Raw genomic sequence first — 115343 nt, 5'->3', positions numbered from 1 at the left:
AATCAGTAATTTTGTTTGCTCGCCAACTCATCCATTCTGAGTTAAAACAATCATTGGGCGGACTTTTACCTTGATGTTCTTCCTGGTAAAGTTGAATAGTGAAAGGATCATAACCAAACTGTACAGGCATCCCAAAATGGTCATCAAGCTGAATACCATCCACATCGTAATTACTGACAACTTCCACAATTAACGCCGTGATCAACTCCTGAACTTGTGGATGCAGAGGATTTAACCAAGCCAGCTTATTAACAAAGTTATTGTTGATTTCCTCCGGGGGGATTTCCTTGATAGAGTTTATCCCAAGTTGCCCATTTGTCAACCACTGAGGATACCGCTTTGCTAACTCGGAATTGTGAGGCGTCATCAAGCCATATTCAAACCAAGGAATGACACTCAAACCTTTCGGTTTAGCCAGTTCAATCAACTTAGCTAAAACATCCTGTCCACCATGCATAAATTTGAGCAAAGGTTGAGTATCTGAACCTGTAACCCTTTGCGCTACAGCACTCTGATAAAAAGTATATCCTCTGTTCCAAACCACAGGATAAACCGTATTAAAATTGAGTGCCGATAGCTGATTTAAAGCCCGGTTAATACCCCAGGGCACAAATAATACACCACTAGCAACATTAGTAAGCCAAACGCCACGAATTTCTGTTGTCGTTGGATTACTTGATTGTTGGTCATAACCTGACGATGAAGGAAGTGAAAAAGCCATTAAGCATAGTATTAATTCCACACACACCAAGTAAAAAAGAAAACGGCTTATAAACCGATTCATCTGTGGCTTTGACTTCGTTTTCAAGGAATATTATATAACTACAAAATAAATTGTACTCCTCCGGATAGACATAATTATTTATTTTATTGTTTATTTGATTATTTATTTTGTGCCAAGACCCGAAGCAGCAAATACAGGACTTACGCAAGTGGCACATAAGTCAAGAGTCAAGAGTCAAGGGTCAAGGGTCAAGGGTCAAGGGTCAAGGGTCAAGGGTCAAGGGTCAAGAGTCAAGAGTCAAGAGTCAAGAGTCAAGAGTCAAGAGTCAAGGGTCAAGAGTCAAGAGTCCGGGTTTTTGGACTTTTGACTATTGACAACCTCCGCGAAAAAAATATGAAAGTTGCGTAAGTCCTAAAATCAACACTTTGCGACTTAGCGCCTTGGCGTGAAATTAAAATCTTTCCACACTTTCAAACTGCTTAACACTGGCATGATTTGCAGCTTCACCACAAGTTCGTGGCGTCGGGAATATCTTACCAGGATTCGCCAACCCTTGGGGATTAAAAACTTGCCGTACCCATTGCATAGACTCTAAATCAGCATCACTAAACATCTCTGGCATATAACATTTTTTATCAGCACCGATACCATGTTCACCAGAAATGCTACCACCGACTCTCACGCAAAGTTTGAGAATTTCTCCGCCTAATTCTTCCACTTGTTCTAATGCACCAGGTATCGAATTATTATAAAGAATTAGTGGGTGAAGATTACCATCTCCAGCATGAAACACATTCGCAACAGGATAACCAAATTTTTGACTTAATGCCTCAATTTCTTGCAGAACATAGGGCAATTGAGTCCGAGGAATTACGCCATCTTGCACATAATAATCAGGACTCATATTGCCAGCAGCGGCAAAAGCGGCTTTCCGTCCTTTCCACAATTTTAATCGCGTTTCTGGGTCACTAGCAGATGTAACATTACGCGCACCGTTTTTTTGACAAATTTCCCTAACTCGCTGTTTGTTGCCGACAACTTCCACATCCAAACCATCAATTTCTATTAATAAAATTGCAGCCGCATCACGGGGATAACAATTTGTTGCCACAATATCTTCTACAGCATTAATGCTGAAATTATCCATCATTTCCATTCCACCAGGAATAATCCCAGCACTAATGATATCAGAAACACTCGCTGCTGCTGCTTCCACGCTGGTAAAATCTGCCAATAGCACACAAATTGACTCTGCACTTTTGAGGATTCGCAAAGTAATTTCTGTAGCGATACCCAAAGTACCTTCTGAACCTACAAATACACCAGTTAAATCATAACCAGGCATTTCGGGAACTTGTCCCCCCAAATCAACAATTTCACCCTCAGCGGTGACAATTTTTAAGCCTAAAACGTGGTTAGTGGTGACACCATATTTCAGACAATGTACCCCACCAGAATTTTCGGCAATATTGCCCCCAATTGAGCAGATAATTTGGCTAGAAGGGTCAGGAGCGTAGTAAAATCCAGCACCACTAACAGCTTGTGTCACCCAACTGTTAATTACTCCTGGTTGGACAATAGTCCGCTGATTATCTAAATCTATATTGAGTATTTGCCGCATTAAAGAAGTGACAATCAAAACTGAATTTTCAATGGGCAAAGCGCCACCAGATAGACCAGTACCCGAACCCCTGGCGATAAAAGGAACAGAATACTGGTTACATATTTTCACAACCTGTGCAACTTGTTCCGTCGTTCTCGGTAGCACCGCCACCGCCGGACGTTGGCGATAGGCGGCCAGTCCATCGCATTCATAGGTAATCAGTTCCTCACGGCGCTGGACTACGCCATTTTTGCCAAGAACAGCCTCGAATTTTTTGATGATGGGTTTCCAGTTACGTTGTTGTTTCTCTTGGGTAAGCATAGTTTCTGACAGTTAATGGCAAATGTTTACAAGCTATTTAAATGGGATTTTGCAGGCTTGGTTGCACGGATATCATCCATTGTTGCAAGAATTGCCGCCTAGGTCGAGTCAGGGGATTTTTGGGAGGGATGGAGGGCGATCGCATTTCTGGGCTTCCTTGGTAAGGGTTTTAAGTATATTTACGTTGGGAAATACTTGATAACTGGTTGCATTGTTTTTCATAAAATGCCTGCACCCGACTGATAAGTAAATAGAGAACTCAAAATCAAATCAGCAGTCACTTACAGACTGGTGGCGTTAGATGATCATGCAAATACATGAGTATAAATCGAGGTAAATATGTATGTCACAGCAAGAAAATACTGCTAAAAATATCGGGCTTATTACTTTAGGTTGCGGTTGCGGGTTATTGGTTTCATTTCTTTTACCTCTATTCATAATGCTTTTGTTTATTCCCTTCCTACCTGGTTTATTTAAGACCAGCTTGCAGGAATTACAGAATATCATAGAAGCACAAAATAACATATCTCAAATCAATACAGCACAACAAGATTATTTTTCCAAAAATAATCGCTTCGCATCTAATATTTCTGAACTAGGGCTTGATATCAAATCAGAAACTGAGAATTACTCCTACGTCATGACTATTATCGACTCTCAGCGGTCTGTAAAAATAACTGGTAAGGCAAAAAAACCTGAATTATTGAGTTATACAGGTGCAGTATTTGCTCTAAAAGTTGAAGGTAATGAAAAACCTGTCACGCTTACTCAAATATGTGGAACTGATGCAGCTTCGTTAACGCCTCCAGAAATACCTAAAGTTGTCGGCATTAAGATTGAATGTCCTTCTGGTTCTACTCCTGCTTTTTTGTCTAATTTTAATTCAGAAGGTTCAGATACGGGTAATTCGGAGTAGGAAACACCCGGTAATTTTAATAGACATCTGGGAAAATAAAAACTGGTATAATACCAAGTGTATTGATTTATATTTCCCTGTAAATGTGGCTTTTACGACAATTTTGATAAAGGAGAAAAATAGTGATACCTGTTTCATTTGTGCCAGAATATCCATCTGGATTTTTGGCAAAAAAACTGTTCAAACGCACAGATCAGCAGCCGGAAAAGCAACCAATGGGGTTTGTGTTTACTGATTTTGAAAATACACGAAAAGGAGCGGGAATCATACCTCGGCTGTTTTCTGGACTACTGTTTCTCTTTATTGGAGTACAGATACTTCTTGGCGGAGGAAACTTTGTCCTCTCTGGTGGTATTGGACTGTTTGGCTTGCTACTTGTATTGTTTGGGTTACTAATTATATTAGCAGGACTTTTCATACTTTTGTCAATTCCTGTTAAGCTAAAAAATCTAAACAGGTTTGAACCTGGGCAATTGATTCTCAAAAGTTATCCTTTGCGCTTGGGTGAAACTATGACGCTCACTTTTCGCCGTTACCTAAAATCTGGGTATCAGGCTCAGACAGAGGGTAGAGTCAGCGGTAGATTAATCTGCTTAGAAGTTTATATGGACAACCGAGGAACTGGCTCTGCTAGCTTCTATGGTGAACCTATTTGGGTTCAGGATTTACCAACACTCTTAATATTACCCGGTGTTTCTCAAATTGAGCAAGATTGGCATATTCGCATTCCTAGCGATGGTGTTCCTAGCATTCAGACCAAGAAGTTCAGTGAGTCGAGATGTGTTTTATGGGGTATTTCTGTTTGGCTAGATATCCCAGGAGTAATTAAAGAAGATTCAGTTTTTTGTTTATTAGTGGAACCGGAAGTGGTTTAATGATGTATATTACCTTAGTGAATTCTATCGTCGAACTAGGCAAGTCTGTGTCTGGACAGGTAAGCTGGCAAGGGACATCACAACAGTCTGTAACTGTTAAGTTGGAATGGCACACCGAGGGACAGGGTAGCAAAAACAAGCAAACTATTACGACCTTAGAGTTAGGTAAAGTGTCTAGTGGTGATGTAATTCCTTTTAAATTTGATCTTCCCTATGAAGCACCAGTATCTTTCGATGGCAAACTTTTCCGGGTGATTTGGGTCGTCAAGGCTGAAGTGAGAGGGGGTATTTTCGGAGGCAAAACCTACAGTGTTCCGCTTCAAGTTATTCCTAGGCGATCGCGGCTATGATATACTATGATCCTTATCATCCGTTGGGACTAAAATCTAACCCATTTATATCCGAAGAAATAGACGAGTTGATAGAGACAAGCTGGATTGATCGGGGATTATCTCAATCACCACCAGTCAGAGCAAAGTTATTTGTGCAGTTGCAAGGAGCCGAAGGGGCTGGTAAAACATCTCACCTGCTGTATTGGCAAAAACAAACAGAAGGACTGTATGTCAGCTATCCTCCAGAGCGAATGGGTTATAAAAAACAACGATGGCGCATTCCACCCATTGGTGACATCGCCTACTGGGACGAAGCTCAAGCAATTCCAGTTCCTTTATTATTATTTGCATTAGGTCAGGCTGCCATCTACCAATCTACTATTGTGGTAGCAACTCACGCTGATTTAAGCTGGGCTGCTCAATCCCTGGGGCTAAGGGTGGAGACCATTACTCTTCCTCTGTTAGATTCACAGACACTGTTAAAGTGGGCACAGCTACGCATTCAGCTAGCACGATTATCCAATACTAAAGAGGTTAGATTACACCTAACACCAGCGATCGCAGAACAAATACTCGCGCAGTCTAGAAATTCTTGGCGATCAGCAGCAACTCATCTACATATTTGGGTAGCAAAGAATGCTACAACATGGATGAATAAGACTTAACTTACAAACCTAGCATTTTAAATTATAATGACTCAGGTCGGACTTGAACCAACGACCTCAGGCTTATGAGTCCCGCGCTCTAACCAGCTGAGCTACTGAGCCATATTTTTATTTTGCATATATTGTGAGTATAGCATGAGTATTTGGTTTTTGCTAGTCTCTTTGCCAATTAATTTTCGATGCCTTGAGGCTTGTGCCCTTTAACCGAAGCGTATTGCCCTAGCCCCTAGCTATACAAAGCAAAAGAGGGAGCGAAACTCCCTCATTGAACCAGAAAATGATTGAATTGTAGATAGCCAGAAATTAGACGCGGTTGGGTAGGAAGGCTATGGGGTTAACTGCGCCTTTGCCTGCTGGATGGATTTCAAAGTGGGTGTGTGGACCTGTGCTGAAACCAGTGCTACCCATAAGAGCAACAGTTTCTCCTTGACGCACCTGTTGACCAGCCTGTACCAAAATCCGGCTGTTGTGGCCATATCGAGTCATGCTACCATCAGCATGGCGGATTTCTACGAGGTTACCGTAGCCACCGTTATTCCAGCCTGCTTTTTGTACCACACCGTCAGCGGAGGCGTAAATTGGTGTACCAGTGGAGTTGGCAACATCAATACCTCTGTGGGGGCGTCCCCAGCGCATACCAAAGCCAGAGGTGAAAACACCCTTTGCTGGCCAAATGTAACCTACTGATGAGGTGGAAGGAGGCGGTGTGTTTTCGTCAATCGTTCTGGGCAGGTATTGATCAACTGCTGCCAAAGGTGGTAATGCTGGGGAAACGTTAGTTCCGCGCATTTTGCCTAAGGAGTCAGATGCATTACCAGAGGGAGTCCACTGTCCAGAGGCTTGGTTAGGTAAGAACTCTGGATTTACTGGCTCACTACTGGGTCTAGTTGCTCGGTATAAAGGCTGAACTGGTTGGGTGCTATAGTTAGTCATCCCAATCGGTGCAGGAACGGGAATCTGTACCGCATTCCGTTGATAACTGGGGCTGGATACCGCAAAATTACTGCTATTAGCAACGGGAATCTCCACCGCAGGATTATTAGTTTCGCTATCTGGCGGTAAAACTACACCAGACTGTTGGGCGCGGTATTTTTGGCGTAATCTTTCGATTTCTGTTTGTAAGCTTTGCAGACGTTTATTACTTTTTGTCCCTGCTACCGACTCTTGTTTTTGAGCCAGTTGAATTTCGGCAAAAACTTTTGGTACTGGTGTGTCACCACCCATACCATAGGAGTTACCAAGGTTAGGAACTGTTTGTGGACTGATAGTAGATACTGGTGTCGGTACAGTCACATTGCTGTTATTGGCAATGATTGATAACTGTGAACTAACAGGTACACTAGCCTGGTTCACTGGGGAGGTAGCTACCTTGGGCGTAGCACCGGGCTGCACAACACTGGGGTTAATTGCTACAGTAGGAACGCTGACAGTGTTTTGTTCAACCCCAGCCGCAGGAATTGTCAGTTTTTGACTAATTTGCAGTTGATTGGGATTGCTGAGATTATTTGCCTTAGCTAATTCTGAGACCGAAGTACCGTAATTGCTAGCGATCGCCGCTAATGTATCTCCAGGTTTAACTTCGTAGGCTGCAGACGCTGATGGCGCAACAAATTTTGGTGAGGCTAATGTAGGCGTTGCGAGGGATGCACCTGTGGCTCTTGACTGTTTTAACCTCGAAACCAGGCTAGTTTGGCTGGTTTCTGTAGATGTTGGTGACTGTTCTGTGGCACTGTTGTTAACACTGACCTGGGCTGCTTTATCAACTACATTCGCTGGCTGCGCCAAACTGATAGTAGGTTGTGATAAATTTTGGCTTTCTCCAGACCGTAACTGTGTCAAACTCTGTCTTAAGCGGTTCGATTTCTCTTGTAAGCGGTTTAGTGCAAACTCTTGCTGCGCTTTCAGTTGAGCATTAACTTCACCAATAGCGACTTTGCTCTCTGTGATGACTGTTTGTGGTTGAGTAGTCAGCAATTTTTGACTACCCACAACACCATTACCACTAGAGAGGTTTTGGATGGTTTGCATCCCCTGGGCTACTTGGGGTTGCTGCGCCAGAGAAGTTTTGTAAGGTGCTGTTGTTGCTGGATCTGCTGATGAGGCTGGAAATTGGACAGACTTCCCACTGGCGGTTCCTTGCAATTTAGCTTCTAGCCCAGGCACCTGTGAAATTGCTGTGGGTTCCACTATGACGGGATTTTCCGGCACGCTGGCTGAGGAGACGTTTAGGCTCTCCAGCTTTGTGGTAGCAAATTTCACCTCATTGTCAGGAGCAGCAGAATTTGTTGAGGCAACCTTTTCGCTACCTGCAGGAGCCGCTGCTTGGGCTTGATCGCTTTGTTGAGTTACCAGCAGGCTGGTTGCTCCCATTGAGATTGCCAAGCCGATCATGGCAGCTTTTCGTACTCGGTGGTTAATCTGAGAATTAACCTCGTTTGCCTGCTCTACTGGCACACCATCAATGCTGGGGGTATTTTTCAGCACAGCTTTCACTCTCTTTTTCAATGCTCGTTTCAAAGACGACCTCCTATGATCACTAGCGCTTAACTGACCTTGATTTTTTCAGTCGGATATTAGTCAATGATTTAGATCACATCGAACTATAGATCAAGATCACACTCACCAGAGATACTTACGCAAGATTAACCTGCTTCTGGTGATTTAGACAAGTTCACACCTTAGGGCAAAACTTAAAATTGCTGTGCTGACTTGTCCGCTCCACTCCTCACACCCTAGGATGTTTTGCTGTTTGCAGTTGTCTTTTGCTGTCTTGCTGTCGTCGCTGGGACTAGTTTAATAGCCCAGTCCACAAAGCTTTCGGCAATTGATTTGCTCAGACTTCTGGAAAAGCGATGCCCCCCTGCTGTAGATATCTTCAAGAGATTCCTAGCAAATCCGTCTTCCCAACACGAGACTTTACGTTGATTATTCCCTAAAAGACAACCGTGTAAACTCGCAGCTATTTTTGCGCCCCTGACAAATACTAATTGACCCAAAATCACTGAAATGCTTGATAAGACTAGGTTTTACCCTTTTTGTTCCTAGTCCAGAGATAATTGAAATTCATAAAAATCTAGCATCGAAATTAGGAATTTCCTCAAATCTTATATACAAATTTCTTATATAAAGCAACCATGTTCAGTAGGTATTCTTTACCGAGTTTGGGCAATACTTTCACCATCCAGTATACCTATTTACTTTGTGATTTCTGTAACAATGGATATAGTTTGGCTACCAAATTAGCTGTTAGATATTTGTTTATCTTCTTTTAAGTAAAAATACTGATAATTTTTTTTAAATTCTAATCTAAATAACCCAACTGGCGACGGGCTTCAAACAATCCAATTGACACACTCACAGAAAGATTTAGGCTGCGAACGTGAGGTTGAGTCATGGGAATATAAAGTTGAGCGTCACAGGCTGACAGCACTGCTGGTGGTAAGCCTGTGGTTTCACTACCAAACAGCAGCCAATCATTGGCCAGGAATTGAAATTTCACATAATTAACACTGCCATGAACCGTGAACCCCAACAATCTACCTCCACGGTTGTGATGTATGTTTTTAAAGGCTTCTAGGGATTCATGATTGTGCAAATTGACGTATGGCCAGTAATCTAAACCGGCTCTTTTGAGGTAGCGATCGCTAATTTCAAAGCCTAAAGGCCCCACCAAATGTAATTCTGTGCCCGTAGCCGCACAGGTACGCGCAATATTGCCTGTATTCGGCGGAATTTGTGGGTTAACTAATACTACCTGAGGCATTTTTCAGTGGAGTCGATGTATTGTAAAAAACAATGTATCGCTTTGGCAAAATCTACCAGGCGATAGAGGCGATTGATAGGTTTTATTAATAATTGTCAAGCGTTCTCCATTGATTAGAATTTTAAAACTAAAGAGAAACCCTCCCAGACCTATATCTGAGAGTATTTCTGACTAAATTTAGCCAATGTTAAGTTTTATGAAGCAGTAGTGGTTAGTCTGTCCTGGAGTCGTAATGGTCTTCAGAAAATCTACCATTTGTCAGAAGACAGGGGATGCGGTGTTAAGCCATCAGGGGGGAACACAATTTATGCTCTAACTCGATTTCCCGGTCAAGGGTAGTAATCATCGCCTGGGTGATGACGCGCTGAGTGTCAAAACCGACTTTATGCAGCTGTAACCACTGTTGGGCTTCATTACCTGCGAGGAGAATTTTGTGTAACGGGGATAGGAAACAACTAAAGCCTTGTTGTTTGGCGATCGCCCAAACTTCTTGGTATAGTTGGGCAATCCAATCTCTGGCTAGGATGATTCTGCCGTCTTGCCAATGCCTAAGTTGGGCATCGAGACTAGCAGTAGCCGCTGCTGCTTCATTGCTAGCAGTCAGGTGAATAAGTTCTGCGGGTGTGAGGGTGCTTTGGGTTAACGGATCGATTCGGGGGTCTTCCATTATCTGCAACAATCGAGCTTCTAGCAAGGCCGTAATTGCGAGCAAGGCGATGGGATCTGTGACTAAATCGCAAATGCGTAGTTCCAGGCGATTGAGGTCATAGGGACGGCGATCGCCATTGGGTCGAACCGATGACCACAAATGGCGTACGTTTTGCATTGTCCCTGTAGCCAGTTGTGCTTCCACCCACTGAATATGATGGGCGTGGCTGACGAATAAAGGCACATGGGTGGGGGTTTGGGGGAACATAGCCCAGCGGGTGGAGTGATAGCCGGTAGCTTGACTATCGAGGAAGGGAGATGAGGCGCTGAGGGCGAGGAATAAAGGCGCTTCCATGCGGATCACCCGACAAGCCCGCATTAATAATTCTGGGTCACTGATGCCAATATTGATATGAACGCTGGCGGTGACTACGTTTGTACCGTAGGTTTGCTCAATGTAGTCATGGTAGGGGTTAGTTGGATCGGAACGAAAAAAGCGATCGCTGTCACCCAAAGACAGGGTACTCCCTGGAATCAGGGTATAATCACCTAAGCGCTTGATGTAATTTCGCAGGTTCCGGCGCGGACTCAGCAGCGCACACAACAGTTGCTCATAATTAAGCAGCGGTTTTGTTGTGTATTCTACGTTGCGGCTATCTGGCTCCCGGACAAATCCATCTATTACCCCGACAATTTTGTCTGAGAGACCGACGATTTCACCTTGAGGTGTGCCAGTGTACATCTCAATCTCAAAGCCTTTTGATAAGACCACTTTCTTTTCCTCGGCTCTCCTAGCCTATAAATTGTATCGAATTAGACGAATTTCCGCATCGACATCAAAGTTAATTTCCTAAGTGAGAATCATTGAACTGTAGCCTAAGATAGATAAGGGTTTCAGCTATTTTTTCTGAACTAGCAATACTGAAATATGGAAAAGTTCACATTTCATAATTAATAATTGAGGATTCTTAACTCAATAGCACTAAGTTAAGATACAGCCTTTGCCCTGACTGGTTAAGAGTCCATAGCCTGGGAACCCATTCTGGGAGGCTCCGCCTCCAGTGGCTTGACAGAAGGCAGAGCCTATGAGAATACATTCCAAGCTATGAGGCTGGAAGACGACACAAGCCTTTGGGCTTTTCTTGGTGCCATTCGATTCTTAACTAATTTTTGGGCATGGAGCATGGGGGATATAGCGTTTCTCGCCCTAGTGAGGTACATCGGTAAGGGCACGGCAGTGCCGTGCCCCTACATCGCGTGATACAATTGAGTACCATCACTGAATAGGAAGTGCTATACTGAAAATTATTCAACATCCTCATAGTTCTGTTTCTTGGGATTCGAGTAAATCTCCCTCTGGCGCGATGTTGAGACGCAAAAACTCGTGTCTAATTGGCTCAGTGAGTAAGTTTACAGCGTTATCGGGATTGTTATTGGCGATCGCGCTGATAACTTGACAAAGCCCCTGTCGTAATGGTTCAATATAAATTGAGTCTGGAGAAATATGACTGAGCATCGACAATGCTATTGTCAAACTCGGTGAATCATCTGGGACTTTTTTCGACTTTAGTCCCTGGACTATCAAATTTAACCACACTGGTAGAAGTTCCAGCCAGTTATTTTGTTGTATCGCTGTGAGTGCTATATCTTCCATACCTAGGGCGTCCCAGACGCACAAGGATTCTATAGCCAGTTGCTCATCATGATTTTCTACTGCATTTTCCCATAATTTCTGCGCGTGATTTTGGTAGCGGTCGGTGAGAAATTTATTAGCTTCTTGGACTTCATGGGGAATTGTGACTTGATAAACTGATTCGCCTTGTGGTAGGTGTTCGCCATGATAAGATAACCAGTTATGGGAACCGCAAAGATAAATTTCTTGATCAACTATTATTTCTTTGACGTGGGAATCTCCCAACCAACAAAGGTGTACGGATGGTAAGCCATCTGATGTTTTTATCGCTCTAATTTTGGTCTCTAATTCTGGTGGTATTGGTCGTTCTGCGTCTTCAAGCAGCTGTGAAATTCCATATCCAATTAAAATCTTCACTCCTCGATTGGCTAATTCTGCTAGCAGAGTTAAGATTTTTTCTTCTCTGAGGGACTGAGTTATGGAAGGTGAATAGATAATAACCTGACGTTTGGCGGAATTTAAAACTTCTGATAAAACTTGATTAATTTGTCCCGGTAATAATGTTAAGGCTGTACCAGCTAAAGTTTTATTCGGCTTTTTCCCAGTAGTTTTGGTGCTGGATTCTAGCACAAGTTGGCGAATTTTTTGAACTCTAGCTTCCATTTCTGGATTTTGATGGTTGAGAATCGCCTCAAGTTCTAAATTAATGGTTTCATCCGAGGATTTACACAAGGCGGATAAGGATAGTTTACCATCAGCGTGTAGGGCTGCGAGTAAATTTGAGGCTGATTCTAAAATTTGTTTTCCATTTCTGATTTCGAGGCGTACTTTATCTTCGTTTCTATCGAATATCACGAAAAGTGAGATTTCTTTCCAAATTATTTTCGCTGGTGATACTACTTTATATCCAGTGACGATTTTTCCTGCGGTTGGTACATGAAATGCTAAATCTGTAGCTTGAATAATTTCTCTGACTTCCTCAAGTGATAAGGTAGAAATATCAGTTACTATATGATTAAGATTTACGTAACTGGCTAAATCAGGCTGGTTTAATATTACATCATTTAAGGGGTCAGTCTGAAAAGTAAGTTTTTCGCCTAAAGGGTCGGAAATAGCATAAATTTGTTTAGAGTATGGCGGTTTTTGGACTGAACCTTTCTCATAAAATGCACGACCTTCAGTGGTAACTGTAATTGGTGATTTGGCTGCTAAAGTTTGTAAATCTTGGAGAATTTTAATGGTACTTCGCACGAATATAGGATCAAGACCAAGTACAGAGGCTAATTCCTCTGCTGTTGGTGCTGGTTCTAGTTCAATACCGGCGCGGATGATAAATTCTTCGAGTACGTTAAAGGGACGGGGTTCTTTGATCGTTATTTCTACGGGAGTTTGACGTAAACCATAGCGAAATTGACGCCCTGCTAAAACCGATAAAGCCGGAGTTTGCGCTTCTATTTCGTCTACCAAATTTTGGAGACGGTCATCAATAGGTTTAGCCGTAGACGCGAGAAATATCAACGAAACCTCCATGATGACTGACAATATTTGCAACTTGTGAATACATATTACCGATTTTACCTGGTTGATGGGTAAATAAATCGTGACATCCTACAATTATTAGCAGTTCTTGGGCGCGGGAAAATGCAACGTTAACTCGTTCTGGCTTTTTAGCAAATCCAACATCGCCTCTACTATTATTGCGTACCATGCTCACAATCACCACAGGTCTTTCCATCCCTTGAAATCGGTCAACTGTACCAGTACGAATTTGTAAGGAAGGGAAAAGTTCCGATTGTAGGCGTTCATCGATTTTTCTGAGTTGGGCGCCATAAAATGTAATGACAGCAATTTCTTTTTTTGGTTCACCATTAGCGACTTTAGCAGTCCAAGTCTGCTCAAACTGCTGACAGATATTTTCGATTATATCAATTTCGGGAATATTCACGAAGGAAGTTCCTTCCCGTTGTTCTTGAAATTGATTTTGCTGGGGAATTTTTACCCAGATTAGATGGTGGTCTGGTTTAATTATGTCTCCTGATAGATGATGTGCGCGTTTGGTATCCGGTTGCAAAATGCCACATTCTAATTTACCATCATAAAACTGGTTTATTGCCCCCATAATATAGGGATGCATCCGATATTGGGTAGTTAGCATTTGCTTGATGCTATCATCAGCGGTTTCAAACTGACTTTTGAAAAGTGAATCTTCTAAAAATTGTAATTCGGCTTTTGTACTCGCCATTTCTTGCGCTACTTCTTCGATAGTGCTAGTGTCAAGCATGGGTGGTAATTGTCGATGATCGCCGACCATGACCAACTTTTTACCTTTCAAAGCTGGGATGAGTAATTCTGGTGGAGTGCATTTGCTGACTTCATCAATAATGACGACATCAAAGTAATTGAATTCTTCGGAGAAATCTTTACTAGCTGCTTGAACGCAGGTGATACCGATGACGTTAGCATTATCTAAATAAATACGCCTTAAATCGTGGCGATCGCGTTCTGAGGGATTGCGTAATTTATCGCTCCAATCTTGGATAAATTTCTGATATCGGTTGAGGTAAGTTTCATGATTTTTGAGTTCCTGTTCCCAAGATCCAAACTGAGTCTGTAAATTCTGTAATAAATCTAGGTTAAACAAGTCTGTGGAATTAATTTTTGGCTTAAATTTATCAGGAATTATTTGCCATAATGTTTCCCACCAGCTTCTTTCTGCAATTAAATTGGCTGAGATTTCAGATGATGAGTTGTTTTTTGTGTCACTTAACTTAAGTCGCAATTTATCGAGTTTCTGTAGAGATGTTGCGGTTTCTTCATTTAGCTGTGAAAGATATTCAGTCAAAGCAGTTTTAATCATCTCCAAAATCGCCAAGGAATCTAAACCTGAAATTAAAGTTTCCAGATGAATGATGCTACTTGACCATGAATTGACTTGCTGGGATAATTCTTCAGGCTGTTCCCAGATATTTGATTGCTTGGTGAGGTATTTCTCAACTAAAATCTGTAATTGAGCAGGTAATTTTTGTTGGTGAAGCTGTCGTAAAATATTCATCACTCCTTCCAGTTTCGAGTTAGCATCTTGACTGGCGATTTCTACCTGCTGTTGAATTTCAGATATTTGCTCTAGGGTAATATCATTTTTAGGGAGTTGATTTAATTGCTTTTGCAGATGTTGAAGCTGTTGTTCGGTTTCAGCTTTGACTTTGGCGACACATTTACGTGCATTTGCTAGGATGATATCTAGTAATTCTTGGGTAACACGGGTGAGAGTCGCATCAATATTATTTGGTTTCCATGATGCATTATAGGTCTGTTGGATTCTCACTAGAAAAAACTGGATATTTTCAACCAGCAATTTTCGCTGATTTTGGGTGAGTAGCTGATAATTTTGAAATTGCTGATAAAATTCTTGCCATTGGGTGCGATCGCTTTTTGATAGCACTATGGGAATTTGACTCAAATTTTGCTGAACAAAATAGCTAAAAGTATATTTATTCCCCCGTCTGTCACTAAACCCACCCTCTACCTCATAAGATATTGCCTTTGTCAATAACCCCCAGTCTGGTAAATTTAAATTATAGTCTTTTGGGACTATTGAGATTTTTAATTTCTGAGCAAACATCAACAAACCCAGTGGTAATTCTACCAGATTTTCTGTTAATGCTTGTCCTGATTGCTGACAAGATTTCAATACTTGGTAAAGATGGGAAACCGCTGTAGATTTCCATTCAGTAACAGCGGCGATGATATAATCAATTTCTCGTTGGCGATTCTCCCAAATTTGGAGAGTTGGCTGGAGATTTTGCTGCTGATGACTCAATTGCTGATAATCAGTTTGTAATTTTTGCAAATAGGTAGAATGCTGTTTGAAAACCTGTACCGATGCTGCGACTTCTGACATAGCTAAAGTCGCATCATTCGCATAACTCAAAACTGGTTTCAATTCAGATAATTCAACACCTAAAGTCTCACGCAACCAAATAGCCAAGCCAAATGCACCATAACCAGGACGAACAAAGCCGAGTTGATCAGAATAGTTGATGGCTGTACGCACATTGGCGATAAAGGTTTGTACAGAAGTATTACCTTCTGTGTAAGGCTTAAGCAGAGGTAAAAAATTTGTAACTTCTGGAGATTCCCAGTTGATATTTGCTGGAGAATTTAACAAGTTTTCCAAACCTGAAATCAAGAATTCCACCTCGCTTGTTTTGGCGACATTTTCCTGATATGCTACTTCTTGCTTGTGGTAGTTTGCCTCTATCTTGGTTTTACCCTGTTTGAATTCCTCTTGTTGCTGATGGAATTCTTCCTCTGCGGTGACGTAAGTTGTAAATCTTGGTAACGACGCCAGCAATTGACGAAAAATTTCTACATTTTCGCGGCGTTGGGTGAGATTGTTTTCGCAGTCAGTAGCGGTATTTTGTAACCATGTACCAATCACTTGGTCTTCTAAAAAAGGTTGTCCTTCATCCCCAACTTTTTCGGCTCGTCCTTTGCGGATAGCGCGAATTACAGGATTGTGAACTAATCGACTGAGGGCGTTATCAACTGCTAAATTTGCTTGGGAAGCGATTAATGTACGTCCACCCCGCAATGCAACTTGATAGCAAATCTCAGCAATTACAGTAGTTTTTCCAGTTCCTGGTGGACCCTGGATGAGGACAAGATCTTTAGCTGAAAGTACCGTTTCGACTGCTGCTTTCTGACCAGGATTCGCCGAGGATAATAATAAATCTTGTGGTTGAAGTTCCACAGTTTGTTTAATAGGTCTTGCTTGAGAAGCATCAAATAAAAAGTTACCCAAATAAGGATTTTGGGTGCGGCCATTATTCAAATCTTCCAAAGCTTTTTTCTTCCGCTGAATCTGCTGAATGTCACCAACAGCTTGGAAAAATAAAAATCCGTTCTCTGGTAGCTGATAACGTTCCGAAGTTATGTGTTCCGCTAAATCCCGTTCTAGCCTGACACCAATAATATTACGTTTCGCGTCAACCTCTTCAATAGACCCTAGTTGACGACCACTATACCAATTTTTGCCGATAGGATTAGTTTCAAATAACTTAATTTCGTCATTTCTCGCCCGTTTTACCCGTTCCCAGAAATTGTCTACATCCAAGGAATTATCCTTAGCGCCGTCAAGGGTGGCTGAGGCGAGATTAATTACAAAATTAATCCGTCTTCGCGAACTATGATCATAATCTATATAAGCTACACAAAATTGCCGCGCCTTAGCGATTTTTTCCTCAACCTGCAAAAACGCTTTCCAAGCTTTTAGTTGATCTTCTGTAGGCACATGGTCGCCACAAACTGGTATAGTTGCTATACGCACCAATGTCGCTGACGGAATGCCAATTTGATGCTTATGATTAGGCAGTAAACGCAAGCGATAAGGTATGGAGTAAGCATCGCCTTGTCCCCGTGCGAGTGGTAGCAATTGCGCCGAAAGTAACTTTAAACCGCCGTAACCATCTTTTTGAACAGCCGCGATAAATCCTAAAGTTTTACCTAGCTTCTGCAATCTTGCTGGTAATTGAAAATTATCATGATCCGTGGCGATTGTTAAATCCCAAATTTGTTCTCCCGCATCTCTACCAGCACCCTTGCGACGGACATAAAATAAACAAGACTGTAGACCAACACATTCAAACATTAACTCATTGGCACGTTCTCGGCGTTCCCAAGATTCAGGATATAATTTTAGGACATCCTCACCTTCAAGATGGCGCAGAAAACTATCAACAGTCGCAGCGACAAATACATAACTCCAATCTTCCGAACTTGTCTTATTTTTTGAAGAATTGGTTTTAGCAGCAATTAATTTATTTACCGCCTTCCGAATACGTTCTGCATCAGATTCTGTGATTGTACTGGTTGGAACTTTGGCGGTAATATTGAGTTTATCGCAAATTGCTAATAGCTTTTTGCTATCCAATTTTAATTCGTTTGCTAAATCGTAGATTCTGACTTTAGTTTTCTTTTCCACGCTTTCCTGTCCCACAGAGGTTTCCTGATTTACTCCCGAATCGGTCTTTACTTTGCGCCTTCTCTTCGTTCGCGGAGCGTGTCGAAGACAGACGCTTTGCGTTCGCGCAGCGTCTCGTAGAGAATGCGTGAGCTACAAGATTAACGAAATAATTTTTAGCTCACGCAAAGGCGCTAAGGCGCAAAGGAAGAAAATTATAGTTATCGCTTTTGAAAGCACTAAATTGCTGACTACAAACCAAGTTACAATCTATATTGTCGATAAACTTCACTCGCTGCTCGATGTACTAAAGAATGGCGCCAAACAAGAGATTTCATATCATCAGCATAACCCCCACCAATCACGCAAGCTACAGGATAACCAGCGCTAACACAGGTACTTAAAACCTGCATTTCTCGACGAAAAATGCCAGTATCAGTTAAAGCTAATTTTCCCAGGCGATCGCCTATATGGGGGTCCACACCCGCATCATAAAAAATTAAATCTGGCTTGACATAAGATAATAAATCTGGTAAATATTTGTCCAAAGTTTGCAAATAGGCATCATCTTCCATTCCTGCTGTGAGGGGAACATCCAAATCGCTTTTTTGTTTGGTACCGGGAAAATTAATTTCGCAGTGCATAGAGAAGGTAAAAACACTTTCATCGTCTTGAAAAATAAAAGCAGTACCATCCCCTTGATGGACATCCAAATCCACAATCAGGATTTTTTGGACAAGTCCGAGTTTTTGTAAAACGCGGGATGCGATCGCTAAATCGTTGAAAATACAAAAACCAGACCCATGACCAGGAAAAGCATGATGAGTACCACCAGCAGTATTACAAGCTAAACCTTGATTTAAAGCTAGCTTGGCAGTAAGTATCGTACCACCAACCGCTACACAAGTACGATTCGCTAGTGCCGGACTCCAAGGTAGTCCAATACGGCGCTGTGCTTTGGGGTCTAGGATACCCTCACAGTAAGCTTTAACATAATCTGCGGTGTGAATTAACTCGATTAACTCTAGCGGTGGACGTTCTGGGGTATGGAATTGTTCGCTTTGCGCGACTCCATCAGCCAACAGCAATTCATAGAGTAGCCTGAATTTAGGCATCGGGAAGCGATGACCTGGAGGTAGTGGCGCAATATAATCTGGGTGGTAAATAATTGGCAGATCCATATTATTTATTGTTAACCACTTTGGCACCAAGTGTGTCAAGAGATTTTCAGATATCCAATGAGTCTTTGAAACTCCCCACGGATAAATCCGGGGGATTCTTAAGGAGTCCAAAAATGAACCCTTAAAGGCGTACTCAAAGCGCCTCTACTGACTCCTGCTAGGTCTTTGCCTAGAGTCGCCGCTACTTTACGTGCAACATTTGCAGCACCATTACAATCAGCATTAATTAAAAGATTTTTTGCTGTCTTGAACAATCCACGCACAACTCGCTGACCACTGGAGTGCCACCTATCAGGTTTTTCACCGAACTTAGGTAGCACATCATTATCTAGAAACGATGTTTGTGAAGTGTAGCTTTCTTCGGTTTCTACAAATTGAATTCCATATTGCTCACATAATTGAGCTATCCGGTTCTTGCGTACTTAGCGTGCTTAATTATTAATTAAAGTTTATAAATTTGCTTTAAAAGTAAGGCTTACAGGCGTTCATAATTTAATTTTTAGCAATATGATATAAAATACAGAAAATAGTGGCTATTATCTTAGCTCTGCAAGGGTTTCAAGCTGATTATTTAATAAATTCAGCACGCTAAGTACGGAAGAGCCACTTTTGATCGTTCATGCTCTGGTAGTGGAGCCATAATTTCCAGAATTCCATTAGCATAAGCAATTCGAGATGAGCGTCTTTCTCCTAAATCAGCCAAAATCTCTTCAAACCCTTCCCAAGAAACAGGCTGTAGGGTAACTTTTTGACCAGGCTCTAACTGCAAGCTGATAGAAGTTGTTAACATGGCGATTTTTCCCTATCACTTGGCATTGGTTCAAAAATAGCATTTTTTCGAGAATTATTGCTGGTCAGAGGCATTATCATATAAACAATACTTTATAAATCTTAATAATGACTGGAACTACACAACCGTTAGCAACAACTACCCCAGAAAAATACTTTTGGACTTGGCAAGGCTATAAAATTCAGTACACTGTCAAGGGTACAGGGCGCCCGCTGGTACTGGTTCATGGCTTTGGGGCTTCGATTGGACATTGGCGGAAAAATATCCCGGTTTTAGCCGCTGCTGGGTATCGAGTGTTCGCCTTAGATTTGTTGGGTTTTGGTGGTTCCCAAAAAGCGCCGATTAATTACACCATAGAAGTCTGGGTAGAATTGCTTAAGGATTTTTGGCAAGAACATATCCAAGAAAGAGCGGTATTTATCGGTAATTCCATCGGCGCACTAATCAGCTTGATGGTACTTACGGAACATCCAGAAATTGCAGTTGGTGGTGTGTTAATTAACTCAGCCGGAGGGTTAAGCCATCGTCCCCATGAATTAAACCCAGTGCTACGCATCGTTATGGGAGCTTTTAATCGAGTAGTGCGATCGCCCATCACAGGCAAATTCATCTTTAACCGCATCCGCCAAAAATCACAGATACGCCGTACTTTATACCAAGTTTACCGCAATCGCCAAGCCGTCACCGACGAATTAGTCGATTTACTTTATACTCCGTCTTGCGACCCAGGGGCGCAAGAAGTTTTCGCCTCCATCCTTTCGGCGCCTCCAGGTCCTAGTCCCCAGGAACTATTACCTAAGTTAGAACGTCCTTTATTGGTAATTTGGGGCGCTGACGACCCCTGGACACCGATTACTGGGGCTAAGATTTACGAAGAGGCGCGTGAGAATGGCAAAGACATCAAGATTATTCCCATTCCCAACGCCGGTCATTGTCCCCATGATGAAGTTCCAGATCTTGTCAATGCCCAGATTGTAGATTGGCTAGCGCTACAGTCAACAGTTAACTATTGACTGTTACACAATTTGGGTGAGTGTCTCTGATTTTTTCTGAATCTTCCCTTGACAAAATCAGGTAGTAAACATCTATGGAACTTGATGTCCAAAAAGGAAATTTTTCCTTAAGTAAGTATCCCGATTTTTCCGACTTAGGCTATCAAGTTATCAAAGAATTAGGACGCAATCGGGAAGCGGGACGCATTACTTATCTGGCGAATTCCCTCAAGTACGACCAACAAGTAGTAATTAAAGAGTTCCTTTTTGCCAATCTCAGCCCTGACTTGTCAGGTTTAAAAGCTTATGAATGGGAAATTGAAATTCTCCAACAACTGAATCATTCCCGAATTCCCCGCTATGTAGATTCTTTTGAAACATCGGCGGGTTTTTATTTGGTTCTGGAATATAAAAAAGCTCCATCTTTAGGGTCTAAACGCTGCTTTCATCCTGAAGAAATCAAACAAATTGCTGTGTCAATGTTAGAAATTTTGGTGTATCTGCAACAACGAATTCCTCCCATAATTCATCGCGATATTAAACCAGAAAACATTTTAGTTGATCAACAACTCAATGCTTATTTGGTTGATTTTGGTTTAGCACGGGTTAAGGGTGCAAGCATGACTCTCAGCAGCTTTGCCGATGGAACACCAGGTTTTATGCCACCAGAGGAATTACTAGGTTATCCCCTCGATGATACCTCAGATTTGTATAGTTTAGGCGCAACACTAATTTGCTTACTCACTCGTACCCGTCCTGTTGATATAGGTAAATTAATTGATGATAAATATCGGTTCAATTTCCAGGAATTAGTCCCCCAAATCAGTCCCCGTTTTGGCTCATGGTTGATGAAAATGGTGGAACACAAACGCAAACGTCGCTATCCTAATGCTGAAGTTGCATTGTCAGCACTTAAACCTATTTATGTTTTAGGTGCTGACACAGGGATAGAAAGTTTAGTCAGCGTTATGAAATTGCGAACAACAGCCGCTATGCTAGGACTTACATCTGTAGGTATATTAGCTATAGCCGGAACAATTTTGTTGTTTTCTCAACAGGGTAGGCTAATTAACCAGTTTCAGGAAATTCCAGCAAGTCAGGGTTATAAATCACGCTTAAATGGCGGCGAAAAACGATAAACTAAAACAGATATTCATAGAAAGTCGGCTATCCCTCCAGACCCACGGATCGGAGGGACATCCATAACACCGTTCAGTTCGATCCTCTAGTTCCATTGCAGAAATCCTGTAGGGTTACGATTGGACTGTGAACCAAAAATCCCCCGCCTTTAGGCGTGCGGAGTGCCAACCTTAGATGTACTATATTCTTAGTTTATTTTTCTATCTACTTCTACTTATAATTACCCCAGCATGAACGTTGATGAAGTTCTGGAAGCTGTAGAACAAATGTTGCAACCCAAGCAACTCGGTTCTATTGAGCGATTTGTATTACGTCAATCGTGGCTAGGACAGACTTACAGCGAAATGGCAAAACAATCTGGCTATGGTAGCGATTATATTAAAGAAATTGGCTCTCAGTTGTGGCAAGACCTTTCATCTGCAATTGGCGAGAAAGTAACGAAAAAAAATTTACATATATTCTGGAACAATTATCAGCAGAGTAAAATCAGTTTAGATGAAAACAACAGCCAGCAGGAATTCAAACAAGACTCCAAAACAGAATGGCTGTTTTGCAACTCACCCATAACTGCGATTAACTTTCCTGGGTCCCCTGTACCCCTAGATTCACCTTTATATATCAATCGCCCCCCCATTGAAGAACTCGTATGTACAGAAATTAAGCAACCCGGATGCTTGATTCGCATCAAAGCACCGAAAAAAATGGGTAAAAGTTCCCTACTTAATCGCATAATTTCTCATGCTAGGTTACAGGCTTATCACGTTGTCAATTTGGACTTTCAGGAAGCTGAGGAAGCTGTTTTTACCTCCCTGGATAAATTTTTGCGTTGGTTCTGTGCTAATGTCAGTAGACAGTTGAATCTGGTGATGAAACTAGATGATTACTGGGATACAGAAATGGGTAGCAAGGTGAGCTGCAAAATCTATTTTGAGGCGTGGTTGCTAAACCAAATTGAGCGTCCCATAGTCTTAGTTTTGAATGAAGTTAACCGGGTGTTTGAACATCCCAATATTGCCCAAGACTTCTTACCAATGCTGCGATTTTGGCACGAAATAGCCAAGCAGAATCAAATCTGGCAAAAACTACGCTTGGTGGTAGTACACACAACAGAAATCTATATTCCCCTCAAACTCAACCAATCCCCTTTTAATGTCGGACTAGCAGTTTTGGTGCCCCGTTTTACCCAAAAACAGGTGCAGGATTTAGCACAGCGTTATGGACTTGATTGGACAGTGGGTGAAGCAGGAGCGCAACGTCTCGCACCCCTATATGCAATGGTAGGTGGACATCCCTATCTGGTCAACCTGGCATTTTATCATCTGCACCGGGGTGAGATCACCTTAGAACAATTATTACAAACTGCACCGACGCCATCGGGGATTTATACTCAGCATCTCCGGGAACACCTAACTTTACTCCAAGGTGAATCAAAATTGGTGTCAGATCTGCAACAAATTGTGACTGCTGGTACTAGTGTAATACTAGACGCGATCGCCGCTTATAAGCTAGAAAGTATGGGATTAATCCATCTTGATGGTGATCAAGCATCATTCAGCTGCGAATTGTATCGCCTTTATTTTCGCCAACAGTTAGCTAAAGAAAATACTGCTCAAGAGTTATCCGCTTATTCCTAGATTAAATCTGGGAATACTGTTGAGAAAATGCATCCAATCTTCTGAGTAATCTGGATGGGGAATATCTCTAACTAAAGCAGTTTGCAGATAATTCACCAGACTATGGGAATGGGATATATAGGATGAAACTCGCTGATTATGATTAATTGTGGTAGCAGCTTTTTGAATAGCAGATCTATATAATTTGTTAACTAACGGTAAAATTTCCAATATTTTATGATCTTCTATTTCAATATCCATCACGCTACTCAACAGTGGAAAGTGATAGATATCAGTTTTCAAAGCCTTTTGCTTGATTTGATTTAGCTCTCTAATTGTCAAATCTTCGATATCAAAAACAAAATACAGTTTTGATTTCCAAATTCTATATACTGGAATTTTCCCAACATTCAAAGTGATAAAAACCGGATTCAGCGTCACAGACCATATAGAACTACCCAATTCATTCGCATAGTCTATATAATCTGCTAAAACACCTAGACAATATTGGCGAATAGTCGATTCTCCTAGGAGTGATTCAATAACTATACGCACCTCATTCTCACTTTTCATATCCATTAATTACCTCAATAAAAACTTAATTAGCAGGTGAGGAATACGAGAAGGTCAATTCTTGCTGAAAATGCGATCGCTACGGTCAGATTACGCAAAAAGATTCAGGTAAACCTCGTCTATGTTGAAACCTGGAGTTTTGAATTATGTCTTGTGTCATTCCGACGTAGCAAGCAAGCGCCAAAATTTGCTAAACAACTATAGATCTCAAGTTAGACGAGGTTTATCTGGGGTAAATAGGATAAATCTGGGCAAATTTAACACAACCAACAGGGCAATTTCAAGTATCCTTTACTTTCTCTTGTGAGAAAATAACTCGAAACACCGCTGCAAAAAAGATTACCTCATTACAAAAGTCACAAATCATCCTCTTTCACAGGCAAATGTATCCATGATTACAGTGCTGTTAGGTGGTGCATTAGGGAATACCAAAAAATAAATTATCCAATATTCATAGGGGACACCGCATTGCCGTATCCCCTACGGCTCTATTTACTTGAAAAACGCTATAATTACTTTCTGGCAATTACCCAAACTGCGTGAACAATCCCAGGAATATAACCGCAAAGCGTCAAAAGTATATTAATCCAAAAGTCTAGACCAAAACCTACTTGCAAAAATACACCCAGTGGCGGTAAAAAAATGGCAGCCAGAATCCGAACTAAATCCATTGCAGCCTCCTTATTAATCTCAAAATCAGTAGCCTTGGACTTAAATGATTCACAAATGCTAAAATAAGTTTCGACATCTCCAAGATAACTCAGAAATATTGTTAACGGTTAACGGTTGACTGCTGACTGCTGATTGCTGTCTGTAGGGGCGCAAGGCCTTGCGCCCCTAACCCATGTGTCCCATTCTTTTTTCAAATTAGTATAAGTCCGCGAGAAAAAACAAAACTATATTAGGAAACGTAAATATCCCTGAAATGCTTCCCAATGACAAATGACAAATGACAAATGACAAATGACAAATGACAAATGACGAACAAAGCCAGTATGTATGGTTCAATAGGCGACCTACATATCTAACCACCACTGATTTTTGCTTTATAACCAAGCTTGGTCAAAATTTCGAGAATTTTCTGCTTATGTTCGCCTTGGATTTCAATTTCATTATCTTTGACGGTGCCACCAGAACCACATTGGGTTTTTAACTGTTTGACTAAATCTGCTAAAGTTTCTGGTTTGGTTTGAAATCCAGTAATCACCGTCACAGTTTTACCTTTGCGTCCAGAACGGGTAGCTTGTACTCTCAGGTTTTGTTGCTGGGGGGGTAAATCGGGAGTTGCTCGTTCCAAGGCTGGAGAGTTGTCGTCACCAAATTCGCGGTAAATGATGCGTTTGTCGGGCTGGGAATTGGAACTAGACATAAATGTTTAAGTATGGGAGAATTAACACCTAGGAGAGTAGCGATCGCCTCTAAAATTAAAATAAACTCTGTTGTCTCATTTTAGCCAATCTGTGACTACTACTCCTCTAACACCCAAATCTCAACTCACTACAAGTGTTCCTGATATCCTAGGACGCTTTGGACGCTTTGGCGGTAAGTATGTTCCCGAAACGTTAATGCCCGCTTTAGCAGAACTAGAAACCGCTTACCAGCAATACCGCAATGACCCTGGGTTTCTCTCGGAACTACAACAGTTATTGCGTGATTATGTGGGACGTACCACGCCGTTGTACTTTGCCGAACGTCTCACCGCTCATTATGCCCGCCCCGATGGCACTGGAGCGCAAATTTACTTAAAGCGTGAAGATTTAAATCATACTGGCGCTCATAAAATTAATAATGCCCTTGGTCAGGTATTGTTGGCGAAGCGCATGGGTAAACGCAGAATTATAGCCGAAACTGGTGCCGGACAACATGGCGTTGCTACCGCAACCGTTTGCGCTCGTTTTGGGCTAGAATGTATAATTTACATGGGCGTTCACGACATGGAACGCCAATCGTTGAATGTCTTTAGAATGCGGCTGATGGGTGCCGAAGTGCGTCCAGTGTCTGCGGGAAGCGGAACCCTCAAAGATGCAACCTCCGAAGCCATCCGCGATTGGGTGACAAATGTCGAAACCACTCACTACATCCTCGGTTCAGTAGCCGGACCCCATCCTTACCCAATGATGGTACGTGATTTCCATGCCGTCATTGGGCAAGAAACCCGCGCCCAAGCTATCGAAAAGTGGGGTGGTTTACCAGATATTCTCATGGCCTGTGTGGGCGGTGGTTCCAATGCGATGGGGCTATTCTATGAGTTTATCAATGAGCCATCTGTGCGGTTAATTGGCGTCGAAGCAGCAGGAGAAGGTGTAAATACCAACAAACACGCTGCCACCTTGACAAAAGGTCAAATTGGTGTATTACACGGAGCCATGAGCTATCTTCTCCAAGATGATGATGGACAAATAATTGAGGCACACTCAATTAGTGCCGGGTTAGATTATCCGGGAGTAGGGCCAGAACACAGCTATTTGAAAGATACCGCTCGCGCTGAATATTATAGTGTAACGGATGCAGAAGCATTGGCAGCATTCCAGCGATTATCCCAGTTAGAAGGGATTATCCCCGCACTAGAAACATCTCATGCGATCGCCTACCTGGAAACTCTCTGTCCTCAACTTAGCGGTAGTCCCCGGATTGTCATTAACTGCTCCGGACGTGGTGATAAGGATGTACAAACTGTAGCCAAGTTTCTCAATCCCGCGTAAATTTACTTAAAAAGTTCCATTTGTAGGGTGCGTGACGCTGCGATAAATAAATATTATACGCAGTTACAAGACTTTTGGCGTCACGCACCATTCTTTAAATCTGACATTCCTAAATAACGAGTTAGGGGATGCAGAAACCTCTAGCTTAGGAGCCAGCTAGAGGTAGTTCATATTTTCAATCCATTAGCGGATGACTTCTAAATCTACAGGCGAACATTGCTTCGCATCATCACAAGTAAAAACTACCAATGTGCCATCAGGACGTATTTGAAATAAAAAATTATCCGCGCTATATTCCGCTGGAATAGTAGTACCAGCATACACAGGATTAGATCCTAACAATATTAATCCACTAGATGAAGACTTTAATTCCATTGTTTGGTCTACAACAACAGTCTTACGTCTTTGAGGATTGAAATAGCGGGTTCTCATGATTCCTGAATATCCCCTCATTCTGAGAATACTCTCATGAATAATCCCATTAACGCTGTACTGTAGTTTGTAGGTTCCATAAATAGGAGAACTAGCCTCTGTCAGTTGGGCAATGGTAAATGATGAAGGCTGTTGAGTTACTGGAGATTGAGCATCTACTGACTTCATCCCAAAAAATCCAATTCCCAGTGTTAAAAGTCCAATCGAAACAGTTTGTTTGATATTCATATCTGGTTTTTCTCCTAATTACTATCATTGGTAATTTATCAGCAATACAAAACTCACTGCAAGCAATTCACTTGAGTTGTTAGCAGTACTATTAAGGGTGCGTCTAGCATCCGAACCGAAAATCTAGTTAAGGCTGAATATTTCTTTCGCGAATCGAAGCGTAATTCACAGCTAGGCCGGCGAACTTATCTGGACTCAGATATACTTAGGAAACAGAGTTAGCGAATTATAGCTAGGGACTAGTCCCGCGATTTCAAACTATTTGTTTAGCCGGATAAATTTTTAGATACCCCTAAATCCACACGATATGATACCAGCTGTAGGGGCACGGCATTGCCGTGCCCCCACTCGCTCCTACATGTGTCAGCGTTTTAGTGGTATTGTATAAGACTTTGAAATCGGGGGACTAGGGGTTAGGGGAAGAGGGGAATGACATCAAGAGTTTCAGCAATTGAGAACGTCCTAACCACCTTGGCGATTACTATAACTTGCTATATAGACCTTTTGGCTTTTGTATAACTTTACTTACTCATGATAAATATATACTAACAAATACAAGGTATTACTATGTATAAAACATCAACAAGAAAAATTAAATTTAGTTAAAGGACTTGCAAATAAAAAACTCCATCCCCTTGTCGGTGTGGGTGGAGTTTTTGTCATTTGTCAGTAGTTAGTGGTAAAACAAGTAACAACAGCCCACAAGGGGGCGGGGTATTACAGCAATTTTCATCGATTTGAACCACGGATACTCGTAGGGGCGCAAGGCCTTGCGCCCCTACCGCGTGGTCTATTTACCTGAAAATTGCTGTAAACCCAGGGATAGGTCTAAAGGGCTAAAGCCACGGTGAGGATGTCAAAAATCCTTAATAGTATCGTGGTATATATTATAGGAACAATAAGTTAGAGTATAGGTCTTATATCTATATAGACAGCGTAATTCTTCATGTTCCGACAAACTGCTTTTGGCCTCGCTTTAAGTACGCTTGTCCTTGCCAGTGGATTCACAACTTTACCTTTCCCCGGTCACACCTCTGGGAAAAAATCCACCCATAATCAGCCCTTATCGAATCTTTCTTCTCAAGTGGCAACATCTACTACTACTTTTAATACTACTGCTCTAGAAAAATCAGTATTTGAGCAAATTAATCGATATCGGGTTTCTAAAGGGCTAGGAAAGTTGACGATCAATACCAGTATCACTCGCCAGGCAAGGATTCATAGTCAAAATATGGCTAATGGTAAAGTCCCGTTCAGCCATCAAGGATTTGAACGGCGAGTTACTTCCATCCCCATTATCTACAGCAGTGCGGCGGAAAATGTGGCTTTTAATCAAGGATATAGCAATCCTGCAGCCCAAGCTGTTACAGGTTGGCTAAACAGTCCGGGACATTTAGAGAACATTAAAGGTAAGTATAATCTCACAGGAATTGGTGTTGCAGCCAATAAGCAAGGCGAAGTCTACCTGACGCAAATTTTTTTACACACTAGATAGTGTTGTCAGTCCTAACAACTCTTGACTCTAGGCTCTTGACTCTTGCCTGTGGCGATGGAAGATTTTTTTGGCAGTCCCTAATTTATAATGTAGTGTCTGATCAGACGTTTGTCTTGTAGACACTGCATTTATTTTCTTATTATTTATGACATTAGACGATTTTCTTGTGAGCGATGGCGACCTGAGTGACGCGGCTTTATCCGAGTATTTAGAATCCGTTGCGATCGCCGTCGATACCGAAACTATGGGATTACTACCACAGCGCGATCGCTTGTGTCTGGTTCAGCTGTCCAACCAGGAAGGGAAGGTAACTGCAATTCGCATCAATAAAGGACAAACCGCAGCGCCAAACTTAAAAACACTCTTGGAAGCAGCCAATGTCCTCAAAGTATTTCACTTTGCGCGTTTCGATGTTGCTACTTTGCGTTACAATTTGGGTATTACAGTTAGTCCAATTTTTTGTACCAAGATCGCTAGTAAATTAGCCCGGACTTACACCAATCGTCACGGACTTAAGGATGTAGTGCAAGAGTTGGAACAAGTAGAACTAGATAAAAGCTCTCAAAGTTCCGATTGGGGTAACGCAGCTAATTTATCTGAAGCTCAATTGAGTTACGCCGCCAATGATGTGCGTTACTTACTCAGCGTACAGCAAAAACTCACAGCCATGCTCCAACGCGAAGAACGTTGGGAACTAGCTCAAGAATGCTTTCAAGTTTTGCCGACGATAGTATCTTTAGATTTATTGCAATTTAAAGATTTATTTGAACACTAATTACTCCCGAACCACTGGAAGAATATCTATTTATATCATGTCCGGGAGCTTACCCATAATACCCGCAATGTAGAGACGTTACATGTAACGTCTCTACAGAATATTTTATTACGGTCATATAACCGGACATGATATTACAGCCATTTTCAGGTAAATATACAACAGGGTAGGGGCGCAAGGACTTGCGCCCCTACTATCCTTTTACTGCAATAGTTGGCTCTTGACTCTTGACCCTTAAACTATACCTGTTTGTTCTGGGTTTGAACGCACCCCAACAATAAAGGCAATATAGTTGGGGAAACTTTGCGCTAAAAATAGCGTTACCAGAAAAACTGGCGTTCTCAGTGTGTCGTTGGAACTTTTGCCTACGTTGGCGAAGCCTGCGCTCCGCGCATACACTCTAGTAAAAATGTTAGTAATATTAGGAACAAAACTAATAATTACTAATATAAAAATGGTCGTGTCTCCAGGTTTTGCCTTTTACCGTACCAACTGTATTGTAGCACGTACCCTGGGTTTCGGTAACCCTACCTAAACTTCGTTATAGGTAGGGACTGCGCTCAACATTTTTGTTCAAAATGTTCTTGTATCCGAGATACCACATTATATTCAGCTAAACCAGGGGGAATTCTGGATTCAATAATGCCTTCCGTCTGTCCTCCAATAGCCTTCCATGCAGTAAGACCGCCTTGGAGTTGAGATACATGTTTAAAACCAGCAGAACGCAGCAATTGTGCAGCTTGAGCAGTTTGTGTTTCAGTTGCAGCGTAAACGTAAATATCACGGACTTTTTCCAAAGATGATGCAGCACAGTCTACCAATTCATCTATTGGCATCGGCATTGCTCCCATGATGTGACCTTGGTTATAAGTTCTGCGATCGCTCACATCTAGGATTGTCAAAGCTGGTTCACCCCATTCTAAACGAGACTTGAGAACATGAACATCAGATTGTGGGTTTACAGGTGGTTCTGAAGGAATGATACCACCTAATCGATTATTATTCATCACTATTTTTCCTACTTGCTGTTTGCACTTAACAGCAAGTTAGCAAACAATACCACTTAAATTTCTCTTTCTTGGGGTTGAATATTCTCAAATCATCTCTTGATATAGACAGAGTTATTTAAGTATTTATTTTTTGGCAAATCAGGGATTTTAAATCTCTTCACCTCAGAAAATACCTCATTGGACATATATAACTATGTCAATAGAAATAATCCGCACCATATTACCAAAAACAAATATTCCCGAAACTCTAACAAATGACGACCAAAGCCAGTACAGTTTATTTACCGCGAACTACTTAGCTATTGTTTCAATATCAGCGATCGCTAACAACAATGTCTCCTCCATCTCCTCTCGTAGCGCTGGAGTTATCCCAGAAGCCCGATGTAGGCAATCCACCAATAATTTGTTAACATAGTAATATTGTAGTAGCAATTCCTGCTGCTGTTGATTGAAATGCCAATCGTGACCAATATTGCGATGATTAATTAGTGCATCTCTTAATTTTTTCTCCCAGACTTTGCCGTTAGCTTCCCACCATAGCCGCAATTTTTGGGGAGCGAGATTTAAATCTGGTAATTGTGCTTTCAGGTTTTGCAGTACTTGCTGCAATTCTGGTTCAAAAACCAATTCCAGAGTTTGGTTCAAAGCAATGGCCAGAGCATGAGCATGATCCTGAACAATGGTATCATCCAGGGTATACTCAAACGACTGGCCAAGCTCCCCAACACAAACCAGAGTACTGGCGAGCAAATCATCAACAGCCAAATCTGGGTCAAAGGTTATGTCCCCCACAAGGGCAGACTCAAGGTTATAGTTAGGAGTAAGAGCAAAGGCGCGATCGCAGACCAGATAAAAAGCCCGAATCGCTGCTATTTTGTAGCGAGTAGAAACTGAATTTGATTTTTGACGTACCCAAATCAGAAAATTTTGTATTTGATGATCAACAGCCACTAGTAAATCAATTTCTTGCTTCATTAAGCGGAACATTTCCTCAGCATTTGGCAACATGTTAACTGTGAGTAAAAACACATTATGCCAGCGCGTTTCAGTCAAATGACAGAGTAAAATTTTCCACGCTTTGAATTGATAATTTTCTACAATATTTTTAGCCATGAAATATTCTTGAAAAGTCAAATGTGAAAAAGAATAAATTCCCCGTGCTTCTTCCACCAATAACCCATGTTGGGTCTCAATGGTTTTTAGTAATGATTGATTATCTAGTGTAATATCAGGTAATGTAATGAGATAGTCAGTCATCAGTTCCTGAATTTTGTCCTGTTCAAAGTAGTAATCTCCTTGCTCAAACGTAATCGCAGCAATTTGATAAAGTAGCTTTTTTTTACTTGCAGCACTTAAACTACCATTAAGAGTTACCCGTTTAATACCTCTGACTTCATCCCATCGCACCAATAGAATATTTAGTAACTGCTCATAGAACTTAGCTATATTCGACGGAAATGCTTGTTTTTTTGCGTGAAACACTAAGCAAATAAAATGCAGTAGCATGGGAGTGGCTGTCAATTCTCGAATTGGCTGGTTTTCTAGTAAATTAAGCTGATTTATCAACATATTCCCCGTAGCTTCCGCATTTTCCCTAGATTTCAAAGCCACGGCGACAAACCAATTTTTCGCAAAATTTTCAACTTGTTTGTCCTGAAAATCTGCTATCTCAAATTCCGTAAATTCCTGAAATTTATATTGTTGGGCACCTATTCTACAAGTAATCACAAAGGAATTTTTGTAATAAGTTTCGGTAAATCTGCGAATTTCCCTTGTCACCTTATCTGCATCTGCTAATGGTACTTCATCTAATCCATCTAATAAAATTAGCATTCTGCCTTGAGTAAGTACAGTTTTTGTTGATTCCTCTTCAGTTCCACTACAAAGAAACTCTTGACTGATGTAGTTAAATAGATTGAAATCACTCTCATCTTGAGTATCTTCAGCAAATTTTTTCAGCTTGATGAAAACAACTATTCGGTGCGGTTGAAATTGGCCTTTGTTGCATTCAGTCGCCAGATATTGTAAAAATATCGTTTTACCAGATCCCGGTTTCCCCAGTAACATCAACTTCGAGGTGCGTGACACAACTTCTAACCCTGGTAAAGTTTTCTGATGCTTAAGAGCATGAAGTCGGTTATAGTTAGATTCTCGACTGAAGTCCTTCAACAGATCAGAAATTTCTCGCCATTGCTGGCTGGGGATGGCTTCTAATACATTGACACTCGTGTAAATATCAATCAGTGGAATAGGCTGGGCAATATCCAACATTTGAATAGTACTGCACTGATATTGGATTTTGTCTTGACGCTGTTGGCGCATTTCCACTACCAGTGTATCTATATCAACCGTATTAGACTGCACTTTAGCAGTTACTACAGATACCAAATCTTCTGGTAAACCAGCAACCTTTTGCCAAGATAACCCTAGCTTTTGGCAAATTTGGACAAAACAACTGCGGGAAACTGGCTCACCAGCGAAAAACTTGGAAACTGGCTGACGTGTGATACCTAAGGATGTTGCTAATTTCTGTTGACTCCAGGTTTTATCAGTTAAAGCTGTTTTTGCTACCCTGATACCTTCTGGTGATGCTCTCAGTCCTTGGCTTGTCATAGTTCCAAATCACTCCCGTCAAGTATCAGAGCCTCCTGGACGCGAGTCCGTCCCCACCAGAAGTGTGGTAATACTGCTCAGTTAAAAGCCATGAAATAAATTTCCGGCTCAAAGGTCAACCAATTTTGGATTTTGGATACTTCTCTACGAACGCGAGTGCGTGTCGCAGACAGAGGCTACGCCAACGACTTAAGAGCGGGACGCTGCGCGAACGCTCAGTACAAGTTTTGGATACTTCGACTTCGCTCAGTACAAGTTTTGGATTGACCCCGACCACAAGGGGATTGGGCATTGGGCATTGCTCCCATCTTTGCCATGCCCCATGCCCTATTCCCTATGCCCTAAAACTCCACCCACAAGGGGATGGAGTTTTTTATAATTACCGTATTTTCCCTGATGGAGTAAATCCTTTGGCTAAGATACAGTAAAAAATATTTCAATATTTGTGAATCTCCGTCTGTTTGAGAGCCTTTGTACTTGTATATCTGTCTTTCTAACATTCAAGCCTTTTGCGGTTACTAGAAATACACTGGAGTTACACTGCTGTTAACCCTAGAGATTTAAATTGGCAATTTTTCAAATAAAATCATACCAAAAATATACTAAAGTTATACATTTTGCAAGCATCATCATAGCTGTACTTTATATAAATTTAATGGAAAATTAAGTGTAGCCAAATAAAAAAGTGGCTATGTCTGGCGACAAGCAGCTACCCTAGGGAAAGCTACTGTCAGAAACCCCACGCCTAAAGGCGGGCGGCTCTGAAAGATCCACTAATCTGACTAGCTTAAGTACTTCGAGTACTACGTTTAAGGCAAGATTACCCCCATGCATGAATGCAGGGATTTCCACGGCGCTAAGACTCTGATGAATCCATTAACACAAAAAGCTAGAGCCGTGTTAGTACCCCAAGGTGGGCTTCTCGAAGAGCAATCTTAAGCGTAGCTATCGCAACAGCAAATCGCCAAATCAACAGTAGGGATACCTGAAAAACGTAGTCTAACGTAGTCATACGTTGGATTACACAGGTTGAACCAGACCCCGCATCTGGTTAGGCGATTGTGGGACGGGTTGTAGTGCAATCGTCTACCAGGTTGGAAATTAGAATACACAAGAAAAGAATAGGTGGCTTACTCTGTGACTTCACGAAACTACATTCCAAGGATGGCTATTCCTACGGTTAATTGCCAAATACTACGATATTCAAGCATTTGATGATGAGGCTAGAAAGTTATGGTGATGGTTCCCGTTACTACTCCCAAAATTCTGATTGTAGATGATGACTTCGGTGTCCGAAATCTGATATATCGCTTTTTAAGTCGAAAATATCAGATAGAGTCTGCACCCGATGGTAAGACAGCCCTATCGTTGTTTGCTCAATTCAATCCAGAGTTAGTAATTCTCGATTGGAATTTACCAGATGCAAATGGCTACGAACTGTGCCAGGAAATGCAAAGTCGGACTAATGTATTAGTGATGATACTGACTAGTCGCACTGAAGAAACTGATAAAATCAGAATCATAGCCGCCGGCGCCGATGACTTTATGACTAAACCATTTAGTCTAGCGGAAGTAGAAGTGCGAGTACAAGCCCTGTTGCGGCGTATTCGCAGTATCAACCCCTCACCAGCACAACGCCTCGTCTTCCAACAGCTAGCCATCAATCCAGAGGGTCGGGAAGTGACACTGAACAATCAGCCTCTGAATTTAACTGCATTAGAGTTTAATATTTTACACTTTTTAGCCAGCCATCCTGGCCAAGCTTGGAGTCGCCCACAATTAATTCAAAAAATTTGGGGTTGCGACTATGTAGGTGATGGGCGCGTAGTTGACGTACACATCGGTCAGCTTCGCAAAAAGCTAGAAATCGATACTAGTGTACCAGAGTATATTAAAACTGTTCGCGGCTTTGGTTATAAGTTTGAGCCACCCAACCAAAGTAAAGCTTGAACTGGCGACAAATTGGTAAGTTGGAACCCCTGGGATAAATCCGTGGGGTGCGATTCGTTCACCTATGCTACGTAATAAATTTCTGGCGTTCGTTTTATTGACGGTGGTGGTAGAAAATATCACCTCCGATTCACCAACTCAATCGCCAACTTGATCGCTGCTTTCATACTTGTAGCATCAGCAATTCCCTGACCCGCAATATCAAAAGCTGTCCCATGATCTGGTGAAGTTCTCACAAACGGAAGACCAATAGAAGTATTAACCGCACGGTCAAACGCCATCAACTTCACAGGAATTAAACCTTGGTCGTGGTAAAGTGCTAAATAAGCATCAGCAGGATTTTTGCTCTGAGCATTTCCATACCAAGCCATGCCTGGTTTAACCCACATTGTATCTGGCGGAATTGGCCCATCTAACTGTAATTGTGGGCGATTTTGACGCTCTTGCTCTAACCAAGGAATTAACCAATCAATTTCTTCTGTTCCCAGTTGTCCTTGTTCCCCACTGTGGGGATTTAAACCCGCGATCGCAATTCTCCCATTCTCAATCCCAAAATCTTTCTCTAAACACTCCACCAATAAATCTAGTTTCTTGGTCAGCAACTCTGGTGTCAGCGTATCAGCTACTTGACATAAAGGAATATGTGTCGTAGCAAGTATTGTCCGCAATGTCCAACCAGTATAGGGCGATCGCGCTACAAATAACATCCCAAAGCGATCAACACCAGAATTTTCAGCCAAAAGTTCCGTTTGCCCTGGATAATTGTATCCTGCGGCTTTCCAAGCTGATTTAGCAATTGGACCTGTGACAATACCATCAAATTTACCAGCCAGTGTCTGGGCGATCGCATCTTCGATATAAGCAAAACTGGCCGCACCACTCGCCGCATTACCAATCCCTGTGATAATTTCATCTTGAATCTTCCCCTTCAACGCCACATCAATCACACACAACTCGGCTGGATTTGCTAAAGGTGCTAGATTCCCCAGTTTGTGATAACTCTCTACCAGCAAATCTAAATTTCCTACCACCGTCAGGTCACAGATCTTACCAACTTCTGGATCTGCTAACGCCTTTAAAATCACCTCTGGCCCTATCCCCGCAGGATCTCCCATTGTCAACGCCAAACGTGGGCGATTTATCTGATTTATCTGATACATATACTTTGTCGTTTGTCAATTATCAGTTGTCCGTTGTCTCCCCATCCCCCATCTCCAGCACTAGGATTCGCCACCAAACTAGTTTAACGAAATCACGGAAGTCCCCACCTTCAACGAAGTAAGGTGGGGATGCACAGTGGACGATGACGAAAACATCTTGAGCCGACATCAACCGCCTGGTTGATTAGAGATCGGGATGGTTGAGGAATCGTCAATGTTTGTGAGACAATATTGATGGTTGTTGACCCACCCGAATGACTAAGAGGCCACCCTTGGGGTATAAAGTATGTACTCGGCAGAGATCGGGGAAGCTGAAAACCTAGCTGGTTGACCATTGTCGTAAATCCAAGGCGAGTAAGACGAAAAGTAATCAAACTGTCTGCGGAAGGCGGATAGCTGCGCGGGTTCTCTCTTGAGAAGATAAAGGTAGAAATACCAGAGACGCTGTGTAAGACTTAGACCGGATTTGGTTCCGGGTACTCAGTAATGAGTACGCCCAACAGAGCAACGGCGAACGAGACGCGAAACGATGATGGTTGTTTCTTTTGAAGCTCCGGCTTCAGCGAAGCAAGCCGGAGTACTTCACCAGTCGAAAGTGTCAAATTAACTCTTTGCTAAGGAGAATTACACCAATGGGTGGCGAAATTTTCAATGCGGCTCTATTGTCCTTCGGTTTAATCTTCGTGGGTTGGGGTCTAGGCGCGTTGTTACTGAAAATTCAGGGCGCAGAAGCAGAAGAATAATCTTTCTGTTGAGCAGTAACTCCCAACGCCCAACGCCCAACGCCCAACTCCTGTACGGGCGGGTTGATTTTGAACAAAAATGTTGAGCGCAGTCCCTACCTATAACGAAGTTTAGGTAGGGTTAGCGCAACCCAGGGTAAGTGGTACAATACAGTTGGTACGGTAAAAGGCAAAACCTGGAGACACGACCATTTTTATATTAGTAATTATTAGTTTTGTTCCTAATATTACTAACATTTTTACTAGAGTGTATGCGCGGAGCGCAGGCTTCGCCAACGTAGGCAAAAGTTCCAACGACACACTGAGAACGCCAGTTTTTCTGGTAACGCTATTTTTAGCGCAAAGTTTCCCCAACTATATTGCCTTTATTGTTGGGGTGCGTTCAATATAGTCTACCAACAGATTTACTCATAGGAATACGCGGGATGCGGGAAACTCAGCGTCTTCAGACCGCTCGTGGTCAGCGGCACGAGCGACTTCAGTCGCAGTGGTATTTGTGTTAAAATTAGATCGTGAGTAAGAACAAAAAACATCTACGTGTTGAAGCATCCTAGTATCGGAGAAATCCCGGCTCCTATGAAACAACGGTTAGGTTTAAGTCCTGGCGCAGTATGACAGGAAAGAGCAAATAAAGGCTTGTTGCGGAGCGTACCGCGTCTTGGCTTAGTGATGGATTCACCAAAGCATTGGAAAAAATAAAAGTAGCTAGAAACCTAAGCTTGACTTAGAGTGACTAGGTAGACGGCGTTTGACGGTCGTAGCGAGAGTTTTACTCTGTTTGTAGAATCTCAGTGTCTTTAGACCTGAGAGTGTCAATAACCCGCCCCTACCCAATACTGCGTAGGATTTACAGGGGAGGCAGGGGAGGCAGGGGAGGCAAAACTCTTCCCCTGCTTCCCCTGCCTCCCCCTGCTCCAAGAGCTTGCCTCAACCAAGAAATTCCAAAACCTACGCAGTATTGCGCCCCTACCCACTCCTCACTCACCCCGACAATAGCATTTTCACCAATTGCTCTTTAAATCAAGGCTTTTTTATAAAAAATAATGTAAACTTTTGTTTACTAGGCTATTCTGATAAGATTGCTTTCATATAACTTTAAAATTTGTTACAACCCTCATGACACTATTAATAGTCGGTGCTACAGGCACATTAGGAAGACAAGTGGCTCGTCGTGCTATCGATGAGGGGTATAAGGTACGCTGTCTTGTCCGGAGTACCAAAAAAGCTGCTTTTCTGAAAGAATGGGGTGCCGAACTGGTATCGGGAGATTTGAGTTACCCCCAAACCCTAACCGGCGCATTGGAAGGTATAACCGCAGTCATTGATGCAGCCACATCTCGTGCCACAGATTCACTGAGTATTAAACAGGTGGACTGGGATGGTAAAGTAGCATTGATTCAAGCCGCTAAGGCTGCGGGTGTAGAGCGTTTTATCTTCTTTTCGATTTTGGATGCAGATAAGTACCCAGAAGTACCGCTAATGGAAATTAAGCGATGTACAGAAATTTTTCTGGCTGAGTCTGGGATCAATTACACCATTTTACGGTTAGCTGGCTTTATGCAAGGCTTAATCGGTCAATATGGGATTCCAATTTTGGAAAACCAGCCAGTTTGGGTAACAGGTGAATCTTCTCCAGTCGCCTACATGGATACTCAAGACATTGCTAAATTTGCGATCCGCGCATTGAGTGTCCCAGAAACCGAAAAACAGGCTTTCCCCGTAGTGGGTACTCGTGCTTGGAGTGCAGAGGAAATTATTAACCTATGTGAACGCTTATCTGGAAAAGACGCCAGAGTAACGCGAATGCCGATAAATTTACTACGTACCGTCCGTAGCTGCCTGCGGTTCTTTCAGTGGGGATGGAACGTAGCAGATCGACTAACATTTACAGAAGTCTTAGCCAGTGGTAGACCCTTAAACGCCTCAATGACTGAGGTATATCAATTATTTGGGTTAGACCAACAACAAACCACCACCCTAGAAAGCTACCTGCAAGAATACTTCAGCCGAATTATGAAAAAACTCAAAGAGTTAGACTACGAGAAAAATAAAACCAAAAAGCAAAAAAACAAAAAAACTCCGTTTAAACAGTCTTCAAAAGTCAATAGTCAATAGTCAAGGGTCAACCGATTTTGGATTTTGGATACTTCTCTGCGTTCGCGTAGCGTGTCGCAGACAGAGGCTACGCCAACGACTTCCCTGCGGGACGCTGCGCGAACGCTCAGTACAAGTTTTGGATACTTCGACTTCGCTCAGTACAAGTTTTGGATTGACCCCGACCACAAGGGTACCTTGCTCAAGGATTTTGGATTTTGGATTTGTTAGGCACACCCTTCTGGTACCCTTCTGGTGCGGACGCTATGCGTAGCTTGCTTCCACATAGTGGAACGCTAACGCTGCGCTATCGCTATGGGTCTTGCTCGTACGCCAAAAAATCTAAAATCCAAAATCTAAAATCTAAAATTCGCAGGGTCAAGGGTCAAGGGACTGTGGATTTTCGACTTTTGACTCTAAAACTTATGATTACATTGTCAAAAATGTGTAAGGATTAGCATAATACAGAGCGTCGCCTAAAGTTTGGATATTTGAATGTGCCGAAAGCAGGCATTATCTACAATGACATTAAACCGATAGCGAGTCGTGTCGCTGTCGAACTGAAAGACGAGCTAACCGCTGCCGGTTGGCATGTGTCTATGACAACAAGTGTTGGTGGAATACTTGGCTACTCTGATCCTGATAGTCCTGTATGTCACACCCCTATTGAAGCTCTGACGCCCCCTGGTTTTGACTCAGAAATGGAATTCGCGGTCGTATTAGGCGGGGATGGCACTGTTTTGGCTGCTTCTCGTCAGGTCGCCTCCTGCGGTATCCCACTTTTAACCGTGAATACAGGACACATGGGGTTTTTGACAGAGGTTTACCTCAACCAATTACCCCAAGCCATCGAACAGGTAAAGACGGGTCAGTATGAAATTGAAGAGCGAGCAATGCTCAATGTCAAAGTGCTGCGCGGAGAGTCAGTGCTTTGGGAAGCCCTATGCTTGAATGAAATGGTGCTGCATCGAGAACCATTGACTTCAATGTGCCATTTTGAAATTGCTGTCGGGCGTCATGCGCCAGTTGACATAGCCGCAGATGGTGTGATTGTTTCAACACCAACTGGTTCTACAGCATATTCCTTGAGCGCAGGTGGTCCAGTTGTTACCCCTGGCGTACCCGTATTACAGCTAGTGCCCATTTGTCCCCATTCCCTAGCTTCCAGAGCATTAGTGTTTCCCGATACAGAACCAGTAAACATCTATCCAGTCAATATTCCTCGGCTGGTGATGGTGGTAGACGGTAATGGGGGATGCTATATTCTCTCAGAGGATCGGGTACATTTAGAGCGAGCGCAATATAACGCTCGATTCATTCGCCTACAACGTCCAGAATTTTTCCGTATTTTGCGAGAAAAATTGGGTTGGGGTCTACCACATATTGCCAAACCCACTTCGGTAGAATTACCTTAGTCGGTTAAAAGTTAGGAGTTAGCTAAAACAGCAGAAGCCCCACACTCACTTTTAGGAGTGTGGGATGAATGCGCGGGAATGGAGAGAGATAGTAATTAATGTTTTTTGGCGTAGCCAGAACAATTAATTACTATGTCGAACCATGACCCATATTGATTATATTTCTTAAGGCTAATGCTGCAATTAATGGTATTATAAATAAGTACAGACAAAGCCGAAAATGCTGGTTGTACACTGAACCTAGACAATCTAGAATATGGGGTTCCATTCAAGAATAGACATTTTGTGTATGCTCCGTGAATGGGTAAAATTCTAGCGGTACTAAGGTAGAACATACTTTTTGGTACTTGTACCCCTATGGGGAAGCAAGCTACAAAGTCTGCGGAGGGGCATCTCGTGGACTCAAAAGTGAGCTTCAGTTAATGTCCGACGGAATACCGGGAGTCGCTGAGAAGCCTACACTGTACTGCTTGCAGTCAGTGTGGGAGTATGTCACGAGTTCTCATTTCCCCAATCCCCAATCCCCAATCCCCAATCCCCAATTCTTTTCCTTCCAGAATTGCTGGTGTCGGAATGGTATTTGGAATAGATGATTAAAATTGCGATAAGTCGATACTTTATGCCTGAACGTGCTAAAACATCCAAAGGCAGGATCTCATCATTTATCAGTGAACAGTTATAAAGTAATTGTCTACTGATGACTAATCACGGCTTCTCTATCATCAAAAATTCGTAAATTATATCTCTAAAGCATGTACAGACGGACTCTGGAACGTCTGTACAATCCAAAATCCTCAACCCAAGCTTTCTTTATATGGTAGTTGCTCACAGGGACTGTGTTTTGGTGGTTGAAACTGATGAGACTCTAGCAAATCAGCTTTCTTTCGATTTGCTTGAAGCCGGCTATGACTCTATTTGGGCTACTGATGCGGCCAGTGGTTTGCAACATTGTCGCGATCGCCAGCCTGCTTTAATTGTTTTAGATCGAATGCTAGCGGGAGAATCAGGACTTTCTTTGTGCAAAAATCTCCGAAGTTCTGGTATGCGATCGCCTGTGCTGGTCTTAATGGCGCGGGATACCGTTGATGATCGTGTCGCTTGTTTAGAAGCTGGCGCTGATGATTACATCCTCAAACCCTACCGCTCAGAAGACTTTTTGAAGTTGATTCGTCTCTACTTAAAACCTGATGTCGATACTACAGAGCAGTTACGCTTTGGTGATCTAGTCTTAGACATCAGTACCCGTCGCGCTATCCATAATGGACGGGTGATTGATTTGACCATGAAGGAATTTGAACTTTTAAAGTTTTTAATGGAACATCCTCGTGAGGTGTTAACCCGCGAACAAATTTTGGAAAATGTCTGGGGTTACGACTTTATGGGAGAGTCGAATGTAATTGAAGTGTATATTCGCTATTTGCGGCTGAAAATCGAAGATGAAGGTCAAAAGCGCCTCATTCAAACGGTGCGCGGCGTCGGGTACGTGTTAAGAGAATCTTAAGCTGCTACCCCCAATAGGGGGGAACACCCGTTGTATCGGCTATGTCAGGAAGATTGTGGTTCCGGGCGCAAGGCCTTGCGCCCCTACAAATCATTCAACAACAGTGACATCTCCTACACTTCCGCAAGCGGTAAGTGTAGGCTTCCAACAGCCCGATGAAGGGTATGAAGGATTTCCTCCGTGGTACTATCGTCCATAGTTCCAACTATGTCCAGTTTCCCACTACGGCTTTTTATACTGGGGAAAATGCCCAACCCCAGTCTTTTCAAGTTGACTGCTGCATTAATGTCGCGGTCAACCATCAAAGTATTTTGCTCATCCCAATATTCTCTGATACTGCAATCAGTAAAAATAATTTCATTGCGGTAGCTGAGAATCATTGAACTATATTGTGGCTTCTGTGAAACTGCTACAGCACCAGCTTTTTCGGCTATGCACTCCAGAATTTCAAAGAATTGTCCAAAAGCACCATCAGCCCATGACTTATTCAGTCCTGACTTAGCAGACTGTCCATTGGGAAGATAACTTCCATTCTCATCCTGTTTGGTTTTATTGCGTCGGGTTAACCCTTTGAGGTTTAAGTCTTCGTAGAAGAAAAATTTCTTTCCAGTTCTGACAAGTTTATGAGCCGTTTTGTACTGGAAATCTTTACGACTTCTAGCAATTTTTTGATGCTGTTTGGCTTCACGTTTTGCCAATTTACGCCGAGATTTAGCTCCTCTCTTGCGTTGGTTTCTCTTAATAGAAATACGAGCTAGCTTGGCTTGATTCTTACGTAATGGCTTTAAAGATGGGAGTTTTTCACCTTCTGAAGTTGCAAGATAGTCATCGCCTTGCAAAACAGCATCAATCCCCATTGAGTTGTCCCAATTAGGGATAAATTTGGTCGTTTGATTCGGTACAGATACCAATTCTAATATCATCTGGATATACCAGCTATCAGCCTTTTTAGTAAGGCTAATTTGTTTAAGGGTAAATCCGTCAGGTATGGGTCGGTGCATCAGAACCTTAAGCATCCCCAATTTGGGCAAGCGAATATATAGCCAGTTTTTGCGTTTTCACCTGATCCATTCATTATTAGCCGTTGCCAACGTCATGGTTTTAAAACTTGCCTCAGTTTTGAAGCGTGGTTTTCCAGAACGTTTACCGTTAGAATCCCCAATCAGGAAACGCTCGAAAGCTTTATCAACTCGCTGGCAAACATCTTGTAGAACGGTTGAATCTACGCTTTTGAAGTCAAGTAACTCGCCCGACCATTGCACAATGCTCAAGTCTTTTTTGATGGCTGGTAACTGGAGCTTCTGACTGTAATAGTTAGGTCGGTCTAGTAGCTCAGGGAGTTTAGTTACAAAGATTGGACAACTATTTACGGCATGGCGGTTGTTTTCCCACCAAGAGAAGCGTTCACCCAATTGGCGGTTATACCAGTACCGACAAATTCTCAACCATTCGTTAAGAATTAGTTTCTGACTTGATTTCGACTCTAGTCGGTACTGGTAGGTTACTTTCATCCTATTAGCTGAATGGCTATTATGATTCAAGGCTACACCAATAATACCATAATGTTCTTTATTTTTGATGAAAAATGATTTTGACTTCAATTGGTCGGTCAGTGAGTGATTTAAAGGCTCACTTAGTTTTGACGACAAAGTATAGACGCAAGGCCTTTACTCTAGAAATGTTAAAACGACTGGAGGATATTTTAGTTGACTTGCTCCAAAAGTGGGATTGCAAGTTAGTAGAATTCAACGGAGAAGAGGATCATGTCCACCTACTATTTCAGTACCACCCAGATTTACAGCTTAGTAAATTGGTAAATAACGTCAAATCAGTAACTTCGCGCAAATTACGTCAAGAATATGCAGAACATCTAGAAAAGTTCTTCTGGAAAGATGTCTTTTGGAACGGATCTTATTTTGTAGCCAGTTGCGGTGGAGTAACAATTTCAAAGCTTAAAGAATATATTGAGAATCAAAATAGTCCAGAATGAATATGGGTCATGGCTCGACATAGTAATTAATTGTTTTGGCTACGCCAAAAAGCATTAATCACTATCTCTCCCCACTCCCGCGCATTCATCTCACACCCATTCGAGTGGGTGTGAGGCTTCTGCTGATCTAGCTAAAAACCCTGATTTTTACTTAGCGTTAGGGAGTAGACCTACCATCCTACCATTTGCAACTCGGTATCAGCAAAGAGGTGGGATTTTTAATTTACCTGGATTTTTATAGTATACTGTGACACAGTTAATGTATGAGTCAAAAAAGGAACAACTACAACATGTGGGCTTTGTCGCCGTTGAACTTTTGCTAAAATCGAAATCTAAATTACAAAATTGATAATTGAATATGCTTCGTGAATTAAGCTTTTTTGCCATATTGTTGAGTTTTTTGCTGATGGGGTGTTCCCCACCAACCACAGCCAATCCTCCCACCACCACCTCAGACTCTCCTACTCAAGCGCCAGTCCCTGTAAGTCAAACACTACCCATTTCCGCTAAAGCCATTTTTCCCAATAACGCAGTCATTCAGTTGGAAGTAGCAAAGACGCCACAACAGCAGGAGATTGGACTGATGAATCGGACATCTTTGGCGGATGACCGGGGGATGCTATTTAAGTTCCCGAACGCCCGTCCAGTCAGCTTCTGGATGAAAAATACACTCATCCCACTAGATATTATCTTTATCCAGAAAGGAGTTGTGAAGTACATTCACGCTGCTACCCCTCCCTGTGTTAGTGAGCCTTGTCCCACCTATGGACCTAATAAATTAATTGATACAGTGCTGGAACTGCGGTCTGGACGCTCTGCGGAATTAGGTTTGAAGGTAGGCGATCAGGTTAAAATACAATTTCTCTAGTCCGCAGCTTCCCGGAGAAAATGTTTGGAAATGTTTATTTTTTAAGCCTCTGGAAAATATTACAAAATAATTTTTAGTAAAAAATGTATCTAGTGGTATGCTAAGATATCGAATTATTAAGCTACTATTGAATCTCTTGCCAATTAAGGGAAGCTTTTCTTTTTCCAGAGTGGAATCAGAGTTTTAAACTTTGGCGGCGAAAAATCTTCCTTTTGGCGTACGTGTAAATAGTCGCAAATAAGGGACTATAAGCTATGGAATCTTTGTTACTACATGTGTAATTAAATAAAACACTGCTGTAAAAAGAAAAAGGTTAACCTACCCAACCCTTACAGGTTGGCGATTGCAAGAGCTATTTTTTGCAATGTCAGTGTTGAATAGCCCATTGAAACCGAAAACAACCAATTAAGTCTAGGAAAGTGCTACTTGAGAATTAACTCGACAAGTATCACTCAACTGGAAATTTTTTAGCAACTCTTGGAGATCAATCTCTGCGAGCAAAATCCGATAAGCTGTGCTTTGCTGTTCAAACAGTAATACCACAGTGACAGATAAAATACTGGCTACTGGGTACGGAGAAATGGCAACCGAATATATGACAATACACACTGGCCTAGGAGGTGAGATCCAAATGGCACCATCAACATATTCTAGACTGATTCATTTTTTACAGGAAGATTTGGCAATTTCTACCGCTTCGTTGGCTGTAGCGCTGCGACATCGAGAGCAAGATCCAGGGCCTTTACCCATGATTCTTTGGCAATACGGTTTGATTAATCTCGAACAGTTAGAACAAATTTATGATTGGCTAGAGACGGCATAGGTATTGTAAAACTTGACCTAAAATCTAGTAGTGCTACGTAAAATTCAAAATTCAAAATTCAAAATCTTTCCCTAGAACGAAATCAAGGGTGAAAATTCAGAATGATTACACCGTCAGCGTTTCCCGGATTTGGAATGGTTTATCTTGGCTTTAAATGTAGTAACTAAGTATTTAAGTTAAAAATATTCAAACAGCAACAAATAAATTGTTCGTAGTTGCGCTTTAGCGCAGCTTTCCCGTAGGGTAGCGCAACTACTAACAAATCAATTGACCAAGCAAAGTTGGTGTGGGTGTCCTAACTGCTAACTGCTAACTCACAACTGACTCAACACTTTAGCTACAGCAGCCACACCAGCGCCTGGGGTGAAGTTTTTGTAACCGAGTTCAGACAGAACTACCTCTAAGGATGCTATACAGCTAAGAATATCGCGATCGCTCACAAAGCCCAAGTGACCAATCCGGAAAATTTTGTTTTTCAGATGGTCTTGACCGCCTGCGAGGTCAATATCAAAGCGCTTGTTCATCAATGACCGAATTTTATCTGATTCAATCCCTTCTGGGGCTACAGATGTAATTGCCGGACTGGCATAATTATCATCCGCAAACAATGGTAAATTCAAGGCTTTAATTGCAGCGCGGGTAGAATTCTTCAACCTTTGGTGTCTACCAAATATTGATTCTAAACCCTCATCTTTCATTATTCTTAACGTGGTGTGCAAGGCCACGATTAAGTTCACAGGCGGAGTGAAGGGGGTAGTATTTTTCGCTACCGATTTGCGATACTGCCCTAAATCCAGATAATACTTCGGTAATTTGGCAGTTTTGTAAGCTTCCCAAGCTTTGGGGCTGACAGAAACAAATCCCAATCCTGGTGGGATCATATAACCTTTTTGCGAACCAGAGGCGACTACATCCAAACCCCAAGCATCTACTGGTAAATTGAACGCGCCTAAACTAGTTACCGCATCAACAATAATTAGGGCTTCACCGTGGGCTTTGACGTGGCGATTGATGGCTTCCAAGTCATTCAATACACCAGTTGAGGTTTCGCTGTGGGTGATGACGACAGCTTTGATTTGCTTTTGGGTATCCGCTGCTAGTTTTTCGCCAAATAGCGCCGGATCTAGGGGTTTTCCCCATTCAGCAGTCACAGCTTCGACATTTAAACCATAGGCTTGACCAACTTCTACCCAGCGTTCGCCAAATTTACCATTGGAACCAACCAAAATGCGATCGCCTGGAGACAGAAAATTAATGATTCCCGCTTCCACCGCACCAGTACCGCTAACATTTAGCGTCAACACATCACTTTGAGTTTGGTGCAGCCATTTGAGGTTTTCTGTCACCTCAGCCAAGATTTTGCTAAATTGATTAGTTCTGTGTCCAATTGGGTGCTTGGCTAATGCCAGTAAAGCAGCTTCTGGCACCGGCGTTGGGCCAGGAATCATTAGCATCAGCTTATCGTCCATATGTTTGTCCTAAATTCAAATAAAATTCAACTAAACCCGCAAGGAGTCCCACACCGTAATCTATGATTCGGTGTCGGGAGGAATTGTGGGTTTGATTTGTTGCGTCCTGCGACCAATTCTTACCGTAGGTAAGAGAGGAAGGAGGACAGCGACAAATCAAACAATCTCTTCGACTGCAACGCATAATCTCGTACTCCGCTTAATTAATTGCACTTTTGATGGGCTGAATTGCCCCAACCTGTGCCAATTGTGGTCATACACAGAAACTTTTTTAGTTTTTGCAGTCTGCGTATAGCCACCAATCCAGCCAATATAAAATTTACCCGCCTTTTCAGCTTTCACCAAGTCACCAGAACGTAATCCGAATGGCGTAATTGTTCCACCTTTGCGCTTTCTGTTGCTATGAATATCTTTAACTGGGTTTTCAAAATGAAGTTGACGACGAAATAACTTTGGTCTTGAAATTATCCGAAACGATGCTGGCGTAATTGTTACCTCCCCCACCCAGCGATGTCCCCGACTATTGGCAGTGTGAAACTTCTCAAACCGCATAAAGTTACTAGATGCCAACGCAATCCCATCATGGGCATGGGTTTCTGGAGTTTGTTTTGACTTATCTTTCTTGTCTTTGGATAACCCTAATTGCTGTCTGAGTATTGAAGTCTGCCATCCCTCTTGTATGTTGGTTGGCGCGACTTCAGATAGCCATTGCAGCATCACTTTTTGACCTACCATCACTGGACTAAAACCCTTGTCGCCTTTCGCTTTGATGTATTCATAAGTGATTTGAGTTACGGGGAATAATTTTACTAATTCTTTGGTAACTCGTAATTCCAATTCCTTGTTAGCACGAATACTGGGAGGTAATTTATTCTGTTTGCGGTTGTTAAACCTTTTTTGACGATGGGCACGTTGTTTAAATGAAACCTTTCGGTTAATCCTTCTGCCACGTCTAGCGCGTCTTAATAATCGTCTACCATCCATCTTTTTGGTGACATCTGAAAATGGTAAAACGAGATGCGCCATAAACAAGGTAAATTTGGATGTTTGTATTCCTATGCCAGTAAATTTCTTGCCAGGGTCTAAACCTAAAGCTATAGGCTGTTGATTATAACCAGACGCTTCTGCTAATAGCTGAACGCCAAAAACATTTAGGTCATTATGAATAACCTTTGCCTTCCCCTCCTTTAGCCAACGTCTAGCTCTACTGGCTTTTGTTGGCATCATGGGTTTACCGTTTTTATCTAACACTGTCACACGAATCATGGAGATAATCCTCTCGTGTAAGTTGTAAGTCCCTTAGCCCACTATTACCAAAATGTCCTTTCTGCAAGCACTACTAATCAGGTAGTTTGTAGTTATTCCGAGTTAGGGAAACGCTCGGAGGTACGTATCAGGTAAGAGCTACTGGGCTAGTCATCTTTTGCTTTGAAAGCTGATTCTTTCAAGCCCACACTGTACTGTATTCAGTCAGTGTGGGTAGTTGACATTTCTGATCCAGTTTCTCTAAGTTATCTACAATCTCACAAATTCGGATACAGCCACAATAAATTATCAAAATTTATCTTATAAGGGAGCTTGTCAAGAGTCAAAAGTCCAAAAACCAAGACCCTTGACCCTTGACCCTTGACCAACATGACAGAAGGAAGATATATGTGCCCGCAGAGTAGGTCTTGTAAAAATTAATTTGTTCTCAATGGTTAAACAGATGGTATAAATATTACCTATTTTAGGAGTAGGGTTATCTGTAGAATAAGACAATCAAAGCAACTTTACCCAGTTAGGTTTAGTTGCCTATTGTCTCTTTTGGTGCTGACGGTTGAGGAATATACCTACATAAGAATGGTAGACAAGCCAAAACTGGAGTGTCGAAGTTGAGATATCAGGTGGAATGGTCTGAATCAATCGGGGGTGACAACCTTTTCCGCACGATGATGGTTGATTGACCAACGGTGATCAACAGCCATAGAGGAAAACTGACAAATTTCTTCTAACTGCTTTTGCTGGACAGCAGCTTTACGGAGAGTAATAATTAGCTGATTCACCTGATGCCGTAAATCCGGGTTTTTATTTACTGCTGACATGGTTTGTCTTTCTAAGAGTTGCAGTATCAGTTCGTAGTGGATCGGTGAAGGCAGAGGAATTTGCTCCATGAAGTTGGTATGATATTTCAATTTAGGGATTTTGATTGAGTTACAGTTGAATTGTTGCTAACTAAATTGTTACATAGACAACAAGTTATTGCAGGTAGGGTTAAAGGTGTAGGTTATGAAGATTTAGCAAAGAACTTGGCGATGCTTTGCACTGCCTATTGCCCTGCTTTTGTCAAGCCTGGGAAGACTTGCTTACAAACGCCCAGGGAATATTTGGGCGATCGCCAAGGCTGGATCTGCTTGTGTCACCAAAGACTCGCCAATCAGTACGGCGGATGCACCTGCTGTGGCTACCAAATTCAGGTGTTCTGGATGATGTAATCCTGATTCACTGACAACCAAGATGTTCCGTTCTTGCAATTGTTTACCTCTTGTCGCCAGTAGTTGACAAGTGGTTTGCAGGTCAACAGAAAAATCTTCTAAATTCCGATTGTTGATTCCTACCAAAGATACACCTTCTAAGGCTAACACACGGTCAAGTTCTTCTAGGTTGTGAACTTCGATCAAAGCTGTCATGTTGAGAGTTTTGGCAATTTTGACGAAGTATTGCAAATCTTGATCGCAGAGGATAGCCGCAATCAATAACACAGCATCTGCTCCCTGAAGACGCGCCCAGTACATTTGGTAAGGAGAGATGACAAACTCCTTACACAGTAGTGGTAAATCGACCGCAGCGCGAACCTTAGCTAAATTATCAAAGCTACCCTGAAAAAATTTGGTATCTGTAAGTACAGAAAGACAACTAGCGCCGCCTTGTTCATAAGCAAGAGCAATTTCTACTGGGTCAAAATTTTCCCGTAATACCCCTTTACTAGGAGAAGCTTTTTTGACTTCGGCAATTAACGCTGGTGTTGTCTTACCTTGTCGCAGGGCGGCAAAAAAATCACGGGTTGGCGGTGCTAAGAGTACCTGCTTCTGCAATTCTTGCAAAGGTAGTCTTTCGCGCATTTGGTCAACTTCTATTTCTTTTTGCCAGACAATTTCCTCCAAAATGTTGTTTGGCTCACCATCAGGCATAGCAACCTGATAACTAATTATAGAAACATTAACAGTTACGTTAGGTGAACGGCGACGGATTTGCATAATTTAGTCAAGGGTCAAGGGTCAAGGGTCAAGGGTCAAGGGTCAAGGGTCAAGGGTCAAGGGTCAAGGGTCAAGGGTCAAGGGTCAAGGGTCAAGGGTCAAGGGTCAAGGGTCAAGGGTCAAGGGTCAAGGGTCAAGGGTCAAGGGTCAAGGGTCAAATACTTTGGACTCTTGACTTTGGACTCTTGACTCTTGACTTTGGACTCTTGACCCTTGACTTTGGACTAAGAAGCGATCGCTCGTTTATAGGCTTCATCCAACACTTCAGAAAGTGTCGGGTGGGCGTGAACTAAATGAGCGAGAGTTTGGACTGATTGGCGGTTAGCAACCGCTGCTGAGGCTTCGTGGATCAGGTCTGAGGCGTGGAGTCCAAAAATGTGGACGCCCAAGACTTCCCCTGTGTCTTTGCGATAGACTACCTTGGCGATCCCGTCAGCTTCATTTTCTGCGAGTGCTTTGGAATTTCCTTTGAAGTAACTTCTACTTGTGGCTATTTCAAATCCTTCCGTTGCACCCAATTCCTGTGCTTGTGTTTCGGTTAAGCCCACATAGCTAACTTCTGGGTGAGTAAAGGCCGCTGCTGGGATGCTACGATAATCTATTAAGCGCTGATGCCCAACTATATTTTCTACGGCGACGATGCCTTGAGCAGAAGCGGCGTGGGCGAGCATCATTTTGCCATTCGCATCGCCAATAGCCCAGAGATGGGGTATGACTTCACCACCTGATAGCACAGCTAGGCGGTCATCGACGGGGATAAAATTCCTGCGGTCAAGTTCCACACCGACAGATTCCAAGCCAAGATTTTTTGTGGCGGGGATACGTCCGGTGGCGACTAGACAAGCATCGACCTCAATCACCTCTACATCTTCTTTGGTTTTAAAATCTGCTAACTCAATGACCACTGGTGAACCAGGGATGATTTTTTTGGCGTATATCCCCACTTTGGTTTCAATATCGCGGGGAGTAATCAGCACCCGTTCGGCGAGTTTGGCTATATCACGGTCAAATCCTGGCATTAGCAGGTCTAGGGCTTCAATCAAGGTGATTTCACAGCCCAAGGCTGAGTAAATATCCGAAAATTCCAAGCCGATGTAACCACTGCCAATAATTGCCACCCAGTTTGGTAGCGATTCTAACTTTACACCTTGGTCACTAGTAAATACGGTTTTGCCGTCTACTTCAATGCCTGGAGGTACGAAAGGCACTGAACCGGGGGAGAGAATAATATCTTTAGCTGTGATTGTTTTTTCACTACCATCAGCAGTTACACTGACCTTTTGCGTACCAGCTAGTTTTCCCCAACCCCTGATAATATCGACTCCCAGACGTTTGAGGCTATTGGTTAAGTCGCCTTGAATTTTCGAGACAAGATTGTGTGCATGATTGGCGATCGCCTGACGATCAAATTCTACGCTACCAACTTGAATTCCTAGCGACTTGAGGTGGTGAGCATTGCGTAACTCTCGCACACGTCCAGAAGCAGCCAACAGCGCTTTCGACGGTATACATCCTCGGTTAACACAAGTTCCCCCCATGTCAGCCGCTTCGATAATCGCTGTTTTCAGACCACAACTGACTGCGTGTAGGGCTGCACCATGTCCGCCTACACCAGCGCCTATAATCACTAAATCGTAATCAAATCCCTGACTCACGTTAGTTTCCCCGTGTGCTTCGCCTATTTATTCTCAACTTGACCAGCAACTACTCCAACCCCGTTGAGGTTTGACTATTGCTATATCAAATTATGATTTAAGCTAGCAGGCGAAGAGACTGAATTTCTTCAGTATTATAGTAAATTTTAGCTACTTAATCTTAAGTTATACTAAAAATCGTCAATTGACATTCCCTTTGATATCAAATCGAATACCTCGGCTTCTCTTGGTGATAATTCATAATACTCCTCACTCATCTTTGTGCCTGCCCAATTCCCTGAATAACAACCGCGCCGCGTGCGCCGCCACTTTCATCCTCACCAGTTTAACCGGACGCCCGGCTGCTTTTTCGCGATCCAATATCTCCCCCAACTGCTCACCGATATGATTATTAAGTCGCGATGCCTGCGGCGGGCTTCGCCATCGCGCCGGCTCAATTCTCGTAAAAACCCACTGCCAAAAAGCCTTGCGACAAAGGTCACTCCCCCCGACCACCTTAGATTTATGCTTGTCACCCGATGACTCTAGGGATGGCGCCAAGCCTAACGCCTTTTGAAATCGCCTGAGTGACAAATGGCGCTAGACATATCAGCAGCTGATGATGCGGTGGGTAAAGATGGTAAGTGGCGCCTTGGTTTGTCACCGAATTTTAGATTTTAGATTTTAAATAATGGAATTGAAGATTCAAAATTTAAAATCTAAACTGGTCCCAAGCCCCCGAATTTATTCGCTTAATAAATCTAAAATCCAAAACTTGTACTGAGCGTTCGCGCAGCGTCCCGCAGGGAAGTCGTTGGCGTAGCCTCTCGTAGAGAAGTATCAAAAAATTTTAATTGTTCGCGCAGCGTCCCGTAGGGAAGCCCCTGCATTCATAAGCCACTGCGGTGGACGGGTTTCCCGGCTTAAAGCAAGTGGCGTGCATGGGGTCAATCTAAAATCCAAAACTTGTACTGAGCGAAGTCGAAGTATCCAAAATCCAAAATTGATTCACGGGGTGACGATTAAGCTTTGATTGTGCCCGCTGGGGATTCAATTTAGATGAACTACGGTTTTGTATTTGCATCCAAGAGCAATGGAAATGCATCGAAGATCACCTGGAAACAACTCTTTGCTCAAAGCCCACTTTCTTGTATAAGTGAAAGAGGCTGTTAAACGCGAATTAATTTATGACTACTACTGTAAACTCTGCTCCTGGTTTAGCTTCCCGTTTGGTAAATGGTCTACTGGCAATTAAGCCTTTAGCTAACCTAGCCAAGCATCAAGCTAGACAAATGATGATTAAACGCGCCGAAAAGATTGGTGTGTTTTGGATACAAGAAGTAAAGAAACTACAGGCTCGTGATTGGACAACCGATTTAGACAAAGTAGAAAATCCTCAGCTTTCCTACCCAGACTATTACCTTACCTCATTTCACGCCTACCAAACCGGTAATCTCAGTTGGCAAGCGGCTTTTGAGGTGGAATCTGCTGCTTATGCTGTCCACGCTAAGATTTGGCAAGGTTTCCAGGCTGAAGGTGATTCTAGACTGCGCCAAAGTTACCACGTTATCCTCAAAAACCAAATCTCTAAGCAACCACAAGATATTTTAGATTTGGGATGCAGTGTGGGTTTAAGTACCTTTGCGCTACAAGAACTTTATCCCCAAGCTAAAATGACCGGGTTAGATTTATCTCCCTACTTCTTAGCGGTTGCCAACTATCGCTCACAACAACGTCAAGCTAAAATCAATTGGGTTCATGCGGCTGCTGAATCTAGTGGGCTACCTGATGCATCTTTTGATTTAGTCTCCATTTTCCTAGTTTGCCATGAATTACCCCAGTCAGCAACTAGACAAATTTTGGCACAAGCGCGGCGGTTGTTGCGTCCGGGTGGTTATTTAGGGATTATGGATATGAATCCCAAATCGGAAAGTTACCAGAAAATGGCACCTTATATTTTGACCCTACTCAAAAGTACTGAACCATATTTAGATCAATATTTCACCTTGGATCTTGAGCAAGCGATTGTGGAGGCGGGTTTCCAAACTCCTAGCATTACTCCCAATAGTCCCCGTCATCGGACTGTAATTGCTCAAGTGCGTGGCTAATTACTCTGTAATTTTGTGGTCAATTGTACCACCCTTGGTGCTTCTTAGCTACTACTATTCTCGCGTTACAACAGCTCCATCATTATTTCGCTTGCTGTTGTTCTTCATTCTAGGAGGCATATCTGGTTACATCGCCCTCAATCTAGAATGGGCTTTTGAAACTGTAGCCAATAGCGTTGTAGATTGGCAACGGTTACAGCGATTCCTCCCTGGTATAGCCTTGAGACAACTGGTAGAAATCGGTCCAATTGAAGAAGGCTGCAAGTTGCTAGCGGTTATTGTCCCAACTTGGTATCTGCAGCGCAGGTATCAATTACGCCCTAGTACCGTTTTTCTCTTTACCATCGCCGTGGCCTTGGGATTCACCGCCCAAGAGAACTGGAATTACCTAGTTAACGGTATAGCATCAATTTTTGAGCGTAGTATCGGTACGCCAGTCCATGCTATGTTTTCTGCCCCTTGGGGGTATGCCCTAGCAATATATATCTGTGCTAACATTCGGTTACGCCAAAACCGGAAGTTGATTCCCACAGCATGGCTAAATTCTGTCTTCTGTCATGCTCTAGTGAATGTCCTATCTAGCACCTGGCGTTATTCAGTACCACTAAGTTTCCTCGGTTATGGTTTCTTTCCCTTCCTGTTGTGGATGTTTTGGCGACTGGAACAATTACTGCGAAGAGTGCAAGGCAAACCCCCAATTACCTTGATATCAGGCTACACACCCCAGCAACGTTATTGGCAAAGAGGTTTAATACTGTTTGCCCTGATACTAGGTGGAAATGCGATTTTTGGCTTATTTCTCTTATTCAAAAAACTTAGCCCCTTAAGGGGGTCGCAGCTTTTTTATCCTGATATTTTGTGGTATATACTTAGTCGATGCCTATTTAATCTAGTTTTCGCAGTTGTAGCGTGGTTGATTTATCGTTATTTGCGACGTTTAGCCAGGCGACGGTATTTTTAAGAAGAGGCAATATAAAATATAATTAATGGGAAAAATGCTAGGGGGTTTCTATGCAAACAACTCCAGTGCGTTGGACGACTGCTGACCTAGAGCTATTTGCAGGCGATCGCAGAAATCGCTATGAAATTATTGATGGAGAGTTATTTGTGACCAGATCACCACATTGGGAGCATCAGACGACATGCACCAACATTGTTACAGTTCTGAAGAATTGGTCAGAGGAAACTGGACTGGGTAAACCAGCAGTAGCACCAGGAATTATTTTCTCAGATGCTGACAATGTGATTCCTGATGTGGTATGGGCAAGTAATGAACGCTTGGAACGCCTCCTAGACGAAGCCGGACACCTAACAGGCGCACCAGAGTTAATCATAGAAGTTCTTTCTCCCGGCGAAAAAAATGAAAAACGGGACAAGGAAACGAAGCTAAAACTTTATTCAGTCCAGGGAGTTCTAGAATATTGGATTTGCGATCGCACTCAAAAAAAACTGGAAGTTTATCGCCGCGAACAGGCTACCTTAAAGTTAGCAGCTACTTTATTTGAGCAAGATGAGTTAACAAGTCCTGTGCTACCCGGATTTAAATGTTTAGTAAGTAAACTTTTTTAACGGCGTTGTGGCTTTAGATAGACGCAGATATTAGAATTCAGGAATTATATCAAATCCGGTTACGGTCACACAAACTGTAAGGGCACAGCAGTGCTGTGCCCCTACTGTGCCCCTACAAATACCATATGCAATCACCCGGATTTGATATTACGCAGGTGTCACAGTCATATAGGGCAATACAGTTGAGTTAGCCTCGAATGATATACACTGTAGGGGCACGGCATCCACAATTTTTTCTTCTAACGACAATTTTATTCGTGCCGTGCCCCTACGACAATTTTCCTTAACTGAACTGTATTGTCATATAGGGTGCTAGGGATGCCAAAAATCTGTCGAGAATCACAAACTTCTCAAATCCCTAGTCCCGCGATTTCAAAGTCTTATGCAATACCACTAAAACGCTGACACATGTAGGAGCGAGTAGGGGCACGGCAATGCCGTGCCCCTACAGCTGGTATCATATCGTGTGGATTTAGGGGTATCTAAAAATTTATCAGGCTAAACAAATAGTTTGAAAACACGCCCTAGCACCCTACTATAGCGATAAAAATCTCTAAACTCTTGTCAACACAGGCTGACTCGCTAGAGAAACTGAGCTAGATTCCGACTCAGAACAATAGATTTCACAAGAATTATTCGGACTCTCAATCAATTTCACCTTGTAAAGTTTGCCACCCAATTCCTGAATAGGCGATCGCAATAAATTACTAATGTAAAGTGCGATATTCTCAGCAGTGGGTACGACTTCACCAAAGTAAGGAATGTCTTTGTTTAAAAAACTGTGGTCGAATGGTTCTACCACATAATCTTTAATCGCCTGATGCAAACCACCTAAATCGACAATCATACCGGTGCGTGGATCAATCTCCCCTTTCACGGTGACTTCTAGATGATAGTTGTGTCCGTGACCGTGAGGACGCGCACACTTACCGTAAATCTCGCTATTTTTTTCGTTACTGAGGTTAGGGTCAGCCAGGCGATGGGCGGCGCTAAAGTGAGTACTGACGCTGAAATAAGCTTCCGTTCCTTCTCCCATGCAGTCTACCCAAAGTTCAGCACTTTCAAACAACTTCACTTTGTACAGTTCCGCGCCCAATTCTTGGATGGGTGATTTGAGCAAATTATAAATGTAAAGTGAGATATTTTCAGTCGTAGGCACAATTTGAGCAAAGTAAGGAATATCTTCGTTTAAACAGTTGTGATCCAATGGCTCCACTACAAAATTTTCTACGATTCGATTCAAAGCGCCTAAATCTACAATCATACCCGTCCGTGGGTCGATTTTACCTTTCACGGTGACTTCTAGATGGTAGTTGTGTCCGTGGGTACGGGTACACTTACCGTAAACCTCTGGACTGAGGTTAGGAGCCAGCCGATGGGCGGCACTAAAGTGAGTGCTAATGGTAAGATAGGCTTCCATCCCTTCTCCCATATAATCTGCCCAAAGTTGAGAATGTTCAAGCAACTGGACACGAACTAGAGGTAAATGGGGCGCTAGCCTTTGCCAGATTACCTTTGCTACATTCTCAGTGGAGGGTAGAGTTTGTTTAAATTCTGCCCACACATCGTTGAGATAAGAAAAATCTAGTTGGCTTGTCACTTCTTGCTTGATTACGTGTTTCACGTCTGACAAGTTCAGTACCATACCATATTCATCTAATTCCCCAGCAAGGGAGATAAATAAGACGTAATTATGCCCAAGTCCTGGGAATTTTGAGGTAGGACCAAATTTCTCAAGGTTCTCAGATGCACTCAGTTCTGGTAACAAATAGCGATGATTTGCCGAAAACTTAGCACGGCGATTAATAATGCATTGCATGAGTATTTTGGGAGCAGAATTTAAAATTTCTTAACTTTATACTATTTCCAGCATAAACTAATTTCTGCTACTTCGTAGAGTCCAAAATCCAAAATCCAAAGTCCAAAGTCCAAAGTCCAAAGTCCAAAGTCCAAAGTCCAAAGTCCAAAGTCCAAAGTCCAAAGTCCAAAGTCCAAAGTCCAAAGTCCAAAGTCCAAAGTCCAAAGTCCAAAGATTCACCCTTGACCCTTGACCCTTGACCCTTGACCCTTGACCCTTGACCCTTGACCCTTAACTATGTAACAGATGCTTGGGCTTCACAGTGCAATCTCGTAGCGATGCGGAATAATTCTTGACCTGTGTGCAAATAACGCTCATCGTAGCTCAAGGGGAAATATGCTAATTCTTCCAGTCCATCGGCTACTTGATTGAGGCTATAGTAAAGGTGAGCCGCCGCTCTTGCTAGACTAGGTGGATTCGGTAGAGAACGAAAAGTAATTTGGGCTTGCTTGAGGTCAAGGCGACAGGATTGTAAATATTCTTGAAATTCGTCTAATAATTCATCATCAAAGGGATCAGCGGCTAGTGTGTCGATTTGCTCCTCTAGGGAATTGAGAATGCGACAAAGCAAGTGATTGACTGGTTGATAAATTAGACGTAGCCATTCTTCGACTTGCTCATCAACATCTCTTCCCCTTTTCCGTGTCGCTTGGTAATGCTGTTGAGCAGATGCGGTACGCTGTTGGCGATCGCTCTGGAATTTTTGGGAGCTATCACGCAGTTTTTGGTCATAATTAAGGCGACTTTGAGTGTCGCCTAAAACTTCATACGCTGCATTGATGTGGATAATCTGCTCTTTGTCTGCTGTTTGGTGATTACTGTCAGGATGAAATAATTTTACCAAGCGGCGATAAGCTTGCTTAATCTCCGCTTGAGTAGCATTTTGACTAACTTGTAGGGTTTCGTAATGATTAGAATTCACCATTGATCCGATTGATAGTTAGCTGACGCTAGCGACTAGCTTCGCTTCTTCATAGAACCTCGCGGGATGCGGGAAACTCAGACACTTCAGTGCTGAGAGGGAAGCGGCACGAGCGACTTTAGTCGCAGTGGTATTTGTGTTAAAATTAGAGCGTGAGTAAGAACAAAAAACATCTACGTGTTGAAGCATCCTAGTATCGGAGAAATCCCGGCTCCTATGAAACAACGGTTAGGTTTAAGTCCTGGCGCAGTATGACAGGAAAGAGCAAATAAAGGCTTGTTGCGGAGCGTACCGCGTCTTGGCTTAGTGATGGATTCACCAAAGCATTGGAAAAAATAAAAGTAGCTAGAAACCTAAGCTTGACTTAGAGTGACTAGGTAGACGGCGTTTGACGGTCGTAGCGAGAGTTTTACTCTGTCTGTAGAATCTCAGTGTCTTTAGACCTGAGAGTGTCAACTGTGACAGTAATCACTTCATCTATCAATTTTACAGGAATACCCGGTAAGGGTAAAGCTTAGTCACTTTACTGCTGAGATATAGCACTTCCTATTCAGATGAGGTACAAAATTGTATCACGCGATGTAGGGGCACGGCACTGCCGTGCCCTTACCGATGTACCTCACTAGGGCGAGAAACGCTATATAACTGGACCTTGGACTAAATGTAGTACATAATATCGACCTGTCGCAGGGAATCTCTTTTTTCACAAAGTTCCTGAAGAGTGTATTTTTGCAATACTGAATTTGCAGCCTGACATGCTTCTTGCCAAATCTCTTCTATCACAGAACTGTCTACTGTTCTAGAATTGACCTCCTGAGCGGACGGCCGCACATCTAACCCTTCCAAGCATTCTAATATCTCTAAAATTGTAATTTTCCTAGGTTCTCGCGCCAACAGATAGCCACCTTTAGACCCCCGTTGACTCTTGATTATACCCCCACGCCTCAAAGTCGCCAGTAGCTGCTCTAAATAGCGGTCGGGGATATTTTGCTGTGCTGCAATTTGTCGAATTTGCTGGGGTTCGCCACTTTGGTAATTAGTGGCCATCTCTAATAATGCAAGAATTGCATATTCTGATTTACACGATAGTTCCACAGGCTACCCTAAATTAGTCCTAACTTTTTCTAGTATACTCCGGTTCTCCGGTGGGGTTTGTTAGTTATCAACACCAAAAATAAAAATCCCCACCAAATGGCGGGGATCAAGATTTTCCCAAATGTTCCGACAAATTTTCACACTGAACAGTCAACCGTTAACTGTTCACTGAAAAGTTCTAGAAGGTGAATGTTGTTCTCAGAGTACCAATAATCGCATTGTCTGTATTGTTGCTCTGACCAGGAGCTGTCAACCAGATAACACCAGGGGTGACTGAGATGTTATCAGACAAGCGATACTTGTAGAAGCCTTCAATCTGGTAAGGTACTTTAGTATCGCCACCGAATCGGTTAAGTGCATAGGGTTGAGCGCCAGCGAAAATACCCAATACGTTACCCTTCTTACCGAAGTCAGGTAAAGCTACCCCAGCACCATAGCTCCAAGCTTGATACTTACCGATAGAGCCAGGACCTTCGCCTAAGACACTATGGTAAGAAACAAAGCCACTAATTGACAGTTTGTCGCTCGGTCTGAATGCTGCCGAAATACCGTAGGAATTACTGGAAGATGCTTTTGTTGCACTTAGAGTGTTGACGGAACCTGTACCTACAATTCCAGATCCGGCAACATTATTTATACCAATACCGCCATCAAACAAACTACTACCAGCAGTATGATAACCGTGAGTGTAGGTGGCAGCTAAAGCCACGCGATCACCAACAGCTACGTTCAACTGTCCTAGAGCAGCATAGCTACCATTGGTCAAACCATTACCCTTAATATCTGTATTTGTAGGATTATTAGCATTAGATGCCAAGTAACCCACTGTGATAGAACTTGGCTTCAATATACCAAGGCCAATTTTTGGACTAAAAGGTATGCTGACGCCTATACCAGCGCCACCGCCAATCCGGTAGATGGGGTTTTCAGAAGCAAAGGTAGACAAAGCCCCGTTACCACCGTCGGTTTTGTCAAAGAAGTAAGGGTTGTTAACAGCAGCATAATGGCTATGTTGCCCACCAGTAGCCGCGATATAAACTTGAGCAGGTCCGATGGGAGCTTCATAGGTCAAGCGGTCTAGTGTGACATTGTTATTACCAGTGCTACCTACTTGAAACGTTTGTGTACCTTCTGCAGTAGTAATAGGGCCATTGGCGTTGTTTCTCAATGCAAAGCCTGTCGCATTACCAGATGACAGACGGGTGGTCAAAATGTCTTTACCGGTGAAGCTGGTGTTTAAGCTTAACCGTACTCTGTTTTGGAAGACCGTATTGTTAGCACTATCAGTTTTGCCACCGAAAGCATCAGTTACCGCGAAAATCGCTTCACCAGCTAGTTTGGTTGTAGTTGAAAACTGATTTGCTTCCAATTCAGCAGTACGTGCTTCTAAAGAATCTACACGACCGCGTAAGGTTGCTAGTTCTGCGGAAAATTCTTCTTGTAAACGCTGTAAAGTTGTTAAATCTTGTTTTGTTACCAAGTCAGCTGTGGCTGTGGCAATCAATTCGTTAACCCGATCTAAACAGGCATTTAAACCAGCAGCAAATTCATAACGGGTCAAAGCACGGTTTCCGCGATATGTACTATTGGGATAACCTGCTATACAACCATAGCGCTCAACCAAGGACTGCAAGGCTTGGAATGCCCAGTCGGTGGGCTGTACGTCGGAAAACTGCGAAACTGATGTTACTTGCGCCTGGGTATTGCTACCTTCTTTGCTGTAGCGGGTAACTTGCTCTAAAACTTTCGACTCATCGCTGGTTGGGCTAGCTTGAGCCAATATTTCTGCTGGCTTCTGGGCTACTTCCGCACTGGCTGGTTCTACAGAGGGGGCTACTTCTGCGGTGGTAGTTGGAGCTGCGATCGCTGCTGCCGAAACTAACAACGTTGCTCCCAAAACTGCATTGCTTACTACCAGGGATTTCCACAATATATTAGACATCTTTGATTTTCTCCTCACACCTTGTATAGATAATTGTGTTCGTTGCACCTAATTCTCAAAAATGGGCTATCTATTTCTCATTTTATCTAATCAGGCATAATTGCTACTACTACAATTTTAGTTTTTGCCCAGCTAATAACTGATTAACTTGTTGTTGAAAATTCATCTAATTATCTTGGGCAAAAACACATCTTCATAGCACATCATTATACAACATATCAGACATTTGGCAACATTTTATGTGACTGAGCAGTTTATTAACTGTCACACATATATTTAGTTATATAGGATTCCTATTTGATTTTTGAAAAAATACGGAAGATGGGCAATGCCTACATATACTTACTGAGATTTTTTCCAAAATCAAACCTGGTCGCTATATTTGAATAAAATAATACTCTTAGTCCTATTTGATGATGACTAATGTATTTGGGAAATAGTTGCTGCTACATCAAAGTCATTCTTGGTCAAACCACCTGCATCATGGGTTGTCAATGTAATTTTAACTTTGTTGTAAGAAATTTCAATGTCTGGATGATGTCCTGCTAATTCCGCTGGTTCTACAAGTTTATTCACAAACTCAATAGCCTGGATAAAATCCTTAAAGGTGCGTGTAATAGTAATTGCAGAACCGTCAACAGTCCAATCTGACAGACTTTTCGCCCGTTCTTGAATTTCCGCCTCCGTTAGTAGCTGCACCATATTCAAAAATCCTATTGCGATAGTTGACTTTTGATTCTTGACTGTTGGGTGTTGAGTCTTGTTCCCTAGTACTCTGTCAACATAAAAATGATGGACTGTAGTGCGGGCATCTTGCCCGCGTGAGCGAGACGCTCACACTACCAAAAATCCCTCAAAACAAAATTGACAGACTACTAGTTCCGTTGTCTACAATTATCTCTAAAAAAACTTTAACGCGATCGCCATCTCAGTTGCCCACAGTCACCATTGATCAATCAAAAATTCCTCATAAATAACTATCCGCCCTGATTTAGATCAGTTGATCTAAGTCAGGGCGGTCTAGTTGGGTCTTCAGGTTGTAACCAGACTGCCGGAAGGAACTCCGAGCTTGCCTAGATACTTGAGCTAACTTAGCATCTCAAGATGACTAAGGCTAACTTTTAGAGAACAGCCCCGGCACACAGCCGGCTAACTACAACCTGACGACCCATGCGTTTACTACTTTCTATCATGGGCATCACCTCCTTATTGCCTAAGTGGACTTAGTTTCAAAAAGGCAGAGCATTTTGCTCTGGGTTATTCACCTTAAATGAATATAGCACATAAATAAATTTATAAATTTATAAATTTATAAATTTAACTAAAGGATACAGAGTCGCGAACAGGGAGACCGATTTTATCGCCCATGTGAGACGATTGTAGGGGCGCAAGGCCTTGCGCCCCTACAGATTTATCGCCCATGTGAGGACGATTGTCGGTTCTTAATTTTATCGCCCATGTGAGACGATTGTAGGGGCGCAAGGCCTTGCGCCCCTACAGATTTATCGCCCATGTGAGGACGATTGTCGGTTCTTAATTTTATCGCCCATGTGAGACGATTGTAGGGGCGCAAAGCCTTGCGCCCCTACAGATTTATCGCCCATGTGAGGACGATTGTGGGTTATGTATCATTAATTTTGAATGATGAATGATGCTTATATACATCATTCATCATGTTTAATTAGAGAGCATTACCGCGAGGTAGTACTTCTTCAGGGAATACAAATTGTTCGTGGGGCTGATCTTGAGGTGCCATCCAAGCACGGATACCCTCATTCAGCAAAATGTTCTTGGTATAGAATGTTTCAAATTCCGGGTCTTCTGCTGCCCGCAATTCTTGGGACACGAAGTCATAAGCCCGTAGGTTCAATGCCAAGCCGACAATCCCGACTGCAGCCATCCACAAGCCTGTGACTGGTACAAACAACATAAAGAAGTGTAACCAGCGTTTGTTAGAGAATGCAATCCCGAAAATCTGTGACCAGAAACGGTTTGCAGTCACCATTGAGTAGGTTTCTTCGGCTTGGGTAGGATTGAAGCCTCGGAAAGTGTTTGAAGATTCGCCATCTTCAAACAGGGTGTTTTCTACGGTTGCACCGTGAATCGCGCACAACAAAGCACCACCTAACACACCTGCTACACCCATCATGTGGAAGGGGTTGAGGGTGAAGTTATGGAAACCTTGGACAAACAAGATGAAACGGAAAATTCCCGCTACACCAAAGCTGGGTGCAAAGAACCAGCTGGATTGTCCCAAGGGGTACATTAAGAAGACGCTGACGAATACCGCGATGGGGGCTGAAAAAGCCAAGGCGTTGTAAGGACGGATACCTACTAGCCGGGCAATTTCAAATTGGCGCAACATGAAGCCAATTAAACCAAAAGCTCCGTGGAGGGCAACAAATGGCCATAATCCGCCCAACTGGAACCAGCGAGTCAAGTCTCCTTGAGCTTCAGGTCCCCACAACAGCAATAGGGAATGTCCCAAACTGTCTGCGGGAGTTGATACGGCAACGGTAATAAAGTTACAGCCTTCTAAGTAGGAGGAGGCTAAACCGTGGGTGTACCAAGAGGTGACGAAGGTTGTACCGGTGAGCCAACCGCCTAGTGCTAGGTAGGCGCAGGGGAATAATAATATCCCTGACCAACCTACGAATACGAAGCGATCGCGCTTCAACCAGTCGTCAAGAACGTCAAACCACCCTCTATTGGGGGCGCGTCCAACTGCGATGGTCATTACAGCAAATCTCCAAATGTTTATAAGTACAGGTTTTACCCTCTGTATTATAGACTGCTATTATTTAGCTCTCCATAAACAGAAAGTGAACTAGGTTGTCAATCTAGTTTACAATTTTTTACCGACTTTAATCATAGTACGTCCAAATTGCTAATTTTTCTATAGTTTTTTTAATAAAATTTAATATTTATATACTCAAGGGCATGAGGGATTTTTCTCCCCCTCCCAATCCCCAGTCCCGAATCCCCAATAGTAAGGAGTAAGGAGTAAGGAGTAAGGAGTAAGGAGTAAGGAGTAAGGAGTAAGGAGTAATGAGTAATGAGTAATGAGTAATGAGTAAATTAATCCAATCCCCAATCCCCAATCCCCAATCCCCAATCCCCAATCCCCAATCCCCAATCCCCAATCCCCAGTCCCCAATCCCCCAGTCCCCATCGCTAACGTTAGAATGAGTGCTACAGTTAAATGTGATTAGTGCTAAATGTTTACTATTGACTTAAGCATCAGAAACACTGCTTTCCCCATATCCGTACAACGTAAGTCAGCAGAGGATGCTGAGGCTGTCTATCAGCTAATTTTGGCAGCGATACGCTCTGGTAATCCTGAGGTAGTGGAACTCAAGTGCGAGGGCAAAACCGAGAAAAAAATTGCCGTTCGTGCTAGTGAAATTTCTGGAGTGCAGATTATTGAGAAAGATGGTGTCAGTACTAGTAGTGGTAGACCACCTGGTTTTGTCAGCCTAACAGTGGCTGAGTAAGGGACTTTCAAATAAAAAACGCAACTGTTGACGGTTGACTTTTGACGGTTGACAGTTAACAGTTGATGTTTTGCAGTTTGCTAACGAAGGTGTCGAAATGGCGGATGTGGGGATTGCGGTCAAAGATTTACAGTTTAGTTGGCCTAATGGAGAGAAAGCCATCAAATCTTGCTCTCTAGAAGTACCTAGGGGTGAATTTTGGATGCTTTTGGGGACAAATGGCAGTGGTAAATCAACTTTACTCAGACTGCTGGCTGGGCTATTAGCTCCTGAATCTGGCGAAATTGGGGTTTTGCATCCTGTTGGCTTTGTCTTCCAGAATCCTGATCATCAACTGGTAATGCCAACTGTTGGTGCTGATGTGGCTTTTGGGTTAGTGGAAGAAAAATTGCCAATTGCTGCTGTCAGAGCGAGGGTAGAAGAGGCTTTAGGCGCAGTGAATTTAGAGGCTTTGCAACGACGCCCTATTTATGCTTTGAGTGGGGGACAAAAACAGCGCGTTGCGATCGCCGGTGCGATCGCTCGTCGTTGTGAAGTTTTACTATTAGATGAGCCAACTGCCTTACTCGATCCAGATAGTCAATTGGATTTAGTGGCTGGTGTCCGCCGCCTTGTCAAAAGCCGGGGGATTACAGCCCTGTGGGTGACTCATCGCTTAGATGAGTTAAATTACTGTGACGGTGCTTTTTTGCTAGAAAAAGGCTCTCTGGTCGATCAAGGTGAAGCCCAGCGCCTCAAACAACGTCTGATGGAAGTCGATAAACAAGCGTCTTAATAGGTCTAGTTACCAATTACCAATGACCGATGACCCAGAATTCCAACGCGCCTTAAACAGGCGCGTTTTCGCTCGATACATCTCCCCCAAGGCATATTTTGTGATTCTCTGGCATTTTGGCAATATGTAACATAGTGTTACAAGCAATGCTTCAATTACTATATAGAGTTATGAATGAATTTTGTTAACTCTAGATAATTGTGATTAAAAACCATGTCCCGTCCCTTACTCCAAGCCGTTCTGCTCGTAGACGGCTACAATATAATTGGCGCTTGGCCTTGCCTGAAAAAAACCCGTGATAATTCAGGACTCGAGGCAGCACGCGGCGAACTTGTGGAAGCGATGACTAATTACACTGCGTTTCAAGGTTATGAGACGCAAATAGTTTTTGATGCCCAATATCATAACGCCGCTAGCAATAAAGAAATTATTACAGAATTTTTATCAGTTTATTACACTGACTTTGGACAAACGGCAGACACATATATTGAGAAAGCCTGTGCTTCTTGGCGCTACCAAATAGCACAATCTCGAATGCCGCGTGTAATTGTTGCCACATCAGATCGCGCACAGCAACTGATGGTGCAGGGTTACGGGGCTGAATGGTTGTCAGCACAACAGCTATGTGGGGAAGTAGAAACGACGGTTTGTCGGATGCGACAGAAGTATCAAACACGCAAACAATCTAAAAGTAGATTTCTAGCTAATTCCATCGATGCCAAGTCTCGCCAGCGTCTGGCTGAACTGCGAATGGGTTCCTCATAGATATTAGCATCAAAAACAAAAAAATGGAAACTCTCTGCTGAGGCTTGAGAGTAATTTTGACTGGACAAATTTTTGAGTAAAGTAGCCACAAAAAAATATTTGGGAAACCACTTGCCAAATCCTATCTTTTACTTTAAGATGATAAATCGTAAGCGTTCCTCAGTAGCTCAGTGGTAGAGCGATCGACTGTTAATCGATTGGTCGCTGGTTCGAATCCGGCCTGGGGAGTTGAAAAAGGATGAAGGGTGAAGGATGAAGAATGAAGGTGCGGATTTCAAACCTCAGACTTCAGACTATCACAAATTATGGGGACTTGACCCATCTGTGATATTTCTCAATCATGGGTCTTATGGTGCTTGTCCTAAAATAGTTTTGGCAGCACAAGAGCGCCTGCGATCGCAGCTAGAGCAAGAACCCTTACGCTTTTTTGGCAGGGAGTGGGAACCGCTGCTAGACAATGCCAGGAGCAAATTAGCAGCGTTTGTTGGTGCTAATGTCGAGGATTTGGTGTTTGTTCCCAATGCCACAACTGGGGTAAATTCAGTTTTGCGTTCTCTGCGCTTTTCGCCAGATGACGAAATTCTCACGACTAGCCACGAGTATAATGCTTGCCGAAATGCACTAGATTTTATTTCCAGTCGCACTGGTGCGCGGGTAGTAGTGGTAAAAATTCCTTTCCCGATTAACTCGCCACAGGAAGTAGTGAAAGCGGTGATTGAGGGAGTTTCTCCAAGAACTAAATTAGCACTATTAGACCATATTACCAGCCAAACAGGGTTAATTTTCCCCATTGAGCAGTTGGTCAAGGAGTTGCAAGTGCGGGGCGTAGATATACTGGTTGATGGTGCCCACGCTCCGGGAATGATTCCGCTCAACTTGCGAGAAATTGGAGCGACTTATTACACCGGTAATTGTCATAAATGGCTGTGTGCGCCGAAAGGAGCAGCATTTTTGTACGTACAGCCAGATAAGCAATCAGAAATTCGTCCCCTGACAATTAGTCACGGTGCAAATTCACCAAGATCTGATAAAACACGCTTTCAGTTAGAATTTGACTGGACTGGTACAGACGATCCGACAGCATTTATGTGCGTACCAGAGGCGATCGCCTTTATGGGTTCATTACTACCTGGTGGTTGGCCTGAGTTAATGCTGCGAAATCATCAGTTAGTTTTGGAAGCCAGACAGCTACTTTGTGAACAATTGGGAGTATTACCGCCAAGTCCAAAGGAGATGATTGGGACAATGGCTGTTGTGCCAATGCCCACAACTTGGGACAATCGACATTTTATGGCTGTACACGATGACTTGTTTGATCGGTTCGCAATTCAAGTACAGGTGATGCCGTGGACAGAACAACCCCGGCTACTGATACGCATATCAACACAGATTTATAATACGCTATCACAGTATGAATATTTGGCAAAGGCGCTGATGGAAATATAATCCAAATACAATTATAGTACAATACAGTTCAGTTAAGGAAAATTGTCGTAGGGGCACGGCACGAATAAAATTGTCATTAGAAGAAAAAATTTTGGATGCCGTGCCCCTACAGTGCATATCATTCGAGCCTAACTGAACTGTATTGAATTATAGTAATCATATTTGATTTATGAAAAAATCTTAGTACCTGTAGGCTAGGCAATGCCAAGCAAAACGTTGATGTGTAAGGCATAGCCCTACCTACGTATATTTCCCAAATCAAATATTAGTCCTATATAGGATTAGGATATTGTTTTCCCAAAACTTCGTGACAATTCCTAACTAAGGCGTTCTTATGCACAGTAGAAACCATAAACCTATTTTTGGTAGTTGGTTAGGACTAATATTTCTCTGCAGCCTTGCTTTATTTCTACTAGCAAAGTTACCAGATTCATCCTCTAAAGTCTATACACCAATAGAATTAGCTAATTTTGTAAAATCTCGCCCTGTGGATGCAATTTCGCCCTTAGTTAAATGTCCGCAACCGCAAGGAGAGTCAAAAGCGTTAGATTTACTCAATCAAGCAGTTTCAATTGCTAGGCGGTTACGTGATTATCGCGCCTTATCTTTTGCTTGGGGAAATCTGGGTCATATTTATGAGTGTCGGCTGGATTATCAGCTAGCTTTGTACTTAACTCAAAAAGCTCAATTAGCTGCTGAACTAGATGTGAGCGCGAAAGATAGTTTATATTTATGGCAATGGCAAGCTGGGCGGATTTTTAAAGCCAAAAATCAGATATTTAAGGCGATAAAATATTATGAGCTAGCGTCGGAAAATTTAGAAAATCAACGGGGAAATTTTGTAAATATAAATTTACAGTTGGATTGGATGGAAAACCTGGAGATTATATACCGCCAGTTAATCGACATAAAATTAAGTTTATTAAAACCTGGTATCGGTCAAAGTAATTCAAATAATCACAATATTAGTCTTAGTTCAACCCTGGCGAATATTGATGCTCTACATTTGGCGGAAATGCGAAATAATTTTGTTAACACAGCATCGTTAACGAAAATGCATCAAAATCATCTAGATTTGGTTAGTCTGGGTACAGATACTGCTGTAATTAATTCCATAATTTTGGCAGACCATACTGCAATTATAGTTAGGTTTCCTAATGGTCAAAAGAAGTTTACTTGGATAAACATTGATAGCAAAAATCTGCAACAAGCAATCAATGGGTTTCGTCAAGGACTAGAGAATTATGGTGATATTATTTATAGCCCCAAACAAGCACAGAAGCTATATGACTGGATTATTCTTCCTTTTGTTAAGGACTTAGAATTATTGCAGATCAAAACTCTGGTTTTCATCCAAGATGGAATCCTCCGTAGTGTACCAATGGCGGCGCTGCATGACGGAGAGAAATTCCTGGTGGAAAAGTATGCTATTACCATGACTCCTAATCTTAGCATGAGCAGTCCTCAAACAGTACACCCGAAAAATCTACGAGTCCTAGCTGTGGGGTTAACCAAAGAGGCTATAGTTGATAGTCGCAGGTATCCGGCTTTGACTAACGTAGCTACCGAAATATATCAAGTTCAGAGGCAAATTCCGAATAGCAAGCAGTTATTGGATGAGAATTTTACGCACGATAGGTTGCAAAATGAACTCAGCCAGACTGTTTACTCGGTTATTCATATTGCGACTCATGGTGAGTTTGGCAACATTGCCGAAGATAGTTTCTTGGTAACAGGTGATAATGACAAGCTGACTATGAGTCAATTATATAGCATGATTAGTAGTATACCTCAAGGTGCCCCAACAATAGATTTACTGACACTTACTGCTTGTGAAACTGCGATTGGCGATGACCTGGGACTGGCTGGAGTCGCAGTTCAAGCGGGAGTGAGAAGCGCCTTGGCTTCTCTGTGGTCAATTAATGATGCTTCTACCGTTAAATTAGTAAGTAAATTTTACGAACTTTGGCGCCTTCCTGGAGTGAGTAAAGCCCAGGCTTTAGCTGTAGCGCAGCAAACACTAATTTCCTCTGGAGGAGTATATACCCACCCTGCTTACTGGGCTGGGTTCATTCTTGTAGGTAATTGGATTTAGCTGTAGACAGTCAGTTTATTGGAAGTCGGCGGTTTATCCATCCCCTTGCGGGTGGAGTTTTTGATGTATCCTGGTGTAGGCAGTTGAGGATGACTATTTACAATGACTCTAAATAGCTCAAAAGGTCAGCCATTTCTTGGGCGCTAGGCTGAAATTTTGGCATTGGCGGCGTTTCGCCACTAATAACTTGGCGAATGAGTCCATACTCGGACTTGCGCTTGGAGACGGCTTGTAAACTCGGACCTACTCGCCCATCTGCTAGAGTGCCATGACAACCAGCACAATTAATTTCAAAGATAGCATGTCCTTGAATTGAGTTTCCTGTCAGGGATAAAACATTCTTGACGTAAGGATCGGAGGCTTGAACCATCTGAACACCAAAAATGCCCAAAGGGACTGCTAACAGTATCGCCAGAGTCAACAAGGCGAGCCGCTGAATCAGATTTTCAGGTTTGGTAATCTGGTTATCCAAAAGGGTTGCTGTTAAGGTCGGGGTGTGCTAAGAAGGTTTCAATTCCTACACATAGCTTAAAAGTTCTTGACTTTCTGTGTAAGAACAGACAACTATTTTATCATGACTACTCCCCGTAAAAAACATTGTAGGGCGCGGGATTCATCCCCAATTTGGTAAAATCAAAAGCGGTAAAGCAATATTAAAGAATTACAAAGAGGAGATTTACAGTGGTTGAACCCTTACTCTCAGGTATTGTCCTTGGTCTGATTGTCGTTACCCTTGCTGGTTTGTTTTATGCTGCTTATAAGCAATATAAGCGCCCCAATGAGCTAGGCGGTTGAGGGAGTTAGGAGTTGGGAGTTGGGAGTGAGGAGTTATTGTTCTCTCGCTCTCTCCCCAGTCCCCAGCGATGCACTGAGCTTGCCGAAGTGTCCCCAGTCCCCAATCCCCAGTTCTGTAGAAAGTTACCGATGTGTTTCCATAAATTTTGTGACGACAAATTTCCCAAGAGGGAATTTGTGGAGGGGTCCAATCTTGGGTACTGTGTTCAACGGCTATTTCGCCGCTAGGATCTAATAGCTGATATTGAGCGATCGCTTCTAAAACTGGCTGATACAATCCACTGGCGTAGGGTGGATCAAAGTAAATTCGCTCAAATTGCTTCCCTGATAAGTTTTTTAACTGCTGGATAACATTTCCACGTAATACTTGCCATTCTTGTTCGGCATTAGCTATCTGCTGCCAATTTTGTTGAATAATGGCAGTGGCTCGGCTTGATTGTTCAATTCCGACTACGACGCTGGCGCCTCTACACAAAGCTTCTGCACCCATTGAACCGCTACCAGCGCATAGATCTAACCAGCGACAACCTGCAATTGTTCCTTGCCAAATATTAAAGACTGCTTCGCGTACCCTCCCACTAGTAGGTCTGGTTGCTTTCCCTGGTAAAGTTTTTAGCTGCCGATTTCCGTAAATTCTAATGGTCATGGGTTATTGGTCAAGGGTCAAGGGTCATTGGTCATTGGTCAAGGGTCATTGGTCAAGGGTCATTGGTCATTTGATAACTGACAAAGGACAACTGACAAAGGACAACTGACAACTGACAAAGGACAAAGGACAATTGACAAAATTGTATTATGCGGCAACTTTTTCGCGGACTTGGGAAACAAAATTAGACAAGATTTGCAATCCTATATTAGAGGATTTTTCGGGGTGGAATTGGACTGCCGTGAGATTTTCGTAGGCGATCGCAGCTGTGACTGTTTGATTTCCGTGGGTGACTGTGGCGGCGCGGATTTGGGGGTCTATGGGGTCAACATAGTAGGAATGGACAAAATATACCCAAGGTTGAGCGGGTAAATGTTCCCATAAGATACTTTTGGGTTGAGTTATTTCCAGCTGATTCCATCCCATGTGGGGGATGGTGATTCCTGGTTCGGGTCGAAACCGTCGCACTTTTCCGCGAATAATTCCGAGTCCTGGTTGGATACCTTCTGCACTTGATTCAAACAGAATTTGCAACCCTAAGCAAATACCTAAGAAGGGTTTACCAGATGCGATCGTATCTTTAATTGGTTGCTCTAAACCTCGCGCCCGTAGGTGTTGCACTGCTGGATCAAATGCTCCTACTCCAGGTAAGACTACCGCATCTGCCTGTTCTAATTCTTTGGCAGAATGTGTAATCTTTGGAGTAGCTCCAGCTTTTTCCAAGCCTTTGCAGACTGAATGCAAATTTCCCATCTCGTAGTCTACGATTGCAATAACTGGCATTGACCCACTCCTTGTAAATTTATTATGGAGGCTGTTTCTATTCTAAATAATATTTCTTATGAAGAAAAGAATTCTATTAACTTCTTTTCAAACTTGGTTAAGCGAGCAACAGTCAAATTCCTCTGATGATTTATTACTAGAAGTTGCAAAACTTGACTCGCTCCCTGATGATTTAACTTTTTTGCGCCGCTTACCTGTTGATGTGCAGCTAGCCAGTGACTGTGTAATTGCAAAAATCAAGGAACTCCAGCCGGACTACATTATATGTTGTGGCATGGCAAGCAAGCGGACGCAATTAAGTGTGGAGGTTACTGCTATCTGTGGAGAAAGTATTTTGCACACAGGGGTTGATGTTGAGCAGTTAGTCTTGGGTGCTGTGGCGATTGAGGTGAGCTATGACTGCGGGAAATTCGTCTGCGAAGGCCTTTATTATTCGGTGTTGGACTATTTGCGCCAATCGGAATTGGCGATCCCTTGCATCTTTGTCCATGTTCCAGTGTTGAATCCAGAAAATGTGGGAGGAATTTTAGCAGATTTCTTATTAATTATTTACAAACTGGCACTTCCATAAATTTGTTGGCGTCTGTATCCTGAACAGAATAGCCAGTTTTATGTTGCCATTATTACTAAATTTGACCCTCGCCCAAGCAACTGTGCCTACACCACCGCCGGAAGAAGTCGTACTACCACAAGTAGTGCGCCCTTTACCAGGGAAATTGGATACAATCCCAGTGTTTAATAGCAATAGTCCAGAATTAGTTTTGCAAGAGGGAATTTTACTTTCTACCTTTCCATCTGAGGGCAAAAAAGTACCAACGGCGCACCTGAATTTTCCTTTTAGTGGTCGATTTGATGTTTTTGTTCACCACGTAGCTAAGGCGGAACCACCTACTGATTTGCGATCGCTTTATCTGGGGATGATTTTACATAATCCTACCTCCGAAACTGTGACGGTGAATATTTTGCAGGCGGCGACTTATTTAAGTCAACCGGATGCACCGTTTATGGAGTTACCATCGATTAGTGCAAATATTTTGGGGACATTTTTTGCAGGTCCTGGCGATCGCGCCGTCAATGATGTGTTGCGGGGACGCCGACAAGAAATTTTTCCTGCCCAAATTATCATTCCCCCAGGGCAAAGTCAAATGTTATTTAATCTACCAATTCCCGTAAAGGAACTGACACCACCGCTAAATGGTCGCTCTACCTTGATGCGATTGCGAAGTAATGGTACTATATATGCAGCTAGTTTGGCGATGTTTGCCAAGGCAAATCCTGATGGTAGTGAACGTGCCCCGACTTTAGAAGAATGGCAAGGTTTACTAGATAATAGTGATGTGGCAAGACCACGAGATAAAACTCCTACGCCCCCAGAAGACAACGGTAAACGGAGGATTTATGGTCGCGTCGCTGGAGTAGCTCAAGGTTCCCAATGGAGAGCTTTAATAATAGATAATGCTCAAGCTAAGTATCTGACAATTCCCGAACCTGGTCAAGCTTTTTCTTACGGTATCAGCACTCTGCATGGTGGAACCCTGGGAACTAGTCAAATTCAGAGTGCAAAGATGCTGGTGCGCTATCCTGATACTGCATATTTCGCTCATGGCAACTATGCAATTCAATACAGTCTGACGTTGCCGTTATACAACAATAGTCAAAATCCTCAAAGTGTTAGTGTAACATTGCAGACACCATTGAAAGAAGATCAATTGGTCAAACCGGGGCTGAGGTTTTTTACTACACCAGCCCGTCAAGTCTTCTTTCGGGGAACAGTCAGGGTACGCTATAAAAATGACCAAGGACAACCGCAAACACAGTATGTACACTTAGTACAAAAGCGGGGTCAACCAGGGGAACCGTTGATTTTATTAAATATGAAACCAGGCGATCGCTCCTTCGTACAAGTAGATTTTCTCTATCCCCCAGATGCGACACCACCGCAGGTATTAACGGTGTCAACTAAGGGTGAGTAATGGGAATGGGCGGGGCATCTTGCCCGCCCAAAGATACGAAGGGCGGTTAATTATCCTTCACAAACTTTCATAGGTAAGTTCGCCATTGGCCCAGTTGCTTTGGTCTAAAAAGTCCCCAAATGTGGTCAACAGTCCGGGAAACTCTACTTCTCGCAGGTGCTGAACATCGGCTTGATAACCATGATGGCGATACCACTGAATTAGAGCGAACAATTCTTTTTGATGTTTGGTGCAGAATTAACAGAGAAACTAGTGCAATCGCTCTGGGGTGGCGATCGCATTCTATAATAGCCCATCGGATGCAACGCCTTGCGCCCCAATAGCCCATCGGACGCAAGCGTTGCGCCTACAATAGCCCGTAGAAATCCTCATCTAAAATCTGCTCAATCGCAAAAGGACAAATCATGGGATACTCACTTTCATTCGGCATACGAACCCCAAATTTAGCCAATTTCCCCTCCTTAATCGCCACCTTGCGAGCATCAGGATAAGCTTTTTCCAAGGCTTCACTCAAGAAGCTTTTGAGCGAAGGTGTATCTGTCAAATTGTCAAGAACGCGCAGACGATGTTCCACCACAGAACTGTACCAACTCGCTTTCATTGTATCGGGGACATCATGCTGAACCTGCAACTTGAGTAAATGCACCAACAAGATTTTGAGATTACTTCTGAAAGTATTCTTTTCCGACCTACCCAAGTCAACCAACTCCTCAATCAGATGCTCAATATCGAGTGACTCAAATTCACGGTTTTTCAATTGTCCAATCGTTTGCTCAATCCAGAGTTGTAAATCGCGATCATATAGGTTGCTAGACATTCTTCAGATTAACTCCCAGTTATCCAATGTTTCCGATCCAAAAAAGCTAACAAATGCGGCTCTTCCGTACTTAGCGTGCTGAATTTATTAAATAATCAGATTGAAACCCTTGCAGAGCTAAGATAATAGCCATTATTTTCTGTATTTTATATCATATTGCTAGAAATTAAATTATGAACGCCTGTAAGCCTTACTTTTAAAGCAAATTTATAGACTTTAATTGATAATTAAGCACGCTAAGTACGCAAAAACCAAGCTACCCTAATTACCAATGCAGGAGAGCAAATTCTCACACCTGGAATGATGGTAGGTTTTCCCGCTGGTGAGGCTGATGGACATCAGCTTGCGAATCACTCAGATGCAGTGGTAACTTATTTAGAAATAGGGGATAGAACCGCTGATGATGAAGCTTATTATCCAGATAATGATTTGATTGCCAAATCTGGTGCTAATGGACAGCTCATTTTTACTCACAAAGATGGTACTTTGTACGAGAGTTAGTCAAAAACATCAAACTTTTGTCATTGGTCATTTGTCATTGGTCATTGGTCATTTGTCATTGGTCATTTGTCATTTGTCATTGGTCATTGGTCATTGGTCATTGGTCATTTGTCATTGGTCATTTGTCATTGGTCATTGGTCATTGGTCATTGGTCATTGGTCATTTGTCATTGGTCATTGGTCATTTGTCATTGGTCATTGGTCATTTGTCATTTGTCATTGGTCATTGGTCATTTGTCATTGGTCATTGGTCATTTGTCATTTGTCATTTGTCATTTGTCATTGGTCATTTGTCATTGGTCATTTGTCATTTGTCATTGGTCATTTGTCATTGGTAAAACTCCCCAATCCCCAGCGATGCACTGAGCTTGCCGAAGTGTCCCCAACGATGCACTGAGCTTGCCGAAGTGTCCCCAACGATGCACTGAGCTTGTCGAAGTGTCCCCAACGATGCACTGAGCTTGCCGAAGTGTCCCCATTCCCTTTGATGTCATTGTTGAGTGGTTCCAACTAGAGTTATTATTTATGCCTGTGATAATTTAAACTATTAACTTTCAACGACCAATGGTAAACTCTACCCTCGTTGCCACGCTCTATGTTAACTCCGTGACAGGAAATGATGCTAATGCTGGTTCACGGTTGAGTCCCTTTAAAAGCCTCACCCGTGCCTTAAAAGCCACTACAAAACCGACAATTATTCAGCTAGGATATGGAACTTATAACACCGCTAGTGGTGAGGTTTTTCCACTGGTTATCCCGGTGGGGGTGATGGTGGTAGGTAACGAAGCCAATAAAGGTGCGGGGATTGTGATTTTAGGGAATGGCGCGTATCAAAGTCCCAGCTTTGGTGGGCAAAATATCACGGTGCTATTGCTAGGTGATGCCAGTCTTAGGGGTGTAACTGTCAGTAATGCCACACCAAAAGGTACTGGTGTCTGGATTGAATCCACAGCACCGACGTTAATTAATAATACTTTTATCAATTGCGGTCGGGAAGGTGTATTTACAACCGGCACAGCCAAACCGGCAATTCTCGATAATGTGTTTATACAAAATATTGCCAGTGGGTTGGTAATGGCGCGGAATAGTAAAGGGGAAGTCCTACGGAATGTTTTTCAAAAAAATGCTTTGGGTATAGCTATTAGTGACTTTGCTGCCCCTTTAGTCGCTAATAATAAACTATCAGAAAACCAGACAGCGATCGCCCTTTCACGAGAGGCCCGGCCTGTACTGCGGAATAATCTGATTACCCAAAATAGCCAAGGTGGTTTGTTGGTCAATGGTAATGCTATCCCCGATTTAGGTAGTAGCCAAGACCCGGCTGATAATATTTTTCACGGAAATAACAATTTTGATTTACAAAACGTCACATCACAGCAGTTGGTTTCTATCGGAAATCAGTTAAATCCCACTCAGGTAAAAGGAGCAGTAGAATTTCTCGCCGCTACAGCAGACAGTCCCAGTGGAGTATCAGTTAACACTAGTTTCGCTGATTTGGGTGGGCATTGGGCAGCGGCTTTTGTCGAAGCATTGGTCAACAAAGGCTTAATTAGCGGCTTTCCCGATGGCACATTTGGACCAGAAGCACCGATCACCCGCGCCCAATATGCTGCTATAATTGCCAAAACTTTTCAGCTACCTACGGTAAACAAAAACAGTAATTTTACAGATGTCAAACCAGACTTTTGGGCAGCATCAGCCATCTTGAGTGCTGCCAATATGGGTTTTATCAGTGGATTTCCCGATGGAACATTTCGACCGGCGCAAAATTTAACCAAGATTCAGGCGATAGTATCGATAGTCAACGGGTTGAAAATGAGTGGAGGGAATCCAAATGTGTTAAGTGTATACAGCGATCGCGCCCAAATTCCCAGTTATGCTAACAATGCCGTAGCCGTAGCCACGCAAAAGCTGTTAGTGGTGAACTACCCCGACACCGAACAACTAGAACCACTCAAGGAGATGACACGCGCTGAGGTAGCAGCATTAATTTATCAGGCCTTAGTAGGCACAGGCGTTGAAAAGGCGATTCCCTCACCCTACATCGTCAATCCTGATGTAGATATTCCCGGATTCACCGACCTTGTGGGACACTGGGCAGAGGCATTTATTCGTGCATTAGTGAGTATGGACTTAACTAGTGGTTTTGCTGATGGTAGCTACCAACCAGATAAACCGATGACCCGCGCCCAATACGCGGCTTTAGTCGCAGTTGCTTTTAACCCGGCGAACACACGTTCAGCACCAGATTTTGTCGATGTACCCCAGGATTTTTGGGCGGCTAAAGCCATAAAAATTGCCGCTAGCGGCGGCTTTGTCGGCGGATTTAGCGATCGCACCTTCCGCCCCGATCAAAATGTGCAAAGGCTACAAGTGATTGTTTCCCTAGTCAACGGACTAGCCCTACCTACCGCTGATAGCCAAGCCTTACTCACCTACACTGACCGCAATACTATTCCCGACTATGCCAGATCCGCCGTGGCCACTGCCACCCAACAAAAAATAATTGTCAATTATCCAGATACTAAGCAGCTTGTGCCAGTTCGAGAAGCGACACGTGCGGAAGTAGCAGCAATGGTATATCAAGCATTGGTAGCCATTCAACGAACACCCGCAATTAACTCACCGTATATTGTCTCCCAGAGAAGCAATTGACCAAGTAGAATAAAAAACACTTCCTCTCAATTAGGAAGCAGTTAAGCAAAAACCAATGTAGCTAAAAGCACCTTCGGCTATATGCGATGGATGTAAACTTTAATACCTATTGCCTGAAGCTAATAGCCCCATGTACACACCAGTTCCAGAAACCTCACCGGATTTAGCAACTGCCTTATTAATTCACTATAGCTTTGACCTTAGCGGGTACAGCGCCAGTGAGTTAATTAACCGTTGGCTACAACATTACCCTGTGAATTGGCTGCATTTAGCAGTAATTGAGGCTCTGTATCAAGGTCGTTACAAGGCAGTTTCAGTGCAGCAAATTTTACTATTTTGGCAGCGGCGGGGTCAGATTAGTTATCATTTCAACATGGAATTTGAACGCATGATTTGTAGCAAATTTCCCGAAAGCTTAACCGCATATTCAACACCAGTTTTACCACCAGTCAAGAAAAACACCAGTTTTGAGAGGACAGGTTCTCAATTATCAACATCCGCCGCCAAACCATTACCAACTCAACTCAACAATGGGCACAACCAGAGAAAAACTATGCCCTTACAGCTGGTGAGTGCAGAAGAAAAGCCACACAATCAACCAGAGACAGAAAATCTAGTAGCGTCTCCCCCAGTTAGCGTTTTAACAGCCCCCGCCACCCCTGATATCGACTCTGGTTTATTCCCAGGACTCAACCCGAAAGAAACGCTTCAGATCAATTCCCTACTTTCGCCAATACCGAATAAACCGACCAAGCTACTTCCAGCCCCTATCAATCATAGCCCCATCGGACAATTTACCCCAGAAAAAAGCGATCGCACTGAGCCATTCACATCCAAACTCAAAGCGATATCGGCAGAACAGGTGCCGACCAAGGCCTACGCTAAAGATTGACCGCCCTTATGGTGCAGACCCTAGGCGCTCGACTGGCGCTGTCAGCCGTCAATATTCGTAATTATCAGGCTTTTTGGCGTCGTTTAATGATCTGTAGGGGCGCAAGGTCTTGCGCCCCGAACGACAATCGTCCTCACATAGCCGAATGGGTGTTACCCCCATCCTTCAAGCGGTGGGAGTGTCAATGAATTGATATTCTAGACGAAAACAAAGCCACTGCTAAAATCGGAAATCGAAACTCCTTGAGCAATCGCAATTAGGTCGCCGTTAAAAGATATCCCTGTTCCTGATGGTAGACCTACAGGGGAAGCACCCAAGCTTAAGGCCGGAGTAGTCTCAACCCCAGTTAGGGCGATCGTGTAGTCCCCAAAACCATTACCAACACCATTGAAACCGTCTTGTAGTGAACCAGATGCAAAGTTAGAGAAGCTAGAGATTCCCAAAAAGTAAGTACCGGGAGCTAGTAGCGTCGAAAGCGTCGATTGAAGCGTTCCATTGGAGTCGTCGTTTTGATCGATCAGGGCACCATTCTGGTCGAACACGAACAATATCGTATCAAAACCAGCGCCTCCGACTGTAGTAGCAGAAAACGCCTGCCCGTTACCCACGGTGATTTGGAAGATGTCAACATCGTTTGGATCAGATATTGCTCCAGTGATAGAGGTTAAGTTACCCAAACCCCCAGGAATGAATTGGGTGTCAAAAATGGATTGTCCCGCATCACCGATTTCAGCTGCAGTATTGGACAGGGTAAATAATGGTAGTTCGATCACATCCTCGTTGATATTGAAATCAGTAATGAGGGCGTAATCACTATTTCCGCCATTATCATAGAAAAGCTGAGTGTTTGTTCCCAGGACGAAGGTATCGCTATTAGCGCCGCCAGTTAAGGTATCAACGTCAAGAACGAATTCAAATCCTGGGGCAACAGTTTCCACGCCAGTTAGCCGATCCTTCCCATTACCACCGTCTAGAGAGTCATTGCCAGCTCCACCAAGCAATGTGTCTGCGTCATTTCCACCAATAAGGGTATCATTTCCAAAACCTGTACCACCAAATACTATGTCATTGCCAGCTCCACCCTGGACAAGATCATCCCCACCATCTCCGTTGAGTTGGTCGTTACCTGCATCCCCGGAGATGTCGTCATTTCCAAAACCACCAAAGACCCGATCATTCCCGGCGTTACCAGAAATTGTGTCTGCCCCATCTCCACCAACCAGGTTGTCATTGCCAGCATTACCTTCGATAAAATCATCTCCAGCATCACCGAAGATGCGGTCTGCACCATTACCACCGAAGAGTCCGTCATCACCGTCACCGCCGAAGATGACATCAACCCCATCGCCCCCATTAATAAAGTCATTGCCAGCATCACCAAAGATTTGGTCGTCGCCGCTCCCGCTATCAATGCTGTCGTTTCCATCTCCTGCAACGATCAGGTCAGCCCCATCGCCACCAAAGATTTGGTCGTCACCAGATAGGGCGATAATCACATCGTCACCAGCTAGCCCAAAAATGCGATCGTTGTTGGTGGTGCCATTGAGCAGATCGTCTTGAGTTGTACCAAAAATAGCCATGTTTTTTTTCCTTTTAACTTCAACGAATCATGTGAAAAGGCAAAAGCATTATGTAGACTACTTACGGAACATCAAAAACTATATCGCAACTTAACACACGGTTATTACAGCATCTTCCTGTAAATAAACCAAGAGGTACGGGCAGGACAATAATTTGTCCCTACAAATATCTATGGTTCAATAAACTTAAAACTGCTGTAATCTGACTTTGCAGGTCATCTGGAAAAGTCAACAGAAAAGTTGACCTCCCAGATCTCTTATCTACTGGAGAATGGTGAGAATTCAAAGACTCTCAAAATCAAGATAGAGCAATGGATGCAAGGTTATCAAGCTCCAGTGAAAAGTCAGGTATATTAAGTTATCTAGTTTATTAAGAATAGCTTCTATAAAACCTAGTCTTAAATTTACGTTGTTCCGCGAGTAATTCTCTATAAAAAAATATATCGCATATTCCGCATTTATAACTATCACAAGTTGTAAAGTTTTCATAAACCCCAGCAAGTAAAACTACCAAAAAAGAATATTACATAATGGGGGTATAAGTAGGTCGGCGCAAATAAACCGTACTGGCTTTGGTCGTCATTGGTCATTGGTCATTGGTCATTGGTCATTGGTAAGCATTTGCGACATATTTACATGTAGTAATATAGTTTTGTTTTTTCGCGCCGACTTAGTTAAGCATTACAATGCTTAACTAAGTCGGCGGGTGGCTGTCCCTCGAAAGACACCAGGGGATGGAGTTTCCCGCCGACTTCCAATCAATTCAAAGGCTCAATCATGGCTCTTAAACCATTAGTATTGAGGACTTTGAGCATTTCATCGGCATTATAGCGACTGCTAAATACTCCTGCTTGCATGACGCTGCGACCTTGCCAAACCGTGGAAAATGCACCAGGAACCAGGTATCGCACTAAATCCGGATCTCGTTCATTGACTACTTGGACAATGACGCGGTAACGTACACCCATCTGGGGGGCGCCAGCATAGGGCAATGAACCGCCATAGGGGCCAGTGGGATAACTTTCAGGTACTGGCACTTTTTGCAGATTGCGAGTGTTGCCCATCCCAATATTAGAATTGGGAACGGGCAAAAGTGCCGAATCACCCACCGAAGGATTTGCTAGTCTGGGCAATGACTGCTGTTGACTCCTAGGTGTAGATGCTTGGGGTGCGGTAAACTCGATAGTGTTCGGATCAATCCGCACATAATTGAACTGTGGTGTATTAGGCTTATTTGCCCTTGAGACTTGATTATTCCCTAAGCTGCTAGGAATCGGAAACCCGTTAACTCTAGAAGTTGGTGGTTGTGGATTTGGCCTAGAGACTGGACGTGGTGATATATTAGCTGGTTGCAATGGTTGCAGTTGACTGTTCAATCTACCAGTAGGAATGTTATTTTGGGAATTGGTATTTCTGGGCAATGGCGCTCGTAGGGTATTGGCAGATTGAGATACTCCGGGGGCTGAAAATATAATTTCGCCGTTGGCTACTGTTTGTTGTGAGGAGTTCTGGGCTATGGATGCTGAACTCGCCCTCAGATCTACTTTACCAGAGATGCGATTTTTAGTTAGGGTGTTACCAGAGGCAGCAATTACCTGTTTAGCAGCACTGGCGTTAATGTCGTAGCGTCCATTGTTGCGAAATTGATTACCTCCTGGTTCAGCAGCGGTGCCTAAATCTGGTATGGCTTGGGACAGAACTACCACACCATCTTCTTTGCTGTTCTGAATTAAATTATTCCGTAAAATTGGACGAGCATCAGCTTGCACCACAATTCCAGATCTATTGTACTGAATTTGATTGCCGACAACAAAAGGCGCTGCCTGTTGGGCAATATTAATCCCAAAACCCGTTTGTTGAAAGACATTTTCTCGCACCTGGGCTTGAGAATTGCCTGCAATTGTGATGCCATTGGCACCATTGCGAATAAAATAATTCTTGGTAATAGTCGGTGCAGCGTTACCAGTGACAGAAATTCCATCCTGAGTACTGCCAGTAAATGTATTTTCCGAAATTACTGGATTACTGAATTCAATCCACAAGCCATAACCACGGGGACTAGGATTCGTCACCGTCACTCCCGTCAACTGTGCTTGGTTGGCGCCGACAATTGCGACATTTTGTCCCCCAAAGCTGCGGCTGAGGTAGTCACCACCGCCTGTGATGGTAATTCCCTTGCCTTTGGTGCTAGCATCTCCTTGAATGGAAACACCCGATTTGAGGATCAGCGGAAATATTTCTCCAGTTCCAGTACTGTAAGTGCCTGTAGAGAGTCTAATTACAGTATTAGCACTGGCGACTCTTAACGCTTGGGTAATTGTTTTTAAAGGAGTGGCTTCAGAACCATTGCCATTTTTGTCATCTCCAACACCTGGGTTGACAAACAGTACATTAACCTGAGAAATTGTTCTTTCACCCACGGACATGGGTTTGGCCGTAGATGGCATCTGAGCAATAGCCCCACTCAGGTTTGTGCCCAGCAATGTTATACTTGTCAACCCCAAACCAATGGTAAAATACAATACTGACGAACGAGAAACTGAAACCATAGCTAATTCCAAGCAAGAATCTGGTTTTTCAAACTTGGTAATCAGCTCGCCTGGCAGGACACCTGCTTTACGGTACTTAGGAAACACACAATGGTAACTCAATTTATACCACTCCTTCAAACCAAAAATAAATTGTTATGCTCACAGACGCTAATATGTCAACAATGTTACTCAACATCTTGACCTATTGGCTAATTTCAATCCAAAGTTATTAACTAAGGGACTGGGGACACTTCGGCAAGCTCAGTGCATCGCTGGGGACTGGGGACTGGGGACTGGGGGACTGGGGACTAGGGACTGGGGATTAGATTAATTTACTCATTACTCATTACTCCTTACTCATTACTCATTACTCCCAACTCCCAACTCCCAACTCCCAATCCCCAATCCCCAATCCCCAATCCCCAAAACATTGCCAATTATGAAAGAGGCTGGCTCTTACGATGAAAGCACTAATGGGGTTGTTGTAATGGTCGAGCCATACAGCCAAAAAGATCAAATACAGCAAGTTGTTTACCGCATTTTAGACGCTAATTTAGACCGCGCTCGTGAGGGCTTGCGAATTATCGAGGAATGGTGTCGCTTTGGCTTGAATAATGTCCAGTTGGCTGGACAATGTAAGCACTTGCGGCAAGAAATAGCTCAATGGCACACTGCTGAAGTTAGAGCGGCGCGAGATACACCAGGCGATCTTGGCACTGATTTAACTCATCCGCAAGAGGAAAAACGCGCTAACATTAAATCGCTTTTGCAAGCTAACTTTTGTCGGGTAGAAGAAGCGCTGCGGGTGCTGGAAGAATACGGGAAGCTGACCAATCCAAATATGGGGAAAGCTTTTAAGCAGATGCGATATCAGGTTTATACCCTAGAAAGTAATTTAATGAGTTATCACCGTCATCAACTGCTGTGGCGATCGCGGCTATATCTTGTCACCTCCCCCACAGATACTTTGTTTGCAACTGTCGAAGCTGCTCTTAAAGGTGGATTAACCCTCGTCCAGTACCGCGACAAATCGAACGATGATACTTGCCGGCTAGAACAAGCTAGCAAACTGCGTCAGCTATGCCATAGCTACGGCGCTCTTTTCATCATTAACGATCGCGTCGATCTGGCTTTAGCAGTAGATGCAGATGGGGTACATTTGGGACAGCAAGATTTGCCCATTGCCGTTGCCCGAAATTTACTTGGTTCACAGCGGATAATAGGTCATTCTACCACAAATCCGCAAGAAATGCAAGGGGCAATTGCCGATGGAGCCGATTATATTGGTGTCGGACCTGTTTATGAAACTCCGACTAAAGCAGGTAAGGCAGCAGCCGGCTTAGAATATGTCAGCTATGCGGCGAAAAATTGCCCAATTCCCTGGTTTGCGATTGGGGGGATAGATCCGAATAATATCAATGATGTGATTGAGGCTGGTGCAGAACGGGTAGCGGTAGTGCGCTCGCTGATGCAAGTTGAACATCCTACTTTGGTAACACAATATTTGCTCTCCCAGCTCAATCGCATTGAACCAGAGTCGTAGGAAATTCCTTTCTTCCCAATTCAAAAATACCCTGGATCTAGCCGCTTTGCGTCAAAAAAATTCAGAATTGAAAATGGTTTTGAGAAATTTGTGACAGTTTATGCCTAATCAGATTACGCTGCAAGTTAATGGGGAAATCCATAACTGTTCATCGCCAATTCCTTTACCCGACTTACTCCAACATCTGGGTTTCAATCCTCGCTTGGTAGCGGTGGAGTATAACGGTGAAATTTTACATCGTCAGTTGTGGAATCAGACAAACGTCCAACAAGGCGATCGCTTAGAAATTGTCACCATTGTTGGTGGTGGGTAACCAATAGTGAGGAGTGAATCAATTTTGGATTTTGGATACTTCGACTTCGCTCAGTACAAGTTTTGGATTTTGGATTTTAGATTTATTCCACGAATAAATTCGGGGGCTTCAGACCAGTTTAGATTTTAAATTTTGAATCTTCAATTCCATTATTTAAAATCTAAAATCTAAAATTCGGTGAGGAGTTAACTCTCAACTCCTCACTCCTAATTATTGACCAAAGACTCAGATTTATACAGTGAACGGTGCAGGGTTTTGCGCTTGGTTAATTCTTTACCTTTGCGACCGAGCTGTTCTCGTAGTGACTGATCTTGACACAACCGCTTGAATGCTTGAAAAACTTCATAGCCAGAATTGGGATTAACGAGTATGCCATTTTCTTCGTGACGAACTGCATCGATTACACTAGCTAAACGCGAAGCAATGACGGGCTTACCAAAATAACTCGCTTCTAAGTAAACGATGCCAAAACTCTCGATTCTACTGGCTTTATTATCGCACAAAGTTAGCATGGCAAATATGTCACAAGCTGCATAGTAGCCTGCTAATTCCCGTTCGGGTACGTACCCAGCAAAGTGTACTCTTTTATCGAGTCGCAAGCGCTGGGTCTGAGATTTCAATTCCGATTCACAAGCACCTTGTCCACATAGTATATAGTGGACATCAACCCCAACATTCAGCAGTAGTGGTAAGTTATCAATCACGCGATTAAAGCTTTTATGCTTGACAAGTTGTCCCACCGAGAGAATTACTATTGCTGTTTCTGGAATGTTGTAAGTTTGGCGCACCCGCACACGTAAGTCCTCAAGATTACCTTGACTGGGTATGACGTTAAATTTTTCCGGTCTAACCACAGGGTTAATTATGTGGGTAGGGGTATCCAAGCGGAAAGTCGATCTGAGGTAATCTTGTGTAAAGGAACTGTTACAAACAATGCCTTCGGCTCGTTTAAGTGTCAATTTAAATAGCGATCGCAATACGGGATTGCGTAAAGCACAGAGAATATCGTTACCGTGCAGGTATATAAAAAAGCGAATAGGTAAAAAATAGCTCAGTAGTAACAGGGAAGGAAAATCGTAGCCATGACCCCATTCAATATAGCGGTAGTGATAGCGCAAATAAAGTCTGATGGCTAATACAAATGTCCAGACCAGATTCAAGAAAGGCTGGAAAAAATTCCCCACCAAACTATGACCGGAGTATCTAGGGTAAGGCCAGCGATATATCGGAAATTGTTGAGCTTGGTCAAATACTTTATCCCCACAGCAAGCAGCGGACAAAACAATTACCCTCTCTGGATCTTGGAGACAGCGATTATAAATATATTCTCCAATTACAGCCTCTTTCGGTAGGAAACTACGGGACATGACTAAAATGTCCGGGAATGCAGTTTTATCTCTAACTTTTGCCGTCAGTTGTGAAATATGTTCCATAATCGATTTGATAACGATGCTGTAGAAAATTTTTAATTGTTCATACTGTTAACTAGGGCGAGATAATTAGCGTCTTTTGACTTACATTTATCAGATTTGCCAATTTTCTGCTGCTCTTGATCTCCCATCTTGATTTAACTAACTGTGTTTTGGTTATGCCATATGCGCTTTACTCCATATCAGCCCTGATGAGTGATATTTATTTTTATCTAACTACTGATCTAATTTTCTCCTGTTTTGTCTTCTTCGCCAACACCTAAATCGTCAAAAGTCCTCGTCTACATCATTTTTGATTTTGACCAGCAATTGGAACTGTAATTAATTTAGGGATTTCCGATTTTTCTCTGCAAAAATTATTACTCAGTATCGCCAGATTTGGAGAAACATAATTATCAATTCTGGTTTGAGCTAATGCAATAGACAAATTTAAACTATTTAAAAAAGAAAAAACATTTGCCTTTCTTTTGTTAATTATATTGGGATGTCCCGTCTATCAACAATTGAAAACTTTTCCTCCTATTGTGTAGAACGAAAATTTTGCAATGATAGTTAAGTTTAAGCACTTGACAAGAGAGTGCTAGGGAAAATATTTTTGTGATCATCTATTAATAGACTATCCTGAACGCCCTCAAATGTTATGCCAAAATGCCAAAATATCTCTAATTCTTGTGTATTCTATATCATCTAGGTTTCTTTGGTATTCAAGTGTGGTTGCTTGGGCGATTACAGCAGTTATCGACGGGCTATCATCCTTTCAATACAATGATCCCCAATTGCTGATGGTAGATAACTGACTCTGAAAAATTAGATGCAAGCACCAATTTATCGCCAAGCTCATTTGGCAATATCATGTAAATTTGATGACTAATTTAAACGAGGAGCGGTCATTAATCGGAATTCTACTTCATGTTGCTACTCCCCACTCTCTTAGGCTGAAGATGATAGTTGATAAACGCTCAATTTCCGAGTGAAGACTAGCCTCTATAAATCATGATAACGAAAAATATCTCTTACCATCGGGTGTAGATGATTGAGATAACCTTAAAGAATTAGTCAAAAAAATAACTAGCAATTTAAAAATTCTGTAAACTTCCCAGGTTTACTCATCAATTACGATCACAGTACACAGCAGGAATTTATTTTTCTGATATAGCAGTCCGCTTTGATTTGGGAACCTATTGGCGTGGTGCGCCAAGCGCAAGCGCGACAGGTAGATAATCAGCAATAGGAAAGAAGGCTCTTTGAGTTCTCAATCCCAAAAATCATAGGAATTATGCATCTGTCATATTTTTTTGGTTCTTGCGTACTTAGCGTGCTTAATTATTAGTTAAAGTCTATAAATTTGCTTTAAAAGTAAGACTTACAGGCGTTCATAATTTAATTTTCAGCAATATGACCAAAAATACAGGAAATAATGGCTATTACCGTATCTCAGTAAGGGTTTCAAGCTGATTATTTAATAAATTTAGCACGCTAAGTACGGAAGAGCCGATTTTTTTGGCGATCGCTAATTTTCTGGTACAAAGTTTCCGCCGCGCTACCAGTGGTGAAAGTACGGAAGACGTAAGTTATAGCAGCAACCCAAATGTTTCTGTAACTCGTTTGCAAGTCGGTTTATTAGCTCAAGCGCGTGGTTTGCAAGCTGAACTCAATCACATAGCCGAAACTGCAGATACTAACTCACCACAGGGACGCGCTGAGATTTTGCAAGAAGCTAGTCTAGCTTTACTCCGCCATCCAGAATACTGGGTATATGCAGGTGGTGGGACACAACAAGCAAAGTTAAATTCGGCCGAATCTCAGTTTAACCGTCTATCTTTGGCGGAACGCAGCAAATTTAGCGAAGAAACTTTGTCTAACGTCAACAACCAACTCAAAGCTGCTTTGGTTAAAGATGCTTTACCAGGTGTTGTCGAGAACCCAACGGATTTAATTACCTCTGGTCCTGGGGAATATGTTATTGTTACCTTACTGACAGCTACCTTGGGTAAATTTGAAATTCCCGCAGTTAACAGCCCTGATGACTTGCGTCAAGCTTTGCGGCAAATTGGTAGCCTCCCCAGTGAGCAACTCTTGGCAATTGAAGTGCTTTGGACTCCCCAAGCTGAAGGCGATACACTGACATCTGATGATTTGTTTGCTGAGTATCCTGATTTAAAATTGGTTTAAGGGACTTCCAATCTGTAGGGTGCGTCAGGAGCGAGAATACTTGGGTTAGGTAAGAAATTACTGCTTCTGACGCACCCGACCGACTCAAATATTGGCTAATTTATTTTTTGGTAGCCCCTAACTCATTGCGGAAGTTCATACCCGCAACTTTTATTGTTTACGAGTTCAAAGTGAAGGGAAAGAACAAAAAATATCGCGCTATTGATCTACTTTTAAGCTCACAGCCAAACAAATTTTTAATGCGCGTTTGTAATACTAATTTGAAAAAAGACTGGGACAGATAGGGTAGGGGCGCAAGGCCTTGCGCCCCTACAGATTATCGATGTGTTGCAAAGATTTTTTGAATTGGTATAATTGGTGGGAACTTTTGGTAAGTTGGGTTATACCGTTTCACTTTAAGTATGATACAAATACGTTGGTAGGGGCACGGCAATGCCGTGCCCTTACGGGAAATCTATATGTATCAGAGTTTTGGTGAAATGGTATTAGTTTCCTCACAAGTTCCTCAAGTTTTCCGTCTAACTTCAAGTTAGAGCCAGGGTAGTGATGACTATGAACAACAAAACCTTTGCAACCATAGATGGCAATGAAGCTGTCGCTCAAGTAGTCTATAAACTCAATGAAGTCATAGCAATTTATCCAATTACTCCCTCCTCAACAATGGCTGAGTGGGCTGATACTTGGGCTAGTGAAGCCAAACCCAACATTTGGGGTACCGTTCCCACAGTAGTAGAGATGCAGAGTGAAGCAGGTGTCGCTGGTGCGGTACATGGGGCGCTACAAACAGGTTCACTGACAACCACCTTTACAGCATCCCAGGGATTATTGTTGATGATCCCGAATATGTATAAGATAGCCGGGGAACTGACATCTACAGTCTTTCATATTGCAGCGCGATCGCTCGCAGCGCAAGCCCTCTCTATTTTCGGCGACCACAGTGATGTCATGGCTGTTCGTGGTACGGGTTTTGCAATGTTGTGCGCTGCTTCTGTCCAAGAAGCCCATGATTTTGCACTTATTTCTTTCCGCACAACTTTAGAATCACGCCTACCTTTCCTACACTTTTTTGACGGCTTTCGTACCTCCCACGAAATTAATAAAGTAGAACTATTAACAGATGATAATTTACAAGCATTCATCCCCAATGAATTAATATTCGCCCATCGGTCACGGGCCCTAACTCCCGATAAACCAGTGTTACGCGGAACATCCCAAAACCCCGATGTCTATTTCCAAGCTAGGGAAACCGTCAATCCTTATTATTTAGCTTGTCCTGACATCACCCAAAAAGTGATGGATGAATTTTACCAAATCACCGGGCGACAATATCAATTATTTGAATATCATGGCGACTCTTCAGCAGAACGAGTAATTATATTGATGGGTTCCGGTTGCGAAGCGGTACATGAAACTGTAGATTATCTGAATAACCGTGGTGCAAAAGTCGGCGTCGTTAAAGTGCGACTATATCGCCCCTTTGATAACCAGCGATTTGTCGCCGCTTTACCCCCCACGACCCGCAGCATCGCCGTTTTAGACCGTACCAAAGAACCAGGCGCAGGTGGTGAACCGTTATATTTAGATATAGTCAATGCAATTCATGAAGCCAATCCAAAATCCCAAACTTGTACTGAGCGTTCGCGCAGCGTCCCGCAGGGAAGTCGAAGTATCTCAAATCTCAAATCGATTGTGGGTGGTCGTTATGGTTTATCATCCAAAGAATTTACACCAGCGATGATTAAAGCGGTGTTTGATAACCTAGCGACAACTGCACCCAAAAATCATTTTACTGTGGGAATCAATGATGATGTCACCCACACAAGTTTAGACTATGATCACGATTTCAGCATTGAAGCAGATAATATAGTGCGAGCCATTTTTTATGGCTTGGGTGCAGATGGCACCGTGGGAGCCAACAAAAACTCAATTAAGATTATAGGCGAAGAAACAGACAATTACGCTCAAGGATATTTTGTTTACGATTCCAAAAAATCAGGTTCTGTTACCATCTCCCATCTCCGCTTTGGAAATCAACCAATTCGCTCTACTTATTTAATCACCAAAGCAAATTTTGTCGCCTGTCACCAGTGGGGATTTCTCGAACAGTTCGATATGTTAAGTCATATTGTCCCCGGTGGAACTTTTCTGTTAAATAGTCCTGATAATGTAGAAGAAATTTGGCAACTTTTACCGCGATTAGTACAAGAGCAAATTATCGAGAGACAACTAAAACTTTATGTAATTAACGCTCATAAAGTCGCCCGTGAAGCCGGGATGGCTGGACGCATTAACACAGTCATGCAAGTTTGTTTCTTTGCATTATCGGGTGTATTACCAAAAGAAGTAGCGATCGCCGAAATTAAACAGTCTATCCGCAAGACTTACGGTAAAAAAGGCGGCGAAATCGTGCAAATGAACCTGAACGCTGTCGATAGTACCTTAGAACATCTATATGAAGTGCAAATTCCGTCTCAGATTGATAGTGAAATAGCACTCCATCCACCCGTACCAGACACAGCACCCGTCTTTGTGCGCGAAGTTTTGGGTAAAATGATTGCCAAGTGTGGCGACGATTTACCAGTCAGCGCTTTACCAATAGATGGCACCTATCCCACCGGCACAGCAAAATGGGAAAAACGCAACATTACCCAAGAAATTCCCGTTTGGGACCCGGATGTTTGCATTCAATGTGGGAAATGCGTCATGGTCTGTCCTCACAGTGTGATTCGTAGTAAAGTTTACGAACCAGCCCAACTGGAAAATGCCCCATTAACCTTCAAGACTGTCAATGCTAAAGACCATGATTGGCAAGGCTTAAAGTTCACAATCCAGGTAGCAGCAGAAGACTGTACAGGCTGCGGTATATGCGTAGATATTTGTCCAGCCAAGAATAAAGCAGAACCACGGAAAAAAGCGATTAATATGGCACCGCAACGACCATTGCGGGAACAAGAACGAGAAAATTGGGATTTCTTCTTGAATATTCCCAATCCAGATAGACGACTGCTAAAGCTGACACATATTAACCAGCAGCAGATGGAAGAACCCCTATTTGAATTTTCTGGAGCTTGCGCCGGTTGTGGCGAGACACCTTATATTAAATTAGCTAGCCAGTTATTTGGCGATCGCATGATCATTGCCAATGCTACAGGCTGTTCATCCATCTACGGCGGTAATTTACCCACCACCCCTTGGACACAAAACGCCCAAGGACGAGGCCCTGCTTGGTCGAATAGCTTATTTGAAGATAACGCCGAATTTGGTTTAGGTTTTCGGGTTTCCATTGACAAACAAGCAGAATTCGCCGCCGAATTACTGCAACAACTAGCATCAGTAGTCGGGGAAGAACTAGCAAATAACATCCTCAACGCCAAACAAAAAGACGAAGCTGATATTTGGGAACAACGGGAACGAGTAGCCCTGCTCAAACAAAAGTTAGCGGAAATTCAAGAACCAAATCTCAAATCTCAAATTCAACATCTCCAATCCTTAGCTGATTACCTCGTCAAAAAGAGCGTTTGGATCATTGGCGGTGACGGTTGGGCTTATGATATCGGCTTTGGTGGACTAGATCATGTCATCGCCAGCGGACGTAACGTGAATATTCTTGTCCTCGACACAGAAGTTTATTCTAACACAGGTGGACAAATGTCCAAAGCCACACCCAAAGGTGCAGTCGCTAAATTTGCTGCTGGCGGTAAACCAGCAGTCAAAAAAGATTTAGGCTTAATGGCAATGACTTACGGTAACGTCTACGTCGCCAGTGTCGCAATGGGCGCAAGAGATGAACATACACTCAAAGCCTTCCTAGAAGCAGAAGCTTATAGCGGTCCATCCCTGATTATTGCCTATAGCCATTGTATAGCTCATGGTATCAACATGACTACAGCGATGCAAAATCAAAAAGCAGCTGTAGATTCTGGCAGATGGCTACTTTATCGCTTCCACCCCGACCGCATCCAGATGGGAGAAAACCCTCTACAACTGGATTCCCGCACGCCGAGGTTGCCAATCGAACAGTCAATGTATTTAGAAAATCGGTTTAAAATGTTGACAAAAACCAAGCCAGAGGCGGCAAAAGAGTTACTTCAAGAGGCACAGGCTGATGTGAATACTCGGTGGGAAATGTATCAATATTTGGCTACAAGGAAGTTATGAGGGTTTTACAGCGATTTTCAGGTAAATGAACCACATTTTTATATCTCACGCAAAGGCGCAAAGGCGCATTCGCGGAGCGTCTCGCAGAGAAGGAAGAAAGAAATACAGATATCGAGGTGTGGTCTAAATACCTGAAAACTGCTGTAAACGCAGAGGGACGCGGAGGAAACGCGGAGGGACGCGGAGTATTTTTTGTGAAAAGTCGTTTCCCACGAGCGGTCTAAAGACACTGAGTTTCCCACTTACCGCGAGGTTCTATGAAAGGCTGTACTTGGTGTCTGGTGTGTTGCTTGAGTGGGCGAGAGGATTATGAAAACAGGAGTTATCACAAATGACCATCGATTTAACGACTAGTTACATGGGTTTAAAATTGCGATCGCCACTTGTGCCTTCTGCATCGCCCCTATCACAAGATGTTGATAAAATCAAGTGGATGGAAGAAGCCGGTGCTGCAGCGGTGGTGATGCATTCGCTGTTTGAAGAACAGTTAAGTCGGGAACGTTATGAACTGCATCATCATCTTACCTATGGGACTGAGAGTTTTGCTGAATCTCTGACCTATTTTCCTGAACCAGACAGCTTTTGTATCGGACCTGAAGAATATTTGCACCATATTCGCCAAATCCAAGAACAGGTAGAAATTCCGATTATTGCTAGTTTAAATGGTTGTTCAGTGGGAGGATGGACAGACTACGCCAGACTCATCGAAGAAGCAGGAGCATCAGCCCTGGAATTGAATATTTATTATGTCCCTACAGATATAGATCTGACAAGTGAGGATATAGAACAAACATATATTGATATTCTCGGTGCCGTCAAGGCAGCAATCACGATTCCCGTAGCAGTGAAACTGAGTCCCTATTTCAGCAATATGGCGAATATGGCGAAGCGTTTAGATAACGCCGGCGCTAATGGCTTGGTGTTGTTCAATCGATTCTACCAGCCAGATATCAATTTAGAACTCTTGGAGGTAGAACCCCATGTATTATTAAGTACTCCCCAGGCGATGCGTTTACCTCTGCGCTGGATTGCGATTCTTTATGGTCGGATTCAAGCCAGCCTAGCTGCTACCAGCGGTATTCATAACGGACATGATGTATTGAAAATGCTCATGGCTGGTGCTAATATTACTATGCTTTGTTCCGTCCTGCTACAGCATGGCATCAATCACATCCAATGTATTGAACGGGAAATGCGCGAATGGATGGAAAAACACGAATACCAATCTGTACAACAGCTTCAAGGAAGCATGAGCCAGCGCAATTGTCCTAACCCCAGCGCCTTTGAACGCGCTCAATATATGCGAGCATTACAAACTTACAACCCATAATGGAGACGAATTCACGAGTGAAGAGAGTAAATAGACCACGCGGTAGGGGCGCAAGGCCTTGCGCCCCTACGAGGATCTTTGGTTATTGCGTGAAAATTGCTGTAACTATTCATTCTCAAGACCAAACTGCTAACTCCTCACTCAGCACTCATCACTAAATTTATGGGACAGCGTAAACGAATTGGTATCCTTACAAGTGGCGGTGATTGTCCAGGACTAAACTGTGTAATTCGCGCAGTTGTCAGCCATGCAACACTCACCTATAATTGGGAAATATTGGGTATTCCTTACGCTACTCAAGGTTTACTGGAGCGGCAAACCATACCACTCAATATGCATGGCTGGGATTTGCGCGGTATTGATCCTTTGTTGAATATGGGTGGCACCATTTTAGGAACTATCAATAAAGGAGACACCTTAGCCCATGCTAGTGAAATGATTGCCAGTTATGAAGCTTTGGCAATAGATGCTTTAATTGTTATTGGTGGCGATGGTAGTCTGAGTATTCTCCATCAGTTAGCTACTTTAGGCAATTGGAATATAATAGCCATACCCAAGACAATTGATAATGATGTCGCCCTCACAGAACGAGCGATTGGGTTTGATACATCTGTAAATACAATAGTTGATGCTCTCAATCGTCTCACGTTTACCGCTGCTAGTCACGATCGCGTCATGATTGTTGAAGTTATGGGACGCACAGCCGGTCATTTAGCACTAAACGCAGGAATTGCTGGTGGCGCTGATGTAATTTTGATACCCGAAATCCCCTATACAATTCAGGGTCTATGTAACCATTTAGCCGAATTGCGCGATCGCTGGCGGCGCAAATTTGCTATTATTGTGGTTGCTGAAGGTGTTTCACTTTGTCTAGAAGATTTAGCTGATAACTCCCTTCTCAAAGACAAGCAAGAATCATGCCCATCTCCAAAATGCGGTATAGGTCAATACATCGCCCAAAAAATTGCCGCTTGTAGTTCCCAGCCAGTTGATACCAGAGTTTCTGTGTTAGGACATATTCAACGTGGTGGAATTCCATCGGCGTTGGACCGCTTGACGGCGACAGTTTTTGGTAAGATCGCAGTGGATTTAATTGCTCAAGAACAATATCAGCAAATGGTAGCTTGGCAAAATGGACAAGTCTTAGCTATTCCCATTGCAGAAGTTGTGGCTCGCAGTCCGTTTCAAGTACCTACTAATGGTTATTTGGTGCAAACCGCTCGGTCTTTGGGCGTTTATATTGGGGAGAATAATAACTCCTAACTCATTACTCAGCTTCCAAGACAACGCCTTCATAAAGTAGTTCAATTGCCAGTTCAAATTCAATGCTTGATAAAGTAATAATATCGCCGGCGGTGTAAGGATAGTAAAGCCACATTCTTCCCTCTCCCCGACAGTAACGTTCAACGGATATTTGTTCTGAGTCTATCAATAAATACTCTTGTAAAGAGGGCATTTTTAGGTAATTAGTGAATTTTTCGCCCCGATCTTTACCGCTTGTCCCTGGGGAGAGAACTTCTGCAATGATTTGCGGATTTTGAATAAATTTACGGGCATTCAGGTCTTGAGAGTCGCAACTGATGATAACATCAGGATAATAATAAGGGCTTTGAGGACTAAGTTGCACTTTCACGTCTGACACATTCACTCGGCATCCTCTAGCACGTAAATGTGGGTACAAAGCTCTGTAAAAATTAAGGGCAATGTCATTGTGAGGAATTGTACCACCTGTCATCGCAAAAACTTCGCCGTTGACATATTCATAACGCAGCTCTTGCTGGGGTTCCCATTCGAGATATTCCTCAATGGTCATTTTTTGCGGCTCTTGGGGGATGGCTATCATAGCAAAATGTTTTCGAGTTCTCCTTGATTTTAGCTTACAGCGATTTTCAGGTAAATGAACCACATTTTTATATCTCACGCATTCGCGGAGCGTCTCGTAGAGAAGGCGCATTCGCGGAGCGTCTCGCAGAGAAGGCGCATTCGCGGAGCGTCCCGTAGGGAAGGAACAAAGAAATACAGATATCAGTGTGTGGTCTAAATACATGAAAACTGCTGTAATATTGAATCCTATTGCTAATTTATGTTGTTGATTTAACCATCATTAAACAGGTTTTGGAAATCTACGCATATTACATGATGAAGTGCGAAAAGCCAGATAAAATCTCACCTCCCGGCACAAGTATGCTGTAACTTGTTCAATAAATCCTTGGCGGTGTAGGGTTTTGTCAAAACAGCTTGGACATTTGTCCCACCAAATTCAGCCAAGGACTCCGTGGGATTGAGTCCGCTGCTAGCAATAATTTGCACCTGTGGATTCATTTTTTGCAAGGTGCGGATGGCTGTGATTCCATCCATTTCTGGCATCATCATATCCATTAACACGGCGCTAATTTGATGCTTATACTGGGCATAAAGTGCGATCGCCTCAATTCCGTTCTTAGCGATGATTGTCCTGTAGTTGTTGTTTTCGAGGATAATTTTGGTAATTTGTCGAATTTCGGCTTCATCATCTACAATTAAGATCAATTCTCCATTTCCTTTGGGTAGTTCGCTATCCTCTGTGTCTGGGTCTTGGGTAGCCTCGGCATCTGGTAAGAATAGCTGAAATTCGCTACCTTTACCCACTTTGGTTGTGACATTGACAAAACCGTCGTGGCTTTTAATAATCCCAAGTACAGTGGCTAAACCAAGTCCTGTACCTGCGCCCACATCTTTTGTCGTAAAAAATGGCTCAAATATTCTCTCTAATATTTCTGGGGGCATACCGATGCCTGTGTCAGCGACGGTAATCACAATGTAATCCCCAACTTTGGCATTAATATTCATTTTGGCATAAGCTTGATCAATAAACTTATTTTCTGCCAAAATACTCAGATTACCGCCCTCTGGCATGGCGTCACGAGCATTAACTACTAGGTTCATCAGAACTTGATGCAGTTGTGTTATATCTCCATAGACAACGCCCAGGTCTTCTGGTATAGTGACAATTAATTTAATAGATTTGGGAAATGTCTGCTTAATAATTTGGCTAATTTCCCCAATCAGGTGCTTGACCTGCACCATCGTCTGCTCACCTTTAACTCCTCGCGCAAATGATAATACTTGCTTGACTAAAGCAGCCCCACGTTTGGCGTTATTTTCAATGATGGGTAACAATTGCTGATATGGCTCTTGATTTCGCGGGCATTTTAACTGCAGTAGTTGAGCAGATGCTAAAATAGGTGTCAATATATTGTTCAAGTCGTGGGCAATACCACCTGCAAGGGTACCCAGGCTTTCCAATCGTTGGGAACGAAAAAACTGGGCTTCGAGTTGTTTTTTTTCGGTGATGTCGGTGTCAACACAAAGGATAGCTTTGGGTCTTTCTCTCGCATCGCGGACTAGACTCCAGCGACTTTGAACGATAATTTCTGTACCAGATTTCTGAACTTTATTCAGTTCCCCTTCCCATGAGCCACACTCTATAACTTTTTGCAGTGCGGCTTCCAGTTGCGGTGGGGTTTGTTTGTATAATAGCTCTATGACGTTCTTTCCGAGAACCTCATTCTCATTCCAGCCATACAGACGTTCTGCACCTTGATTCCAAAATACAATTTGGAGTTGCAAATTACGCACGAAAATAGCGTCTGTGGTGATATCGAGTAGAGCTGCTTGTTCGCGCATTTTATCTTGCGCCTGTTTGCGATGATTGATATCTCTACTTACACCAAGCATCCGCACGGGCTGACCATGTTCGTTATGGTAGACTTTACCGTTACTACTTAACCAGTGGACGCTACCATCTGACCAAATCACCCGATATTCAATTGCAAAGTCAATTCCTTGGTCAATGCTGCGAGTTATAGCCAGACTAAAAGACTGGCGATCATCAGGATGGATAAAATTGACCAAGGTTTCATAAGTTGGAGACAAGAAGCCAATGGGTAAACCATATAGCGGTCCCATATGGTGAGACCAAACCCACTCCTTGCTGAGGAGGTTCCAATCCCATATCCCCATATAGGCGGATTCCAGTGCTAAACTCAGTCGCTCCTCACTCTCCCGTAGTGACTCTTGTGAGAGTTTGCGCTCAGTGATATCTTCTGCAATTCCACCATGTGCATAGATTTTTCCTTGTTCATCGCGGATAGGAAAACCCCGATCCCAGATCCAGCGAATCGAGCCATCAGGCCGCACAAGGCGATATTCTACTTCATAGGACTGACCTAAGCGCTGTAATAAAAGGTTAGCAACGGCGCGATCGCGATCTTCAAGATGAATTGCATCTATCCAATCATATGGCTGGTCGCATAAACTCTGGCAAGACCGTCCCCAAATTTTCTCATAGACTGGATTCACATACATGTTCTCTAGTTTATCATGACTAGCTATCCAAATAACGGCTTGGCTATTGTCGGCAAAATTGCGAAATTTCTGCTCGCTTTCTTCCAGTGCTGCTTCCATATGCTGGCGTTCGGTGATATCTCTCCCTACTGACTGAAACTCAATAACCTCTCCTGTTTCATCTTCAATTGAGGTAATCTTCCATTCAAACCAGCGGACACCATTAACGGTCAATAAACATTTCTCAGTAATGTTCAAGGAATGAGGTGGAGATAGCAACGCTGTCATATTGTCCATTGCTTGGGGTAAGTCGTCTGGATGGGTAAATTCCCACAACGACCGACCGCGCAATTCATCCAGTGATAAGCCGAATGTTTGACAAGTTGCTGTATTAGCAAAAATAATCAGCCCCTCTAAATCGAACCGGACAATCAGGTCTTGTTGGCTCTCAACTAGCTCACGATAGAGTTTTTCACTTTGTCGCCATGCTTCTTGGACACGTTGACGCTCAGTGATTTCCCGCTGCAAAAGTGCGTTAGTACGGCTAAGTTCCACTCTTAATTCATCTGTTGGTTGTTGTAAAGGCTGCTGTAAGCCTTCAACAACGCCAACCATTTTCACCAGGTCAAAGGCTTGTAACAAACTAGTTTCAGTGACAATTCCTAGCAATTGCTGGCGATCGTCTACAATTGGCAAATGGCTAATCCCATGCTGACGCAATAACGATAAGGCTGTCAAAATATCCCCAGAACTTGATTGTTTGAAGGTAACTACTTGGCGTGTCATGACCTCAGCTATCCTCACCTTGGATAAATCCATACCGGCAGCTGTTAACCTAACTACATCACGATGTGTAAAGATTCCCAGTAAACGCCCTCCTTCCACCACTAAAATATAGCTAGTTCCTTGGTGGCTCCATCCGTTAGAGTCCAACAACGAATGGGAGTTACTCACCGAAACACTAGTATTTGGTGCTTGACTCATTAAAACAATAGCTTCGATTACATAGCTATCATAGGTAATCGTTAAAGGAGAATGATCAATAGCATGATATAAGTTAGGCAAATCTATCAGTTGATTCTGGCATTGCATAGTTTATTCATCAATTTTAATTATATGATTGGCATCTAAATCACATAGCGAAAGTTAAAGGGAGGAAGAAACACAAAATTAGCAGCAACTGAACTCTTAGGAGCTATTATTTACATTTATTGTAGAATACTCGTCTGACATATTTTATGAAAATGCACTATGTATAAACTATATAGTCTAATTGATCAGATGAGCTAACTTTCTCTGGAGAAAACTCATTCTATTGCCAAATGAACTTGGCAAATTAACTATAGATGAGCTGCTAACTTAATATATTATCGTCAATTGATATATTTGGGGTTTAAGTAGGTCGGCGCAAATAAACCGTACGGTCGAGGGTCGTCATTTGTCCTTTGTCATTGGTCATTGGTAAGAGTTTCAGGCTTGTTTACTTTTCTTAACATAGTTTGGTTTATTTCTGCCTACTTACTTATGTTTGAGTCAAAAAAATTAGACTAAACTGTCCAAGAATATAAATCCTTTTATCAAATTACTTATCATCTTTTTATTTTTAGGTTTACAGCATCTTCCTGTATATAGACCACGCTTTTGGGGCGCAAGGCCTAGATCCCCTACGAATATCTGTGATTATTGCGTGAAAATTGCTCCCCTAACCTACGCCAATCACGCCACTTGGTCAGACCCCTTCTTCATCAGAGAAGCAGTAATTACAGCAATTTTCATTCATTTGAACCACAGATCTTCGTAGGGGCGCAAGGCCTTGCGCCCCAAAAGCGTGGTCTATTTACCTGAAAATGGCTGTAAGAACAATTATCCCCAAATCAGGCAAATTATTGGACATCCGCGATCGCTACGCCTATAATCGTTACTTTATTAAAGTCCTGATTGTGTGATGACTTCAATAATGTAGTTCAGGCACAAGTCCTTGCACCTTGACTTAGCCGTGGCTATCTCTTGACTGATACTGTTTGTGCAGTATTTGGCGGATAGCCTAAACTTCTGTTAGCAATCTGGATCAAGAATATAGCGATTTTGACTCGCAGAAAATACACTCTTGTGGCGTGGGCGTCTTGCTAGCCCAGGAAGGGCGAGACGCCCAGCCCACAAGAAATAGTTAGCTATTTTTTTATTTGGAAATCCCTCAGAGTGTGTTTTCAAACCATAAACAGAGTAGATTTTTATGCTTGGTTGTATTTTCCTGTGATGGGCTGACTTAAAAATAGAGAGGGGAGATTGCGAAGTTAATGTCTAGCTAGTTGGAAATAATTACGTTGAGAGGAAACGAGATGGCGGTAAAATTGCACCTAAAACAAAAATACCAAGAATTGTGGATTGCACGCTGTTTTGCTGCAGTGCTGCTATTTGGTCAAGTTTGGCTGCATTTAATCAAAGGAAAAACTTACTCCCGCAAAATTATCGAACATATGGTGACAGCTGGACCTGCTTCCCTATCTCCAGTTTTACTTGTGAGTGGTTTTGCGGGGATGATTTTTACCATTCAAACAGCCAGAGAGTTAGTCCAATATGGTGCTGTTACTGCGGTGGGAGGTGCTTTTGCTTTAGCTTTTTGCAGAGAATTAGCCCCAATTTTGACTGCTTGTATTATTGCGGGACAAGTAGGTTCGGCTTTTGCGGCGGAAATAGGTGCAATGCGTGTGACAGAGCAAATTGATGCACTTTATATACTCAAAACCGATCCCATTGATTATCTAGTACTACCAAGAGTAATTGCTTCGGCTTTGATGACCCCCTTGCTGACAATTTTTGCGTTAGTAACTGGTATTATCGGCGGGATGTTTGCGGGATTACAATTTTTCCAGATTTTACCAGAAGCATTTTTAGAGTCAGTCAGAGATTTTTTAGCACCATCAGATTTGTGGATTATTTTGCTCAAAGGATTTATTTTCGGAGTGATAATTGGTGTCAATGGTTGTAGTTGGGGACTAACTACCAGAGGAGGAGCAAAGGAAGTAGGACAATCAGCAACAACAGCAGTTGTCACCACTTGGGTGTCAATTTTTATGATGGATTTTCTGCTGTCTTTGTTGCTGTTTGAAAAGCCAGTATTTTAACAGTAATAATCCTAGGGTACGTGACGCTTCAATTATTAATGTAAGCCAGGACTTGTGGCAATACAGTTCAGTTAAGGAAAATTGTCGTAGGGGCACGGCACGAATAAAATTGTCATTAGAAGAAAAGATTTTGGATGCCGTGCCCCTACACTGTATACTTGTGGCGTCACGCACCACTGTTTAAATGTGACACCAATTTGAAAAAAGAATGAGACAGATAGGGTAGGGGATCTAGGCCTTGCGCCCCAATCCCCAATCCCCAATCCCCAATCCCTAACCCCTAACCCCCAATAGCTGTTTCCGCATCTGCTATTTCTAGGAGTGTTTTCAGCACTGAGTCAGGGTTGAGGCTAATCGAATCAATTCCCTCTTCTACGAGGAAGCGTGCAAATTCGGGGTAATCGCTTGGTGCTTGACCGCAAATACCGATTTTGCGTCCATGTTGTTTGACTGTGCGGATTGCTGTTGCTATTGTCCGTTTGACAGCTTCATTACGTTCATCAAATAAATGGGCTACTAAAGCCGAATCGCGATCTAGTCCGAGAGTTAATTGGGTTAAGTCGTTTGAGCCGATGGAAAAACCATCAAATATCTGAGAAAATTCGTCTGCTAGTACCACGTTACTAGGCAACTCGCACATTACATATACTTGTAAACCATTTTCTCCCTGTACTAAACCATTTTCTGCCATCTCTGCGATTACCCGCCGACCTTCTTGGGGGGTACGACAGAATGGTATCATTAAAATCATGTTGGTTAAGCCCATGTCATCCCGTACCCGCTTCATTGCTTGACACTCTAAAGCAAAACCTTCGCGATAGCGCGCATCGTAATAACGAGAAGCACCACGCCAGCCAATCATCGGGTTTTCTTCGTGGGGTTCAAACTGTTTACCACCCAAGAGATTGGCGTATTCATTGCTTTTGAAGTCCGATAGGCGAACAATCACAGGTTTGGGATAAAAAGCAGCGGCGATAGTACCAATACCCTGTGCTAGTTTATCTACAAAAAATTGTGCTTTATCTTCATATTGGGCAGTTAAGGCAGTAATTTTGTATTGGGTCAGTTCGTCTTCTAGTTGATTAAAGTGAATCAATGCCAAAGGATGTGCTTTAATCTGGTTGGCAATAATAAATTCCAACCGTGCTAATCCTACCCCATCATTAGGAATAGCTGCAAACTTAAATGCTTCTTCGGGATTGCCCACGTTCATCATAATTTGCGTTTTGGTGCGGGGCAATTGTTCTAGGGGAACTTCTTTAACTTCATAGGGTAATAAACCTGAGTAAACTTTGCCGGTTTCGCCTTCAGCACAACTGACGGTGATTTCCTGTCCAGTTTGGATGACAGTTGTGGCATGATCACAACCAACTATAGCAGGAATTCCCAATTCTCTAGCAATAATTGCCGCGTGACAAGTGCGACCCCCAGAGTCGGTGACAATGGCGCTGGCGCGTTTCATAATTGGTTCCCAGTCGGGGTCTGTGCGCTTTGTCACCAGCACGTCACCAGGTTGAAACTGGAGAATTTGATGTACATCCAAAATTACTCTGGCTTTACCTTGCCCAATCATCTCACCAACGCTGCGACCGGTGATGAGAGGGACTGGGAATGGGGAAGATTCTTTCAGAGTCCCCACTCCCTTGTCCCCAGTCCCTAATAGGCGATAACTCCGCAAAACATTCTGGGCTTTTTGGGACTGTACTGTTTCTGGACGGGCTTGGACGATAAATAATTCATTTGTCATACCATCTTTTGCCCACTCAATATCCATTGGGGTGTATGTACCACGCACTTGGGAATAGTGGTCTTCAATGATGCAAGTCCAGTGGGCTAGTTGCAGAATTTCTTCATCGTTGAGGGCAAATAGGGTGCGATCGCAGGGATTAACTGGGACATTTTTGGTTAGTTTCATCCCTCCCAAATCATAAATCATTTTGATTTCTTTGCTACCCAGTTCTTTTTTGATAATTGGGCGATATCCTTGTTTTAAAGTTGGTTTAAATACTAAATATTCATCTGGGTTAACTGCACCCTGGACGACGTTTTCACCGAGACCGTAGGCAGCGGTAATCAGGGTAGCATCTTTAAAACCTGTTTCTGTGTCAATGGAGAACATGACACCAGACGCTGCTAAATCAGAGCGTACCATTTTTTGTACGCCTACCGATAGGGCAATATTGAAGTGGTCATAGCCTTTGATTTGTCGGTAGGAGATGGCACGGTCGGTAAAAATTGAGGCAAAGCATTTGTGGCAGGATTCTAGTACAGATTGAAGTCCGTGGACGTTTAGGTAGGTTTCTTGCTGACCGGCAAAGCTAGCATCCGGTAGGTCTTCTGCAGTAGCACTGGAGCGGACTGCAACATCGGTATCAGCACCGTATTCTTGACAGAGGTTCTGGTAAGCGCGGGCGATCGCCTCTTGTAATTCTAGCCCAAATGGAGTTTCGAGCATCAACATTCTCGCTTGTTTTCCACACTGTCTGAGATTGTTGACATCCTCTACATCTAACTGTGCGAATATATTTTTCAGTTTTGCTTCTAAACCAGCCTCAGAAATGAAGTATCTATAAGCGTAAGCAGTAGTAGCAAACCCTGTAGGCACTTTCACGCCTTTAGGGCGCAGTTGTTGAATCATTTCTCCCAAAGAGGCGTTTTTACCACCTACTAAGGGAATATCTGCAATTCCCACTTCCCACAAAGGTAATACCAAGGCTTCTTCTTTCGAGACTTGACAATCCATTTCTTGATTGACCTTTATTTCTAGCATGGTTTATGTTCGGTGATTTTGAATTCACTCACTTACCATCAAGATCCATGTTACCCCACCCCAGTTTTGTCTAAAACCAAAACTTCCCCAGACTGCTTGCGTTTGGTGGATGAGCGGGTGGGGCAAAAAGTGAGTAGGTTAAGCGTTTGAACTTAAGTTGACACCAATGGCGTCTCTTGCGCCCCATAGCAAAAATGGCACATCTTTTTACCTAAATCGGAGAGAAGGCTCCCGCCATAATCTTTGATTTGGCGGCGAGATGAATCGAGGGCAAAAAACGAAACGTTCCCCGACCACAACTGGCTGCAAGCCAGTAAGGGAAAGGGAACAGTTGAGTTTTTTGCCAATCCATGTTATGGTTTACGTTAATGTACATGACGTAAATATGCTGGTATTTGAGGCCAAACTTGAGGGAGAAGACGGACAGTATCAAGCGCTTGATGAAGCGATTAGAACTGCGCGTTTTGTTCGCAATGCCAGCCTTAGATACTGGATGGATAACAAGGGTATTGGGCGATACGACCTCAGTAAGTTCTGCGCTGTACTTGCGGCTAATATTGAGTTTCCTTGGGTCGCCAAGCTGAACTCGATGGCAAGGCAAGCCAGTGCTGAAAGAGCTTGGTCTGCAATTGCTCGGTTCCTTGATAACTGCAAGAAAAATAAGCCAGGAAAAAAGGGATTTCCAAAGTTCAAGAAAGAACAAACACATGGTTCTGTTGAGTACAAAACTTGTGGATGGAAGCTTTCTGATGACCGCAGGTATATCACTTTTTCTGATGGATTTAAAGCGGGAACTTTCAAACTCTGGGGAACTCGTGACCTGCATTTCTACCACAGGAAACAGTTTAAGAGGGTGCGGGTTGTGCGTCGTGCAGATGGCTATTATTGCCAGTTTTGCATTGACCATGAACGAGTTGAAAGACGAGAACCAACGGGTAAAACTATTGGTATTGATGTTGGACTGAACCACTTCTACACCGATAGTAACGGGGAAACAGTCGCTAATCCTAGACCGATTCGCAAGAGCGAGAAGTCTTTGAGACGACTGCAACGCCGGATGTCTAAGACTAAAAAGGGTTCCCAGAACAGAATTAAGTTGAGAAATAAACTTGCTCGTAAACACCTCAAAGTAAGTCGCCAGCGTAAAGACTTTGCTGTTAAGACAGCAAGGTGCGTGGTGAGGTCTAACGACCTTGTGGCGTATGAAGATTTGATGGTGCGGAATATGATCAAGAATCATCGCTTGGCTAAGTCGATTAGCGACGTTTCGTGGTCGCTGTTTCGTGAATGGGTTGAGTATTTTGGTAAGGTGTTTGGTGTTGTCACGGTTGCTGTTCCACCACATTATACCTCACAGAATTGCTCTAATTGTGGAGAGGTTGTCAAAAAGACTCTTAGTACCAGAACTCATGTTTGTCCTCATTGTGGGCATACGCAAGATAGGGATTGGAACGCAGCGCGGAACATACTAGAAAAAGCATTAAGTACGGCGGGTCACGTCGGAACTAACGCCTCTGGAGACATCGACCTCTGTATGGGTGGGGAAACTCCTCCAAGTAAGTCGGGTCGTGGAAAGAGGAAACCCAAAGAGCGATCTTTGGAATCCCCCACTATATTCGGTACTCCGAATTAGTGGTGGGAGGATGTCAATTGGACTTCCCTAATAGGGATGTGGTACATTTCTTTCATCCTAACTCCTACACTACTTATTCCTAACTCCTACACTACTTATTATGTGTATACAAGTAAAATATGAGGATATTGTGAGGATGTTGATTAACAATTCAGAAGAAATCTGGCATTCCAGGCGATGAACCTGCAAAAATTAAGGTGGCTGCTAATAAGGCTGTTTCGGTCCCATCGAGTTTTCCCGCTAGTTGTAAATGGTAGGGAGTAAACAAGCCGGTGTACAATGGTGCTAAGGCGCCAATGTCTAGCTGTAATTCACCCCTACCACCGCTTGTGACTTCACCACGTCCATTAGCGACAGATAGAATGAATCTACCATTGTTTGCTGCTAGGAGGTCATCTTTAACTTCTAAGTGTAGTTCAGCTTGAATTCCGACTGAATAACCCCGCGCCTCTAAAGCTTTAGCGACATCTAGCACTCGGAGCGTCCAGTACTTCTGACGCAATATTTTCGCAGTTTGCTCTGGTAGTGATAATGTTAGAGAATCAATCGCAGAATTATGCCATCGCACCTGTTCGATTTGGGAGCGATGATTGGTCATAAAAGACCAAAAACTTTCACTAGCTGCATTTGTGAGAATTACCCAATCTCTCACCCACAGGATAGTGCCATTGTTTGTGCGCTCTTGGGTAAAAATAATGTAGCCTTGGGGTTGGTCACAAGTCCCGATGAGATAAGCAAAAAGTCGTTCTTGCTTTTGTGTGGTAATAAGTCGCTCCCAGATGACTGGATGTCTATCTAGATATCCATTATTCCGTTTTGCTTGCTGCTGATATAGGTCAAAAAAGACTTTTGGGTTGCTTGGTACTACTGGTGTCAACGGTAGGGGTTGGTTTCTTTTCTGAATACTTTCAGTCGGGACTTCCCAAAGACAATAGCTACCCCCCTGTTCATACCCCACTTTGCGGTACAGGCGTTGAGTAGCTGGATAAAGAACAGAGATGGGTACACCATTACCATGAAGTTCCTTGAGGGTGTGGTGCAAAAGTGCGATCGCCGCTCCATCTCCACGATATTCTGGAGCAATACCCACGGCGGCTATTCCAGCCATCGGTACACGCTGACCACCCCACCACTGACCAATCGACATAATCGCCAATCCACCTACGACTTGCTGATCTTTGTGGATTATGCGATAATTATCTTTGCCAATTCTGTTGATGTAGAGTTCTTCCTCACCAGATGAACCGATAAAACACTGGGACAGAATACTCCCAAGCTGTTCAACATCGTCTGGATGGCTAAGTCTGCTGTATTCAAATTGAGCCGTCACGTCCCTGCGCTCCCAATTGAAAATTCAAAATTACACCAATTTTTATGCAATAACCATAGATCGTCGTAGGGGCGCAAGGCCTTGCGCCCCTACCTACCACTCATGAGGTTTGTCAAGAGTCAAATTATATCATGTCCGGTTATATGACCGTAATAAAATATTCTGTAGAGACGTTACATGTAACGTCTCTACATTGCGGGTATAATGGGTAAGCTCCCGGACATGATATTAGATGTGGTGACAGATGACTACAGTTTCACATCTTTAGGAATCAGTACTTGATCAATCACATGAATTACACCATTACTGGCTTTGACATCTGCTTTGGTGACTCTGGCTTTATCAACCTTGACACTACCCTTCTTAGTCAAAGTCACTTTAACTGAGCTACCTTCAACCGTCTTGACTTCACCAGGCTTGATGGTTTTAGAATCAATTGCCCCAGAAACAACATGATATGTCAAAATCTTGACTAAAGTTTCCTTGTTTTCCGGCTTGAGTAGTTTTTCTAGCGTGCCTTTTGGTAGTTTAGCGAATGCAGCATCTGTAGGCGCAAATAGGGTAAATGGACCTTGACCAGACAGTGTATCTACCAAACCTGCTGCCTTGACAGCTGCAACTAAAGTCTTGAAATTACGGGCTTTGCTGGCAACTTCAACTATAGTACCAGGAGCAGTTGCCGCCTGGGAATGAGTGGGTTGATCTGATGTATGAGCGGGTTTACCAGCAAAACTGGGAACGCTGAGGAGAATACTAGCAGCTGCGATCGCAATCCCAATTGTTTTACCAACCAAGCGTCGAGATTTTTGGTTAGTCATTGTTTATCACTCCTCTCACATAACTTTGTACATAGTTATGTTACAGCATCTTTACAAAAAAATGTAGCTAAATCTCATAGGACTTACGCAAATGGGTTCCCTACCGTTTGTGTGTTCATTTAACCGGATTTGACGTAGTAGTCTGTCAATTTTGTTTTGAGGGATTTTTGGTAGTGTGAGCGTCTCGCTCACGCGGGCAAGATGCCCGCACTACAGTCCATCATTTTTATCTTGACAGAGTAGTAGGATTACTATAGCATTTCTAACAACTGCGCTTCACTCAACTGGGTAATTCCCAGAGCTATTGCTTTTTCTAACTTAGAACCTGCATCTTCGCCGACAACCAAATAATCGGTCTTTTTACTCACCGAATCAGTCACCTTCCCCCCAGCTTGTTGAATTAACGCTTTTGCTTCGTCGCGCTTTAAAGTTGGTAAGGTTCCCGTAACCACAAAGGTTTTACCCGCTAACTTTTGATTACCATCACTGCGTGAGGCTGCGCCAACACCAACAGCTTTTGGTTCTTCTGTCGTAGCTAATTGTAACCCTGCTGCTTGTAGGCGTTCAATTAAAGTTTGATTAGCGCTAATCTGGAACCACTGATATACAGATTCGGCAATTTCGACGCCTATACCGTAAATGCTCTCAATATCTGACTGTCTGGCACCAATCAATTTGTCTACTGTGGGAAACTTCTGGGTCAATAATTGAGCATTGACACTGCCAACATGACGGATGCCTAAACCATATAATACCCGTGACCAAGGTTGTTGTTTCGATTGGGCGATCGCATCGATTAATTTCTGTGCCGATTTTTCTCCCATTCTTTCTAATGCACATAACTTGGTTTCTGTCAAGTCGTATAAATCGGCAACGGAGTGAATTAAACCCTTATCCACGAGTTGATGCACCAGTTTTTCACCCATACCTTTAATATCTAAAGCATCACGACCTACCCAATGTTCAATGGCGCATTTGAGAATTGCAGCACAGGAAGCATTAACGCATCTGGTGACAGCTACGCCTAACTCCCGCACCACCAATTGACCACAAACTGGGCAATGGGTAGGCATAACAAAGGGTTGAGCGTCAGCCGGACGGAGTTCTTTGATTACTCTTACCACTTCGGGGATGATTTCGCCAGCTTTGCGGACAATCACAGTATCGCCAATGCGGATATCTAATTGGGAGATGCGATCGCTATTATGTAAGGTAGCACGGGAAACCGTCGTCCCCGCTAATTGTACAGGGCGCATTTCTGCTAACGGTGTTAACGCCCCCGTTCTCCCGACATTCACGGCGATATTTTCCACGCGGGTGGGTGCTTCTTCGGCTGCATACTTTAACGCCACCGCCCACCGGGGGAATTTTTGGGTAAATCCTAACTGTTCCTGTAGCTTAAACGAATTTAGCTTGACTACTACCCCATCAGTCATGTAAGCTAAATTTAGTCTTTTTGTATCCCAATCCTGGTAATATTCGCCGATTTCTGCTATGGAGTAGCATAGCTTATGATTCGGGTTGACACGAAAACCGAGCTTTCCTAACAATGTCAACGCTTCCCATTGGGTATTGGCAATACTGGCGTCATCCATACCAGGAATATGCAGCGTGTAGGCAAAGAAATCTAACCGCCGTCGGGCTACAATGCGGCAGTCTAATTGCCTGAGTGTACCAGCTGCGGCATTGCGGGGATTAGCAAATAACTGCTCACCGGCTTTTTGTCTTTCTTCGTTGATTTGTTTAAATACATCCAAAGGTAAGAAAGCCTCACCGCGCACCTCCACCTTTTCCAGGTTTTCAAAACTATCTAAATTCAAACGTAAGGGAATTGAGCGAATTGTGCGGATATTTTGAGTGATATCTTCACCCATCACCCCATCACCCCTAGTTGCACCTCTAACTAGAATACCATTGTGATAGGTAAGTGCGATCGCCGAACCATCTATTTTGAGTTCCGAGACATATTCTACCCCATCATGTTCTCCCTGGAGATGAAGGGGGGGTATTTGTCGGCGCCAGCGCTGATCCCATCCTTGCAACTCATCAAGGTTAAATGCATTTTCCAGACTGTACAGGGGGATGTTATGGCGTACCGAGGTAAACTGTGTTGCGGGTTTCTCACCCACGCGCCGAGTGGGACTATCGGGAGTCACCAATTCGGGATACTGAGTTTCTAGCTGTTGCAATTCTCGATACAGCTGGTCATAGACTGCATCCTCCATAATTGGTGCATCTAGGACATAATAAGCATAGCTTGCTTGTTGCAACAACTGGCGCAGTTCTTCTATGCGCTTGATTTCAGGATGAATCTGTATCATGAGACTGATTGCAAAATACCTAGCGAATCAAAATTATAGACAATTAAGCCGAATGACGCAGGCTACCTTACCGGAAGCCGTTCGTATAGCCTCAAACTTCTAATTTGTAGGCATTGAGATACTTTTCCAGGTTACTCCGTTGAATGTGAATCGTCGTCCTCCATCAATAGATCGTGGCGCGACACGGGTTGACATCCGCTCAATATCAAGCTACTTTTGATGACTTGGTTGGTAAAGGATATCGATTACTCCCGAACCGCTGGAAGATTACCGTTCCCTACGGGACGCTACGCGAACGCGGAGCGTCCCGTAGGGAAATAATTTTGAGCTTCTGCATACTGCAGAGCAGAACCCGCTCTTTAGGCTTTACGCGAGTGCGTCTGTCTTCGACACGCTACGCGTAAAGCCTGCGGCATAGCTCCGCTTACGCGTAGCGTCCCGCTCTTAACGTAGAGAAGAAGGAAAATTATAGGTAATCTTAGACCGGGAAGGGAGTAAAACTTTGCCTAGCACAAATCCAATTATCATCGCACATCGCGGTGCTAGTGGCTACCGTCCTGAACATACAATAGCCGCCTATGAATTAGCGATCGCATTGGGGGCTGATTATATTGAACCAGATTTGGTTTCTACTAAAGATGGTGTTTTAATAGCTCGTCATGAAAATGAAATTTCCCAAACCACCGATATTGCTAATCATCCAGAATTTGCTCACCGTCAAACGACAAAGATAATTGATGGTGAATCCAAAACAGGCTGGTTTACTGAAGACTTTACTCTCGCAGAACTGAAAACACTCAAAGCCAAAGAAAGAATTCCTCAATTGCGTCCACAAAATACCGTCTATGATGGATTATTGGAAATACCGACACTGCAAGAAATCATCGATTTAGCTAAAAGCAAAGGTACAGAAATTGGTCGCATAATTGGTATCTATCCAGAAACAAAGCACCCAACTTACTTTAAATCTATAGGTTTATCACTGGAAGAACCTTTGTTAGCAAATTTGCAAGCAAACGGTTATCAGGGGGCTAATGCACCTGTATTCATCCAGTCTTTTGAAGTGAGTAATCTTAAAGATTTATCGACAAAAACAGATTTACCTTTGGTACAATTGCTCAATGACAGCGGGAAACCTTATGATTTTGTCGTCAGTGGCGATGACCGTACCTATGCAGACTTGGTGACTGCATCCGGGTTGGCGGAAATTGCTCAATATGCACAGGCGATTGGGGTCAATAAAAACCTTATCGTTCCCAGAGATAGCGCTGGTAAGTTGCTGTCGCCGACATCTTTAGTTAACGATGCTCATACAGTTTCTTTGTTGGTTCATGTCTGGACTTTCCGCAATGAAGATTTATTTTTACCTTGGGATTTTTTAGGAAATCCTCAAGGCGAATATGAATTATTTTTCAGTTTAGGAATTGATGGCGTATTTAGTGACTTTCCAGATATGAGCTAGTTTAGTAATTATATTATGTCCAGTTAACTACCCATAATAAAAAACCTCACCCCCAAACCCAGACCGCAAGTCCTATCAACAAAGATGATGGCTATTTCCCAAACCGCTTCCGTAAATTGAACCGTATCACTACTCCACCCCCTGCGATCGCCAGAGATAGATCAGACGGTTCTGGTACTGCTGGTGAAGATAGATTACCTTGGTGGATAATCGGAAGGCTAGTCGAGATTGGTATTTGCGTTTGTTGATTCTGTGAGGCTGCTGTTTGCTGTGCTTGATTATTACTGGAAGATCCGTTCATAATCTCTCGGACTGCTGTTTGCTGTGCTTGATTATTACTGGAAGATCCGTTCATAAAAAGTAATAAAAGCAATAAAGGTGCACCGAAGATTATATCCATGATAAAAAACTCAGCATTTCCTGCTTTACGTATATTTTCGGAATAATGTCTGTCTTCATTAAAGTAAGACAGCATACAAAAAGGATAATTTTAATAGAGTTAATCTAGATAAAATATTGATGTATTTAATACAAAGTTTATGTAAAATTTTGGATTTATTACGTATTCACACAGGATTAGGATTTACGCATCTGGCACATGTATTTTCCGCTATGGTGGTCAAAAATCAAAGGTCAAGGGTAAAAAAGCTAGATTTTTACCCTTGACTTTTGAGAGCCAGTCCTCTTTTGTCGGAGACATTGCGCTACCTAGTGCTTAAGCGTAGGGGTACAAGTTGCGATCGCTACGGGTGCTGGCTCCTCTTGATAACCCATACGAAAAAATATGACACGCAGCTTTAATGCTAAAGATAAAAAACTCCACCCACAAAGGTAGGACTTACTCATGCGTAATTCCTAACTTAGTTGTTTTTTGTCCAGAATTGGGAAAATTATTTCTGGCAAATTGGCAGCAATTGTGGATAGCAGAATGTTAGTCTGTTGTTGGAAACTTGATGTATGCAATAATTTTACGAAAAGAGGTAAGGTTTAAAGCCGAACTACGTTCCGCTGCGCTAACGTCCCTTGTGGGCGGTTTAGTTTTCCCTGTTCCCTGTTCCCGATCATAGCCAGTTTGAGGGTTTTGCTGCTGTGAGAATCTCCACCCAGGAGATCAAACTAGTGCAGCATAGGTAAAGCATCCCAGCAAGGCTCAAAATCCCCGAAGTTAGGGATTTTGAACTAGCTAAGTTTGAATTTTGCCGCTTTTTACTAGTCTCTGCTTTCTGGGTATATTCTCGATACCGCGATCGCATAAACCCAATCGGGTGAACCAGTTATGATAGCAATCCGTGTAGGAGTTATTGACATACTCCCTGATCTGAAAGTTCAGGGATTCTGGATTCAAACAGCAATAGCAGGCATAGCCCGTCTTACATCACTGAGCAACGACAGACAATGCCCTGCCTGTTGCCACTATTTTACCAAAAAGCCGTCCTAGAAGGACGGCGGCTCTAGACCCAGTTTTTTTGGTAACTTCCATAGAGGCGTCAACGGTTAACCGTCAACACCCACCACTAATATTTTTCACAACCTATTGAGTATCACTGTATTTATCAGTCAAGTTAACTGATAAATCCTACATACAATCACCGAAAAAATTTTTTGCTGCAGCAAAAAGCTTTCGATTTGTGAACACCAGCCGATCATTGACGATGAAGAGAACTACAAGTTATGTAAAGTTGTTTCAAAGCTTATATCCTAATTCGACAGCCTCAGCCTTCTAAGGTACTCGATCCAGCATTTAATTGCTTGACTTTTGTCCTGATCGAGTATGCCATGCTGTCACAAAGGGTTGAAGAGCATCGTCATCTTGATACTAAGTCAACTTGACTCACGATCAGTTTCATGATCATCAGGATCTTAGTATGGTCTTTCCCATCACACTTCTTCTATAAATTCAAAAGAGGGATTTGAGTTGAACCAACCAAGTAATGGGAGTATTCCCAATGTGCAAATTCTTCAAGATTCAGCCCTGAAATCAATTTTTATCTGAAAAACATAGCCATTTTTTTGGATGACTACACTAAATTTTGAACCGGTTTGAATGGTTGTGTACCTTTAGCCCGTAATTTATTGCACCCCGTCAGGGTATTAACCCCAAGGAAGAGCAATTTTAAAGTTCTGCTAAGGAGGAAGATGATGACTTTTTTCCAGAAAGTTTTCTGAGGGTGAACAGTATCACTGTTCCACCCACAGCCATCGCCATTACTCCATCCGCCGGTTCGGATACTGCTTGTGGATCGCCTTGGGAAACCAAACTAGGGGTTGTTTGGTTATTACTATCGCCAGAACCACCCAAGAACAATAACAAAATCAAAGATGCAAAGTATTCCATGTTAAAAAACTAAGTAATTGTTGGGATGAGTTTAATGTCAAACTACTTACCGTCTTAATTGATTTAAGAGGGTACATAAAAATCATAATTTTTCTAGAGTCTATCTACATAAAATATTCATGTATTTCATACAAAGCTTATGTGAAGTTCCGAAAAAATTAAGTAATTTCAACAACGCTGATGTAAATTATTTCAACACTGTTTAAATGGATAAAAATATCCACTTAAGTAATGACAAAAAATAATGCCAAGTTTATTGTGGTTAGGCGTCTCGCCCACCTTGATTAATGGATCTGTGAGACGCCCAGCCTACAACAACAATTGGCATTTTTTTATTTAAAATTACTTGATTAAAAACCGTAAAATGTAAAAATCATGACACGACAAATATATTTTTTGTCAAAAATGAAAATCAATAAATATAGTGTCTAAGTTTACTTTTGTATTATTAAAAAATCAAGACAATTACTTGAGTTCGTCGATTTTTGAGTGTTGACAGTTTGCAGTCAACACTCAAGAATCAACTGTAAAAAGTTGCAATTGAGTATTTTTTATTTGGAGAAGACTTGAGTGCTTCTTACCAAAAATAATGTATATATAAGGCTACTATTTTATTTTTGAAATACAAGTAGCGGCGCCACTGCATTAGAGGGGTTAAGAGGCTTAAAGAAAGTTAAGTTGGGTATTGCCCACCAAACCCTGGATGTGGTGGGTAATGCCGAGCCTACAGATACTTATATTCTTTCAAAAAAAACCGAATTTCTATATCAAATCAGTACTATTATTATTTATATTAATTAAGTACAAAGCAATACCTTTAAGATACTGCGGATACCATTATCCAGCAATCTTTGCGTTTAAGAAAAGCTTGATTGTAGAGTTGGCGATTAATTTCTCAGCAGAGTAGTAGTCCAGCAAAAATATATGCTTAGTTGGTTTAAATTTGAACTCATGGGTCAAAGAAAAAATTTATTATCACTTTCTTCTTAATCTTAACTTAGGCAAATAGCTGACTAAAACCTACAATAGACAGTTAAATAATTGGCACGGTGATTAGTCCAAACCCCAGTCCCCGGACCCCAGTCCCAAAAACTCCGCTCCGTGGGTGGAGTTCTCTATTCCAGCTTTGTTTGTTCATTTTGGAGGATTTCTGTGGCTTTTTGGGC

At 42.9% G+C, this 115343-nt stretch carries 90 protein-coding genes, 2 tRNA genes and 3 pseudogenes (2 of these 95 cut by a window edge); 45 read left to right on the top strand and 50 right to left on the bottom strand.

Annotated elements, in window-relative coordinates:
• Positions 1-784 carry the 5' portion of a glycoside hydrolase family 10 protein gene (locus tag HEQ19_09395; protein WYL99708.1) on the bottom strand. It extends 479 nt beyond the left edge of the window, so the window shows 784 of its 1263 coding nt (coding positions 1-784); its start codon is at positions 782-784; the stop codon falls past the left edge of the window.
• 391 nt (positions 785-1175) lie between these two features.
• Positions 1176-2648, bottom strand: a complete 1473-nt coding sequence (gene glcD, locus HEQ19_09390; GenBank protein ID WYL99707.1) for a glycolate oxidase subunit GlcD — start codon at positions 2646-2648, stop codon at positions 1176-1178.
• A gap of 343 nt (positions 2649-2991) precedes the next feature.
• Here glcD and HEQ19_09385 point away from each other — a divergent pair, with 343 nt between their 5' ends.
• The 4 genes from HEQ19_09385 to HEQ19_30800 all read left to right on the top strand — a co-directional run bounded on the left by HEQ19_09385 (position 2992) and on the right by HEQ19_30800 (position 5436).
• Positions 2992-3564, top strand: coding sequence for a type IV pilin-like G/H family protein (locus tag HEQ19_09385; GenBank protein ID WYL99706.1), 573 nt, complete (start codon positions 2992-2994; stop codon positions 3562-3564).
• 122 nt (positions 3565-3686) lie between these two features.
• Positions 3687-4439, top strand: coding sequence for a hypothetical protein (locus HEQ19_09380; GenBank protein ID WYL99705.1), 753 nt, complete (start codon positions 3687-3689; stop codon positions 4437-4439).
• Complete coding sequence (locus tag HEQ19_09375; protein ID WYL99704.1) at positions 4439-4789, top strand: hypothetical protein; 351 nt, start codon at positions 4439-4441, stop codon at positions 4787-4789. Before HEQ19_09380 ends, HEQ19_09375 begins: the two co-directional genes overlap by 1 nt.
• The gene (locus HEQ19_30800) at positions 4786-5436 is read left to right on the top strand and encodes a hypothetical protein (GenBank protein ID WZI67155.1); all 651 of its coding nucleotides are present in this window, start codon (positions 4786-4788) and stop codon (positions 5434-5436) included. Before HEQ19_09375 ends, HEQ19_30800 begins: the two co-directional genes overlap by 4 nt.
• 28 nt (positions 5437-5464) lie before the next feature.
• Here HEQ19_30800 and HEQ19_09365 read toward each other — a convergent pair.
• From HEQ19_09365 to HEQ19_09325, 9 genes are all read right to left on the bottom strand, one after another.
• Positions 5465-5538, bottom strand: a tRNA-Met gene (locus HEQ19_09365).
• A 201-nt stretch (positions 5539-5739) separates the two neighbouring features.
• Positions 5740-7953, bottom strand: coding sequence for a peptidoglycan DD-metalloendopeptidase family protein (locus tag HEQ19_09360; protein ID WYL99703.1), 2214 nt, complete (start codon positions 7951-7953; stop codon positions 5740-5742).
• Positions 7954-8737: 784 nt separating this feature from the next.
• The gene (locus HEQ19_09355) at positions 8738-9199 is read right to left on the bottom strand and encodes a tRNA (cytidine(34)-2'-O)-methyltransferase (GenBank protein ID WYL99702.1); all 462 of its coding nucleotides are present in this window, start codon (positions 9197-9199) and stop codon (positions 8738-8740) included.
• A 280-nt stretch (positions 9200-9479) separates the two neighbouring features.
• Positions 9480-10619, bottom strand: a complete 1140-nt coding sequence (gene gshA / locus HEQ19_09350) for a glutamate--cysteine ligase (GenBank protein ID WYL99701.1) — start codon at positions 10617-10619, stop codon at positions 9480-9482.
• A gap of 546 nt (positions 10620-11165) precedes the next feature.
• The gene (locus HEQ19_30795; GenBank protein ID WZI67154.1) at positions 11166-13010 is read right to left on the bottom strand and encodes a hypothetical protein; all 1845 of its coding nucleotides are present in this window, start codon (positions 13008-13010) and stop codon (positions 11166-11168) included.
• Positions 12973-17463 carry a translation initiation factor IF-2 N-terminal domain-containing protein gene (locus HEQ19_09340; GenBank protein WYL99700.1) on the bottom strand — a complete coding sequence of 1497 codons (4491 nt, stop codon included), beginning with the start codon at positions 17461-17463 and terminating at the stop codon, positions 12973-12975. The genes HEQ19_30795 and HEQ19_09340 overlap by 38 nt, the downstream gene beginning before the upstream one ends.
• Before the next feature lie 242 nt (positions 17464-17705).
• Positions 17706-18623: a histone deacetylase gene (locus tag HEQ19_09335; GenBank protein ID WYL99699.1), complete on the bottom strand. Its 918-nt coding sequence runs from the start codon at positions 18621-18623 to the stop codon at positions 17706-17708.
• A 98-nt stretch (positions 18624-18721) separates the two neighbouring features.
• Entirely contained in the window at positions 18722-18943 is a 222-nt protein-coding gene (locus HEQ19_09330) for a hypothetical protein (protein ID WZI67153.1), read from the bottom strand.
• A gap of 260 nt (positions 18944-19203) precedes the next feature.
• A complete protein-coding gene (locus tag HEQ19_09325; GenBank protein ID WZI67152.1) occupies positions 19204-19413 on the bottom strand; it encodes a hypothetical protein in 210 nt (69 codons plus the stop codon).
• Positions 19414-19520: 107 nt separating this feature from the next.
• Between HEQ19_09325 and HEQ19_09320 the strand changes: the two genes are divergently transcribed.
• From HEQ19_09320 to HEQ19_09310, 3 genes are all read left to right on the top strand, one after another.
• Positions 19521-20426: an alpha/beta fold hydrolase gene (locus tag HEQ19_09320; protein ID WYL99698.1), complete on the top strand. Its 906-nt coding sequence runs from the start codon at positions 19521-19523 to the stop codon at positions 20424-20426.
• 74 nt (positions 20427-20500) lie between these two features.
• On the top strand, positions 20501-21544 hold the full coding sequence (locus HEQ19_09315) for a serine/threonine-protein kinase (GenBank protein ID WYL99697.1): 1044 nt from the start codon (positions 20501-20503) through the stop codon (positions 21542-21544).
• A gap of 231 nt (positions 21545-21775) precedes the next feature.
• On the top strand, positions 21776-23179 hold the full coding sequence (locus tag HEQ19_09310; protein WYM03329.2) for an AAA-like domain-containing protein: 1404 nt from the start codon (positions 21776-21778) through the stop codon (positions 23177-23179).
• Here the strand turns inward: HEQ19_09310 and HEQ19_09305 are convergent.
• The 3 genes from HEQ19_09305 to HEQ19_09295 form a co-directional block, all read right to left on the bottom strand.
• The gene (locus HEQ19_09305; protein WYL99696.2) at positions 23162-23713 is read right to left on the bottom strand and encodes a hypothetical protein; all 552 of its coding nucleotides are present in this window, start codon (positions 23711-23713) and stop codon (positions 23162-23164) included. The genes HEQ19_09310 and HEQ19_09305 overlap by 18 nt on opposite strands.
• Before the next feature lie 530 nt (positions 23714-24243).
• Positions 24244-24402 (bottom strand): YqaE/Pmp3 family membrane protein, encoded by a 159-nt coding sequence (locus HEQ19_09300; protein WYL99695.1) that lies wholly within the window; start codon positions 24400-24402, stop codon positions 24244-24246.
• 353 nt (positions 24403-24755) lie between these two features.
• The gene (locus HEQ19_09295; protein WYL99694.1) at positions 24756-25100 is read right to left on the bottom strand and encodes a translation initiation factor; all 345 of its coding nucleotides are present in this window, start codon (positions 25098-25100) and stop codon (positions 24756-24758) included.
• 91 nt (positions 25101-25191) lie between these two features.
• Between HEQ19_09295 and trpB the strand changes: the two genes are divergently transcribed.
• Positions 25192-26433, top strand: coding sequence for a tryptophan synthase subunit beta (gene trpB, locus HEQ19_09290; GenBank protein ID WYL99693.1), 1242 nt, complete (start codon positions 25192-25194; stop codon positions 26431-26433).
• A gap of 183 nt (positions 26434-26616) precedes the next feature.
• Here the strand turns inward: trpB and HEQ19_09285 are convergent, their stop codons facing one another.
• A complete protein-coding gene (locus tag HEQ19_09285; protein WYL99692.1) occupies positions 26617-27093 on the bottom strand; it encodes a hypothetical protein in 477 nt (158 codons plus the stop codon).
• Positions 27094-28039: 946 nt separating this feature from the next.
• Here HEQ19_09285 and HEQ19_09280 point away from each other — a divergent pair.
• Positions 28040-28588, top strand: a complete 549-nt coding sequence (locus HEQ19_09280) for a CAP domain-containing protein (GenBank protein ID WYL99691.1) — start codon at positions 28040-28042, stop codon at positions 28586-28588.
• A gap of 145 nt (positions 28589-28733) precedes the next feature.
• A complete protein-coding gene (locus HEQ19_09275; protein WYL99690.1) occupies positions 28734-29363 on the top strand; it encodes a ribonuclease H-like domain-containing protein in 630 nt (209 codons plus the stop codon).
• Between the two features lie 560 nt (positions 29364-29923).
• Here the strand turns inward: HEQ19_09275 and HEQ19_09270 are convergent.
• Together HEQ19_09270 and HEQ19_09265 are read right to left on the bottom strand one after the other, a co-directional pair.
• Positions 29924-30370 carry a rhodanese-like domain-containing protein gene (locus tag HEQ19_09270; protein WYL99689.1) on the bottom strand — a complete coding sequence of 149 codons (447 nt, stop codon included), beginning with the start codon at positions 30368-30370 and terminating at the stop codon, positions 29924-29926.
• A 294-nt stretch (positions 30371-30664) separates the two neighbouring features.
• Positions 30665-32986: an NACHT domain-containing NTPase gene (locus HEQ19_09265; protein ID WYL99688.1), complete on the bottom strand. Its 2322-nt coding sequence runs from the start codon at positions 32984-32986 to the stop codon at positions 30665-30667.
• A 1233-nt stretch (positions 32987-34219) separates the two neighbouring features.
• Between HEQ19_09265 and HEQ19_09260 the strand changes: the two genes are divergently transcribed.
• Positions 34220-34936 (top strand): response regulator transcription factor, encoded by a 717-nt coding sequence (locus HEQ19_09260; GenBank protein ID WYL99687.1) that lies wholly within the window; start codon positions 34220-34222, stop codon positions 34934-34936.
• A gap of 119 nt (positions 34937-35055) precedes the next feature.
• On the opposite strand, the gene pdxA is transcribed toward HEQ19_09260, so the two are convergent.
• A complete protein-coding gene (gene pdxA / locus HEQ19_09255; GenBank protein WYL99686.1) occupies positions 35056-36096 on the bottom strand; it encodes a 4-hydroxythreonine-4-phosphate dehydrogenase PdxA in 1041 nt (346 codons plus the stop codon).
• A 632-nt stretch (positions 36097-36728) separates the two neighbouring features.
• Here pdxA and HEQ19_09250 point away from each other — a divergent pair.
• The 4 genes from HEQ19_09250 (at position 36729) to HEQ19_09235 (ending at position 41849) form a co-directional block, all read left to right on the top strand.
• Positions 36729-36839: a PetM family cytochrome b6-f complex subunit 7 gene (locus HEQ19_09250; protein ID WYM03328.1), complete on the top strand. Its 111-nt coding sequence runs from the start codon at positions 36729-36731 to the stop codon at positions 36837-36839.
• Between the two features lie 1116 nt (positions 36840-37955).
• Positions 37956-38954: an SDR family oxidoreductase gene (locus HEQ19_09245; GenBank protein WYL99685.1), complete on the top strand. Its 999-nt coding sequence runs from the start codon at positions 37956-37958 to the stop codon at positions 38952-38954.
• A 476-nt stretch (positions 38955-39430) separates the two neighbouring features.
• Positions 39431-40348, top strand: coding sequence for an NAD(+) kinase (locus HEQ19_09240; GenBank protein WYL99684.1), 918 nt, complete (start codon positions 39431-39433; stop codon positions 40346-40348).
• Between the two features lie 814 nt (positions 40349-41162).
• Entirely contained in the window at positions 41163-41849 is a 687-nt protein-coding gene (locus HEQ19_09235) for a response regulator transcription factor (protein WYL99683.1), read from the top strand.
• Positions 41850-41962: 113 nt separating this feature from the next.
• Here HEQ19_09235 and HEQ19_30790 read toward each other — a convergent pair whose 3' ends face one another.
• Both HEQ19_30790 and HEQ19_30785 read right to left on the bottom strand, forming a co-directional pair.
• Positions 41963-42850 carry a transposase gene (locus HEQ19_30790; GenBank protein WZI67151.1) on the bottom strand — a complete coding sequence of 296 codons (888 nt, stop codon included), beginning with the start codon at positions 42848-42850 and terminating at the stop codon, positions 41963-41965.
• Positions 42851-42907: 57 nt separating this feature from the next.
• On the bottom strand, positions 42908-43360 hold the full coding sequence (locus tag HEQ19_30785) for a helix-turn-helix domain-containing protein (protein WZI67150.1): 453 nt from the start codon (positions 43358-43360) through the stop codon (positions 42908-42910).
• 74 nt (positions 43361-43434) lie between these two features.
• On the opposite strand from HEQ19_30785, the gene tnpA reads away from it, so the two are divergent.
• The 3 genes from tnpA (at position 43435) to HEQ19_09215 (ending at position 45530) form a co-directional block, all read left to right on the top strand.
• Positions 43435-43839 carry an IS200/IS605 family transposase gene (gene tnpA / locus HEQ19_09225; protein ID WYL99682.1) on the top strand — a complete coding sequence of 135 codons (405 nt, stop codon included), beginning with the start codon at positions 43435-43437 and terminating at the stop codon, positions 43837-43839.
• A gap of 358 nt (positions 43840-44197) precedes the next feature.
• Positions 44198-44707 carry a DUF192 domain-containing protein gene (locus tag HEQ19_09220; protein ID WYL99681.1) on the top strand — a complete coding sequence of 170 codons (510 nt, stop codon included), beginning with the start codon at positions 44198-44200 and terminating at the stop codon, positions 44705-44707.
• Positions 44708-45302: 595 nt separating this feature from the next.
• A complete protein-coding gene (locus HEQ19_09215) occupies positions 45303-45530 on the top strand; it encodes a DUF2949 domain-containing protein (protein ID WYM03327.1) in 228 nt (75 codons plus the stop codon).
• A 314-nt stretch (positions 45531-45844) separates the two neighbouring features.
• Here the strand turns inward: HEQ19_09215 and HEQ19_09210 are convergent, their stop codons facing one another.
• The 5 genes from HEQ19_09210 to lpdA all read right to left on the bottom strand — a co-directional run bounded on the left by HEQ19_09210 (position 45845) and on the right by lpdA (position 51890).
• Positions 45845-46999: an alanine--glyoxylate aminotransferase family protein gene (locus HEQ19_09210; protein WYL99680.1), complete on the bottom strand. Its 1155-nt coding sequence runs from the start codon at positions 46997-46999 to the stop codon at positions 45845-45847.
• A gap of 156 nt (positions 47000-47155) precedes the next feature.
• On the bottom strand, positions 47156-48265 hold the full coding sequence (locus HEQ19_09205) for an RRXRR domain-containing protein (protein ID WYL99679.1): 1110 nt from the start codon (positions 48263-48265) through the stop codon (positions 47156-47158).
• A gap of 635 nt (positions 48266-48900) precedes the next feature.
• Positions 48901-49152 (bottom strand): DUF5340 domain-containing protein, encoded by a 252-nt coding sequence (locus HEQ19_09200; protein ID WYL99678.1) that lies wholly within the window; start codon positions 49150-49152, stop codon positions 48901-48903.
• 192 nt (positions 49153-49344) lie between these two features.
• On the bottom strand, positions 49345-50235 hold the full coding sequence (gene trpC / locus HEQ19_09195) for an indole-3-glycerol phosphate synthase TrpC (GenBank protein WYL99677.1): 891 nt from the start codon (positions 50233-50235) through the stop codon (positions 49345-49347).
• A 224-nt stretch (positions 50236-50459) separates the two neighbouring features.
• Positions 50460-51890 carry a dihydrolipoyl dehydrogenase gene (lpdA, locus tag HEQ19_09190; GenBank protein WYL99676.1) on the bottom strand — a complete coding sequence of 477 codons (1431 nt, stop codon included), beginning with the start codon at positions 51888-51890 and terminating at the stop codon, positions 50460-50462.
• 1166 nt (positions 51891-53056) lie between these two features.
• Between lpdA and HEQ19_09185 the strand changes: the two genes are divergently transcribed.
• The 3 genes from HEQ19_09185 to HEQ19_09175 are packed head-to-tail and all read left to right on the top strand — an operon-like array spanning position 53057 to position 55546.
• Positions 53057-53977 carry a class I SAM-dependent methyltransferase gene (locus HEQ19_09185; protein ID WYL99675.1) on the top strand — a complete coding sequence of 307 codons (921 nt, stop codon included), beginning with the start codon at positions 53057-53059 and terminating at the stop codon, positions 53975-53977.
• Entirely contained in the window at positions 53970-54938 is a 969-nt protein-coding gene (locus HEQ19_09180) for a PrsW family glutamic-type intramembrane protease (protein WYL99674.1), read from the top strand. Before HEQ19_09185 ends, HEQ19_09180 begins: the two co-directional genes overlap by 8 nt.
• A gap of 50 nt (positions 54939-54988) precedes the next feature.
• Positions 54989-55546, top strand: a complete 558-nt coding sequence (locus HEQ19_09175; protein ID WYL99673.1) for a Uma2 family endonuclease — start codon at positions 54989-54991, stop codon at positions 55544-55546.
• A gap of 553 nt (positions 55547-56099) precedes the next feature.
• On the opposite strand, the gene HEQ19_09170 is transcribed toward HEQ19_09175, so the two are convergent.
• The 8 genes and pseudogenes from HEQ19_09170 to HEQ19_09140 form a co-directional block, all read right to left on the bottom strand.
• A complete protein-coding gene (locus tag HEQ19_09170; protein WYL99672.2) occupies positions 56100-56966 on the bottom strand; it encodes a 6-carboxytetrahydropterin synthase in 867 nt (288 codons plus the stop codon).
• Positions 56967-57032: 66 nt separating this feature from the next.
• Positions 57033-57365, bottom strand: a pseudogene (locus HEQ19_30780) (6-carboxytetrahydropterin synthase).
• Positions 57366-57639: 274 nt separating this feature from the next.
• Complete coding sequence (locus HEQ19_09165; protein ID WYL99671.1) at positions 57640-58329, bottom strand: DnaJ domain-containing protein; 690 nt, start codon at positions 58327-58329, stop codon at positions 57640-57642.
• A 654-nt stretch (positions 58330-58983) separates the two neighbouring features.
• The gene (locus HEQ19_09160; protein WYL99670.1) at positions 58984-59421 is read right to left on the bottom strand and encodes an Rrf2 family transcriptional regulator; all 438 of its coding nucleotides are present in this window, start codon (positions 59419-59421) and stop codon (positions 58984-58986) included.
• Positions 59422-59599: 178 nt separating this feature from the next.
• The gene (locus tag HEQ19_09155) at positions 59600-61363 is read right to left on the bottom strand and encodes an iron uptake porin (GenBank protein ID WYL99669.1); all 1764 of its coding nucleotides are present in this window, start codon (positions 61361-61363) and stop codon (positions 59600-59602) included.
• 420 nt (positions 61364-61783) lie between these two features.
• Positions 61784-62065: a 4a-hydroxytetrahydrobiopterin dehydratase gene (locus HEQ19_09150; protein WYL99668.1), complete on the bottom strand. Its 282-nt coding sequence runs from the start codon at positions 62063-62065 to the stop codon at positions 61784-61786.
• A gap of 979 nt (positions 62066-63044) precedes the next feature.
• Entirely contained in the window at positions 63045-64100 is a 1056-nt protein-coding gene (psbD, locus tag HEQ19_09145; GenBank protein ID WYL99667.1) for a photosystem II D2 protein (photosystem q(a) protein), read from the bottom strand.
• Positions 64101-64287: 187 nt separating this feature from the next.
• Complete coding sequence (locus HEQ19_09140) at positions 64288-64506, bottom strand: hypothetical protein (protein WYL98101.1); 219 nt, start codon at positions 64504-64506, stop codon at positions 64288-64290.
• A 75-nt stretch (positions 64507-64581) separates the two neighbouring features.
• Here HEQ19_09140 and HEQ19_09135 point away from each other — a divergent pair, with 75 nt between their 5' ends.
• From HEQ19_09135 to HEQ19_09110, 6 genes are all read left to right on the top strand, one after another.
• On the top strand, positions 64582-64857 hold the full coding sequence (locus tag HEQ19_09135; GenBank protein ID WYL99666.1) for a hypothetical protein: 276 nt from the start codon (positions 64582-64584) through the stop codon (positions 64855-64857).
• 97 nt (positions 64858-64954) lie between these two features.
• Entirely contained in the window at positions 64955-65632 is a 678-nt protein-coding gene (locus tag HEQ19_09130; protein ID WYM03326.1) for an energy-coupling factor ABC transporter ATP-binding protein, read from the top strand.
• A gap of 213 nt (positions 65633-65845) precedes the next feature.
• Entirely contained in the window at positions 65846-66397 is a 552-nt protein-coding gene (locus HEQ19_09125; protein ID WYL99665.1) for an NYN domain-containing protein, read from the top strand.
• 156 nt (positions 66398-66553) lie between these two features.
• A tRNA-Asn gene (locus HEQ19_09120) sits at positions 66554-66625 on the top strand.
• A 24-nt stretch (positions 66626-66649) separates the two neighbouring features.
• Positions 66650-67843 carry an aminotransferase class V-fold PLP-dependent enzyme gene (locus tag HEQ19_09115; protein WYL99664.1) on the top strand — a complete coding sequence of 398 codons (1194 nt, stop codon included), beginning with the start codon at positions 66650-66652 and terminating at the stop codon, positions 67841-67843.
• A gap of 334 nt (positions 67844-68177) precedes the next feature.
• Entirely contained in the window at positions 68178-69938 is a 1761-nt protein-coding gene (locus HEQ19_09110) for a CHAT domain-containing protein (protein ID WYL99663.1), read from the top strand.
• A gap of 97 nt (positions 69939-70035) precedes the next feature.
• Here HEQ19_09110 and HEQ19_09105 read toward each other — a convergent pair whose 3' ends face one another.
• Positions 70036-70410, bottom strand: coding sequence for a cytochrome c (locus tag HEQ19_09105; GenBank protein WYL99662.1), 375 nt, complete (start codon positions 70408-70410; stop codon positions 70036-70038).
• Between the two features lie 209 nt (positions 70411-70619).
• Between HEQ19_09105 and petG the strand changes: the two genes are divergently transcribed.
• Positions 70620-70733 (top strand): cytochrome b6-f complex subunit PetG, encoded by a 114-nt coding sequence (gene petG / locus HEQ19_30775; protein WZI67149.1) that lies wholly within the window; start codon positions 70620-70622, stop codon positions 70731-70733.
• A 109-nt stretch (positions 70734-70842) separates the two neighbouring features.
• Here petG and rsmD read toward each other — a convergent pair.
• A pseudogene (gene rsmD / locus HEQ19_09100) lies at positions 70843-71379 on the bottom strand (16S rRNA (guanine(966)-N(2))-methyltransferase RsmD).
• A 147-nt stretch (positions 71380-71526) separates the two neighbouring features.
• Positions 71527-72162, bottom strand: coding sequence for an imidazole glycerol phosphate synthase subunit HisH (hisH, locus tag HEQ19_09095; protein WYL99660.1), 636 nt, complete (start codon positions 72160-72162; stop codon positions 71527-71529).
• A 58-nt stretch (positions 72163-72220) separates the two neighbouring features.
• On the opposite strand from hisH, the gene HEQ19_09090 reads away from it, so the two are divergent.
• The 3 genes from HEQ19_09090 to HEQ19_30770 all read left to right on the top strand — a co-directional run bounded on the left by HEQ19_09090 (position 72221) and on the right by HEQ19_30770 (position 74458).
• Positions 72221-72733, top strand: coding sequence for a peptidase C15 (locus HEQ19_09090; GenBank protein WYL99659.1), 513 nt, complete (start codon positions 72221-72223; stop codon positions 72731-72733).
• A gap of 40 nt (positions 72734-72773) precedes the next feature.
• A complete protein-coding gene (locus HEQ19_09085; protein ID WYL99658.1) occupies positions 72774-74135 on the top strand; it encodes a DUF3370 domain-containing protein in 1362 nt (453 codons plus the stop codon).
• 119 nt (positions 74136-74254) lie between these two features.
• The gene (locus tag HEQ19_30770; protein WZI67148.1) at positions 74255-74458 is read left to right on the top strand and encodes a hypothetical protein; all 204 of its coding nucleotides are present in this window, start codon (positions 74255-74257) and stop codon (positions 74456-74458) included.
• Positions 74459-74481: 23 nt separating this feature from the next.
• On the opposite strand, the gene HEQ19_09075 is transcribed toward HEQ19_30770, so the two are convergent.
• On the bottom strand, positions 74482-74952 hold the full coding sequence (locus HEQ19_09075; protein WYL99657.1) for a DUF29 domain-containing protein: 471 nt from the start codon (positions 74950-74952) through the stop codon (positions 74482-74484).
• A 300-nt stretch (positions 74953-75252) separates the two neighbouring features.
• On the opposite strand from HEQ19_09075, the gene HEQ19_09070 reads away from it, so the two are divergent.
• On the top strand, positions 75253-75453 hold the full coding sequence (locus HEQ19_09070) for a hypothetical protein (protein WZI67147.1): 201 nt from the start codon (positions 75253-75255) through the stop codon (positions 75451-75453).
• A gap of 17 nt (positions 75454-75470) precedes the next feature.
• Complete coding sequence (locus HEQ19_09065) at positions 75471-75791, top strand: hypothetical protein (protein WYL99656.2); 321 nt, start codon at positions 75471-75473, stop codon at positions 75789-75791.
• Here HEQ19_09065 and HEQ19_30765 read toward each other — a convergent pair.
• On the bottom strand, positions 75768-75932 hold the full coding sequence (locus HEQ19_30765; protein ID WZI67146.1) for a hypothetical protein: 165 nt from the start codon (positions 75930-75932) through the stop codon (positions 75768-75770). The genes HEQ19_09065 and HEQ19_30765 overlap by 24 nt on opposite strands.
• 85 nt (positions 75933-76017) lie before the next feature.
• Here HEQ19_30765 and HEQ19_09060 point away from each other — a divergent pair, with 85 nt between their 5' ends.
• Both HEQ19_09060 and HEQ19_09055 read left to right on the top strand, forming a co-directional pair.
• The gene (locus HEQ19_09060) at positions 76018-78108 is read left to right on the top strand and encodes an S-layer homology domain-containing protein (protein ID WYL99655.1); all 2091 of its coding nucleotides are present in this window, start codon (positions 76018-76020) and stop codon (positions 78106-78108) included.
• A gap of 130 nt (positions 78109-78238) precedes the next feature.
• Positions 78239-79000: a hypothetical protein gene (locus HEQ19_09055; GenBank protein ID WYL99654.1), complete on the top strand. Its 762-nt coding sequence runs from the start codon at positions 78239-78241 to the stop codon at positions 78998-79000.
• Between the two features lie 197 nt (positions 79001-79197).
• Here the strand turns inward: HEQ19_09055 and HEQ19_09050 are convergent, their stop codons facing one another.
• Entirely contained in the window at positions 79198-80580 is a 1383-nt protein-coding gene (locus HEQ19_09050; protein WYL99653.1) for a DVUA0089 family protein, read from the bottom strand.
• A gap of 758 nt (positions 80581-81338) precedes the next feature.
• Positions 81339-83129, bottom strand: coding sequence for a DUF1565 domain-containing protein (locus tag HEQ19_09045; protein ID WYL99652.1), 1791 nt, complete (start codon positions 83127-83129; stop codon positions 81339-81341).
• Positions 83130-83316: 187 nt separating this feature from the next.
• On the opposite strand from HEQ19_09045, the gene HEQ19_30760 reads away from it, so the two are divergent.
• From HEQ19_30760 to thiS, 3 genes are all read left to right on the top strand, one after another.
• Positions 83317-83442, top strand: coding sequence for a hypothetical protein (locus HEQ19_30760; GenBank protein ID WZI67145.1), 126 nt, complete (start codon positions 83317-83319; stop codon positions 83440-83442).
• A gap of 108 nt (positions 83443-83550) precedes the next feature.
• Positions 83551-84654: a thiamine phosphate synthase gene (locus HEQ19_09040; GenBank protein WYL99651.1), complete on the top strand. Its 1104-nt coding sequence runs from the start codon at positions 83551-83553 to the stop codon at positions 84652-84654.
• A 100-nt stretch (positions 84655-84754) separates the two neighbouring features.
• The gene (gene thiS / locus HEQ19_09035; GenBank protein WYL99650.1) at positions 84755-84967 is read left to right on the top strand and encodes a sulfur carrier protein ThiS; all 213 of its coding nucleotides are present in this window, start codon (positions 84755-84757) and stop codon (positions 84965-84967) included.
• Positions 84968-85173: 206 nt separating this feature from the next.
• Here thiS and HEQ19_09030 read toward each other — a convergent pair whose 3' ends face one another.
• Positions 85174-86400, bottom strand: coding sequence for a glycosyltransferase family 4 protein (locus tag HEQ19_09030; protein ID WYL99649.1), 1227 nt, complete (start codon positions 86398-86400; stop codon positions 85174-85176).
• Positions 86401-87891: 1491 nt separating this feature from the next.
• On the opposite strand from HEQ19_09030, the pseudogene HEQ19_09025 reads away from it, so the two are divergent.
• From HEQ19_09025 to HEQ19_09010, 4 genes and pseudogenes are all read left to right on the top strand, one after another.
• Positions 87892-88569: pseudogene (locus HEQ19_09025) on the top strand (DUF1517 domain-containing protein).
• Between the two features lie 552 nt (positions 88570-89121).
• Complete coding sequence (nifJ, locus tag HEQ19_09020; protein WYL99648.1) at positions 89122-92727, top strand: pyruvate:ferredoxin (flavodoxin) oxidoreductase; 3606 nt, start codon at positions 89122-89124, stop codon at positions 92725-92727.
• A 337-nt stretch (positions 92728-93064) separates the two neighbouring features.
• On the top strand, positions 93065-94057 hold the full coding sequence (locus tag HEQ19_09015) for a dihydroorotate dehydrogenase-like protein (GenBank protein ID WYM03325.1): 993 nt from the start codon (positions 93065-93067) through the stop codon (positions 94055-94057).
• A 162-nt stretch (positions 94058-94219) separates the two neighbouring features.
• Positions 94220-95320 carry an ATP-dependent 6-phosphofructokinase gene (locus tag HEQ19_09010; protein ID WYL99647.1) on the top strand — a complete coding sequence of 367 codons (1101 nt, stop codon included), beginning with the start codon at positions 94220-94222 and terminating at the stop codon, positions 95318-95320.
• A 4-nt stretch (positions 95321-95324) separates the two neighbouring features.
• Here HEQ19_09010 and HEQ19_09005 read toward each other — a convergent pair whose 3' ends face one another.
• Both HEQ19_09005 and HEQ19_09000 read right to left on the bottom strand, forming a co-directional pair.
• Positions 95325-95900 carry a Uma2 family endonuclease gene (locus tag HEQ19_09005; GenBank protein ID WYL99646.1) on the bottom strand — a complete coding sequence of 192 codons (576 nt, stop codon included), beginning with the start codon at positions 95898-95900 and terminating at the stop codon, positions 95325-95327.
• A gap of 323 nt (positions 95901-96223) precedes the next feature.
• On the bottom strand, positions 96224-99475 hold the full coding sequence (locus tag HEQ19_09000) for a PAS domain S-box protein (GenBank protein WYL99645.1): 3252 nt from the start codon (positions 99473-99475) through the stop codon (positions 96224-96226).
• 1247 nt (positions 99476-100722) lie between these two features.
• Here HEQ19_09000 and HEQ19_08995 point away from each other — a divergent pair.
• Entirely contained in the window at positions 100723-101508 is a 786-nt protein-coding gene (locus HEQ19_08995; GenBank protein ID WYM03324.2) for an ABC transporter permease, read from the top strand.
• Between the two features lie 280 nt (positions 101509-101788).
• Here the strand turns inward: HEQ19_08995 and ppsA are convergent, their stop codons facing one another.
• Entirely contained in the window at positions 101789-104278 is a 2490-nt protein-coding gene (gene ppsA / locus HEQ19_08990; GenBank protein WYL99644.1) for a phosphoenolpyruvate synthase, read from the bottom strand.
• Positions 104279-104663: 385 nt separating this feature from the next.
• Here ppsA and HEQ19_08985 point away from each other — a divergent pair, with 385 nt between their 5' ends.
• A complete protein-coding gene (locus HEQ19_08985) occupies positions 104664-105911 on the top strand; it encodes a transposase (GenBank protein ID WYL99643.1) in 1248 nt (415 codons plus the stop codon).
• A 151-nt stretch (positions 105912-106062) separates the two neighbouring features.
• On the opposite strand, the gene HEQ19_08980 is transcribed toward HEQ19_08985, so the two are convergent.
• The 3 genes from HEQ19_08980 to ligA form a co-directional block, all read right to left on the bottom strand.
• Entirely contained in the window at positions 106063-107241 is a 1179-nt protein-coding gene (locus HEQ19_08980) for a GNAT family N-acetyltransferase (GenBank protein WYL99642.1), read from the bottom strand.
• 248 nt (positions 107242-107489) lie between these two features.
• Positions 107490-108059: a fasciclin domain-containing protein gene (locus HEQ19_08975; protein ID WYL99641.1), complete on the bottom strand. Its 570-nt coding sequence runs from the start codon at positions 108057-108059 to the stop codon at positions 107490-107492.
• 251 nt (positions 108060-108310) lie between these two features.
• The gene (ligA, locus tag HEQ19_08970) at positions 108311-110380 is read right to left on the bottom strand and encodes an NAD-dependent DNA ligase LigA (GenBank protein ID WYL99640.1); all 2070 of its coding nucleotides are present in this window, start codon (positions 110378-110380) and stop codon (positions 108311-108313) included.
• Positions 110381-110882: 502 nt separating this feature from the next.
• On the opposite strand from ligA, the gene HEQ19_08960 reads away from it, so the two are divergent.
• The gene (locus HEQ19_08960; protein WYL99639.1) at positions 110883-111842 is read left to right on the top strand and encodes a glycerophosphodiester phosphodiesterase; all 960 of its coding nucleotides are present in this window, start codon (positions 110883-110885) and stop codon (positions 111840-111842) included.
• 91 nt (positions 111843-111933) lie between these two features.
• Here the strand turns inward: HEQ19_08960 and HEQ19_08955 are convergent, their stop codons facing one another.
• The 3 genes from HEQ19_08955 to HEQ19_08940 all read right to left on the bottom strand — a co-directional run.
• Entirely contained in the window at positions 111934-112197 is a 264-nt protein-coding gene (locus tag HEQ19_08955; protein ID WYL99638.1) for a hypothetical protein, read from the bottom strand.
• 1758 nt (positions 112198-113955) lie between these two features.
• Positions 113956-114177: a hypothetical protein gene (locus HEQ19_08945; protein WYL99636.1), complete on the bottom strand. Its 222-nt coding sequence runs from the start codon at positions 114175-114177 to the stop codon at positions 113956-113958.
• A gap of 1115 nt (positions 114178-115292) precedes the next feature.
• On the bottom strand, positions 115293-115343 hold the final stretch of the coding sequence (locus tag HEQ19_08940) for an EAL domain-containing protein (GenBank protein ID WYL99635.1). It continues 2592 nt past the right edge of the window; 51 of the gene's 2643 nt are visible here — the last part of the coding sequence; its start codon lies off the right edge, out of view — the gene reads right to left on this strand; it ends in the stop codon at positions 115293-115295.

The sequence above is a fragment of the Gloeotrichia echinulata CP02 genome, assembly GCA_038087035.1.
Lineage (GTDB): Bacteria > Cyanobacteriota > Cyanobacteriia > Cyanobacteriales > Nostocaceae > Gloeotrichia > Gloeotrichia echinulata.
The sequence above is the reverse complement of the archived record's forward strand: the minus strand, read 5'-3'. Positions and strand labels throughout refer to the sequence as shown.

Excerpts from the sequence above, each read along its gene's own strand:
- glcD (WYL99707.1), bottom strand. The coding sequence starts at position 2,648 with ATGCTTACCCAAGAGAAACAACAACGTAACTGGAAACCCATCATCAAA.
- HEQ19_09385 (WYL99706.1), top strand. The coding sequence starts at position 2,992 with ATGTCACAGCAAGAAAATACTGCTAAAAATATCGGGCTTATTACTTTA.
- HEQ19_09375 (WYL99704.1), top strand. The coding sequence starts at position 4,439 with ATGATGTATATTACCTTAGTGAATTCTATCGTCGAACTAGGCAAGTCT.
- HEQ19_30800 (WZI67155.1), top strand. The coding sequence starts at position 4,786 with ATGATATACTATGATCCTTATCATCCGTTGGGACTAAAATCTAACCCA.
- HEQ19_09355 (WYL99702.1), bottom strand. The coding sequence starts at position 9,199 with ATGCCTCAGGTAGTATTAGTTAACCCACAAATTCCGCCGAATACAGGC.
- HEQ19_30795 (WZI67154.1), bottom strand. The coding sequence starts at position 13,010 with ATGGAGGTTTCGTTGATATTTCTCGCGTCTACGGCTAAACCTATTGAT.
- HEQ19_09335 (WYL99699.1), bottom strand. The coding sequence starts at position 18,623 with ATGGATCTGCCAATTATTTACCACCCAGATTATATTGCGCCACTACCT.
- HEQ19_09325 (WZI67152.1), bottom strand. The coding sequence starts at position 19,413 with ATGTTAACAACTTCTATCAGCTTGCAGTTAGAGCCTGGTCAAAAAGTT.
- HEQ19_09320 (WYL99698.1), top strand. The coding sequence starts at position 19,521 with ATGACTGGAACTACACAACCGTTAGCAACAACTACCCCAGAAAAATAC.
- HEQ19_09315 (WYL99697.1), top strand. The coding sequence starts at position 20,501 with ATGGAACTTGATGTCCAAAAAGGAAATTTTTCCTTAAGTAAGTATCCC.
- HEQ19_09310 (WYM03329.2), top strand. The coding sequence starts at position 21,776 with ATGAACGTTGATGAAGTTCTGGAAGCTGTAGAACAAATGTTGCAACCC.
- HEQ19_09300 (WYL99695.1), bottom strand. The coding sequence starts at position 24,402 with ATGGATTTAGTTCGGATTCTGGCTGCCATTTTTTTACCGCCACTGGGT.
- HEQ19_09295 (WYL99694.1), bottom strand. The coding sequence starts at position 25,100 with ATGTCTAGTTCCAATTCCCAGCCCGACAAACGCATCATTTACCGCGAA.
- HEQ19_09285 (WYL99692.1), bottom strand. The coding sequence starts at position 27,093 with ATGAATATCAAACAAACTGTTTCGATTGGACTTTTAACACTGGGAATT.
- HEQ19_09280 (WYL99691.1), top strand. The coding sequence starts at position 28,040 with ATGTTCCGACAAACTGCTTTTGGCCTCGCTTTAAGTACGCTTGTCCTT.
- HEQ19_09275 (WYL99690.1), top strand. The coding sequence starts at position 28,734 with ATGACATTAGACGATTTTCTTGTGAGCGATGGCGACCTGAGTGACGCG.
- HEQ19_09270 (WYL99689.1), bottom strand. The coding sequence starts at position 30,370 with ATGAATAATAATCGATTAGGTGGTATCATTCCTTCAGAACCACCTGTA.
- HEQ19_09265 (WYL99688.1), bottom strand. The coding sequence starts at position 32,986 with ATGACAAGCCAAGGACTGAGAGCATCACCAGAAGGTATCAGGGTAGCA.
- HEQ19_09260 (WYL99687.1), top strand. The coding sequence starts at position 34,220 with ATGGTGATGGTTCCCGTTACTACTCCCAAAATTCTGATTGTAGATGAT.
- pdxA (WYL99686.1), bottom strand. The coding sequence starts at position 36,096 with ATGTATCAGATAAATCAGATAAATCGCCCACGTTTGGCGTTGACAATG.
- HEQ19_09250 (WYM03328.1), top strand. The coding sequence starts at position 36,729 with ATGGGTGGCGAAATTTTCAATGCGGCTCTATTGTCCTTCGGTTTAATC.
- HEQ19_09245 (WYL99685.1), top strand. The coding sequence starts at position 37,956 with ATGACACTATTAATAGTCGGTGCTACAGGCACATTAGGAAGACAAGTG.
- HEQ19_09235 (WYL99683.1), top strand. The coding sequence starts at position 41,163 with ATGGTAGTTGCTCACAGGGACTGTGTTTTGGTGGTTGAAACTGATGAG.
- HEQ19_30790 (WZI67151.1), bottom strand. The coding sequence starts at position 42,850 with ATGCACCGACCCATACCTGACGGATTTACCCTTAAACAAATTAGCCTT.
- HEQ19_30785 (WZI67150.1), bottom strand. The coding sequence starts at position 43,360 with ATGAAAGTAACCTACCAGTACCGACTAGAGTCGAAATCAAGTCAGAAA.
- tnpA (WYL99682.1), top strand. The coding sequence starts at position 43,435 with ATGATTTTGACTTCAATTGGTCGGTCAGTGAGTGATTTAAAGGCTCAC.
- HEQ19_09220 (WYL99681.1), top strand. The coding sequence starts at position 44,198 with ATGCTTCGTGAATTAAGCTTTTTTGCCATATTGTTGAGTTTTTTGCTG.
- HEQ19_09215 (WYM03327.1), top strand. The coding sequence starts at position 45,303 with ATGACAATACACACTGGCCTAGGAGGTGAGATCCAAATGGCACCATCA.
- HEQ19_09210 (WYL99680.1), bottom strand. The coding sequence starts at position 46,999 with ATGGACGATAAGCTGATGCTAATGATTCCTGGCCCAACGCCGGTGCCA.
- HEQ19_09205 (WYL99679.1), bottom strand. The coding sequence starts at position 48,265 with ATGATTCGTGTGACAGTGTTAGATAAAAACGGTAAACCCATGATGCCA.
- HEQ19_09200 (WYL99678.1), bottom strand. The coding sequence starts at position 49,152 with ATGGAGCAAATTCCTCTGCCTTCACCGATCCACTACGAACTGATACTG.
- trpC (WYL99677.1), bottom strand. The coding sequence starts at position 50,235 with ATGCAAATCCGTCGCCGTTCACCTAACGTAACTGTTAATGTTTCTATA.
- HEQ19_09185 (WYL99675.1), top strand. The coding sequence starts at position 53,057 with ATGACTACTACTGTAAACTCTGCTCCTGGTTTAGCTTCCCGTTTGGTA.
- HEQ19_09175 (WYL99673.1), top strand. The coding sequence starts at position 54,989 with ATGCAAACAACTCCAGTGCGTTGGACGACTGCTGACCTAGAGCTATTT.
- HEQ19_09170 (WYL99672.2), bottom strand. The coding sequence starts at position 56,966 with ATGGAAGCCTATCTTACCATTAGCACTCACTTTAGTGCCGCCCATCGG.
- HEQ19_09165 (WYL99671.1), bottom strand. The coding sequence starts at position 58,329 with ATGGTGAATTCTAATCATTACGAAACCCTACAAGTTAGTCAAAATGCT.
- HEQ19_09155 (WYL99669.1), bottom strand. The coding sequence starts at position 61,363 with ATGTCTAATATATTGTGGAAATCCCTGGTAGTAAGCAATGCAGTTTTG.
- HEQ19_09150 (WYL99668.1), bottom strand. The coding sequence starts at position 62,065 with ATGGTGCAGCTACTAACGGAGGCGGAAATTCAAGAACGGGCGAAAAGT.
- psbD (WYL99667.1), bottom strand. The coding sequence starts at position 64,100 with ATGACCATCGCAGTTGGACGCGCCCCCAATAGAGGGTGGTTTGACGTT.
- HEQ19_09135 (WYL99666.1), top strand. The coding sequence starts at position 64,582 with ATGTTTACTATTGACTTAAGCATCAGAAACACTGCTTTCCCCATATCC.
- HEQ19_09130 (WYM03326.1), top strand. The coding sequence starts at position 64,955 with ATGGCGGATGTGGGGATTGCGGTCAAAGATTTACAGTTTAGTTGGCCT.
- HEQ19_09125 (WYL99665.1), top strand. The coding sequence starts at position 65,846 with ATGTCCCGTCCCTTACTCCAAGCCGTTCTGCTCGTAGACGGCTACAAT.
- HEQ19_09115 (WYL99664.1), top strand. The coding sequence starts at position 66,650 with ATGAAGAATGAAGGTGCGGATTTCAAACCTCAGACTTCAGACTATCAC.
- HEQ19_09110 (WYL99663.1), top strand. The coding sequence starts at position 68,178 with ATGCACAGTAGAAACCATAAACCTATTTTTGGTAGTTGGTTAGGACTA.
- hisH (WYL99660.1), bottom strand. The coding sequence starts at position 72,162 with ATGCCAGTTATTGCAATCGTAGACTACGAGATGGGAAATTTGCATTCA.
- HEQ19_09090 (WYL99659.1), top strand. The coding sequence starts at position 72,221 with ATGAAGAAAAGAATTCTATTAACTTCTTTTCAAACTTGGTTAAGCGAG.
- HEQ19_09085 (WYL99658.1), top strand. The coding sequence starts at position 72,774 with ATGTTGCCATTATTACTAAATTTGACCCTCGCCCAAGCAACTGTGCCT.
- HEQ19_30770 (WZI67148.1), top strand. The coding sequence starts at position 74,255 with ATGTGGTCAACAGTCCGGGAAACTCTACTTCTCGCAGGTGCTGAACAT.
- HEQ19_09075 (WYL99657.1), bottom strand. The coding sequence starts at position 74,952 with ATGTCTAGCAACCTATATGATCGCGATTTACAACTCTGGATTGAGCAA.
- HEQ19_09070 (WZI67147.1), top strand. The coding sequence starts at position 75,253 with ATGATGGTAGGTTTTCCCGCTGGTGAGGCTGATGGACATCAGCTTGCG.
- HEQ19_30765 (WZI67146.1), bottom strand. The coding sequence starts at position 75,932 with ATGGGGACACTTCGGCAAGCTCAGTGCATCGTTGGGGACACTTCGACA.
- HEQ19_09060 (WYL99655.1), top strand. The coding sequence starts at position 76,018 with ATGGTAAACTCTACCCTCGTTGCCACGCTCTATGTTAACTCCGTGACA.
- HEQ19_09055 (WYL99654.1), top strand. The coding sequence starts at position 78,239 with ATGTACACACCAGTTCCAGAAACCTCACCGGATTTAGCAACTGCCTTA.
- HEQ19_09050 (WYL99653.1), bottom strand. The coding sequence starts at position 80,580 with ATGGCTATTTTTGGTACAACTCAAGACGATCTGCTCAATGGCACCACC.
- HEQ19_09045 (WYL99652.1), bottom strand. The coding sequence starts at position 83,129 with ATGGTTTCAGTTTCTCGTTCGTCAGTATTGTATTTTACCATTGGTTTG.
- HEQ19_09040 (WYL99651.1), top strand. The coding sequence starts at position 83,551 with ATGAAAGAGGCTGGCTCTTACGATGAAAGCACTAATGGGGTTGTTGTA.
- thiS (WYL99650.1), top strand. The coding sequence starts at position 84,755 with ATGCCTAATCAGATTACGCTGCAAGTTAATGGGGAAATCCATAACTGT.
- HEQ19_09030 (WYL99649.1), bottom strand. The coding sequence starts at position 86,400 with ATGGAACATATTTCACAACTGACGGCAAAAGTTAGAGATAAAACTGCA.
- nifJ (WYL99648.1), top strand. The coding sequence starts at position 89,122 with ATGAACAACAAAACCTTTGCAACCATAGATGGCAATGAAGCTGTCGCT.
- HEQ19_09010 (WYL99647.1), top strand. The coding sequence starts at position 94,220 with ATGGGACAGCGTAAACGAATTGGTATCCTTACAAGTGGCGGTGATTGT.
- HEQ19_09005 (WYL99646.1), bottom strand. The coding sequence starts at position 95,900 with ATGATAGCCATCCCCCAAGAGCCGCAAAAAATGACCATTGAGGAATAT.
- HEQ19_09000 (WYL99645.1), bottom strand. The coding sequence starts at position 99,475 with ATGCAATGCCAGAATCAACTGATAGATTTGCCTAACTTATATCATGCT.
- HEQ19_08995 (WYM03324.2), top strand. The coding sequence starts at position 100,723 with ATGGCGGTAAAATTGCACCTAAAACAAAAATACCAAGAATTGTGGATT.
- ppsA (WYL99644.1), bottom strand. The coding sequence starts at position 104,278 with ATGCTAGAAATAAAGGTCAATCAAGAAATGGATTGTCAAGTCTCGAAA.
- HEQ19_08985 (WYL99643.1), top strand. The coding sequence starts at position 104,664 with ATGCTGGTATTTGAGGCCAAACTTGAGGGAGAAGACGGACAGTATCAA.
- HEQ19_08975 (WYL99641.1), bottom strand. The coding sequence starts at position 108,059 with ATGACTAACCAAAAATCTCGACGCTTGGTTGGTAAAACAATTGGGATT.
- ligA (WYL99640.1), bottom strand. The coding sequence starts at position 110,380 with ATGATACAGATTCATCCTGAAATCAAGCGCATAGAAGAACTGCGCCAG.
- HEQ19_08955 (WYL99638.1), bottom strand. The coding sequence starts at position 112,197 with ATGAACGGATCTTCCAGTAATAATCAAGCACAGCAAACAGCAGTCCGA.
- HEQ19_08945 (WYL99636.1), bottom strand. The coding sequence starts at position 114,177 with ATGGAATACTTTGCATCTTTGATTTTGTTATTGTTCTTGGGTGGTTCT.